Here is an 89873-nt window from a genome sequence, read left to right on the forward strand (position 1 = left end):
TCCTTTTGTCCTTGGTATTCGTAAATGTGTTTTTCTTTCTCTTTCCCATTTTCGTCTGTTATTAATTTCTCTACGAGTCGGTTTGTTTGGTCATACTTTTTTAAATGAATTTCATAGAGTTTGTTGTCACTATTAAACCTTTGTTCAGAGCCGTCAAGTAAGTTTTCAATTGTCTTGTGAACAACATTTCCGTTTTCATCCTTAGCAAGCCAAAATTTTAAATTTTGATTGGGTTCATTTACTATTTCTGTCCAATCCCAAATTAGTCCTTCAGCGGTTATTTCTATGGCTTTAATTTGGTTGTTATTTTTGTCATAACCGTACTCAAAACTAACTTGAAGTTCGTCATTGTCTGAATATTCAAAAGTCCGAATGCAGTTTCCTTTAAAATCATATTCAAATGCCTTGTAAAAGTTGCGGTTTCCATTTTCGTCCTTGTAATCTTGTCTAACAATTTGACCTTGGTCATTATATACAAATTCTTCAATCGAAATTATCTTACCGTTCTTGTCCTTTGATATTTCAGATTTTAATTTCAATAGAGTCGTCTTTTAGGGGTGAGGCATAACGGAAATCAGCTTGGAGACGGCGGGCCTGTCTGACTTCAGGCGGGCATTCGGGGCCGTTCTCTTCAGGCCTATTCCTAACTCCTTAAAGATACTGATTTCCATATTTACTCTGAACCGGCAGCTGTATCCAAGGTGATGTTATGCACTTTTCTTTTTCATTTTTTTGAAGTAATTAGTTCAAAAATCAATTCTTTCAATATTTCTAAATCACTCTCTATTGTTCCTTTCATATATCTTTCAAACACACTTTTATTGTCAGGAGGGTTTAGGTTCAGAATCAATCCTTTTTCCAAGGCCAATAACCTTAAAAACTCTCTTTGTGCACGTCCGTTACCTTCTCTAAAGGGATGAAAATAATTTACATTATCTAAAATTTCTGCCAACTTCTCTGCTAAATCTTTTCTTCTGTTCTTTCGAATTTTCTTGTAGTCAGCCATCAAAGAATTAATATAGTTACTGGCATTATATTCTTAGGTTCTTCTTTTTTAGAATAGTGCAAAACGTGAATCAGCTTGGAAACGTGGGACATTTCGAAGCGATTAGCTATCGGCCTTAGATAATATTACTTCGAGGAACAAACCCTTCGGATTCCACTTACCGCCCCATGTTATCTTAGGTGCTGTTGCCAGTATTGTCTTTATTTTCACGCTACATTAAATTCCAATTCGTTCATTTCTACACTGAACTTAACGTTAGCTTTTAATGCTTTAAAGACTTTCAAAATCGTTTCGATGGTAACATTTTTTGTACTCCGTTCTAATTTCGAAATCTGGGATTTTTGGACACCTATAAGTTCTCCAAGTTGTTCTTGGGTCAAATTCCTTTCTTTCCGCACGGATTTTATCATTTCTCCAAGTAATTCCATTCGCAGGTCAAATTCGTATTTGTCCCTTTCTGGAGTTCCTATTTCCCCTATATCCCTGTCTTTGAGCTGGTCAAGGGTCATCATTTTCATTTTTTTATTCTTTGTTTCCATAGTTTTATTGTTCAAAGTATTCTTTTCTAATCCTTTCCGCTTTTTCGATATCTGCTTTCGGAACTTTATCAACTTTTTTCACAATTCCATGTGTTGAAATGACAAGTGTTTCAGATTTGTCAGTTTTGTCCCAAAATGCGAAAAGTCGATATTGCAGTCCGCTATATTTTGTCCTGAACTCCCAAATTTCATCAGTCAGTTTTTTGAACAGTTTCGGGTCAAGTCCAAGTTTGGCCTTGTCAACATTGTAGTATATTTTTTGTCTTGTTTTCAAATCCAACTTTTCTAAAAACTCGAGAGCTTGTTCAAGAAAAATGACGTCAAAATATTTATCCATTCAGTTTTTTAAATCATAATACAGAACAAAGATAATAAAAAGTTGAATTATATGGAAACATTTTGTGGTTTGTTCACATTACTGGCAATCGGAAATCAGCTTGGAGACGGCGGGCCTGTCTGACTTCAGGCGGGCATTCGGGGCCGTTCACTTCAAGCCTACTACTACCTTCTTAAAGATAGTAAACTTTCTATTTACTCTGAACCGCCCGCTGTATCCAAGGTGATGTTATAGGCTTTTTTCTTTATAAGTAGACTTTCAAATCGATTAAAGACTTTCTGAAGTATAAAATATTTTCCTTCGAAAAGACCATTGTCAATTTTAATTATTTCACCTTCTGGGTATCTTATTGTTAAATTCATCTCACCGCTACCTGCAACTGGTAAAAATTCTTCTTCGGGATAATTCCAAATATCAACCATTTCAAATAATTGATTCAGTTGATTTAGGATCAAGGTATCCAATTGAAAATTTTGTTTTCCTTTTAGGTCAGAATAAAGTTCTCCTTCATAAGTCACGAGTCCATTTCTGTCAATATGCATATTAAAAAAAGGTAATCTCCCTTCAACATCTCCACTTTCAAAGTTTAGGTAATCAAATTTTCTTGGGTTACTTATTGTTATCCTTTCAAATTCTAAAATGTAATTATCTCGTTGAAAGTCAATTATTTTAATATGATTTTTATCGATGAATTCTATTTTTCCTACGCTTTCTAATTCAGGGTCTTCAACTATTAAAGTATCATTTCTAATTGAATAATAGAAAAATCCATAACTATCCCAGAATGGATTTGTCATAACTGAGTCTTGAATTAAAATAGTTTGCTCACCATACCAAATACCATTTAGATTAACCTTTATGGCTTCCTCTTTTCCATTATTACAGGAGAAAAAAATTATGCTAAAAAATAAAAGGTATAGATTTTTCATATTCGTCTAATTGCCCATAGCGAGTCTCTTCACGCCATAATTGCGCAAAGCATACCATACAGCATGCTACACGCATAATAGTTGCGGATATTAATCACCCCCAAACATACCCATTCCCCCAGAAACAAAAAATACCAAGTAATTGGTATATTTCACTATATATGGATGTTTTTTTGAGTTAACTTAAAAGAATAGTGGTAAAAGAAAGAGATATCTAACTTTGTTCGATAGGACTGCTACTGTTTTGGATATGAATGTTTACAGATAGCTGACCTTTGGGTTTGCTCTGATATTTGAGTTGGTTGCAGTGGATCCAGAGGGGTTTTGATTTTTGTTAATGAAATTAGTTGATTTTTTTCCTTTTGTTTTCCCTTTTACTTAAAGGCCTCTAAGTCCCAGCAAGACTCAGCTTATTATGCAGCTTTTTCAAGTGCATTATTTGTTTTATTATCAGCGTCATATACGGTTGATATTCCCATTAGCTCTTTTCTGCATTTAATTCAAATATTTTGTACCAATAGAAGAATGCCTCTGGATTAGATTTTTTCAATCGATTCAATCTTGGCCAAAATGGCTCTCCAATTGCCCAATCTTTCATAATTGCTGGATTCTTAAATTTTTCAATCACTGCTTTGTCGGCTTTGATCAAAGCCGAAACATATGCAGCCTTTGAGGCAAAAGTGATTGCTCTATCAATGTGAAATGACTCTGAGAAAATAAATCTAGAAACACGCTGGATCCCTGTTTGCAAGAGATCAAACTGACCTTTTCCATCGGCACCCCTGCTTACTAAACATAGGGAGGTTTGGTAAATATCATCTAGAACATCATCAACAGTCAATCTTGATTGATTTCTATAGGCAAGTTCGGTTGCTGCAAAATTTCCAAAAGCCTTTTTTACAAGTACTCCATCTTCAGCAATGTCCACCAGATTTCCTACGTCATATAGTTGCTTCATGATTTCCATACTCATACTGGTCTCGCCCTTGAAATAGGGGATTCCCGTTGAATTAGGGGCATAGGCAGTTAATTTATCACCCAGTATATCTTCTATAGAAGGGACTCTTACTTTGAAAGGGTCTCCTTTTGAAAGGATGAACTTGGAGTTGATAGGTACCTTGTTAATTTTAGTGTACCCTACTTTTTCGAATAAAATATCTAGGAGTATACTTTCCTCAGTAGCCTGAGTTTTATGGCTTGGTTCGTAAAAAAATTTGTAGTGTGCCTTATAAATACTAGTTGAAGTCTTACGTTCCTGAAGTTCAAGCCTTGTAAAGCCTTGTTCTTCGAGCAATGCTTTAAAAATTCTCTCCAAATTTTCAGGTTCTTTTTCAATAATAATGTCAATATCTATGGAAAGCCTTTTTGATGAATCTAGAATTAACATTAAGGCAGTACCTCCTTTGAAAACAAAATCCAAATTCTGCTTTACCAACCCCTCCAAAAGCAATAGGGCTCTAATAACTTTCTCCACCAGTATTTTATCAGCCTTTCTGTTTGCCGATGATACTTTGGTAATCCAATCAACATGTAATGAGTCTTTACTTATCATTTCAAATTAATGGCAGCAAATCATATATGCTGCCGATATTTAGAAGTTTCATTTAAATAATTATCCAATTCCTTTTTTTTCCTTCTTCTACTAGCATAGCGCAACATCTTACTTTCACTAATTGAGTACTTTTCAAATGCCTCATTAAATATCTGATTCATTTCAGATCCTTGCTGAGCATTAAATATTATGGGATCACAGAATATATCAACAAGTAATTTTTCTATTGTAACTGTAGGAAAGCCATTGACATGTTGAATAGGAGCTTCAGATACCAGTGATTTAACTATCCAAGGCTCTTTTTCATCAATCATATAACGCCTAATTAGCTGTTCGGAAGGTTCCATAAATACGGAATAGCTTCTGTCCTTTAAGTAAAAAAAGACGCTTTCCACGGCATCCTTATCAACTTCTATTAGTTGGTAGTATCTTCCAGGTTGGTGAAGCATAAATTCATTAAGCAGCGAAGTATTCCAAAGACAAACGGTCAAAAAAGGAAAGTCTGACTTTATCTTTTTGTAGACCGAATTTAGTTTATTTGATATTTCGGGGATGTAAGCATCACTTTTCCCGAGCGAAAATTTTCCTCTGCCAACTCTGTTCAATATTCCTTCTTGCACAAGATTGTATATCCTCCAGTTGACAGTAGTTTTTTTCACTTCTGGTTCAAAAGTTCGATAGAATTTCAACAAGTCAGCACTCGAAAATGTCATCTCTGATTGGAATTGGCATTTTATGCTTTCAATATAGAGTTTGTTCTGTCCGATAGTTCTGTATTTAGCTTATCAAATGTACAAAACTATATTTTGGCATCAAAGTGTTATTGCTGCCGATAATTAGAGTATAGTCCGGGAGGGAATTTTTAGCGCTTTTGATTTTCTTTAGAGTCGGGTGTTGCGTCGACAAAAAACAAATGTGCTAAAATATGCGGTTGGCTTTTTTTTCTATTGATTAGAGGAATTCAACCTTCCATGCCGATAGCGGCACGGTAAAGGCCCTTTCGGGGTTTATAATCATACACATCTCTGTCACGTCCTAAAATTACTTGACACTTTTTTTATTAATTTCTCTTTATTTCCGATAGCCATTCAATTGCCCTTTCAGGGCAAACGTTCAACTGAAATCTTTTTAGACATCGGGTCATGACCCGATTCTTGGATCATAAGCCCTTTCAGGTCTTTCATCTTGAATCTTATTTCTTAAGTCTCATACTTCACCCCTCACTTTTCTCCCAAAATCGCCAAGCAGTGCATCGCTGCCAAGCCCCATTGGGCTGTGGCGTTGGTGGAGACGCCTAGGGCTTCGGTGCGGGGGGTGAGGACTTCGGGGCCGGAGATTTCTTTGGCGACTCCATGTCTGCGGATGCCACCTTCTCCTGCGTAGAACTCCTCCCATGCACGTTTTGCCAAGCGGGGATCTGACTTTTCTTTTGCTACAAATGCTGTCAGACGCGCATGTCCCTGTTGCAAGTTGAGCTTGCCAAGCCTGTTGCCAAGGACATTTTCTTGTTCTTCAGGACTGGCATTGTACATTTCGCAGTATTGAAGCCAAGCTTTGTTGAAGGACTTCATGTCCACGAGTTCGTAGAGTTCGATGGCGATCTCGGTCAGCCCAAACACCGCTGAAAGGTGGGAAGCGGAGGCTCTATTGGTTTTGACTTTCTCGAACTCCCCTGTTTGTAGGTTCATGCGGCTTCCCATGGAGTAGAAACCTTTGGGTTGGTTGCCGATGGAGCGCATGCTGTTGAGGAGTTTTTCGCGGATTTCTTTGTCCTCTGTTCTTTCCCATTCGGTAAGCCAAGCGGCGGCTACAGAACCCCAGTCTGTACCGAAACCCAGATAAACCCTGTTTGGATCGTCTGTTCCCCAGGTTTCTTTGGGTGCTACTTTTCTGATCGGTACGACTTTGAGAAGTGCTTCTGCGGCATTGACTTGCTCTCGCATCAGGTCGCCTGTGCGCTCGTCTGCGGTAAGGTAGTAGAAAAATCTTCTGTTGGCAGCGGTGCTGATTCGAAGCTGCTTGGCACTACATCCCCAATGCATCACATTGTGCCTACTTCCGAGCGGAGCAAAAGGCCCAGAATGGTGTACATCAACTTCTCCTGTATGTCGGGTCATGGCTTCTGCTACACGGAAGGCTTCTTTCTTGCCTGTTTTCAAGTAATAATACCAAAGCCAAAGGTCCGTGGACAGTTCTGAATTGTCCCATGCAAAGCCACCTACGTCATACCTCCACATATGTCTATCGGTATCGTAAGTGTGCATAAAGTCCCCAAAATCCCAGAATCCGTACCATTTGTGTTCCTTGACCTGCTTTTGGTAAAAGTCGAAATACCAGTCAAGTTGCTCATTGAATTCCTTGGCGCGATCGCTTTGGAGCTTGTCTGTGTACCACAATCCACCAAAAACACCAACCTGAAGCATGTATTCTGAATCTGCTGTCAGCAATGGCGGCTCTTCGAGATAAGTACACATGTCGTTGAACTGGCTGTGGCTTGGTGTAGCATCCAATGTCCAGAAATTCAACTCTGAGGTTCTTGCCACTCCTTTGGCTGTGCCAAATCCTGGTTCGTAATCTTCATAAGTGATATCCAGAGCATCCAACTGCTTTGGATAGGTGTCTTGTCCCATGCCATCGTGGTAGAAGCGCAAATCCATGGCAGGGGAGTTTGGCGCCCAAAGCCAAGCTGTCACTTCGGCTGTATCGGTATGGGCATTTTTGATGTCCAACTGTCCGGGAAAACTTTCCCAAAAATTCCTTACGCCAAAGGCAAAACTTCCGCTTGGCCCACCTACTGCTACCAATCCTCTGGCACGCTTACCGTGGGCAGAATTCAACCAAGAGTGTCCTTCGGCGGTTCTTTTTCTGATGGAAAATGAATCTGCATCCCCTTGAAAGAGTGTGTAGTCGCCAAAAGCTGGGATGTAGTTGATGTTTTTGGAGACATTTGCTGGAAATTCGCTGATTGCAGGCGTCTTTTCTCCTGCAAGCTGCGCCCCAATGATGACTTTTCCTGGATCTCTCCTCAGGCCTGTAAGTCCTCTTACAGCCTCGCTAAAAATCCCATCATCCTGCCCCGCAAACCGAATATGCCTATCATGCAATTCATCCTTCATGGGCACGTCGAATTTCACCCCAATGCCTTTGATAAAATCAGTCTCTTCTTCTCCGTCAAAAATAATGGTATGCACCATTTTGAAGGAAGCGGCTTGATGGTAAAAGTACAATCTGACCACGTAGCTGATAAAATCCCTTCCAGAATCAGAACGGTGTGAACCTTCTATCTTGACCACACTTCGAAGTGCACCTTTTTGCTCAAGGGAAATTTTGGAGATATTTCCCTGAAAATTAGTTTTCATGATTTGATCGGCAGCATCTTCGTCAGAGACATTTTGATGCAAAACCACCAATCGCCCATTTTTAGCAAGGCTTCTTTCTCCTTTTTGGATGCTACTGATGATTTGATTGCCAGATTTGGGAATGGTGTACAGTAAGTCACCTGTATCGATCTTGATTGTCGTATCTGATTCTTCGACTTTCATCCCTTGCAGCGATTTTGCTTTGCTGGTAGGTGATAGTTGGAAAGCTGTATGGCTAAGCTCTATCGCAGGAACTGCATGCCCTGTCCACTTCAGCGAACCATCCGGCCAATATGCCAATGGCCAACTTTGAACGGGAATCTCTTCCCTCTCAGAAGAAACCAAGTCAAAGCTAGATTCTCGCTTGACTTTTCCCTTAGGCCAGCAAGTTCCCCATGTGAAACCTTGATTGTACTTTGGTGCGGTATTTCCCAACCAAGCGAGTTGCACGCTGTCATTATTTCTTTGGAAAAAATGGGCATTTGCCATCATCGGGGAAAGCAAGTATGCTCCGCCAGTAAGGGCTGTAGATGCTTTTACAAAGGATCTTCTGGATATTTTCGGTTTATTTTTCATAGTGTCTGAGGTTAATTTTGAGGACGGAAACCTCACAGGTTTTTTACAGATCCGCATTCGTTTTTAATACATTTCTGGTCATCAAACCTGTCAGGTTTTAAATGGTAGGTTAAAGTTTACGGACAACCAAATCACTTATTTCATGTCTTGACCATGTAGATCGGAATCCAAAGTATCCCTTTTCCAATAGCTCTGGGTCTTCATATTCGAAAAACAAGATCTCATCTACCCAAAAGCTAACTTTTCCATCCTTGCAGATGGTTTTGATTTGGTAATCACGATTGGCTTCAAGTAGGTAAGGAGCTTCCAAAAACTCCCCAAGAACAGGTTTTTCTCCTTGGTAGTATTTCCGAAATCTGGTAGTAGAATTGTAATTTCCACCAAAACCCACGTAGTACAAATGCATGTCATCGTAGGATTCGAATTTTCCAGATCTGTTGAACATCCCTATCTGAGTAGGATCACTTGCTGCCCAAAACTGGTTTAGGTCCGAGAGTCGATCATTTCTTCCAGAATCCAACACAACATTTCTTTTATAGCTGATTTCATAATTCCCTTCCAATTCCAAATCCAACCAAACAGTCACGCCTCCTTCTGTGTCCATAATCAGCTTTCCATCTTCTGTAAATACCTCCGATTGGGGAGTAGAATCCATTTCTACTTTCCAAGTCTTGAGGTCTAAGGGTTGAGAGAAATTGCTCTCGAATATGATGCCTGCTTCTTGATTAGAGACTACTTCTTTTTCGTCATCTTCTTTTTTCGAATTTTCGCAGGAAAATAAAAGGAGAAAGATCATGAAAAATGGAAAGATTGGGAAAATTGGAAGAATTTGTCTGCCGTGGCTTGTTGAAAAATTTGAAGATTGGAAGGTTGGAAAATTACGAGGTTCCTTATTTTGAGAGTCTGATTTAGTTTTGTACATTCTTCTTTCTGCCCTTTTATTCACTGTCATATAGCGACAATTATTAGTATGAGTTAGACTTTTGGGGTTCTTCTAATTGTAATTGGAAATTACATTTTACTTTTCCAAAAAGTCTCCTGTGGTGTCATGGGTGGGGGAAGATTGGAAGATTATAAGATTGGAAGATTGGAAGATTGGAAAATTGGGAAATTGGGAAATTGGAGGATTGGTGGATTGGAAGATTGGGGAATTGGTAGGTTGGAGGTTGGAAACTGGCAAAAGGCATTAACTCCAATGGGCCTGCCTGGCGTCAGAAAGGGTTAAACTTTAAATAGCCCCGGGTCGCAACCCGGGGATTAATGATGATACAGGAGACAACAACCCCGAAGTGGCCTGCCTGGCGTCAGACAGGGTTGAACTTCTATAATCAATAGAAAAAAGTGTAAAGTATTTTCAGGATGTGACAAGGGTCGTGGGATGCTTTAATTATATTTTCATCCCCCGGTTTCACCGAGGGCTCCGCCACGGCGGACAAGATACTGAAATGTTGAAGCTCCCGTGCCGATAGTTACCGGCACGGGAGAGGCTTTTCAGGCTTGTGTTTTCTGAATAGAATTTTGTGTCTCATGTCTTTGTCGCGTCTTGAAATTATTTGACACTTTATTTATAGATTTCTCTTTATTTTCTTTAGCTATTCAATTGCCCTTTCAGGGCATTGTGTCACGTCTCAAATCTCATGTCTCATGTCTCATATCTCACTTCTCAAATCTCCCATCTAACCTCACTTCCCCTGATACTTGATCGTGCGGATAGTTGGTAGTTTTGGCATTTCCATGTCGTGGCCAAAGTAATAGTCTGTGTGTGGTGGTTGGTTGTAAGCTACATTTTGCCAAGCGACACTTAGGCGGTAATGAGGATTGTGCATCAAGGTGTAGATTCGATGTTTTGTAGGAATGGTTGTGGAAAATATCCTTAATTCCTTGCCATCTTCAGTTCTTGTAATCAACTCTTCCCTCCAATCCCCAAAAATATCTGCAGAAAGATTCGGATTGGATTTGGTACCATTGTTACGCACCACTTGATAATCTGCTCCAGCTAGCATCCTGTTGGTTTTGCTATTTTCCCAATCCCACTTATCGATGTTGACACCGTCCAACAATTCACGAAGTAAATCTCCGTCCCACCAAATCGCCATATTTGCAGTGGATGGCTTTTTGTCTGAAATGACTTCTCCTTTTACATTCCAAAGACCGCTGAGCCCTTCCCCAGAAGCCCAACTTTCAAATCCACGATGTCTTGGATCTATGTCGATAGCTATTCCCCTTCCGACATCAGCCGATGGATATGACCAGATTACTTCTCCTGTCAATGCATCTCTGAGATTTGCTGCATGTGGATGCCTTGCCCGCTCGTGGATTCCAAATACTTCCATTCCAGGTCTATCTGGATCTATATTTGACAGATGCATCGCATCACCATGGCCCAATCTAGAACTGTAAAGTCCTTTTCCGTCATTGTCAATGACCATGGAGCCAAATACTATTTCATCTTTTCCATCACCATCAACATCACCAACAGACAAGCTGTGATAACCTTGACCCGCATATTTTCTATTTTCTTCATTTCCATCATGACTATCAAATGTCCATACTTCGCTCAACTCACCATCTCTCCAATTCCAGGCAGAAATCACTGTTCTGGTATAATATCCCCTACTAAGAATCAAGCTTGGTTTTTCTCCATCCAAGTAGGCTATACCAGCCAAAAATCTATCAATTCTGTTCCCATAGCCATCTCCCCAAATCTCCTTCATTTCATCTGCACTTGGATCTGTGATCGTAGGATGTCTACTTGGAATGTAATCTGTAGTGGCTAAAGCCGCACCTGTCAGTCCATCAAAAACGGTAAAAAACTCAGGACCTATGAGGATATAGCCGTCCTCATTTCTATGGTCAGCATTTGCATCACCAATGATTTTTCCTTGACTATCTTCGGTGCCGTCAGCAGTTTTGCAGGCGATCTCAGCACGCCCATCACCATCTAGATCATAGACCATAAATTGGGTGTAATGCGCACCTTCCCTGATATTTTTCCCCAAGTTGATCTCCCAAAGGAATTTTCCTTCCAAGGTGTATGCTTGTAAAATAGGGTCTGTTGTGATTCCTTTTTGGGAATTGTCTTTGCCGACACCTACCATGTGTACAACAATTTCATATTTGCCATCACCTGTCAAATCCCCCACAGAAGCATCATTTGCATGGTAACCATCTGGAGTCCTCAATGGTATGGAAAGATAAGGTTTGTCCCATGCATTGTAGGCTTCACCTTGTTTTGTTTCTTCGCCATCGATGATGGTTGTGACATAATAGCTGTTGTCTTGAATCGGATCGGCTGAGCTATCCAAAAAATTGTTACTATCGGTAATTGGGTTGTTATTGACTTTTATGGGTTCACCATCATTTTCAATTCTGTAGAGATTGAAGGCGATGTCTCCCGCTTCTGTTCCCAACTGTCTCCAACTGACAAAAATACCCTCTTGCGATTGAATGGCTACCAAGCCTCTGTCGAGGTGTTCCATTTGCCTTTGTTGGGCAATGGTGAAAAAAGGAATGGCGAGGAAAATAATTAAGTTGGTAAATATTTTGGATTTTTTGAATTGTATCATGTAATGTGTTTTTTTTTGACCCTTAGTGTTCAAATGTTTTTGTATTGAATAAAAAAGGGAAATGGCATAAAATAAGCCATCTCCCCTGTGTATTAACCCAAATAAATTAATTGGTATCCCAGTTGTAAGGTAAGAACCAATCACCTGCAAGTAATTTTGTTCTGACAGCAGCAGCCCTACTTCTATCTACTGGATTTGTTGAATTTGATAATTTATCAAATACCCTATCTGCCAACACAGAAGGATCTCTTCTTATAGCTGTTCTCAAAAGTTGAGGCCATCTATGTCCTTCAAAAGCCAATTCCAGGGCTGATTCCTGTAGAATCAAGTCCTCTGTCCAGATCTTTTCTTCCTCAGTGGACAAATCTTCCGGAAGGGCGATGGTAGGAAGGTTTGCCCTTGTCCTGATTCCAATATGTCTATACCATGGTCCACGGAGGAAAGGAAACTGACTTTCTCTTGCGTCGAATGCATAGGCATCAGGAAAAAAGAGTGTATTCATCACTTCAGTAGCATCCATCAGGTTTTTGTTGAATCCTTCAGGAGTGTATTCTACGTGTACGCCATTGTTCACAAAAGCTCTAGCAAGTCTGCTAAGTCCAGGCAAACTCCCTCTATTGGTTGCTTCAGCATATTTCAAATGAAGAGAAGCAGCTCTTTCGAGAAACCATCTTCCATTTTGAGTTAGTGGTGCAGTAAGCCCATTGTAGTTGAAAGTATATTTCCCTACTTCAGGATATTCTGTTCCATAGTTTTTAGTAGACAATATACCTCTTGAGTCAAACTCAAACCTGTTGCTTTGAACTTGGCTTTCCCAAGCATCTATCACTGCCACAGAAGGTCGGATTTTGTATTCTCCGACACCTTCATTGGCAAATAGTCTTATGAATGGATAGTTTGGTGCAAATTGGCTATCAAAGTGCATTGCCCAAATCCATTCGAAATTATAACCATTATCTATATTTCTTGCGAATATTGATCTCCAACCGTTGTTGTTGTTGTTTACCAGCGTATTGATATCATCCGCTCTTGTGTACTGTACTGAATGTAGAGAGTTACTTTGCCAAGAAATCCTGTAATTATCATAATATACATTTCCTGCACCACCACCAAGCGGAGTTGATGTTTCCAAAACTGCCTTATAGTTTTCTGCTGCTCTTTCATAATTTCCTTTCCATAGATTCAGATCACCCAAAAGCATGCGTTTATTGATAAAGAATTTGGAAGTAGAAATTCCATCAGTCCCTGCAGTAAGATCTATATTATTTGGATACACATCCAAATAAGGCAATGCCTCCATAGTATTGATCAATTGATCCAACAAAGCATCCAATTGAAGTCTAGGAAACAAAGATTGATTGTTCACATCTTTGATTGATTCGATCGCAGAGGTAACATAGGGTACAGTTCCAAAATGAATCCCCAATTGGAGATAAACCCAAGATCTGACAGCTATGATATCAGAAACTCTTTGTTCATATTCTCCAGCATCGATTCTATTTTCCTCCCGCATAATTCCAAGACCCTGGATTGCGTCATTACAGTTTAGGATAACTCTGTAGAATGGTTTTGGGTCTGCGTATTTATTATTGTCAGTAGCCCGAACACTGTGAGTGCTGATTGCAACCAATTCAGCATCTGCATTCATGGTAGGCTCCATCAGGTCTGCACGGAGTTCGTTGAGTATTACATATTGCTCAGCAAGCTGCATCAATTGTCCGTAAATACCAATCACAGCTACATCTGCATCAAATTCATTTTGGTAATACCGATCCTTATCAAGTTCCAGCTTTGGTTCTACCTCAAGCATATCACCACATGCCATTACCCCAAAACCAATAGCACAGGCTATAGAGAGATTTTTGATAGAGTTGGTCAATGTAGAAATTCCTTTGTTAAATCCTGATGTTGAAATCATCTGTAAATTTTTCATCAGCTTATTGTCTAGTTTAATTCTAAAATTTTTCATCATTACAAGCCAATTTTAAGTCCAAGCAAAACACTGCTGAAAGTTGGCATCAACCCATAATCAACGCCTTGACCAAATACACTCCTGGTGGCACTAAACTCAGGGTCATAACCAAGGTAATTTGTCAAAGTGAACAGGTTCTGTCCAGAGCCATAGATTGTCAAGTTTTTCACCATTTTTCCATCGATAGGAATATTGTAGGTGATATTGATAGCTTTTAGCCTCAAGTAAGAACCATCCTCTATCCATCTGTCTGAGAATCTACTATTGCCATAAGGATCACCGAAGGACATTCTAGGCATATCTGTGATCTGACCTTCATTTCTCCATCTGTTGTTCACAGAGATCAATTGGTTGTCGAAATTTGTCATTGATTCCAATTGATGTCTCTGATAATTGTAAATATCATTTCCTACAGAGAAAGTGAATGCTGCATCAAAAGTAAATCGCTTGTAAGCAGCATTCAGGCTGAACATCCCAAAAAGGTCTGGATTAGGATTGCCAATAATTTGCTTATCATTTGCATCTATGATACCATCTCCATTGACATCTACAAACCTCACGTCACCAGCCCTGAAAGGCATCAAAGTCCCATCTGCAGCTCTTGTCTGCAATCCAGAAGCACTTGCTTCAGCGGAAGTACTGAAAACTCCCTCTGTCTTATATCCATAAAACATCGCAGCTGCTTGCCCTTCAGTCGTAATCACTTCTCCACTTCCAACAGGCGTCAATCGCTGATCATAAGGCAAAGCAGTGACTTCATTGATATACCTGCCCAAAGTCAAACCAAGATCCACCTTGAATTCCCTATCCCAAACTCTTGAATTGATTGCAAAGTCAATTCCTTTGTTGTTCATAGCTCCTGAGTTGATCAAGTAGAAGTCCAAGCCAGTCGCTGCATTGAGCGGCTGAAAAGTCAGCATGTTTGAAATGTTGTTTTGATAGAAATCAAGGCTAAAAGAAAGCTTTTGATTGAAAGTAGCGATGTCAACTCCAATGTTGGTTTTCTGGTTGGTTTCCCATTGAATTTCGGGATTTGCCAAATTGGATCTCACCAAACCTTGCATACCCAAAAGGTTACTTCCTCCATAAACTTGGAATGAACCATAATTTCCGATCCCATCATTTCCGGTTATTCCAAAACTTGCTCTCAACTTCAAAAGATCAAGTGCTGAATTGCTCATAAATTCTTCTGAGGAGATCAACCATGCTCCACTGACAGATGGAAAAACACCGAACTTATGACCAAACAGAGATATCCCTTCCTGAGCTTCCTTTCCGATTCTGGAAGAACCATCCACTGCCACAACAGCATTCAAGAAATACTTGCTCATGTAATTGTAATTGGCATTGGCATAGTAACTCATCCAAACCCAGTCTCCAGCAGCACCAGAAGCCCTGTTCAAATTAAGGACTCCTGATTCCAATGTAATCAAGTCATCAGTTCCTGAATTGAATGCAAGGCCTCGATCTTCTTCGATATTGTTGCTTTGGTATCTAAAACCAAGCCCTACATTTAAATTGTGGTTGTAATTGAAGATTTTGTCATAGTTCAACCTGGTATCGCTGTAATTAGAAGTCAGCCTTTGTACTTGACCACCCATTCTATTGGTAATCAATGCATTTGGAGTAACCAATTCCTCAACACCCAAATTTGGAACAAAAAATGATTCACGAACTTGGTCCAAAGTCAATCCATAAAGTGAAGTGATATTCAAGTTATCATTAAATTCATACTTGGCATTGAAAGATCCAAAGAATCTAAACCTTCTATTTTGGCCTTGCATATTATTGTAGATCGCCATTGGATTTGTTTTTCCAAACTCATCCACATCAGAAATATTTGGAGAAATAACTCCATCAGCTGCTATTAAATTTGGAGCCAAAAATGGCGATTTTGTCAAAGCTGTATGAATTGGCGATACTGTTTGGGTACCTCTACCATACATGTATTGATTGGCAATGGCATAGGCAAAAGACATATTCGTACCAGCCGAAAGTTTCTCAGTGATTTTGAAATCACCATTGAACCTCACGCTAGATCTTGAAAACACATCATTTCCAATAACTCCCTTGCTATCAATATGCCCAAGAGAAAGTGCATAAGATGCGATGTTGTCACCTCCAGATACTTTGATGTAGTAGTTTTGATCAAAAGATGAATTCATTACCAAATCTTGCCAGTCAGTATCATTTTGGTAGTTGAAATAACCCAAGGTATCCTGTCTTTCATTCATATAAGGATGAAGCAAAGCTTCTCCAGGAGTCAATCCACTACTCAACAACATCTGTGAGAAATACGGTCTATATTCTCCAGCATCCATCACGGGAAGTCTGCCCGGACTCATATTCACACCTCCATAGGTATGAAAATCAATTTTTGTCGTCAAGCTTTCTGCCCTTGAAGTAGTGATCAATATCACTCCATTCGCAGCTTTTGTACCGTAGATTGAGCTTCCATCTTTGATAAATGTCACGTCTGATACATCCTTGATATCAATCAATGAAAGTGGATTGGAGAAATATCCATCAATGATAGAGTTGTCATATTCATTCATGTCATAGATCATTCCATCAACTACCACAAGTGGTTGTGTATTGGAATTCAAGCTGGATAACCCTCTGATAAATGTATTGGCACCCATAGCCAATGTGCCTGATCTTCTGATCATATTCACACCAGCAGCACCTCCTTGAAGGGCTGTTTCTGGAGAAACTGCATTCATGGTCCAAGAATCTCTTAGATTTACAGTAGAAGTTGCTTCAGTATTATGGTTTCCGAAAATCCTTTTGTATGGGAGTTGGACAGTGTAGCCGGTTTTTGTCAAATCTCCATCTGTCAACATAATGGTAAGCTGCTGCTGTCCTCTGACAGGGATCTCTCTGATTACATTGTCATCCCAACGAAGCTGAATAGTGCTTTTCAAAGAAGGAACTAGCAATTCGAAAGCTCCTTCTGAATTGGTAAATGTGGAAGTAAATTGTCCAAATGAAACAGCGACACCTTCTATGGCTTGACCATTTCTTTCAAATGTGATTTTTCCTCTTACCAAAACTCCTTGGTCTATGGTAGGAGCGCTTACTTCTACCACCTCTTGATCATCTTGTGCATTGACAGGATTACCTGCAAATAGCCCAAAAAGAAGCAGACCTAAGGCAAATTTTATATATGTAGTATATTTTGTCATGGTTTAAATTTTAGGCTTATTCAAAAACAGGTTCAAGTCTTATGTAATCCAGCACCATTGTATTCCAATCATTGTTAGTCACAGATGCTGATGTCAAGAGCAATTTTAGATTGCCATAACTATCGACTTCATACTCACCGACGAATACCTCTTCAAATGTGTTTCTGACAACCCATTGATAGCCAAAAGTTCCATTTGTGACTTCATTGATAGCAATTCTCTGCTCGTTGTCTCTTGGAATGTAATCATCGTTGACAGCCCTCCAATAGACGTTATATTTTACAGAATTGGCATTTGGTACGTGATAGGTTAGGTGAAAACTTGCCGTTCCATGACCTCTTACTAATACATCTCTTCCACCTGAGGCCCAGCTTCTAGGTCTAATACTCACTCGATCCCTACTTCCACTTACAGCATCGAAATCCTCCCCCTCTATGATGATATTTGGGATTTTGTCAGAAAGCTTAAAGTCAAATTTATCCATCACATAAATCACCCCGTTGCTGGCATTGATCTGCTCAACTACGTTTGCCTGATCAAAATAAACTTCCACACTATCTACGGATAGCAACTTAGAAGGAAGTTCATCATATTGAGCACCTTTCAGCGCTAAATCTTTGGCAACTCCGAGTGTATAAGCCTTCAAGATTTCACCTTCGGGAAGGGTATCCTTATAATATACTTTTAGCTCTTCTTTGAAATTTTCAAAAGCTGCATCAGTAAGCATGATGTAAGTATATACCGAATCTTCATTGCTCAAATCAACTATTTCTGTTTGGAAGTAATTGGTACTCACATTTGTGATTGGGTTGATATCGAGCATGTTCAGGATGTAGCTATTGGTAGCATTTGATGCTTCTTGCTGCATGATTTCCCAAATATTTTCTTTGGGTTCAAGGATTCCGTTGACTTTGTGAATCACTCCGTTTTTGGCAAGAATATCTTTTGTAGTCAAATTCACTGAGGCATTAGAAGACTGAAAGGAGTTTCCATCAAATGTATTGGTTTTGCCATTGAGCATTTTGATTCTCAGTGGCTCAGTAGCCTCACTGGAAAAACTCTCAAGGAAGCCAATGTGATTGCGTACAAAACTTTTCAAAGCTTCGGAATTATTTCTAATAGAAGCTGGCAATGCCTGCAAAGCAGTGTTGGTAGGTGCCCAAATGGTGTAAGATTTGTTTCCTGTAATCTCAGCCGCTACTCCAGAAGTTCGGAGCAACTCAGCAAAATCTGTAAGTTCAGGATCATTTTCCAAGAGCTGAACCAGAGCTTTGTCGCTGTCATTTCCAGTTTGGTATCGATCATCCCAAGGGTCAGAACATGCCCCGAAGAAAATCAAAATGATAGCATATATAAATATTTTGTTCATAACATTCAGTTTACAATAATTAGATTTTTGAAATGGATCGAATCAATCAAAGATATAAGTGTTGATTCGATCCATATTATGCTTTGGATTTAATCAGGGAAGACGGCCTGACCATCACGGCCAAACTTCGGCCAGATCTGATCCATATCCTCTGGGATAAAGTGAATCATATCCACATGGAATCCTCCACCGCCTCTTGCATTTCCGAAAACTCTATCAAATCTCAATACCTGCTCACCAGTTGTCGTCACATCAATGATTCCAACCAATCTACACATGTACCTATTGCCATCAGTTCCTCCAAGTAGGTATTCCTTCCACCCTCTTGCTTCCAACTCGTCCTCTGGGACATTTGGAGAATTTTCAGCAGTATCCAAAAGTCTTGCCCCTGGGATTTCTTGGCCATTTAGGCTAATTCTTAGAATACAATTATTTCTTACATCCAAACGTCTATAAGTGACCCAAAGCTTGTATCTACCTCTCACCAATAGTGGGGTTTGCATCTCTACCCACTCAAGTCTATTTCCCAATATCTGAAGCTTCATAAAATCACCATGGTTTCTCCACAATTCATTCAGACCAGGAGGGTTGTATGATACAAGACCGTTTACAGCACCACCTGCCCAAGTCATTCTCGAAAGCTCGCCAAGTCTCAAATAGTATTCAGATGCACCTGGAACTCTGAATATCGAGGTCATTTGTCTTAACTCTGGCTGTTCTGCCACATCCCAATAAACTGGCGTAGGAGCTCGAAGCTTCAAGTTGAAATGCATATCTACACTGTGAACCACGCCATTGGTTACAGAAATGTCACTCCTTGATCTTATGATCGGAGAACCTTCCTCCAAGACTCCGAAAAACATGTCTTCATTCACCAAAACCTGCTCTCCCTTTAATCTGATGGTGATTACTTCGTCAGGAGCCTTGGTAGCATGTGCAGTAGAAGTCAATAAATCCGCTACAAACTTTATATCAGTTAACACATGGTAAGCTATATACAAGTTTAAGCTATCTGACATATTCGAAGGATCATTTAGATGCGAGTATCGACTCCTTAATTCTGCATAACTATTGAAACCTGCATCTGCCAAGACTGCATTGGATTCTGCAAGCACTGTGTACCAAACATTTTCCTCTTCAGTGTTCAATGTTTCAAACCAGCCAGTTTCTTTCAAAGCCTCTGTGAAAATTGAGTAATCAGGATTTGATTCCAACTCTTGTGCAGCTGTACGGATCGGGGGAGATAGCACATTGTCTATCACATGCAAAACACCATTTCCTACAGGTACATTTGTTTCAGTTATTGTCGCTTGTCTATTGACTCTATATACAGCCCTTCCATCAATAAACTCAGTACCTGTCACCAAGTACTTTCCAAATTGGGTAGGAACTTTGAGCTTGCCATCTGTAAAGCTTGCTGTAGACAAAGTATCACTCAATAAGTGGAATCTTACAATGTCTGCTGCTTCTGATTGGGAAAGACTATTGAGGCTCAAACTATTTTCGGCAAGAAAAGAATCTACCGCCTCATTGGTTGGAGCAAAGAATGTATATGTGCCATAAGCATTCAAGTAAGAAGCTGTATTGGAGACTTCCAATATCCTCTCTAAACTTGAGAACTGCTCTGGTTTACTTCTGATATAATCTGTAATGTTCACATCATCAGATACATTTACGTTTGCAGGTGGCTCAAATTCACAAGCAAACAAACCCAACATCAATAGTAGAGACCAAACTCCACTTTGAATAAGTGTTTTTTTGGTTATTTGGGAAGTATTCATATGGTTAATGTTTTAGGTTATTGCAATTATCTTAGGTAATATTCATTCTGTACCAAATTCGGATTGGAATTCAATTCTGTATTGAAAATTGGTAAATAGTGGCTTCTGGTATCTCGGAGTTGGTTGATGATAGAGTTGAGGTTAGTAACAGGAGCATTTTCTATCGCCACCGTGATCAACAAATCCAAATTTGAATAATTGTTCATCTTTGCCACCCTCAACAAATCAAACCAACGCTTTCCTTCAAATGCAAACTCTCTAGCTCTTTCATTTAGAATGTATCTCAGAATAGCATCACCGTCAGTTGGACCTGGATTTTCTACCGTTGACATTGCTGCCCCTCCTCTTTCTCTGATGGTCTCCACAATTTCCAAAGCCTCTGCACCTCTGTTCAATTGTGAAAGTGCCTCTGCTTTCATTAGCATGACATCAGCAAGTCTGTAAACTATCCAGTTTGCAAAAGATTCTGTGGCTGTCCGTCTTGTATCTGGACCCAAACTTGTGTATTTGAAAATCTCCCCAGAAGTCTTCAAAGAAGCATCTATACTTCTCAAATCAATATCCTCCGGCTCTTCAGGATTGAATCCATATACTCCTTCCAAAACTGAAGGATAAGCAATAAATCTTCTTCCTTGATCAAAGCTGAACATTTGGAAAAAAGGATTATTCTGTGGGGCTTGGTACTGAATTTCAAAAATGCTTTCCACAGAATTTCCCTCAATAAACAAAGCTCTCGCCCAATCAGCTTGGGGAACCAATCCGTAAGGGCCAGCCAAAACTTTATCAGCTGCTTGCACTGCCATTTCGAAATTTTCCATCCAAAGGTGAACGTCAGCCTGAAGCGCATTTACTGCATACTTTGTCATTCTTCCCTTTGAAGCAATGTTACTTTCGTGACCTTCGTAAATATCAATTTCAGCAAGATTCAAGTCTTCCAATATTTGGGCAAGCACTTGTTCCTTAGTAGATTTTGCAGGTGCAAGTTCATCTTCGTCAGTATCCACAGCATCGATTACCAAGGGTACATCACCGAAAGTCCTTACCAAATAAAAATACATCAATGCCCTTAGCGCTCTTGCTTCAGCGACATAGTTTTTCATCTCCTCCTCAGTAAAAGTCTGATCAGTCTCCAGTGCCAACGCCGCATAATCCACGACAAGATTACACAGGTTGATCGTACCATAAAATGAAGACCAATCGGCTATACTATTTACCGGTTGAATATTCCCGAAAATAATTTGAGTATCATTAAAATTAGCCCCTTGGTTCAAACCAACCATATAGGCTCTCAATTCTCCCCAAAGGAACATGTTTTCAGTAACATGAACTCCCCGGAAGTTTCCAGTCATCGAAGCATATGCCCCAAACATGGATGCACGTACCTGCTCTTTGGTTTTCCAATAGTCTTGCTTTACCACGCCATTAATTGGTCGCATATCCAACCAGCCATCGCAGCCTGTGCTCAATACAAGGAGCAAAGCAATCATGAATGTATTTATATATTTTTTCAACATAATAAGTTCTCTTTAAATGTGAATGGCTTGCTTAAAACCTTGTGTTGATCCCTAGGGTGAAAGTTTTCACTGGAGGAGTTCTTGCAACATCATATCCGATTTGGAAAAGTCTGTTGGCATTGTTGCTTGTCATCCCAACTTCTGGATCTTGACCAGTATAGTTAGTCCAAGTGAACAAGTTTTCCGCAGTGATGTAGAAGCTAAGCTCACCAAGTTTTGTTCTATCGAGGAAGGTTTTAGGCATTGCATACCTTACAGTAAGTGTTCTGAATCTAAGGAAAGAACCATCCTCCACATACCTGTCAGAACCCAACCAGTTATACCCAGTTCTGATCAATGCTCTAGGCATGTCAGTTTCATCACCAGGGAACCTCCATCTATTCAAAGTCGCAGCATTCTGGTTCTCGTAGTTATACATATTTTCGGTATCCATCTTTGTCCTATTCACGATAGACACACCATATCTAAAGTTGAAGTATCCAGAAACCTGAAGGTTTTTGTACCTCACTCTTGGACCAAATCCACCAAACAGCTTCGGGTTTGCATCCCCTAGCCATACCAAATCTTTGTAATCTATATTGCCATCATTATTGATGTCTTCATACATAGCATCACCCGGTTGGAACTGGTAGTTAGTGTTTGGGTAGTTGAATGCCATTTGGATCGGATCACCATTTGGGCCTATGATTGCATTTCCATTTGCATCTTTTGCGATCGTAGCTTCGCCGTCTTTATATACACCCTGATATTTGTAGCCATAGAATGATCCCAAAGGCTGACCAGTTTGGATATTGATATAGTAGTTACCATTGAACTGCATTTGCTCCAAGTTGTCAGTTTGATATAGTTCACTGATTGATCTGACGATATTGTCATTTCTTGCAATGTTCATATCAAAATTTACAGTAAGGTTTTTTGATCTATGCAAAGTTGTGAATACAGACAATTCATAGCCTTGATTATCCATAGACCCGATGTTCATATTGATTGAATTGAAACCAGTGGAACTTGGAATTCTCAGGTTATCAAGAAAAAGATCGGTAGTTCTGTTTCGGTAAACATCCAAAGCCACATTGATTCTGCTTTGCCATACTTCCAAGTTCAAACCGAAGTTTACCTGAGTTACAGTTTCCCATTTGAAATTTGTCAATTCAAGGCTTTGCGGAACGATACCCGCTTCCCCCATGTAGTTCCAAGGAAGGTTGGCGTAAGTACTGAAATATAGGTAGTCGGCACGTGGGGTATTTCCACTTTGTCCATAACTTGCCCTTAAGCTCAATTCGTCGACAAAAGTCTGGTTTTGCATGAAATTCTCGCCAGAGATTCTCCATCTACCAGAGATACTTGGGAAAGTTCCCCAGCGATTGTTGGATCCAAATTTTGAACTTCCATCTCTTCTCAAAGCACCATTGACGATATATTTATCTCTAAAGCTGTATTGAAAATTAGCTACTGCACCTACACTTCTTGATTGGCTGGTGAAACTATTCAAAAACACATTGTTATCTCTAGATACCGAAGCTGGATCCTGTAGGAAAGAGGAAGGGGAATTACTGGTCTCTACCCTATAGCTGTCATTTCTCTGATCCCAAGTAGTGAATAGCAACATTGCCATCAAGCTATGGTCTTCGTTAAACTCTTTGGTATAATACAACTTTGTGAAAGTCTGTGTGATAAGCTGATCAGAGTTCAGGTTTGTAGCTCTGTTGACATTTTGATTATTCATCGGAAGACCTGTTACAATCTGCGGAAGAAACTCATCCGTCTTTGTATTATTAATATCAAATGCAACATCCGACTGAAACATCAATCCTTCCAATATATCGTACTGGATGGTGAATTTTGGCATAATTCTGTTACTGACTGCTACATTTTGAGATTCTCGAGCCATTGCTACTGGATTGTAGGTACCCGGAAAGCCCCCTTGAATATTAAATTCCGGGGAAAAGTAGTTAGGGGTCCTATTCCCATTGATATCATATTCGTATATAGACATATTCGGCATTCTTCCATAGGCAATCCCTCTGACATTTGGCCTCCAATTTCTTGACGTTTTAGAATTTGTATAAGCCAAATCAGTCAAAATCCTGATTTTGCTTGAAACAAAATAATCTAGTGCTATTCTCGTAGAGAACCTGTCAAATCCAGTTCCTACTGTAGTACCCTCAGAGTTGTTTTTGTTCACGCCCACTCTGTATCGGGTTTTTTCACCACCACCAGACAAGGCAAGGTTGTGATCCAACATGTAGCCTAATTGTGTGATTTCACTGATCCAATCAGTATTGTTGTTGTAATTGTAGAAGTAGTATGGATCCCTTGGGTCATAGGAAAACTCTTTTGTGTTTTCTGTATTCAATGGAATCCCAAAGCTGTTCATAAAACCTTCCGCTATCAAAGTGGAATATTGGTTACCATTGAGCATAGGGATTTGGTCTGGCTGTTGCGTGACCGCTCCTCTAAAGGAGTAATTGATGGTTGGTTTACCTTTTTCACCCCTTTTGGTTGTGATGACCAATACACCATTGGAACCTCTAGTACCCCAAATGGCAGTAGCAGCAGCATCTCGCAACACGGTGATAGACTCAATATCAGCTGGAGCTACATTCAATAACTGCGCATATTCTTGCTCGTTGGCATTCGCAAAATCAAAGGAAGAAGTTTCAGTTTGGAAAGGAATTCCATCTACTACGATCAAAGGCTCTGAAGTAGAATTGATGGAAGTAGTTCCCCTCACCCTAATGGACATCCCTGCTCCAGGATCACCGGAATTGGATATGATATCCACACCGGCCATTCTCCCCTGCAACGCTTGGTCAATAGACAATGCAGACATTTCCCGAAGCAATTCCGCATCTACAGTAGAAGTGGCGGAGGTCATTTCCCTTGGATCCATTTTCATCATCCCTTGATCCACATACTTTTTGGCCGTTACTTCAGCAATATCCAGATCACTGATGTCCGAAACGAGTGAAATATTGATTTCAGATCTATTATTGATGGGGATAGTTTGAGTTTTGTAACCAATAAAAGAAACACGAAGTAGGTTTTGCTTACTGTTTACTCTTAGGGAAAAATTACCATTGACATCAGTCGCCATTCCTCGGATGGTTCTTTCATCTGACCTATCTAATTCCATGATAGTAGCTCCTATGATCGCCAGCCCATCATCTTTGTCGATGACCTTACCTCTTACTATTTCAGTGACTTGCTGAGAAGCAGCTGTCTGGGCTTCTGCTTCCGGAAGGAAAATCCAGAGACCCATGACTACCCAAAGCATCTTTTTAGTAAAATTATTCATATAAATATCTTTTAGTTTTGGGATTGTTAATTAGTATTCCAGGACTCTATCCAATAGATGAATCACAGCTCTGCTTGCAAGTACATTGCTTTGAGGCAAGATCACATTTGCGACATTTCCTTGGTTATCTCTCACAGTCATCGTAAATGGTGGGTTGTTTCCATTGGCGCTGTTGTCTATGACTACTTTCTGGGCCTCACCCTCCAAGGTGACAAATAGTGTATTAAACTCTTCCCCAGCTGGATTTACTATCTTTTTCCCATCTGGTACTATGGTATTTCTCGGTATGAAATGATACTTCAAAAAAGTCGCAATCCGTTCTCTTTCCTCTACATTCCCTGTAAAAGGATCAGCAGGAAGTTTTCCATCCAATACCGCTTGTTCTATCGCATCATTTGAAGGAGCCAAAACAGTAAAAAATGCTCCCGAACCTACGCCTTCTATCTGCAAAGTGCCGGAGTTGTAAAGAGAAGATCCTCTCAAATAATCAGAAAACCTAGAAAACTGAGGTGTGTCAAAAATACTTTGGGCAAGTGTTTTCTCTGTGTATTTCAGTAATCCATTGACATATAAAACATAGCCGTTGTTTGCCAAATGAGATTGAGCTACATCAAAATTCAAAGTGACACCTTCATCTGCGTTTCCAGAAGCATAGATTTGGTTGTTTTCGATCCTTATATATTCTCCTCCAAATGTTTCAAAGATTTTTGGGGTATTCAAATCAGCAAGTTCAGATGGATTGTCTATTTGAATCAAAGATAATTCTAGCATTCTGCTGATTCTATCAAATGCAAGATTGCCACTTCCATTGAAAGTCCATTCAGTAGGTGTTCCTGGGTTGTATTCAAAACCAGCATCTACTATTTGTTGATTTGACATCATGATCAAGCCGAAATTTTGGCCCGGTGAAGAAATTGTAAACCTGTATGGCCCCAATAAAGTCCTCATGATACTGTAAGCTGGATTCAAATAAGGCTTACCGTACACTGAAAAAAAGAAATTTCCTTCCTGCACTCTATTGGTTCCATAAAACAAACCATTGCTAAGCACCTTTTTATCAGTGATGTTTGATTCCAGATCGAATCTTGCAGGCTCTCCAAGAGCATTGCTATTTTCTCTCAATTTACTTGGCCATACAGCAGACTGGAACATGTGCATGTTCACAAAATCAAACATGATTTCATCTGGTACATTGCTCACTGCACCATAATTTTCTAATAGGATATCATCCAAAAACTGTTGCAAAGCAGCGTTTTCAGGAGCAAATAGGGTCCAAGAATCTGACTGTGCGTCGTTGACATTTGCACGTAGAAAATTTTCATTGTTTGGTGCAAAAGCATATTGCCCAGAGTAGGATTTGACATGCACTGGCCCCATCAGCTGCTGCAATGCTCCATATCTTTCCGTCAATTGTGGATAAGACTCAGAATCGTAATTTACAGCGACATTATTTGCTCTGTTTCTATAATCCATTTCCACAATAGACTTGAACAAGCTGTATTCTGGCTTACTTGCTAGATATTCCTCGATATTTTGTAATGGTTCTATCACGCGATCCAAAACGTGGATCACTCCATTTTCGGCTCTGACATTAGAGATTGCTATGTTTGCCCTATCTACTTGCGCTCCTGAGAAAGTCCTGTTATAGAAAGCTTCAATATCCTGGGCTGTGATATCTTTTTGTCTCAGGTAATGATTTAAAAAATAAGGAACATGCTTGTTGTTGTTGTCATTGATGGAAAATGTACCGATACCATTTCTATTGGCACCAATTACTTCCATCTCTTCACCATATACATTCCTCCTCGTGACACCTGTATAATAGGCAGTTTTTCTTCTAAATGAGGAAGAAAGTGTGTCGTTTCCAGGCCCTGTTTGATAGAAAGCCAGCGTGTTCAAGTCATAGGCATCGAATACCAACGAGTAAGCTACCAATTTGAAAGCCGTTTCGTCATCGATATCTTGAACCCCTGAAATACCCTTTTCAAGGAAATAGGCTTCATAGGCTGAATCATCAGGAGCAAATACTGTCCAATACCCGGCAGAACTTAAGGTCTCCTTGTACCCTGCCCTCTCTACCAATGCCAAGTAATGGTCAAAATTGCCCTGAAATCTCGCAGAATCTGACAATACCTGATAAACTGGCCCAGCGAGGTTGGATGGTCTAGCGTAATACTCATCAAACTCTTGTTGACAGCTTATCATGGATAAACCCATCATAATTGCCAATAGAGGTAGATAAATTCTAATGGTAAATTTGTTCATATATTATTTTGGTTTATTGATAATCAGAGGTTGAAAGAGCCGGATTTTTTTCCTTTTTCAGAATCATAATACATGACCTTCAAATCAAATAAAATTCTGCTATTCCACCCTATTTCGAAATTTATGAAAAACAGTTTTTTAAGGTATCCTGTAGTATCTGCAATCGGGTGAAAAATTTTATTGATTTTTATATCATTTTTTACTTAAAAAATTTCTTAAATTCTATATATAGGATTTAAAAAAACTAATTATCAACAAAATGACAGTTTTTTTAAAAAAATTTTAATAGGAAGGCAATAATGGTATTTATTTCTTAATCAAATAAAAACACAATAGATAATTTTAATTTTAAACTTTTGTTCTTAAAAATTAATTTCGGCAGTTTTTTGGCAGCTCAATCTTCTGAATACCAAATAACTGTAAATTAAAAAAGTGACAATTCTTTATTTTAATTAGAGGAGTTAAACGTTCCGTGCCAATGGCTCCGATATTCATATCGGGGGAGGGAAAGACTCCCTCGGAGCATTGTCAAGTCCTGAAAATAGTTGACTCTTTTTTGTTTCAATTAGAGGAGTTCAACCCTGTCTGACGCCAGGCAGTCCGCTTCGGGGTTGTTGGTCCTAACCATCATCTTTATTCCCCGCATTTCATACGGGGCTCCGCCACGGCGGACAAGTTATTGAAATGTTGAAGCTCCCGATTCTCGGGACAGGCTCTTCAGGCTTGCGTTTTCCGAATATAACTTTGTGTCTTGGATCTTTGTCACGTCTCATATCTCACGTCTCATGTCTCACATCCCATATCTCTAGTTTCTCGCATCTCACCTTTTTAAAAACTACCAATTATCCGGCACAGGAATAATACAGATATTCATACTCCTGTTATCTTCAGAAAGCATGGCAGATTGGATTTGAATTTTGGTTCCTTGAGGATTGAATGTTGGATGCGGATGATCAGCTGCTGTAGTTTTGTGTCCTGTAGAAAGGATTTTCATCTCTTTTGTTTGTCTATTGATCAAATATAAAGTTCTGGAGAAATCATCACCAACTGCCCATTTGCCATCTGGGGATCCATGGACATGCCATAGCCCACTTCCGCTTGGTGTCTGTCCTTCGATGCGCATCTCTCGTGTTCTGAGATTTACAATTGCTAGACCTGTTGGTTTCTCTCTAGTACCAGATGGTCCCCAAGACGCCTCTTGACCTGGGTTCGCTGCTGAGGTTTCTTTCTCTTCTTTTGTTTCGAATTCAATGTCTCTATGTCCCATGATCGCCATAGCCACTTCATCTTTGCTGATTACTGCTTCATGCGTCACCCATTCGTATTCTGACTCAGAATACAGAGGCCTCAAACCCGAACCATCTCTCATCACTGTCCATGTACGTTGCGGTGACTTCCCGCCAGTTTCCCAACAAAAAACGATCTCTCCAGCCACCCAAGGATTGGTCTGAACATGGCCTACTTGAAATGGGACAGCAACCACTTGGGAAATCTTGCCTGATTTCAAGTCCATGCTCGCTATTCCTCCAGGGCCAGCCCCCATGTTCCTAGGACCAAAACTAGGCTCTATAGCCACACTTTTGTCAATGTGTTTTGAAGCTTCTTCTTTGTTGATTTTGAAATAAACACTTTTCTCATCAGCGTCCAATGCCATATCTCCGCCATTTCCCATAGACTTTGGCACTCTACCATGAATGGTTTCATAGGTCGACTTTTTCTTTAGCTTTTTTGATTCACTGTCTGCAAATAGCTTTCCCAAATCAACAGAAACCACTTCCATATCTCCCACTTCCAGTTTTCTCATGTAGAACAAGCGCATTTCTTTGTGAGAAAGTGTAAGCATTCCATCATAACCTCCTTCTGTGACTTGGACGATTTCCCCGGAATTCTCATTCACTGCCAATGCTTCACCTTTTACCCTATTTGATCTGAAAACCAACCAATTTCCATCAGCTGTCCACTGGGGATGGGTTGGGTAGATTTTCGAATCGCCAGCCGGAGTACTGGTCAAAAAAATCAAGTCAACACCTGTCTCGGGGTCTTTGATTGTCTTTTTTTCGGAAGGAAACCTTGTTCCTATTTGTGCACTGGCCATCTCTGGGATTAGCAAGAGGATCAATAGAAATGTTATTGAATTTAAAATTTGATAGTTTTTCATTATAAGTGGTTTTTTATGGGTTTTTGGCTTATGGGAATATTCTGGATTGGTCTGTGAGGACACAGACCAAGGTTATTTTGATTATTAGATTGGTCTGTGAGGACACAGACCAAGGGTGTTTTGGTTCTTAGATTGGTCTGTGAGAACACAGACCAAGGGTGGCAGAAAACCTTGACTTTTATATCTAGCTAAAAGCAAATTCTCCCTTTTACTCTTCTTCAGTTTTGACCAACCCTTCAGATGTTTCACCATTGATTTTGACATTCTTGAATGTTACATCTTTGAAATGATTGGTTTTGAAATGTTGATCTACTCCATTGATAGTGGTATTTGTCATGACGAAATTCTCAACTGGAGAAGATTCATAGGCATTGATCATGACGGCATATTTTCCACCATCTTCTACTTCAAGGTTGTCCACGTAAATGTTTTTTATAGTAGGAATATGGTCTCCTTCCTCTTCATAGAACATATTGAAACGCACTGCAGCTTCTTTGTAAGTACCGACTTTGACATTTCGCATATAGACATTCTCTACTGTGCCACCTCTTTTGGAACTGGTCTTGATTCTCAAAACCCTGTCTAGGTTAGGACTGCTCATGACCAAGTTTTGTGCAAAGATATTTTTTGCCCCACCTGATATTTCACTTCCTATCACCACTCCTCCATGACCTTCTTTCATCGTGCAGCCTTCGATGACAATGTTTTCAGAAGCAACTCCCGGGTCACGGCCATCTTCATTTCTCCCTGATTTGATCGCGATACAGTCATCACCGGTATCGAAGTAACAGTCTTTGATCAGCACATTCTTACAAGCCTCTGGATTACAGCCATCGTTATTTGGTCCCAAAGTCTCAACGCGAACACGCTCTACGGTGATATTTTCGCTCAAAATTGGGTGGATGTTCCACATGGGAGAGTTCAGTAAAGTAATGTCTTGGATCAGGATATTTTTGCATTCATAGAACTGTACAAACTGTGGTCGAAGGAAATGTCCCTCGCCAAAGATCCTTTCATCCAAAGGAACTCTGTCTGCTACCATTTGGTGAAGGAGTTTGCGTGCGGGTGTTTGTGTTCCCTTACCTTCTTCCCAACCATAGTGCCTTGCACCACACCAGTACCACCAATTTTCTATACTTGAATTTCCATCAAGCACTCCTTTTCCAGTCAGCCCGATATTCTCTTGTCCATTGGCATAGATGAATGGAGAGTAATTCATCAGCTCCATCCCTTCCCAACGGCTATGCACCAATGGCAAATAATCTTCTGGATTGTCACTGAAAAGCAAAGTTGCACCTTCTTCCAAATGCAGATTGACATTGGACAATAAATGGACTGCACCTGTCAAATAAGTGCCTTTTGGTACGATCACTTTTCCTCCACCAGCTTCGTGACAAGCCTTGATGGCATTTTTGATCGCCTCTGTATTCAAGAACTCTCCACCTTCTTTTGCTCCAAAGTCACCAATCAAAAACTCCCGATCTTCAAATTCGGGGGCGACGATCTGATCCAAAACAGATTGGAGACCGTCCCAAGGATCAAATTCCTTTTCTTCTTTCGGTTGTTGACAAGATGCATGAAGCAGGCCAAATACGATAAATAAGCAAATCCAGTGATTTTTCATATTCTATTTTTTTTCAAAGGTTACATGATCTCGAAAACTTTTGGGATGACGATTTCATGTTTTCCAGGTTCATTTTTCTAATTCTATGCATGCCATGATAAATGGCCCAACGCCTTTCGGGTCATTGGTTTTGATTTTTTCATTGATATAATAATCGTAAGTACCATCCCGATATGGATTTCCGCCCAAACCAGCTACAGCACAGACTTGATGCAAATGAATTTCTCCATCAACAGTTACCTCCACCATATTTTTGAGCATTCCTTCAAGGCATTTTTCAGCTACTTTTCTGAAAGAAATCTCCAAATGTCCATTGTTTGCCCCTTTTGCCAAAGCATATGCAAACATGGCGCTGACTGAAGCTTCCTCAAAATTCCCAGTTTCTTCTCCTTTATCCACCACTTGGTACCAAAGTCCAGTTTCGGGATTTTGATAGGGCAAAATTGCCTTAGCCAATCGTCCCAAAATACCCTGAACTTCAGCTCTTCCGGTATGTGATTCTGGAATGTAATCCAAAGCGTCAACCAATGCCATGGCGTACCAACCCATTGCTCTCCCCCAAAACTCAGGGGATTTTCCTGAGTCTGAATCAGCCCATTGCTGCAATCTGCTCTCGTCATAACCATGGTACAACAAGCCCGACTTTTCATCCCTAAGATGCTTTTCCAACAAAACCAGTTGCAAAACCCCCTGATCTATGGCTTCTGGTTCTTCAAACTCAACTCCATATCGAATCAAAAAAGGAGTGCCCATATATGCTCCATCAAGCCACATTTGCCATGGGTATCGGAGCTTGTGCCAAAATCCGCCATCGGTCGTTTTCGGCTGCCATCTCAATTGATTCCGAAGTGTCTGCAAAGCGATCAAGTACCGATCTTCTCCTGTGTTTTCATAAGCTTGGAAAAGCAACTTTCCGGAATTGATCATGTCTATGTTGAAAGTTTCTTGCTGATAGGTTTTGATTACTCCATCTTCTGAAATCATCCCATCGAGGTACTCCATCACATAGTCATTGTATTCGGTTTTGCCTGTTTTTTGAGCAAGTTTTTCGAAAGCTGTGAGCATCAGACCTTGTGGATAACTCCAGACTGGTTTTTCCATAAACTCGATCATCCAAGGTTCTGGGTTTTGCTTCATCACAGACAAAGCTGTCCGCTCTGACCAACTGAGTTTATCACTGATGGTCTGTGCTTGTACAGCTCCGACCAAAAGCATACCCAAAATAAATACTGATAAAAATCCTTTCTTCATCATTTCATTTGTTTAAGACCTTCCCATTTGACCTGCCATTTGCCATTGTCTGGGAAGCCTGGATTAGGTCTGTCAGGCGCTCCTTCCCATCCGGCAGCCATCATGGCTACGGCTGTCAGCAAACCACCATTTCCTGGAAGGTAAATTCTCAGTCTTTTGTCTTGGTAATTGTGCCCATTGGGTAGGTAAATGTTCTTTTGCTTACCCAAAAATATAGCATCCAATGCTGTCTCCGGCATATCCAATCTCGCTGCATTCATTGCTATCATGGGATAATCCCAGCCCCAAGTGGTATCCCATTGCCAGATTTCAAGGATTTTCTCCAAAGTATTGCGCATGATCTCTGGGTCAATCATATCTGTCTTGGGCAACATACCATAAGCACCCAGCACTACCGGATGATCATGCAGGTAAAATTCATCGATATAAGCATTTGGATGGGTAGAACTTGGCAGATAAAGCCCATCCTTGATCGGCAATGGTGCAATATTATCCAATACTTCCTGCCATTTTGGGTTACTGGTTTCGCCCAAGCGCTTTTGCCAATCCAATGCTACCGTCAATCCAAAATGCCAATAAGCCAACTCAAAAGGAGGATCATCCGTGGCATTGGCAGGGAATAATTCTTGTGCAGGAATCAAAGGGGCGATCAAATGATACTTTCCAGTTTCTTCACTCTTCTGGGCAAAAGAAGCCATGAAATCCGCTGTTTCGTAAACCAATTCCTTATACTTTTCCAACAAAGCCACACTGCTGTCTTGGGCATAAAGCTGCTCCACAAAGTATAGAATATGCGGCTGTTGCCAAATCAAATACGCGGCAACCGAAGAAGGACTTTCATCACCATAAGGATCTGTCATTTTCTGCCACCTTGCCCCTTCAAAACCCTGACGCTTTGCGGTAGCTTTTGCCTTGTCCAATACATCAAAGTACCATGGCAAACTCTTCTCCAACAACTCAGGTCTTCCCCATAATGGAAAATGCGCTCCATGCCACCAATGCATCTCGATGTGGAATTTTCCATACCAAGAGTTCATCGTCAAACCTGTCTCCTGCGGAGGAAGTGAACCTGTACAGTTTACTTTGGTCAAGTATTGGGACAAAACCACACGCCTTTCCAGTTCATGTGCCCGCCCGTCTGTACTTCCAGAAAAGTCAATAGCGCCACCTGAATTCCAGAATTGTTCATAACCTTTCTTGGAACTTTCGGCAGTAGCAGAGAAGCTCGGGGTATTGGTTTTTGCTTCTTCTTTTGTGAAAAATGAAGAAAATTCCAATGTCTCTGAACTTGGATCAGGTGTGAAATAATACTTGTGCTTTTCCGGAGAGTCCCAAGAGCCATCACCTGACCAAGCCACTTGGGTAAAGTATGCAGCACTGTCGAGCTTTCTTTCGAACAAAACTTCCTGTGTGGATAACTCTTTCAATTCGGTAGAATGCCGATCCTGTTTTTCCCAGTCATAACCGGGGCAAACATGGCAGCCCGAACCGTAAGGGAAATTCATTTTGACTTTCAATCTGCCTGCTTTTACCAAAGGAGATTCGATTTTGAAAGCTATACCATCTAGCTCTTGATGTGCATACAAAGTCAGTGAAATTGGGCTGCCTTCCAGTTCGTATGTGGAAACAATCTCTCCCTGCCAAAGACCCAATCTTTGGTTGATATTTTTCAAATCTTCAAGCTTGGCAACTTCCCCATTTTCCTTGAGCAATTCCAAACCGATGATGCCCAAGTGAAATCTATGTGGACTGGTTCTGAAATAATCAGTTACTTCCTTTTTCCTGCCTTCTTTGTGCTGCACGGGAAATGAAATCACCTGGCCTGTGGCTGACGTATCATTTCTCAATATTTCATTCCAGTCATAGTCTCCCGGATTGGGAAAAGCATGCCATGCCCATTGTGTTTGGGTGCCTAAAGAGACGCCATTTTCATATTCTTTGTAAAAAGTCTGTAAACCACTGACATCTACAGTGAAGGCAAACTCACCATTGCCAACAGTCAGCGAAGCCAAGGTATCAGGAGCATTCAAAATCACATCATGTCGATCCACCAAGGCTTTTCGGTCAATTTTGTCAGCTGTTTTATCCACTGATTTCTCTTCGCAGGAAGTCATACCCAGCATGCAAAAAGTAAAGCTGTAAAATAAAACTGTTTTGAAAATGGCAGTACCATTAGAACACTTTTGCATAGCTGATTACTTTACAGTCACTTCGATTTTTGCTTCCAAATGCTTCACCAAATCCCTAAGGTGTTGCTCAAAATACGCTGCATCATTGAATCCATCTTCGCTCAATTCCCAAGCGCCAATGGCATAATATTCAATTGGTTCATTGTTGGCAGTTTTCATTTTTGCCAAGTATGAATTGGTTACATTCCCTTCTTTTGGCGCCTCAATCATCTCCAGAAATTGTGCTTTGGGAAGGATCAATGCCATTCCGATGATCCATTCTTTGTCATAGCCTTGTGCATCGTGCGTCATCAGTACCACCCAATCTTGGAAATCGTCAAGTTGCTTGATTCCTTTATCATTGTGGATATTTACTAGTCCAATGGCTATGTGCTCGTCTCCTTGAAGCCCATGGAATTTCACCTCGTTTTTGAAGCCATACATACCTGGGATGATGCTAACTTTTTCCTCCACTTTAGGATATTTTCTATCAAAAGCATCCCAGTTGTTATATTCAAAATGCATGATAGATCGAACTGGGCCTTCGGAAAGAATCTTAAAAGTGGATTTTTCGATATTGTTGACAGCATCTTCGACCAAGACACCAAGTCTTGCTGGCTGATCGTCTTTGAGCAAGGTAAATCCTCCAAGTCCAACAGAATTGCCAACTGCCAAAATATCCCTGCCCCAATCTTCCATAGTATGGTAATTGTCTTCAACTTCCCCTTTATCATTAAGGCCTACATTTTTTGGGCTCATTGCCGAAGTCTTTTTCCCAAACAAATCCTTAGAGTTTCTACCATCAAAATAATGTCTGAAACCAACTTTATCATTCTCCCATGAAGGACCATCTGTCTGATAAGGCTGATAGCCGATGCTTCGTGGAAGTTCATTTGCCAACAAAACATCGCTTTGTCTAGGTGTCACAGCCTGATCTACCGCATCTCTTTTTCCAAATCTGACAGCTGTCCTTTTCTCGAAATCTGCAGCTTCATCTACCCATTCCAAAGTGAGGGTTTTCTCTTCTTCAGCATCAAAATCCACCAACAAAAAAAGCTGATCTTGTTTCCCATCACCATTGGTATCATCCATTTGGTAGGCAATCGCATTTCCTTCAGCATCAGTAATCTTTGGAAATTTCCCCTCAACTACTTCCAAATCCTTTAAGTTGATTTCTATTCCTTTGTCCTTGAGGGAAGTTGAACTGCTGTTTTTCAATACGATCTGTGGCAAGGATTCTTCTTCGGAAGGATTACATGCCAGCATCAATGTGACGAGGAATAGTGTCGAGAATAGGTTTATTTTTTTCATAGTTCTATATTTTCATTTTAATTAAAATGTATATCCGCTTTCTTACCAGTTGCCATGCAAAATCATATAATTTACCCCCAACTGATGCACTGATAACTTATAGACTTACAACTCTTGTGCGCTCCACCACGGACCAGTCGTGGCGTAAGTAATTATTATTTCACCAATGTAACCGCCATCAGTCCAATGACCACATCCACTGAGACAGTTTTTAGACGGATTTCCTTGAGTTCTTTAGTTGTATCCAAAGGCAAGTCCAAGACTGTGGCTGCCCCTCCTTCTATTGCGTATTTTGTAAAATGTCCAATGTTTGTATAATTATCATGTGGCTGATTTGAGATTTTTCCAGTGGCCAAATGTACCCGGTACGGCCTTGGACGATGTGTATCAAAAGCTAGCCCATCCAAATAATAGTCCTGCTCTATTGGCCACCAGTTTTCAGGATTGCGAATGGAAAGTTTTTCAACCGATCCATCATCGTAAACTACCTCAAGATAGCCATTATCAATATGGCTTTGCATGTGGTTGGTCGTGCCTGCCATCAAGAAATATGCATGGGAAGCTTTTCCGCTGATCGGCATGGAGATGGAGTCAGGATAATTATCCCAAAAAGAAGTAAACGCAATGTTGTTTTTTTCTTCAGAATTGAATGAAAAATCTAGTCCAAATGGCATGTGGATAACTCCATCATTTTGCCTGGCCAATTCCCTAACACCCTGATCATCAATTTTCATGTAAGCTCCAAATGATGCCCAATCACCCAATCCCTGCTTTGGAATCTGTAAGGTGGGATAAGGAGAGCGTGGGCTCAAGTATTCATTTTCAAAAACCTGTGTGACTGCGTCATTGAAATGCGTGGAAATGGAAATTTGCTCTACTTGGCTTTGAACCTCAATATCCCAATTGATGATTTCACCTTTGTACAGCAAGTCATTTTCTGTATAAATCTCAATTTGGTTCGTACCAGGATAGAGATAATTTTCCTCCAACCCCAAATCAAAAATCAATTCAAATCCTTCTTCAATCGCAAAAGTCTCTTGCTGCTTTCCATTCACCTTCAAAGTGACGGATTGTAGATCTCCAATATTACTCTCCAAGCCAAAATGAATTCTATCTTTTTGTTGGATTTCAGGAACATGGACTGTTAGTGGAGATAGGATTTCTATAGAGATAGGATGCCACCATTCCAGTTTTCCTTTCTTTAGTTTTAAGAAAAAAGTATAATCTCCTTCCGTATCAATTGCATTTGCCTGAAGTGAATTCCCTTCGATAGAAGAAGTGCTTAGAATTTGCTGTGGATCTTTGATCTCAAGTAATTCAACACCTTCTATTTTATGTGAAATGGATTTTCTGGAAACTGCCCTGATTACAATTTTCTCTGTTGAAATCATTTCCTCAGACCAAGTTAGGCTGATTGCGCTTTCCTTTTCCAAGGGTATCTCAATTTCATACTTCGGAAATCCAACTGCTTCATCTACAGGATTGAATTTCAAAGCTTTCCCACTTGCATCTACGGCTTTCAATAGCTCACTTTTTGCTTGGACGATTAGCTTGACATTCACATTTTTTGGAAAAGAAGAAGAGAGTGTGTAATCATCGATGTTTCCATTCTTTTTGAAATCAAAGGTGAAATCTGGGATTTCCAAAGATGCATATTCCCAATCAGATGGGAATCCTGGCTGCACGCGAATTTCGGAATTGGTCAGGTCAGGATTTATCCCAAAAAGCCCTTCGATCAACGTCCTGGAAGCCATTCCGATAGGATCTGCAAAATCCCTGTACAACTCTCCCCGCATGGCATCCAATGTGGACAACTGCTGAAAATTTCCTGGACTTCCACCCATGTACATACTTTCGAGCAAGGCACTTTTCCAAAGCAGAAAAGCGTCTTCATTGTTGTTTGCCTGCCAAAAAGCAAGTGCGGTATGCAAGGTTTCGGCCAGTGCAACATTGTTCACAGACCAAGTATAAGGCATCCAATTGGTAGTGGATACAACTTGATAATCCACATCATTTTCCTGAAACCCAATAGGTATAAATGGGATCTCCTGATCGACATACTGTGTCATCAAATAGGACTGGAATGGATCTGGAACTTCCGAATCGATCACATGGTAAACAGACCAAACTCCTGCTTGGGGATGTAACCTTTTTCCACCCAGCAAATCCTTGTATTCAGCATAAACGCCTTTGTTACTTTGCCAAAGTTCCTTTTCCATGGCTTGCTTGATCTTATCAGCCTCTTCTTGGAACAGGTCAGTTTCTTTCCCTATCAAACTGCCCAAGCGAGCGGCATTTTTGAATGCATAATAATTGTATGCCGAGGCATGTGATACGCCTCCACCGTTGTATTGCAGGGCATCCGAAGCCCAGATACTCGCAAATGCATTGTACAGTCCATCACCATCAGTATCAAAATTTCGCTTTTCCCAATCCAAATGACGGACAATATTTGGCCATACTTTTTCCAAATACTCCAAATCTCCTGTCCAGTCAAAATGCCTGATCAATTGATCAAAAAAGACCTGATTCATGTCATAATGGTGGGGTGGTGATGGAGGGCCTGGTCTTCGGCTGAGATATCCACTGTTGTATATCGAATATCCTGCTTTTTCGATTTGCCTTCCCAAGTTCTTCTCAGGATCGGGATCGTTGCGACTACCGCCTGGTTCTAAATACTGTGACTTCAAATATCCATCAAAATGCCTTCTAGCTCTATCATGCCATCCCAATCCATCAGCCACATAAGCACCTCGCCAACCTGGCAATGGCATCCGCCAAGCAATTGCACCATGGACGAAAGCAGAAACTTTTTCATCAAAAATAGCATTTCCAGCCACTGCCAAAGCGCCATCAAGTGTGTTGATAAATTGATCGGGAGTATTGACTTTGATTCTGTCTATCAAAGTTTGTCTTTGGACTTCTGCATTGAGAAAATGTCGGGGAAGACTGCTTGGGTCAACTTCAGTAAAACCTGGCTGGTAAATTCCCAAATAAATTGGAGCACTTGTGACAGACACTTTACCTGCCAGCAAAGGATAATTGATGGGTTGTGATTCCCACATTTCTGTTGGCGATTGCAAAGTACCTGCTTCTATTGCTTTCAAAGCTACTCCTTCGGAAAAAGTCCCAAGAATCGACTTTCTGGAATCATTAGCTCCAAATTCAATATTGAATTGTTGATTTTCGGTGATATTGACAATATTGCCAGTACAGTTTTCGGGATTTAAATAAAAAACTGATTCAGGATCAGCACCCAAATCCCCTGACCTACTGAATTTTTTACCAGAGACACCACCCATAAAAACCAAGAGTTCTACGCCTTTTGGAACCATTGAAAATTCAATTTTGAGGACTGAACCCTCCATTTCCCTCAATGGAATCATTTCTAAAAACAAACTACCATCTTCCAACATCGGATCCTGAATGGTATATAGCATTTTGCCAGGCCTGTATCTTGCTTCAATGTCCGAAGCATGGATTAGCCATTTTTCTCCTGCATCACTGAGCAAAGCAAAGCTGAGGTTTCCTCCCATTCCGGGCAGATAAAAAGCAAATTCCGGCAAATCCCCAGCTTCCACTCGGTACTCAGATGGGTAGCCATAGAGTGCACGGTTAAATCTTTTGTCCCCATTCTCAATCACAAAGTCTTTTTGATCGGGAATGTATCTGATGTTCCTATTTTGGGGTTGTTGGGCAAGCAGTGAATTGCTGGCAACAATAAGTAAGACTAGAGAAATCATGATAAGAATCTGAAGCCTTGATTTTATGAAACAATAGTTTGAATCGGTGCTTTTGGATAGCATGATCATTTTGTAAAATTCATAAGTGATTTTACATAAAATGGAGAATATGAAAAGCAGGATAAAAATCATAGTGGTTATTCAGGGAATCAATCGAATATAATTTCTATATCAGTAAAAACCTTCCTGTAGTATCTTGTTATGAAAGAAAAGCCACCCCCGAATTACAGGAGTGGCTTCATACTTATGCCAATGAAGATTAATACCCTGGATTTTGAGGAAATTCTGCATCATTCAAATCCAATGCAGCCTGAGGTATAGGACGAAGAATTTTCAATCCTCCACCAATTCTTTTAACTAAAAAACCACGCCCCAATGTGGCGTGGTTTTCCAAACTAATTAACCCTATATATTAAAACATTATGAATATCCGCTTTCACACCAGTACCCATATTTAATTAGGTACAAACTTTGAATTCAGCTGCTGTCGACTGTCGACTGTCATCCGTCGACGATTATCCGATTGATCCAATTGTTTTATTTACCTTTTGGTGTAATTGCGGATAATCATATAAACATTTATCTCATTATTTTTTCAAATACTCTTTCAACTTAATTACTTCCAACCCTGCATCTATTACTGAGCCAACACCATGCTTTTCATTTGCTCTAGCAGGTCGTGTGTAATAGAAAATAAGATCGTCACTGATTCCTGTTCCTACACAAATATCCTTCACTTGACCATCTTCTGTGATCATGGTTTTTCGTAGTCCATCCCAACCTCTCAAAGCCACAGAAGCAAAACGCTTGTCTATCCATCCTTCTGTGATGGCCTTTGCAAATCCCTGCACAAACATCGCCGAAGCCGAAGTTTCTTGATACGAGTCATTTTTGTCCAACAACTGTCTCCAAAGGCCATCTTGATCTTGATATCTCGACAAACCAATCAACTGTTTTTCCAAGTTCTTAATAACCTTATCTTTTCCAGGATAACCATCTGGCAATCTTTCCAACAAATGTATTTGTGAAAGTACCAACCAGCCATTGCTTCTTCCCCAGTGGGCAACTCCATTTTGTTCTGTATCTGTATAATAGCAGTGGAAATACAAGCCATTATGCGGATTCCAAAGGTATTTATCAAAGTTCAACACTTGATTGATAGCATCGTCGAAGTATTTATTTTCTCCTGTATATACAGCCAACCTAGATAAAAATGGAACGCTCATATAAAGATCATCTGCCCATAAGGTCATTTCTTGTGGAAAAGTCCTTACCAATGTTTTGTCAAAAAGCCTGTCTTGTCCATAAGTCATTCTCTTTGCACCATTTTCAATGTATTCCTTATAAGTAGCGTTGTCGTCCTTTTTCATTACCTCCAACATACTTGCTGAAATAGCACCAAAATCATCCAGCTCCAGCATTGTCCAAAGCTGACCCAAGGGATATTTATGATGCGGCCTGTCGTTTTTGAACCTACTTTGGAAAAACTTATAATTCTCAAAACCATGGGCTATATGGTTTTTTGCATAATCATAATATTTACTTTCTCCTGTATGTGATGCCAAATGCATCATGGCAAGATTAATCACTCCATTGGTATAATGCCATTCACCATATTTGGATGCAAATGACACTTCTTTGTCTTTTGGGATGTCTTTGTAGGAAGCATAATTGTTTCCTTGGTCATCTTTAAACCCCAACTTATTCTCCGACAAAATAAAATCCGCGACTTTTTGAACAACCTCTAAATCAGAATCTACTCCATTTTGCTGCGCAAAAACCTGAATTGTTGATAAAAAAATAATCAATGTAGCTGTAAATACAGGTTTTGAAAATATTTTGTGTTTCATGGTTAGGGGTTATTGTTTTTAATCTATCGAAAATTATGACTCTATTTTTTATTTCCTATCCTGTACTTACCCGAATCCATCAAATTGAAATTCAAATACTCAAGACCTCACTGTACTGTCCTGCTTTCATAAATGACTAATACATTATTACTTGTGGAATAGAAAAGTTTGCATTAACCTTATGGATTCAAATCAATCCCAAACCTATGAAGACCACTAAGCTTTTTGTAATACTATCATTTTTTGCATTTCTAAATTTCAACTGCACAAATGATCAACCTGATGAAGTTTATGTCTTTTCATATTTCACAGGAAATGGGGAAGATGGGCTTCATCTTTCATACAGCCTAGATGGTCTGAACTGGGAGACATTGCAAGAAGGAAAGCCCTTCCTCACGCCAACTGCAGGAAATGATAAGCTAATGCGAGATCCCTGCATCATCAAAGGTGGAGATGGACTATATCATATGGTTTGGACTGTAAGCTGGAACGAAAAAGGACTGGGCTACGCATCTTCTCCTGATTTGATCCACTGGAGCAAGCAAATGACAATTCCAGTCATGGCGCATGAAGCTGGTGCTCGAAACACTTGGGCACCAGAGATATTTTACAATGAAGAGGAAGCTTATTACATGATATTCTGGTCAACTACGATCGAGGGAAAATATTTGGAAACCCAATCGAAAGAAGAAAGTGGCTACAATCATAGAAAGTACTATACCACTACCAAAGATTTTGTCGAGTTCACCCCCACAGAATTGCTTTACGAGCCTGGATTCAATGTAATAGATGGATCTATCATCAAGGAAAACGGTGAATACATCATGTTTGTCAAAGACGAAACACGAGAGCCTGCGCAAAAGAATATCCGAATCACCAGAAGCAAATCATTGACTGGAGGATATGGTTCTGCATCCGAGCCGATTACGGGAGATTATTGGGCTGAGGGGCCCACAGTAGCGAAAGTTGGAGATCAATGGATTGTGTATTTTGATAAATATACTGAAAAAAAGATGGGTGCAGTAGCTTCCAAAGACTTGGTGAACTGGACAGACATCTCAGATCAAGTCAATTTCCCAAAAGGCACCAGACACGGTACCGTTTTCAAGATCAGCATGGCGGAATTGGAAAAACTGAAGAAGGCGGTGTTATAGAGTTTGGTTAATTCTATGTTATTTCATTAATGCTATTGCAATTTTTAGTTTTAAGCTTTCTGAATAATCAGGTTTATAAATTAAATCTACAATAATTTCATGCAGAAGTTCTTTATCAATCTTGTTATCAGCAACATAAACAGCAATATTTTCCATCTCTTTCATAAATCTAGAAACGAGATAATTACATCCATTTATTTCTAAAAAATAGGAAGCTAAAACAATAGAAGATCTTTTATTTCCATCATTAAATGCATGGTTCTTGTTGATAGAATAGAATAAATGACAAACTTTTGATTCTAAATCTGGATAATAAATATCATTTTTAACATGGTCTAATACACTAGATAATAAATCAATATTTAAAACACCTTTTCTTCCACCTGAATTTTCAATGATATAATTCTGTACTAAGACAGCATGATTGAGATCGAAATATTTGAATTTCATTTTATCTGTCTTTTAATCGTTTAAATATTTCAATATTTTCATCAACCCTTTCTTGTAAAGATTTGCTATTCTCACCTAGAAATTTCTGAAAATCACTCGTAGGAATACTTTGAATGTACTTTTCAAGTCTCGAATGTACAACCTCACGAAAGCCATAATCCCTTGAAGCCATTTTTATACGAGCGTCCTCAAGTTGAGGGATCCAAAATCGATGAGCAGTAAATTCTTTTATTAAATGATTCAGTTCATTTGGTGTCAGCTTTCTTCCAATTTCCTCATACTTATCCTTCATTGCATCTGCAATTCCAATTTCAAAGGATGCTATTAGTTTTAAAACTTCAGAATACATTGTTTCTCTAGGACTCTCTTTATCTTCAAGTTTTAATATAGCTTTGTATTCTGTTGCATTTTCATGAAAAATAGCTTGGTAAATCGCATCTGTATAGATGCTATATTTCGCATTCCCCATTTCAAGGTATTGACTCAAAGCACTTGTAAATTCCTTACGATATACCGGCTCTCTAAGGATAGCCACAAAGTATTCTTCATCTCTCTGGTTTATAAATTTTGTTTGACCTCCTATTTTTTGGTTAATACTATCTAAAACAATATCGAGTATTGTGCTTCGAATTGATTTTGCTCTTTCACTTTCAGTCAGCATCATACCGATATTCAAAAAAGTTCTAAAATTGAAAACAGCAAGACTTCTCAACTTACTAAGCTTTTGTTTATCAGATTCATTCTTTTTGAAAGGGACATTGATGTCCTCCTCAAAATCAGCCTCAATGTCAGCATAAATCAAATACCCAAACAACTGTTTAAATTCTTTTAGTTTTTGGCCTTTTAACACACAATAACCATTATGTGACAATTCAGGCTCTGCGGACTCAACATATCTTTTGACCGTTTTAGTACTAACCTCATAAAAGTCCGCAATCTGTGCAGTTGTGAAACGGTATTCGCCATCATATAACATCCCTGTTACTCCTAGAAATTTTTGAATATTTTCAATAAAATCTGAATTATTGAGAATATTTTGCCTATCAATTGCTGAGTCTGTTAAATTATTTGCCATATCATATTTTTCAAATTTGCCAGAGACGTTCATGTCCTCCTCAAATTTATTTCTTTTTTCTAGTTTTCATGTCCTTCTGGAGAAGAAGTATATTCAAGTTTTTTAATGAAAATCATTCGTAATCCCTAAACAACAACTAATACAAAGGTTAAGTAATTAACACTAAGATGACTTTTACATCCTAAGCATTTTTCAATACAAATTGTAATTTTTGTTGAAATTTATAAACTCCTTCCATATCTAAGAACTTCCTGCACTCTTCATTTAAAATATCAAAAACATATTAATTAACCTCATTTCCCAATTCACTCAGATATTTTTAATCTAACTGACAAGTGCTCCGAAAGTACAGGATACTTTTTATCATAAAATGGCTTTTATTAGGCTCTTCATGTTAACCCAATTTACCATGTCATTTAGAAATCGCCTGAAATTATTGATCACATCTGTAATTTTCATAGTTACTATTGCTCCTACTAAAGGACAGCAAACTGAACAGTTTTTTCTCAGCGGCACTGACAATGAAAACACAGAAACTTGGGAGTTCTTCTGCTCCTCGGGCAGAAATAGTGGCTTTTGGAGCACTATTGAGGTTCCTTCCCATTGGGAACAACAGGGTTTTGGCGCTTACAATTATGGAAGGGATTATGTGACTTATGGACGCTCACATGAATTTGCCGATGAAACTGGCTTTTACAAAAGAACTTTTACCGTCCCACAAAACTTCAAAGGAAAATCCCTTGAACTGGTATTCGAAGGCTCGATGACAGATACTGAAGTGAAAATCAATGGCCAATCCATCGGGCCGGTTCACCAAGGTTCATTTTATAGGTTTACTTACGATATTACTGACTTTGTCAACTTGGACAAAGAAAATCTGATAGAAGTAAAAGTGAGCAAGATGTCTTCCAATAATTCCGTCAACCGTGCTGAGCGTTATGCGGACTATTGGATTTTTGGTGGGATTTATCGCCCTGTTTACATCAATGCAAAACCCCAAAAACACATTTCCCATCATGCCGTAGTCGCTGAAGCAAATGGCAATTTGGAGGTTCACCTGGAACTTGAGAATGTGACAGATGCACAAGAAATCATCGCCACAGTCTCGGAACTGAATGGAAAATCCATCAAAGAATGGAAAACAAAGGCAAATTCAAGCGGCTCACTTCTAATCAAAAATCAATTTGAAAATATTCAGACTTGGAATTCAGAATTTCCAAACCTTTACCTTCTCAAACTTTCACTGAAAGACAAAGGGAATAAAACCCTCCATGAAGTCGAAGAGCGCATCGGCTTCAGAACTATCGAGATCAAAGAAGGGGATGGAATCTATGTGAACGGAGTGAAGGTAAAAATGAAAGGCATCAACAGACATGCATTTTGGCCAGAAACAGGGAGATCACTCAATGCTTCCTTAGACTTGATGGATATCCTGCTGATGAAGGAAATGAACATGAATTCCGTAAGGACTGCCCACTACCCACCTGATAAGTCATTTTTACATCTTTGTGACTCTCTTGGGCTATATGTAATGGATGAACTTGGTGGTTGGCAAAATGCTTATGATACCGAATCAGGGAAAATATTGGTGAAAGAAATGGTTCGGAGAGATGTCAACCATCCTTCGATCATTTTCTGGAGTAACGGAAACGAAGGAGGAACAAACAAAGCCCTAGATGGAGATTTTGACCTCTATGATCCATCCAAAAGACCAGTCATTCACGCCCATCATAGACCTGGTAATGATTTCAATGGAATAGACACGGATCATTATGAAAACTATGAGAGTTTGCTCAAAAAATTTGCTGACTCTACCTTGATTTATATGCCTACCGAATTTCTCCATGCCCAAGATGATGGTGGAGGTGCAGCGGGACTTCATGATTTTTGGGAACTAATGTGGGCATCCAAAATGTCGGGCGGCGGCTATCTTTGGGTATTTTCCGATGAAGGCTTGGTCAGAACAGACATTGGAAATAAGATAGATGTCAATAGGGTCAATGCTCCTGATGGATTGCTTGGCCCACACAGGCAAAAAGAAGGCAGTTTCTATGCTGCAAGGGAAATTTTCAGCCCAGTAAAAATTTTTATGGAGAAGCTTCCTGAGGATTTCAATGGAGAAATAGAAGTGGAAAACAGGTTTCATTTCACCAACTTGTCTGAAGTTAAGTTTGAAGCAGAATGGGTGAAATACAGGAAACCTGGTGATCCAATCTCCGGCCATATTGTCGTGGATAAGTCTCAAATTCAAAGTCCAAATGTCAAGCCAAGTGAAAAAGGGAAAATCAAGATAGCTAACCTGAAGATGATGGACGCAGCAGAAGGACTTTATCTCAAAGCCATTGATCCCCATGGAAAAGAAATCTATACTTGGTCATGGAGAACGGACGCCTTTAATGACTTTTTTAAAGTAATCAACAGTAATCCAAAAGAAGTCCGAGAATCTGATTTAACAGTAACCGACAGTCTGAGTGTACTGTCAGCTGGTGGCTTTACTTTGACTTTTGACAATGCAAATGGCACACTTTCACGCATCCAAAAGCCAAGCGGAATGGATCTAAGCTTTGGAAATGGACCAGTCTTCACTTACGGCGACCAAAAAGTAAGCAACATAGAAACTACAGAAGATGGTGAGTCCAAATCGCTCACCATCCAATATGATGGGCACCTAAAAGAAACCAAATGGACAATCCATCCAAGTGGTTGGGTTGAGCTCAACTATACATACAGCTTACCGGAAGGAGAATACGACTATCCAGGAATCAGTTTTGATTATCCCGAATCGAATGTCATCAGTGCCAAATGGCTTGGAAAAGGGCCATACAGAGTCTGGAAAAACAGAAATCAAGGAACTATCGATGTTCACCAAAACCTCTACAACGATACCCAAACTGGAAGTACTCCGTGGGACTATCCAGAGTTCAAAGGATATTTTGGAGATATCTCCTGGATGGAAATCAATACTGCCCAAGGCAAGTTTTATATTGTCTCCGAAAATGAAGGTTTAAATGTCCGACTATTTGATTTCTATGGTGTGTCAGGACCTACAAGCTATCCCGAATTGCCAAAAGGGAATATTTCATTCTTGGATGGTATTCCAGCTCTTGGCAGTAAATTGGCCTTGGGAATCACTTCCAATGCGGCCGTCTATGGCCCACAAGGAGAAACCAATAAAATGAACGGCACTTATTCCCGAACCTTATATTTCTATTTTGATATCATCCAAGACCAAATATTAAGTCATGACAAAACAAATCGCTTTCCGAATGAAGATTAAGCCCGGTGCTGAGTCAGCATACCAAAAAAGACATGATGAAATCTGGCCTGAACTGAAAAATCTTCTCAAAGATTCGGGCGTAGTCAACTACAGCATCTTCTTGGACAGAGAAACCTCCACGCTTTTTGCCATACAAGAAGTGTCTGGAGAAAATGGATCCCAAGATCTAGGAAATGAAGCCATCGTCCAAAAATGGTGGGCATACATGGCCGACATCATGGACACCAACGAAGACAATTCTCCAGTATCCGTTCCATTGGAGGAAGTTTTTAGATTATAGGTCTAGTGTGAAGGAGATTTGAGACAAAAGATGCAAGTGTTAAAACCCCGAACGGGGTTAAACCTCAATTAGCCCCGTATGAAATGCGGGAAACATGGAAAGAATACCTTTTATGGTTTTTTCAACCCCTTCGGGGTTGAATTTCTGAAATTTATTAAAGAAAAAAGTATCAACTAATTTCAGCATTTGACAGGCATCAAGGAATCGGTTATTGAGAGATTAGAAGTAAGATTAAAACAAGACATAACTGAGATCGCATAAGATCGCTAGGAACCGCAAGACAAAGTAGAATTAAGCTATAAACAAGACAAAAACAGTACAAAATCCGAAAAATGCCGTAGGCATGACCGGCATACTAGCCCGGTAATTTATTGCCGGGTTCAAAGATTCGATGTGAGTAAAAACAGTGCCGTAGGTACGGGCAAATTTTGAATCAAGAGCCATGTGGCAAAGTTAACAACCCCAAAATTTTCAATTAAAACACATGAAATCCCTTTCCATACAATCGTTATTGCTGATGTTTTCCAGCATCATTTTGCTTTTTCAATTTTCATGCAATACCTCTGAAGAAAATGAAATCGTAGAATACGAAACTGCTGTAGACCAATGGCCAGAAATCACCAAGGAAAGCAAGCCTTGGACAAGATGGTGGTGGATGGGGAGTGCCGTGGACAAAGAAAACATCGACTATCTTTTGGAAGAATATGAAAGGGTTGGGCTTGGCGGTGTGGAGATAGCACCCATATATGGAGCCAAAGGCTACGAGGACAGGTATTTGGATTTTTTGTCAGAGGAATGGATCGCAGTATTGAATCATACAGTCTCCAAAGCAAGCGAACTCAACATGGGTGTGGACATGACATTGGGAACAGGCTGGCCTTTTGGTGGTCCGCAAGTCAGGATGGAACATGCAGCATCGAAAATGATCGTGCAGGAATATGAGATCTCTGAAGGGCAAAGAGATCTGGAAATAGTCCAGCGAAAAAGAAATGAAAGAGAGCCTGATGCCATTTTGATCAATGTGATAGGAACATTCAAAAATGGAGAAAGAAAAGATCTACATGACTTGAGATTTGGAAATGTAATCGAAAACCTTCCAGAAGACCTCGAAAAAGTGCAGGCATTGTACTTTGCAAAAACAGAACAGAAAGTAAAGAGAGCTGCACCCGGTGGTGAAGGATTTACGCTTGATCATTTCTTCAAAACTGCCGTCAACAATTACCTAGAATCTTTTGACAAAGCCTTTGACAATGCATATCCTGACATCAGGTCATTCTACAATGATAGCTTTGAAGTCTATGGAGCAGATTTCACCGCTGATTTTTTGGTGGAATTTGAAGAGCGAAGAGGTTATGATCTGAAAATGATGCTTTCTGAGCTTACGGATAACACTGGCGATGAAAAATCCATCCGAGTCAAATCTGATTATAGGGAAACATTGCATGAGTTACTGCTGGAAAACTTCACCGAAAACTGGACCGCTTGGGCAAAAGCCAAAGGCAAAAAGACTAAAAACCAAGCTCATGGATCGCCAGGAAACTTGCTGGACATCTATGGAGCCGTGGATATTCCTGAATGTGAAACTTTCGGGTCGAGTTATTTTCCTATACCCGGCTTGAGGAGAGACAGTGCCGATATCCGCAATGTGGATCCAGATCCTATCATGCTGAAATTTGCTTCCTCTGCTGCACATTTGACTGGAAAAAATCTAGTTTCCTGCGAGACATTTACTTGGCTAGGGGAGCATTTCAAATCATCATTTTCCCAAATGAAGCCCGAACTTGATCAGACTTTTTTGGCCGGAATCAACCACGTTTTCTATCACGGTGTGACCTACAGTCCCCAAGATGTACAATTCCCTGGTTGGCTTTTCTATGCTTCTCTTAACCTCACCCAACACAATAGCCTTTGGGAGCATTTTTCAGAATTCAATCAATACATTGCCAGAACGCAATCTGTCCTTCAATCAGGAATGCCAGACAATGAACTGTTGGTCTATTGGCCAGTATATGATGTCTGGGCAAACCCAAAAGGGATGATGGAATTGATTTCTGTGCACCACATTGACCGATGGCTGCATCCTACTGAATTTTACAAGCAATCCAAACAGCTGATGGATCTTGGGTATTCTGTAGATTTTATTTCTGATAAAATGATAGCAGAATCGGATATAAAAAATGGAGAAATCAAAACCCATGAAAATGCCAACACAGCAAAAGCCCTGATTATTCCAAAAGTCGAATTTATGCCTTTGGAGACTTTGGAAGACATTCTAACCTTGGCAAAAAATGGTGCAAAGGTGATATTTCAAGAAAAACCAAGAGACATCCCTGGTCTTCAAGATTTGGAGGAAAAAAGAGAGAAATTTTCAACTCTTTGGAATGAAACTGGATTGGACAAAAATACTGAAGTGGCTTGGGGAAAAGGTAAATTGATATTTTCAAAAAACATTGCTTCCAGCTTGGAAAAAGAAGAAATCCACCGAGAAGGAATTAGTGAAACAGGTTTGAAATTTATCAAGAGAAAAATCGGAAGTGATAAATACTACTTCATCGTCAACCACAGTGCAAATACTATAAATCGGAAAATCAACTTCTTAACTCAATCGGAAAATGCTATCATCATGAATCCGCTGAATGGAAAAATGGGACTAGCAAAATCCCAAAGGGATGGGAAATATCTTGGTGTAGCACTTCACTTAGAGCCTGGTGAATCCCTAATCGTAAGAACAACCAACCAAAAATCCGAACAAATCGCGGGTTGGGGATACCATGCTGCTCCTATTTCAAATATAGAAATCAATTCCGATTGGAAGATTACTTTTGGTCCAAATGGTGGTCCAAACCTCCCCAAAGAGCAACAAATGGAAAATCTAGAACCATGGACAAATCAAGGTGATAAGGATGCCGATTTCTATTCTGGACGAGGAACTTACAGTGGAAGCTTTGAATTTGAACTTGATCAATCCTTGAATTACACATTAAACTTCTCCAGCATCCATGAAAGTGCCAAAGTATGGATCAATGGAAAGTATGCTGGACAAGCTTGGAGCCTTCCATACAAATTGGATGTATCTGAATTTTTGATCCAAGGGAAAAATGACATTAAGATAGAAGTAGCCAACTTAATGGCAAACCATATGAGGTACCTTGATATCAACAAAATTCCTTGGAGAAACTACCACGAAATCAATTTTGTGAACATAGATTACAAGCCTTTTGACGCATCATCTTGGGATGTAATGCCCTCAGGACTTGGAGGAAAGCTGGAAATCAGAGGATTTAAGAAATAAATCTTCTGATTTTTTTACATCTTCGATACAGGTAAGTGCAGGAAGGTTATAGAGAATAAATTTTTTGTGTAAATGTAAAAAACACAATTATTATAACAACGAGACTGGCGTAAACTGCAGAAAACAGAATATTATTCTTTTTCAATCTTTTCTATAAAATTTTATTGAGTTTTTTTCCTAAAAATTAATTGTAATCCATCATAAAAACCTTTCATTGAGAAATTATTTCTCTTAAATTACAATCGATTGCACAAATAATAAACCCACGATGATCGCATTTGATAACATTATTAGAATCGAGAATGATTCTCGTATTCCCAAGTACCAGCAGCTTGTACAATGTATAATTGAAAATATTGAAAGAGGATACCTTACTATAGGTGAAAAAATCCCTTCCATCAACGAAGTCAGTGAACGCTTTTACCTTTCGAGAGATACTGTGGAGAAAGCATACAACCAATTGAAAAAGCAAAAAATAATTTTATCTGTCAAAGGTAAAGGTTATTATGTAGCTCGAAACGTATCTCAATCACAAGTGAAAGTCTTATTTTTACTCAATAAGTTAAGTAATTACAAACTCCGAATCTATAACTCCTTTTTGGAAAGCCTAGGATCCACTACCAAGGTAGATCTACACCTTTATCATTGTGATGCCAAGATAATGTTGAAGATCCTAGAAGAAAATATGGACGCTTATGATTATTACGTGGTCATGCCCCACTTCAAGGATGACAACCTTCGCCACCAAAATGTAAACGATCAAGTCATAGAAGCTTTGCAAGCAATACCTTCCGAAAAGTTGGTGATCATGGATAACCTTATTCCCGAATTGGGAGAAAATGTAGCATCAATCTACCAAGATTTCAAAGGAGATATATACAAAGCGCTGAAAGAAGGAATAGCTAGACTCAAAAAATATGAAAAGCTAGTCTTGGTGTATCCAGAAAAAGTCCATTATCCTTATCCTTCAGAAATCAAATGCGGATTCCAGAAATTCTGCATCAACCATAATTTTGATTTTGAGATAATCCCGACTATTTATCCAGAAATGGAATTGGAGACCAATGACGCCTATATTACGATTGAAGAAAATGACCTTGTCTGCTTGATTAAGCAAATCAGAGATCAAAAATTCCAAATGGGAGAAGATATCGGTGTGATTTCATACAACGACACCCCACTCAAAGAACTTCTTGGAATCACTGTGATGTCCACAAATTTTAAAGTGATGGGAGAAACAGCCGCCTACATGATCAAAAAGCATAAGCATGAAGTCGTAAAAAATGTATTTAACTTCATAGACAGAGGCTCAATTTGATTTCCCACAGCAAAGTACAGGACAGTTATTTCAGCTATTCATGATAGTTTGAGCATTCTTTTTAACCCAAAGCAATCATGAGTAAAAGCACAAGCTTAATTGCAAAGCTAAATGCAATCAATGAGTACGAACGTGAACCAATCCCAGAGAGTAAATTAAAAGGATGGAAAAAATTCATTGGAACCTACGCTGGTGAACATACCGCTGGTACAGAATTCGTTTTAGGACCTCTCTTTGTCGCTCATGGTGCGACGGCAGTTGATTTGGTATCCGGCTTACTGATAGGAAACATTTTGGCAGTATTAAGCTGGGCATTTTTTACGGGAAGAATAGCCGTCAAAACAAGACTTACGCTTTATTTCCAATTGGAAAAAATAGCTGGATCGAAGTTTACCCTTATATACAATTTGGTAAATGCAGGACTTTTCTGTTTCCTCGCAGGCGCCATGATAGCAGTATCTGCCACAGCAGTTGGAATCCCTTTCAATCTGGAAATGCCGACACTGACAGATGTCTTGCCGAATTCGCTTGGTTGGGTCTTGACAGTATTTGCGATCGGAACGATCACCACGATCGTAGCGATGTTTGGTTTTGAGCAAGTCTCAAAATTTGCAAACATTGCAGCTCCTTGGATGATCATGGTATTCATCGCAGCAGCTGTAGGCGTACTTCCAAGGCTTGGGATCAATTCTATTTCAGACTTTTGGCCTGTTGCCCAAGAGACTATTTGGAGTGGAGTGCCACTGGAAGGACAGAGTAAATTCACCTTTTGGCATATCATGTTTTTTGCATGGTTCTGCAATATGGCCATGCATATTGGTATGGCAGATATGTCTATCTTGAGGTATGCGAAAAAATGGACCGCAGGTTTTTCCACAGCTTCAGGTGTTTTTCTAGGTCATTACATTGCCTGGATTGCTTCAGGAATTCTCTATTCTCTATTTCTTCTAGAATCAAACAATAGCCTAACTTTCGCACCTGGACCTATTGCTTATGAAGCCGCTGGAATTGCAGGTGCTATTTGTGTTGTTATTGCAGGTTGGACTACGGCTAACCCTACACTTTACAGAGCAGGTTTGGCAATACAATCCATCAATCCAAATTGGAAAACTTGGAAAGTGACTTTGTTCGTAGGACTTTTCACCACGATTGCAGCATGCTTTCCAGCTTTGGTCATGAGATTATTGGAATTCGTAGCATTGTATGGTTTGATATTGATGCCACTTGGTGCAGTGATTTTCATAGATGTATATTATATGGATCGTTGGGGGCTGAAAAGCAACTATGCTTTGCTTTCAGGAAAAAAACTAAATCCAGCAGTAGCATTCACGTGGGTTTTGACATTGGCGTTCTGCTTGGCTTTAAACCTATTTGCAGGAATCGAAATTTTCTTCTTGGGCTTACCGGGTTGGTTTGTGGCAGTGATTGCATACTTGTTGTTCAGCAAATTGCTCCAAAAACCGATCACTGCAATTCCACAATCAAAAAATCCACTTGTTGAAAAGGCTTTAAACTAAGGAAAAACCATGAAAAATCTACTCGTAGTATTATCAATTGTTGGATTGCTTTTCACGATAATCCCACCATTTTTGGTCTTTTCGGCAGTCATTGACCCAGCTACATCAAAAAACCTGATGTTTGCAGGAACCTTGATTTGGTTTACATCTGCACCGTTTTGGTTAAATAAAAAATCTTAAAATGATTATCCGCAATGTCAATAATTGTCGCGTCCTGAAATTATTTGACACTTTTTTGTTTCAATTAGAGGAGTTCAACCCGCTTCGGGGTTGTTGGTCCTAACCATCATCTTTATTCCCCGCATTTCATACGGGGCTATTGAAATGTTGAAGCCCTTCAGGCTTGCGTTTTCCGAATATAACTTTGTGTCTTGGATCTTTGTCACGTCTCATATCTCACGTCTCATATCTTATGTCTATTTTCTCATTTTCCTCTAAACCAACAAAACCCTCAAGCTCTTGGCTCCATGGGCACCAATGACCAGGGATTGTTCTATATCGGCAGTTTTTGATGGGCCGGCGATGAAAACGCCAAAGCCTGAATGGGCTTGCCCGATGCGCTTGTAAGCTTCATGCATGTTGGGAACGAGGGTTGTTTTATCGACTACAATCACCAAATGTTCTGTGATAAAAGGCAAAACCCTATGTCCAAGCTTGCTGTCATCAAGCCAAATTGCGCCATTTTCCCCAACACCAAAATCCCCTTCTATGATAGCCAAATCTAAGTTTTTCAGTTCGTGTGGATCTTCTGGCAAACCGAAGTTGCTGTGTTTGGAATAAGACTCGGATGCTGAATAGACATTGACAAATTCCCCAGATTCTAGCAAATCCATCAGTGCTTCCTCTGAAATAATCTCTCCTTTGTTGGTTGTGATGGATGTTTTGAAGCTTTCGATGATGTCTGCCTCGTATTCAAACTGAGGTATCGCAGGCAGTTCCGAATTGTCGATTTTCAGTATTCTGATATCACTTAATATTTGCTCTCTACTATTCATTTCCTTTGTTTTTGTACCAGTCTTTGAAAGATTGCTTTGGCAATTCAGGAAGATCCCTTTCCTTGCCCCAAGTATTCAGGTTGCTGTAAGTCACGCTTTCCGGAAGTATTTTGAGGCTACCTCGCATGATCTGACCACTGATTTTGTAGGCAAAAGGAGTAGAGAAGATACCATTTGCGATCTTCATGGCGATGCTTTTGGCATTGATAGAGGATTGTGCTTTGGTGATTTCCTGTCTCCATTCATAGAGTTGCTCGTGGATGTTGATTTTGACAGGACATACATCAGAACATGACCCGCATAGCGTGGAGGCAAATGGCAATGTACTGTGTTTTTTGAGGTCAATTCCAGGTGAAAGGATAGATCCAATAGGTCCTGGCACTACGCTTCCATAAGAATATCCGCCACTTCTACGATAGATAGGACAAGTATTCATACATGCGCCACAGCGGATACATTTGAGGGAATTTCTAAATTTCTCCCTTCCCAGCTGCTTGGTTCTGCCATTGTCCAGAAGGATGATGTGAATTTCCTTACCTTCAGATGGACTTCTAAAGTGGGAATTGTAATTGGTGATACTTTGCCCCGTAGCGGAGCGAGCCAGCAAGCGGAGAAACACACCCAAGTGTTCCCTCTTTGGTATCAGTTTCTCAATCCCCATACAAGCGATGTGCGTGTCAGCCAGATGAACGCCCATATCTGCATTTCCTTCATTGGTGCAGACTACAAACTCCCCTGTTTCGGCAACACCAAAATTAACTCCTGTGATGGCCACTTTTGCAGCGAGGAATTTTTCCCGAAGGTGTTTCCTTGCAGCTTGTGTAAGGTAATAAGGATCATTATTCCCTTTTTCAGTTTGGAGTTTTTCATGGAAAATCTCCGAAATATGTTCTTTTTTGAGGTGGATTGCAGGAAGGACAATGTGGCTTGGTGGCTGATTGAGGAACTGTACTATCCGCTCACCCAAATCCGTATCTACGACTTCCACACCATTTTCCTCCAAATATAGATTCAGGTGACATTCCTCTGTCAAGATGGATTTACTTTTGACGATGGCCTTACAGTCTTTCTCTTCCAAGATCGAAAGCACAATTTGATTGTGTTCCTCTGCGTCTTTTGCCCAATGGATTTTTATGCCATTTTTGGTCGCATTTTTCTCAAACTCCACAAGGTAGGAATCGAGGTTGCTGAGGACATTGTCCTTGATCCCAGATGCCAATTCCCTCAATTTTTCCCATTCTGGAATGGATTTGCTGGAAAGGTCTCTTTTATCACGGACAAACCACAAGGTCTCGTCATGCCATTTTGCATTGGATTTGTCTTCAAGAAATTTTGCTGCTTGAACTGGATGGTTCATATAATGGCCTCGTTTAGTACTTCTGCAATGTGTTTGAATTTGATAGCTTGTTTGTTTCGGGAAGCTATTCCCGACAGATGCATGATACAGGACATGTCACCTCCGATGATGATTTCGGCATCTTTGCTGATATGGTCTTGAAGCCTGTCTTTGCCCATTTGAACCGAAAGGGCTTCTTCGGTGACTGCAAATGTTCCCCCAAAACCACAACACTCATCTTTTCTGCTCAACTCCACCCATTCCAATCCTTCGAATTTTGCTAGGAGTTGCTTGGCTTTATTGAAAACTGGCTGATTCAGTTCGCTGGAGGATGCCAGTCTCAAGCCTCGCTGACCATGGCAACTGGAATGAAAACCAACCCTGTGTGGATATGTTCCTTTGATATCGGTGATTTTCAGGATATCGGTGATAAACTCAGTCAATTCATAGACTTTATGCTGAATATCTTTTTGAAAGGTTTCTTTGCCTTCGATGCATGGAGCATGGTCTCTGACGTGGTGAACACAGCTTCCAGAGGGACAGACGATATAATCAAAGCTTTCGAAAGTGTCCAAAAAATGCTGGGTCGTAGCTACTGTATCCCTTTCATATCCAGCATTTGCCATGGGCTGACCACAGCAGGTTTGGTTCATGGGATAGCTGACATTACAACCTAATTTCTGAAGAAGCTCCAAAGTCGAAATAGCTACATTTGGATAAAATTGATCCACATAGCATGGAATAAAGAGACCTACTTTTTTGTTGATTGACATATTTTTTGAATCAATAATTTAATTTCAATTTCGATAAAACGCTACTTTTTAACATCCTGTAGTGTCGGGTAGCGTTAATTAAATAAATCGTTGGATTTGAACTTGGCAATTGTTAATTTGATGATAAATTGTTAGTTATGAAAATCCAGATTGCTAAGCAGCTTTATGTTTTCGCCTTTCTTTTAGGTGTATTTTTCATCAGCTCCTGCTCCAATTCAGAGAGAAGTGAAGGTACTACTATTTCTTACGAATTGATGCAAGTAGATTCTTTCAGGGTAGATAGGGAAAATAGAATCCGCATATTGGATTTTAATTCAAATAGGTCAGAATACTTAGCATTTGATCTGGTTACTCATGAATTTGTGCAACTTGACCAAAGAGGAAAGGTATTGAATGCGGTAATGAAACAAGGTGAAGGACCTGATGAATACAATACAAGTATTTTGGCAGCTTCATTTAACCATGAAGATGATGGTTATTTTCTTCAAAGCTCGAATGAGTTTATTTGGTATTCTGATGATTGGAAAGTGAAAGAACGATTACACATTCCTGCCAATTCCACGATACATACTTATGGTGGACCAAAACTTAGCGTTCCGTATTTTCGAATCAAAGACAGCTCTTCACCTTATTTCCTCACAAGTTTTTTTTCAGGAATTCAAGTGCATGCTTTCGAAACAAAAGATGACCTTTCTGAAGAAATGATGATCGAATATTACAATCCATCCAAAGACTCGCTAGAATGGGCATTACCTTTTGATAAACAGTATTTTTCTTCTTCTGAACTTAGTGAAAAGAAAATCAGCCCCAAGCAAATCTATGTATTGAATAGAGAAGCAAATCTTATGTATTTGACTTTTGAAAACTCCAAAACTATCGGAGTCTATGATTTGTCCAAAGATTTTGAATTGAAACAAACATTGCCTTATGAACATCAAAATTTCATTCCTACCAACAAATCCAGAAATATTGCTCTTTTTGATTTGGGATCAGATAAACTGGCACTTTTATACTATTCAGGCTTGTCGGAAGGGGATATACAACTGAAAAAGGATGCTGATTCCGATTATCTTTTTTATCAGGATCCAGCGCTTTTCAGGTTTATAATTATAGAAAAAGATGGTTCAGGAAGCCATGAAATCATGTTTCCTTCTAGTGGCGAACCCCATTCAGAATTTGTACAACTTCCCGATAATAGAATTTTGATCAGAAAAAAAGACAATCCTAATATTGAACAAGAGTATTCAGATTATTTGGTTTTTGATCTTAAGTAGTGGATTGTTTAATAAGTTTTTATGGTTGTAACCATAAAAATATCCTAAAAAATTGGTCTTTTTTGGGTTTTAACCATAAAAAAGTCTAAAAGTAGGTTTCTACTAATTTGCAAAATGTTTACTTAAATTGTCGTTTATATTTCTATATCAATTTTAAAATTTGATATACGCCTTTTCAGTGCAAGTTTTTTGGGCCACAGATAAATAATCTGTTGTAATTTTTTCTTGCTTATAATTGATGAACTTTCGAAATCAACTTTATACAAGTGCATAGAAATGACCCTCAATAGGGTCAAACCTCTCAATAACCATAGGTGGAACCTATGGAAAAAAGCTCATATCGATTAACTCCTATCGACCCTGAAGCGGTCGAACTTTTTCCTATACAGAGAATTGATTCATTTTTGTGATGTTGGATCGAATTATTCAAATCCAAACTAGGTTGGCAGCAAATCGAATAATTTTTTCCCTAGGTTTATATTAGGTTATTGAGAAGTTACTTTTCTTCTTTCTTTTTAGAACCTCCACATATCAGTTCCAATGAAAGGCAATGAGCTACTCAGTAGTGGAATTGCCGATATCGGCAAAAGTAGAGATAAGTCTAATGTATATTTCAGTAAGTGATTTTTCAAAAAAATGGAACATTCCTGAAAGAACGGTTCGGAATTATCATTGATGAAGATTTAAAGTTGTTTTATTATCGAGGATTGCAGGAATGGAATCATATCAGGGAATATTTAATGGATATTTGCCTTACTGCCCAAGATAATTATAAGGCTATTCTAAAGTATTTTGAAATTGAGTTTTTATAAACAGTATGTGATTATAAATTCTATTTGAAAGCAAGGCACTTAAAAATCACTATTACCCATCCACAGCAACTTTATTCACCAAAATAGCAGCTCCCAAAGCAGTTCCCAAAGCAAAATCTGTCGTTTCCACACTGATATTTTGGAGTTTTTGGCGGAGCATTTCTACAAACATCTCGTTGGCATTGAATCCACCATCGATATACAATCTCTTTACAGAAGTATCAGCTAAGACTAACCGAAGTGAGGCCACTTGTAATTCTGTAAGCTCATCCAAGAAACAATAATATGCTTCTTCAAATGTATCAAATTGGGAAAAATCATTTTTCTCGGCTTGGGATATTCCATAAACTTCCGGTTTCAGATATTCGAAGCGGAATTTCTTGGTTTTACAGGCCTTTGTTTTTTCGTAATGGATAGGATCAAATTTCAAAGCCTTGTAATACCCTTTTTCTAGCTTGAAATATTCGTAAAGCTTCTCGATTTGGTGTTTGTGTTCTTCACCAATAAAAAGTCGGCTAATCTTGATAGGCTGACCATGAATACCAATGAAATGAAGGCAGTCTTTTTCCAATTCATCCAAAGTCAGCTCTTCGTTGTTGAAAGGATTGATACTAATGGCCCAAGTCCCAGTGGATAAGAGGGCAAAAGGTTCTGTATTGTTGATCAGGTAAGGTAATAGTGCAGAAGAGGAATCATGTACACCCACGCCTACCGACATCGACTGCTTGCGGAATGAAATAGGGAAAGTCTCAGCCGAATCCACTGCTCTTGGCAAAAACTTCAATAGATCTTCACTCTCTAGCCATTGATGATAGCTATTGTTTTTGAAATCCCATAGACCAGTGTGACAACCGATACTTGTGTAATCTGAGACCATTTTCCCTGTAAACATATAGCTCAGATACTGGGGAAGGTGGAGGGTATTGTGGATTTTTTTGAATAATTCAGGTTTGCGGTATTTGAGCCAATATAACTGCAGACCCGAATTGACCATACCCAAAGCAGGTGAGGAAGTTGCCTGGCAGAAATTTTCCTTTGGGCCATATTTTTTATAGAAATCCTCTAAAAGATCCTTTGGGTATTCTTTGGTATAATTATACAACGGTGTGATCGGGTCTCCCTCTCTATCCAAATGAACAAGTGATGCTCCATAGGTTGTAAAATTGAGTTTTCTGATGTTGAATTCCTCCAAAGCAAGTGCTTGGGTAAGGGTGTCTTTAATCCAGTTTGTCAACTCCTTGATGGATTCACAAGGATCTCCGTCTTCATCTTGTATATATTCCAAGCGATGATAGACTTTATATACTTCCTTGAAATTCACATCAAAAAGAAAGAACTTCTTATTGGTTTTTCCTATATCAAATATGGCAGTAACAGGTATCATTATAATCCGCTGGCTTTACTATCAGTTCCTCTCTCCTTGATCAGTTCATTTCTCACACCAACCTTTCGGTATGCTTTTATTGGAGAGATCGCCCCTCCCAACTGTCTGCTTGCTTCTGACACCAATGCCCTCACATCTGTTCTGTAGGCATCCTGCAAGATTTCTTGTGCTTTGGCGGTATCATGGTTTTGCTGTGCATCTTCCAAGGCTTTTTGATCTATGATCAATGCTTGGGCATACGCTAGCTTGATGGCTTCCACAGACTGCAAGAGATCTTCCAAAGGATCTTTTACATTGTGACTTGCATCGATCATCCATGAAAGTGATGGATTATTGGTTTCTGCAAAACCTTGTACCAATTCATGGAAAATCAAGAACAGCTGATAGGGTTTGACACTTCCTACTGTAAGGTCATCGTCACCATATTTGGAATCGTTGAAATGGAATCCACCCAATTTTTCCTCTGTCATCAATGTCGCTACGATCTGTTCAATATTTGTATTTGGCAAATGGTGACCAAGATCCACCAAAGTATATGCTTTTGGTCCAAGCTTATTAGCCAACAAAAAGGATGTACCCCAATCTTGGATTACTGTGCTGTAGAAATTTGGCTCGTAAGGCTTGTATTCCACCAATATTTTCCAATCTGAAGGAAGGTACTCGTAGATGGAACTTAATGAATCATGTGTATTTGCCAAAGCCTTTCTGATACTATGTTGCCCTGGAAAACTTGATCCATCCGCAAGCCAGACAGTCAATGCTTTTGAACCCAATCTTTCACCGATTTTGATGACTTCTTTGTTGTGCTCTACTGCCAGTTCCCTTACAGCTTTGTCTGAATTAGCCAAAGACCCGTATTTGTAGGAAACTTTTTGTCCAGGCTGGTCTTGAAAAGTATTGGAATTGACTGCGTCAAAGTTAATATCTAAATCCTTTGCTATCTGCCTGATAGCTTCATAATCTTGAGGAATGTCCCAAGGGATGTGAAGTGATACGGCGTTGCTTGATTTGTTGAGTGCGTGGATGATTCCGATGTCTTGAATCTTCTGAATCAAATCAGCTGGCTCACCTGCACCTGAAAAACGTCCAAATCTAGTTCCACCAGCACCAAGTGCCCATGATGGTATTGCAATTTGCAATGCCCTGATTTTTTCAACGACCAAATTTACATCTACACCTTTATCGGAAAGCTGATTGGATAAAAAATCGAAAGATTCCGTATGATTCTTTTTCAACTCATCATTGGAATTTTCTATATGGCTTTGTGTGATTTTCATTTTTGGGAATTATTAGATTATATATATCCGCTATTATACCAGTATCCAAATTTAATTAGGTAAATACCTTGAATTCAATGCTGTCGACAGTCGACAGACGACCGTCGACGATTATCTGCATGATTTCATGTGAAAATTTACCTTCTGGTGTAATTGCAGATAATCATATTAGATAAATAAAAACCTTCCAGGTTTAGACTAAAGTATTGTCTAATTTAGAAAAAACCTGAAAGGAATTAATGTATAAATAGGTTTGAGGTAATTATCTCACAAATGCGGCAGCTACTCCACCATCTACATTAAGGATATTTCCGGTGCTTTTGGATAAAATTCCACCTACAAAAGCGAAAACGCCATTTGCTATATCCTCTGTACTGATGATTTCATTCAGCAAGGTTCTTTTTGCATAATGAGCAGGCAATTCTTCTACAGAAATACCATAAGCTTTCGCTCTTCCTTCAGCCCATTTGCCTTCCCAGATTTTTGACCCTTCGATTACAGCATCAGGATTCACCACATTCACGCGGATTTTGTCAGGCCCCAATTCAGCAGCCAACAATCTTGACATATGAACTTGGGCTGCTTTTGCAGTTCCGTATCCTACATTGTTTGGTCCAGATACAAGCGCATTTTTAGAAGCAATATTGATGATATCTCCACCAAGACCTTGTGCTCTTAGTATTTTTACACTTTCTTGACTCACTTTGAATTGGCCTTTTACAAGGACATCATTCAGCAAATCCCAATCAGCTTCTGAAGTTTCTGTCAAAGGTTTGCTGATAGCAAGACCTGCACAGTTTACAACGATATCAACACCACCGAATGCTAGGTTTGCGGCTTTGAAGGCAGATGTTATCGTGTCATTTTCCAAAACATTCAATTTTGTCTGGATAGCAGTGTCTTTTCCAAAATCCTTCACCGCCTCTTCCAATCTGTCACCGTCAAGATCTGTCAAGACCACACAAGCACCTTCTTTGGCTAATTTGTCTGCGATAGCTTTTCCGATACCTCCTGCACTTCCTGTGATCAAGGCTACTTTCCTTGACAAAGGCTGCTCTTTGGGCATTCTTTGAAGCTTTGCTTCTTCCAATAACCAATATTCGATATCAAAAGCTTCCTGCAATGGCAAAGAAACATATTCTGATACTGCTTCAGCACCTCGCATTACGTTGATTGCGTTGATATAGAATTCAGAAGCTACTCTTGAAGTTTGCTTGTTTTTTGCATAGGAAAACAAACCAACACCCGGCCACAAGATGATCACTGGATTTGGATCACGCATTGCTGGACTGTTGGATCTTTTGTGCTTTTCGTAGTAGTCTTTGTAGCCTTCTCTGTAAGTAGCAAACAACTTGCTGATATGCTCTTTGATTGCACCCAAGTCACTAAGGTCTTGGTTGGCAGGAATGTCTAATACAAGAGGGGCGATTTTTGTTCTCAAAAAGTGATCTGGGCAAGAAGTACCCAAAGATGCCAATTTTTCCAAATCATTAGAGTTGATAAATTGTAAAACAGTATCTGAGTCACTGAAAGTACCGACCATTCTGTCATAGCTGGAAGCAAGACCTCTCAACAATGGAGAAATGATGGCAGCCTGATCTTTTCTTTTGCTTGGCTCAAGCGACTCGATTTTTTGACCACCGAAAACAGGTCTGTTTTTACCATAGTTGTCTTCAAGGTATTGCGAAGCTTTTTCGATTACTTCAAGGCTGTTGATATAGCATTCAAAAGCTGTATCACCCCAAGTGAAAAGTCCGTGACCTCCAAGCATGATTCCTCTGATTCCAGGATTTTCGTCCAGGGCCTTTTTCAATTGAAGACCCAAGTCAAAACCTGGTCTCTGCCAAGGAATCCAGGCGATTTGCCCATCAAAAAGCTCTTGGGTAATTTTCTCACCTTCTTTGGACGCAGCTATGGCAATGGCCGCATCTGGATGAAGGTGATCAATGTGTTTGAATGGCAAAAATGCGTGTAGTGGTGTATCGATCGAAGGTGCTTTGGAGTCTAGATCGTAGATACAATGATTGAAAAGACCGACCATTTCATCTTCGAATTCTATTCCTTTGTATATGCCTTCCAATGCCCTGAGCTTGTCAACATAAAGCCCTGCAAGTCCTGATTTGGTCAAAGTACCAATATCTCCACCTGAGCCTTTTACCCACATTACTTCTACTTCTTTTCCAGAAAGGGGATCTTTTTCATAAGTCTTACAGCTGGTATTTCCACCTCCATAATTTGTGATTCGTAGATCCGCACCGAGTATATTAGATCTATATATCAAAAGGGCAACTTCATCATCGCCCAAAGAGTTTGCTTTTTGTTCGTCCCATAGGTAAGAGACATGATTGAATTTTTGTTCCAAAATAGCCATGGTAAACTAGGTTTAAGTTATAAAAGGAAATTTATCCTATTTAATGTTATTTACTGTCCTGTTCTGTACTGTTAATTTTAGTACATTAATTTATATTTATTGTAATCTTTTGATTATAAGTTTTTTGGAAATGAACCAAAATGCAGTTTTTTGTACTGTCGTAATCCCATCCACTTTCGCCTCCAGATTTTGCCAATGTTTTCCCATTGATCTGGATGTTTCGAGGTTCTTCTTTTACATGAACTTTCAAAACTATTTCGCGCTTAGGCAAGTCATATTTTCCCTCTGATTTATGAAGTGTGATTTGGGTAGCATTGTTTGTTGATTCTGATTCTATTTTTGTTAGGGAATATTCATTATTCACATAATTTTCAGAAATCCCATCATCTTCGAAAAGCTCAAAATCACCTTTTTCCCCAGGGAAAATTTCGAAAGTCAATCGACCGTAATTTTCCTTGTTATCATACAAAACATCATCTTGCGAAGGGATTATTGCTCCTTCCTTTACAAAAATCGGTAGGGTTTCCAGTGGGGTTTCGATGTTGTAGTAGTTTTTGCCTTCATAAGGTTTTCCCGTCCAGTAATCAAACCACATACCTTCCGGCAGATAGACCACCCTTGTCTTGGCACTTTTGGTAATTACGGGGCAGATTATCATTTGATCACCAAAATAATACTGATCATCAACATTATAGGTGTTCAAATCATCTTGGTGATGCAAGACGAATGCTCGCATGATAGGAACACCGGTTTGGTTTTGTTGAAATGCCGTGGTATAGATATAAGGAATAAGTCTATAGCGGAGTTTTGCATACTGTGTGAAGATCTTTTCAGCCTCCGAACCATAGTTCCAAGGTTCTTTGTAACCAGGATGATCCATTCCAAACACATGTGCTACTGGACTAAACATCCCAAACTGCACCCATCTCACAAATAACTCAGGATCGGCATCATGCTCGAATCCACCCATATTATGTGACCAATATCCAACTCCTGATAGCCCCATGTTGATGCCAGCACGGATTACAGGAGCATAGTATTGCCATTCGCTTGGCCAGTCTCCAGCCCAGATAAATGGATATCTTTGAATGCCGGCATAGCCTTCTCGTGTATGGTTCATACCACGCATTTTGTTGTGTTCTTTGAATTTTTCGTAAGGTGCTTTTGCATAAGCTACTGGAAACACATTGTGTAATTTTTTCGCCTCCGCACTGGTAGGTCCTGTTTTGCTGCTTTCATTCGCTTGTCTTCCAAAGGCACTTCCTTCATCAGTCTTCAAAAACATTGCACCAATTTCTGCGATCTTCATCACACCGTTTTCCCACCACCAATCGACGGCTTTGTCATTGAAGAAATTGACAAATTCGCCCTTGTTATTTTCTTCAGGATACACATGCCCTCCTTCTCTGGCTTGATCAAGGAGATTTAGGTTGTTTCCATTATCAAATCTTGGCCTGACGTGTAATCCTACCATGTTTACATCCATTCCATATAGCTGGTCAAACATGCTCTTTGGATCGGTAAATGTCTCTCTCCATTCGAAAGAAGTTGCGCCACTTCCTCCATTTTTTCCAAAAAGCCTCCATGTAGAATCTAGATGAAGCACATCAAATGGAATACCTTTTTGTCTGTATCTTTTCGCTAAGGCGACTACATATTCTCCTGAAGTCAGATGTTCGTGTCCCCAAGTTCCTCCGCTGTAAGTTCCCACATGCAATCCGTGGGCAAATCTTGGCAGTAAAGGAGATTTGCCAGTAAGGTCTGTGTAGTGATTGATCAAATGTGTGAAATCAGGGCCGTACATGAAGAAGTAATCCACGTGTGTTCCTTCTGCCTGAAAAGTCAATTTGTCTTTGTCCGTTTTGCCCAAATCAAATTCACTAGGCTGACTTGTGTGATAGAAAATGCCATAGCCTTTGGTACTCATCATAAATGGCACTGGAGCATAATTGGCTTCCAAGATATTGTAGGCTCCGATAATATGTGGTTTGAGCAATCCTCGACCTACATTCATGACCAAAGATTTTCCCTTTTGATCTAGAAAATCCATTCTTTCACCAAATCCGAAAAAGTGCTCATCCGAATGGATGTTTTTTGAAATGCCTGATTTGATTTCTTTTTGGTAATATCCTCCTGATTCATTTGACGCTTCTGAAGATATCAAATCTCCTGATTCGTTAAAAACTTTGATTGCAAGTGAGCTTTTGTCAATTTCTAGCTTCAGTGCTGGGGTTGTGATAAGGTATGAATCTGCGTTCTCTTCTTGATTGACTGCGATGGCAGGCCATTGTTGATGCGCAAGCATGTAGGAAAACTCCTCTTCAGGTATTTGCGCACCGACTTTGACTCTAAATAAATCAGGCTTATAAAATGCAATTTCCAGCTTCGTCTCTGAAGTTTGAAAAGTTAATATGTTTTGGTCCTGGGCAGTTACTATGTTTTGTGAAATACATAATACAATGAGAACAAAAATGGAAAATTTTTTCATTTTAGTTTTTGAGGGTTTAGTGTTATTTTGAGGCAGACTTGTTTTCCCAAACCGTATCTTTTAATGGCTGTAGCTAGCTGGTATTGCTTTTCAAAGAGAAGGCTTCAGTTTTATCCAAAGTGATCAAAGAAAAATAATCTTAAATCACTGATTTTAGAATGCTTCATTCTAGCTCAAAATGGCTATTCAAATCAAAAATACCCAATTGGGTTGAAGAGACTATCCTTTACTCTCCTGTTACCAGTTTTTGAAATAATTGATCTAACCAAATCAAACTTAAATCTGACCATTGTGAAGCAGTGCCATGGGTGATCGAATTCCCTTTTCCATAGCCATGTCCGCCCTTTTCAAAAAGATGTAATTCGGTTTTTGTGCCAATTGCTGCAAGAGCTTTTGCGTATCGGATCGAATTCTCTGCTGGAACAGCTTTGTCATCCCAACTATGGACAAGAAAAGCTGGAGGTGTATTTGAATTGACTTGTTTTTCGTTGGAATAAAATGTCTCCCAATCAGTCTCCAATTGCTCCCTGAGCAAATTTGTTCTGGAACCTTCATGCGTTACGCCTTTCTCAAAACTAATCACCGGGTATATCAATATACTAAAATTGGGAAGACTTCCTTCCTCCAATACACCGTGTACAGAAAGCGAAGACGCTAAATGTCCTCCAGCCGAAAAACCCAAGACTCCGACTTTTTCAGAATCGATATTCCATTTTTCAGCATTTTTCCTTATCAATTTTATGGCTTGCTTGGCATCTGACAAAGGTACATTCCATGGTTCGGAGACCAAGCTTGGTTCTGGCAATCTGTATTTCAATACAGCTGCTACATAACCTTTTTCAGAGTAAAATTTTGCAATGTCATAGCCTTCATGATTGATGGCGAGATTTCTGTATCCACCGCCGGGACAGATTAGGATAGCACGTCCGTTACCTTCTCCAGAAGTTGGAAAATATACCGTGATGTCTGGAATAGCGACAGTTTCTACATTTCCCCTTTCATTAAATTGGTCTTCCTCTATAGCTTTTAGGGTGTATGGAGCTTCTTTTTCCCACAGGTTGATTTTTTCAATTTTCTGGGAAAATCCATAAGTGCTGACAGCAAAAAAGATCATCATTAAGATGGTTTGTTTCATGTGTTTATTATTTGTTTTTCAGAGGTCATCCCGATTGGTCGGGACAGGCTATGGAATCTCGCATGGTTGATAATCATCCCAGTGTGTGACGTTCTTCGTCATGCTTGATTTCATATCTCGGTATTTTCTGTTTTACGATTATACGCTTCTTTGCCAGTAGCTTTAATTCCAAGGTCGATTGCTTGCTTATGTTCAATATCTATGAGTATCTAATATCAATTTATATCGGATCTAAGCTAAATCAGGCTTTTCTTTAGTTAGTGGCAAAGTTCCGTATATCCATAATTCTTTTTTAGATTTCGCTATCAATGTTCCTTATTCTACTTTTTTCAGTCTGTACCAATCCACAACTTGCCCTTCAGATCTTGATAGAGTCAGGTTGTTATCATTTTCTTCAATCCGCCAATCCCCATTGAGGATCAGTGTCCAGTCAAAATCAGCCTAAAGTTACAAGTATTGGAGAAAGATATTGTCTTTCTTTTTTATCTTTAGAAAAACTGCTTCACCCTTGAGCAAAAAGCCAATACCATATCGAGAGCCAAAAATCCAAAGAAATATGCAAAGAGACCGTGAAATCAACCATCACTACCAATCCAAAGTTTGGACTGTACTACGCTTCTGGGATTTCGAGGTTAAGGAAGCGTTGGGATGTGTGTGTGAAGAGGGTTTAGGAGTCCCTATCCAAAACATATTGAAAATTATTACCATTGACTCTCTGTTTTAAATATAATTTCATTACCAGTTTCTTTTGTTAATAGGGTTCTTTCATAATAGACATTCTTTGCACTCAAATGACAAATTATATTTGGGTCTTCACCAGGCTATGGTGTATGAAACCTTACAACTTGCCTTATTTTATTTGACATCATTTTTTGTTTTGCAGTGTTTCAAGCATTGCCACCGCTTGTATTCATTTTCATCAGGTTAAAAGCTGTTTCTATATTTAGTTTGCATCAAAACTCTTAAACCAGGACTCATCAACTGTAACAGACTCTTTTAATTCCACTTTCAATCCAAGATTTAATTCTTTTAGTTTTTCAGCGAGTTTATCACCATCCATCAAATCAATTGTTGGAGCCCCATCTCTCGTTGCTTCTAAAATTGCATCTCTAGTAAATGAGGCTGTTGTAATAAATAACCCTTTATCTGTTCTTCCAACCATCGCACCTCTAAAGTCTCTAATATCTTTGGAGCCAACTTTAGAGCTATTTTTATATCTTTTACATTGGAAAATTATATGAAAACTTAAAATTCCATTTATACGTGCAATACCTCTACCATCTATACCACCATCACCACTTCTTCCAGTAACTTCTACTTGGGTAAATCCCTTTTCTCTTAATAATCTTTGAATTAATCTTTCAAAACCAGAAGGTGACAAATTTTCTATTATTACATTTAGGACTTTTTCTTTCCAGTCTTCCTCTTCATTAACCTCTTCATTAACTTGCTTTTCCATTTTTTTATCCCAAATTGGATTTATTAATGAAAAATCTGAATTGTTATTTAACGACCAAACCCCTCTACTTGAATTTTCCAGAAGTCCTTGACTTTTAAGCATCGTTCTAACCCAAGCCATCTGGTATTCGAATTCAGTTTGGTTGGTGTTCTTATGCATAATCGTTAATAAGTCATCTGTTATTTTTAAAGATTCTATTACTTTGTTATTTATCTCTTCATTAGTACCTGATCCGCCAAGTTCCTGAATTGCCAAAAGTACTGGTTTGAAAAAGTACTCTCTTTTTGGAAAGGTTGCCATATTTTAATTATTTTCCTGGTGTGAAATTCAAAAATACAATTAATTATGGATTGGGAAATAGTTTTATCGATTGATCACCTAAAAGAACTTTGCGATATTAATGGTAGAGCAGAGTTCTATATTATACTTGCTGGCGGATTGAGCCGCAGTGGAAAAGAAATTCATTATGATAAAATTTCAGGTAAATTCGAAATATATAATGAAATAGATGAAATTTGGCAAAGTGATCTCTCTGAAAATGAATTGTATTCAAAAACAATGATTCCTGAGGCTATTGAAAAATCTTCTATGTTTTATTGCGGTTATCAACTTTATGGCTTATGAAGAGGATTGCCTTGCCTATTGTCTTTACCAATAATGGAGGAATTGCACTAGACCCCAACTTAAATTGTGTTAGTCCATCATTTTACCATCTATCATTACCCCCAGTTGTACGCTTTTCTTTCCGAATTTCTTAATTTTTCCTCTTTTGAAATCCTTCAAAATTTCTCACATGGAATAATTTAGTATTAAAAATCCTTTCTATATTTGTAACCAATGTGTAAGGTTTGATAATTTGGTTATGAAAGAATATTTGACGCTAGCGGAAACGGCTGACCTTGTGGGTAAAAGCAAAGAAACACTGAGAAGATGGGACAAAGAGGGTATATTGAATGCCGTACGTGAACCTGTCTCCAATTATCGTGTCTATAGAAAATCTGACGTTCAGTTGCTCCTTGGAAGCATGTTTGATGAAGTTATCGAAGACGAAGTGTCAAATTACGTAAAGCCCAACTACGAATATTCCGTTTTAGAACTTTTTGCTGGTGCAGGAGGATTAGGTATTGGGCTGGAAAAAGCAGGTATAAAATGCGTTGCCCTGAATGAAATTGACAAATGGGCTTGTGAAACTTTGAGAACGAATAGACCTAACTGGAATGTTCTTGAAGGAGATATCAAAGATTTTGATTTTTCGGAATACAGAAACAAAGTAGATGTTGTAACAGGTGGATTTCCTTGTCAAGCATTTAGCTATGCGGGGAAGAAGCTTGGACTTAATGATGCTAGGGGAACATTGTTTTATGAATTTGCGAGGGTAGTGCAGGAGGTGAATCCTGCAATATGCATTGGAGAAAATGTGAGAGGTTTGTTGAGTCACGAGAAAGGCAAGACGTTACAAGGAATGATTTCTATTTTGGATGAAATTGGCTATAGGGTTGTTCCTGTGCAGGTTTTGAAAGCTATTCACTACCGAGTCCCGCAAAAAAGAGAAAGATTGATTTTAGTAGGGATCAGAAAAGATATAGAAGTTGATTTCCATTATCCTAAGCCACATAAAAGGATTTATAATCTTGAAGATGCCCTAAAAAAGGGTTCATTGTTTGATTCAGACGTTCCCAAATCTAATGGAGCAAAATATCCTGAATATAAAAAGAAAGTTTTGGACATGATCCCACCAAAAGGGTATTGGCGTGATCTTCCAGAAGACCTTCAAAAGGAATATATGGGAGGAAGTTTTTATCTAGGAGGAGGTAAAACAGGTATGGCTAGAAGAATTGGATGGGATGAACCTTCGCTTACACTGACTTGTAGCCCGGCCCAAAAGCAAACTGAAAGATGCCATCCTGAAGAAACAAGGCCTTTTACAGTCCGTGAATATGCGCGAATTCAAACTTTTCCTGATGAATGGAAATTTGCAGGTTCACTTGCACAACAATATAAACAAATCGGTAATGCTGTGCCAGTCAACCTTGGACAGGAAGTAGGTTATGCAGTTGTGAAGTTTTTGAATGAGTATTATAACAGCAAAACTGTTAAGTCAAAAAACACATATCTTTTGGCAAAATAAGAGAGTTTCTTTAGTTTGTGGGATAATTTACAAACTCTATGCAATTACTCTCTTGGATTTCTAACGAGCATCTATACAGTTCAGTAGAAAGATTATTAATCATCGCAGAAAAATCACTCAAAACTTCCGAATCGCAATTCAATAAAAATGTTTTGGATCCGTTTTCAGCATTGTTTCAAATTTCAGGGTTTGACATTTCGCACGAAGAGTGGTTGATCGCAGAAAAAACACGTCAAGCACAAAAATCCCTACAAAATCATGTAGGCGATTTTCACCAAATAATACTTGGAAAAGTGGATGGTTGGGACAATTTGGAAACTGGTCAAATTATGGACTTGGTGCATAAAGACAGAAAAATCATTGCAGAAATCAAAAACAAATATAATACTGTGAAAGGCTCTGATCTATCCGGACTTTATCAAGCCATGGAGAATTTAGTAGGTTATAAACACAGTAATTTTAAGGATTTTACAGCATATTATGTGACAATTATTCCACGAAAACCTGAAAGAATAAATGTACCTTTCACTCCATCGGACAAAGAAAAAGGAGCAAGATTTTCAACTAATGAAGCAATTCGGCTTATTGATGGAGCTAGTTTTTATGAAATAGTTACAGGTGACCCTGACGCACTTTTCAATTTGTACAAATGTCTTCCGAAAGTCATAGAAGACTTAACGAGGAAGCCTATGCCTGTAGATACCCAGAAAAATCTATTTCAATACTTCACATCGGCATATGGAACATATCCTTCTTCAACAAACAAAGAAATAGGTTAAATAAACTACATTTTTGATTTTACTAATATTCCTCATTTCTCATGCCCCCCCAAAAAAAATCCCCTCCCCTCCAAGACATTCTTCAACTAAATTCCGTCTTATTAAAGTCAGCAAATTTAAAACCTAAAATGAAAAAGATCTTACTCGCTTTCTCTGTTCTTTTGTTCTTTGCTTCTTGCATGGACAATGATGGAGATGTTCAGGAAAATGGGCAATTTCCTCTTGGGAATTGGACGATTAGTGAAAGCCACGAAAACGGCTTTAGCTTAACAAGAACTGAAAGTTTGCCCGAAAATAATTCTGGCTTTTCTTTTAGAAACAATGGAAAAATGACCAGTAGGGCAATGGCCGGATGGTGTGGAACTCCTCCTGTAGCATATGCTGACTATGCGGGCAATTGGTCTAACACCAATGGAGCCTTAAGACTGAATATGGGCTTCTGGGGTGGTAGAAATATCCAAGAATGGAAAGTAATCTCTTCCAATGATACAGGAGACATTGTCAGGGTTGAGTTAGTCAGTTCTGAAATCATTCAGGATTAATCCTACAAAATTTTCAAACAACTATAACCTTTTTTATACCATAATCATGAAAAAAATTTATCTAGTATTGCTACCATTTTTGCTTTTCTCTTGTATGGACGATACGGACGAAGTGAATAAGGAAAGAGTTCAAGGAACTTGGATGCACGAATTTCTAAATGGCGATGAGACTTTGCAAACAAACTTTACTTTCAATTCAAATGGGACTTTTGAGTCACAAAATGTCAGGACACAGAGTGAAGGAGAATATGAACTTGGAGTTTTGTCTTTGTCAACTGGCACTTATGCGCTAGAGGGTGGAGAGCTAGTCATTTCAGACCGGGCGTACTTCTATGCAGAAGACTATGAAAACCCTCCAGCAACAGCCGAAGAGTTGGTTGAAAGCGATTTTGAATATCCCATTGCACAGAGAGTTAAAATTTCATTCGAAGATAACAATAGCGCGATGATTTTGCTTTTCTATGAATGCCATGACATTATTCCAAGCAGTTTTTCTTTTTGTGCTGAACCAAAACCTATCAGGTACGATCGGGTAGAAGAATAGAATCTGTATTTGTACCAAGTACCAAGAAATGAGCTTCGTAGTCTATAAACCAGCTTTTCTGGTCTGTGAGGACACAAACCATGGTGAAGAGACAAAATATCGGCTATGGCCTGTGGATACACAGGCCATTTTCTTGATTTATCCACAAACCCATATTTCTATAGTATTTCAACATTGTTTTTACAGTATTTCAAAAAAATCCCAATCATCCAAAAGGGATTTAAAAAATGAATAACGATTACTTCTGAACCCATGCCCTGAAATCGGCCGTAGCAGACTGACTGGTAATTAGTTTTTTGTCTTGTCCGCTCACTTGAATTGCCAGGTTATTTTTGCCATATCGCTCCATTCGGACGATGGCTTTCTTGTGAACCAACTCGGATCTATTGATCCTAAAAAATTGTGTCGGCGATACATTTTCCTCTATTTCTTTCAAAGTGCTGATTCCCATCAAATGGCTTTTTCCGTTCATTTCTATAGCTCTGACGATTCCCTCTTCGGCCAAAAAATAAGCTATGCTATCCACTTCCAAGAAGTAACTATCTTTGGCGGTATTGATGATAAACCTGTTTTTGTAAACTTGACTTGAAGAAGGTTCCGTAGGTGAGGTGAGAATGTTGGGAGGTTGATTTCTGAAAAGCAAAAACTTTCTCCATGCTTTTTCGAATCGATCAAAAGTAAATGGTTTCAATAGGTAATCAATCCCATTGCTTTCAAAAGCCTCCAACATAAATGTATTGTATGCTGTAGTAAAGATAATCGGGGACTTCAAGGCGATTTCCTGATAGATGTCAAAAGCATTGCCATCTTGCAGGGAGATATCGGAAATGATAAGGTCCACTTTTCCCCCATCTTCAAAAAAAGAAATGGCTTCATCCACAGTAGCACATTCAGCTAGCACTTGGATATCATCTTGCAGCTGCCCAAGATAGCGCAATAGTTTTCTCCTTGCAGGAAGTTCATCTTCTATGATCAGGATATCAATATGCATCATTAAATAGGTATGGAAGTCGAATCGTAAATTTTTCTTCTGTTTTCTCAATGCTAGGATTAGCTTCTCCAAAAAGCTGATACTGCGCTTTTAGATTTTCCAATCCTCTTCCTCCATCGAGCTTTGGCAACTTTTTGGGTTTGCGTGTATTGCTTATTTGGAGTGATTTTTCTTCAAAGATTAGCTCAATTTCCACCGGGGATTTTTCTGTTCCAATATTATGCTCTATTGCATTTTCAAGCAACAATTGCAGACTCAATGGTGGTAAGAAGGCATTTGTTGGGAACTGCCCTGAAACGTGAAGCCTATAAGCATCTCCAAATTTCTGCTGCATCAGCCTGAAATAGTGTTGCGCAAAATGAAACTCTTCTTCCAGACTGACCAACTTTCGTTCCGATGCCTTAAGTACATAGCGGTAGATTTCAGAAAAATCATGGAGAAATCCAGAAGCTTTTTCTTTGTCTTCTTCGATCAGTTGATCAAGTACATTCAAGTTATTGAAAAGAAAATGTGGGTCTAATTGTGCTTTGAGCTTGGATAGCTGACTTTCGATTTGAGCTTTTTCGAGTTCTGAAATTTTCTCTTTGTCCTCCTGATTCTTGTGAAAATAATAATGTGCCAAGAAGAAACCTCCGTAGACAAATACATCAATGACATATTTGATGTTTGAGCTTGCCAAGGAGTTAAAATTGAAATTTCGCGCTACAGTATTGAATGAAAGTGATATCAAAAATGCCAAAACGTTATTTCCAATCACATAAACAAAAAGGGAAATAGTGAATACCGAAAGCGCATGGCTAAGTGTCAGCTTTTCTTCAAACCTTCGGATTACCAAACCGATGATTATAAACAAAAGCATGGCATTGATCAGCTGACCAATGGCTGCGTCAGGAGTAAACAAAAACCAACGGAAGGATTTGCTAAAGTAGAACCTGATCTGTATGGATTCCAAATAGGCAAAGATGACTATAAAAGCCAAAAAGTATTTGCTCAAATAAAGTGATTGGAAAAACTTCTTCATAGTATGATTGGTATTGTAAAAATAGCCCTTTCTTTCAAAAGGGCTATAAGCGTTTGTTAAATCATTTTGATTACTCTACAGGAGGGAAAGAAAAGAGCACTTCGCCTTTTTCGTCATAGAAATCCAATTTGGCTTGGTTCTCTTGATCTACATAGAACATTGCTCTTGGCATCCCTTGGTCATCGAATAGGAACAGTCCGTTGTTTTGGCTTCCTGATTTTCCAAGCATCACCCTAGGTGCCCCACCAACAAATCCCTGTTCTTGATATTCCTGCATTTTGGCACGAGCTGCAGCAGGATCGGTTTTCCTCAATTCCTGTACTTCTTCCATGATTTCCATTGTTTTGAGTTGGGTTTCTTTTTCAGCCCTATCCATAAATACGAGACTGCTGCTCACCCTTCTTTTGTCACCTTGTTTGGCATCTGTGGTCAAGAGCTGCATTACTTGGTCACCATCATATTGGTCAAATGTCATGGACAATCCTGAGCTATGCCCATTTTCTGTAAGTGCGCCATCGTAGATAAATCCACCGCACTCTATACCGTCTTCATTAAAGAAAATCATTCCTGATCGCTTTTTTCTTTCAGCATTGGTAGGTCTGTCATTGATTTTGGTATCACCATTTGGGAATTTATCCACATTGGTGATGATCATTTTGACGGTGCCATCAGCCTCCACGATATTGATTCTTTGGACATCAATTTCTTCAAAATGGTGATTTCCATTGTTTTTGAATGCAACTGATGCAAGTAAAATTGCTCCGCCCGCCATAGCTAGTGCAAAAGTTCTGAGTAATACTAATTCCCTGTTCATATTGATTTGGTTTTTGTTTTGAATGATTGATGCCTCAAAACTACCATCTACAAACCTGGTCGCACCCTACAAAAAGATGAGCTAAGGAATATTTCCAATGAGCTGGGAAAGATTGTGATTAAATAAAACAGAAAAAAATCAAATTATTTTTTGGAATTTAATAAAGTCTTAGTTTTTTTGTTAAAATTGATTTTTATGAAAACTTTTGGAAAAGCTCTTTACATGTTTTTGGTGATTGCATTTAGTATGAACATAGGTTGGGTGATCTATTATTGGAATATTCATGATAATTTTTCATTGTTAACCTTTGAAGTGCCCAAAACTATTTACCTCCTATTTCAAGTCCTAGCACTTGCTTCGTTCTCAAAAAGTTTGATTGACTTATACAAAACGGACAAGGATGAAAATGAGATCTAATTGAGATTTTAAACATGAATATCAAACCTTATCTGGATTTTTACCAAAAGGAAAAAAAGCTCTCCAAGCCTCAAATAATCAGATTTGCTGTTTGTGCTTTGATCCTGAATTTTGCTTATCAATATCTTTTGATAGATCCTATGGCGATTCGTTTGGGAGTAGGAGGTATGGAGGCATTTAGTAATTCTAATACTATCACAATCTTTAGCGCATTGATTCTCGCACCCGTTCTTGAGGAGTTATTGGTTAGGGGCTATATGTCTGGTAAGTGTATTCATTTTTGGTTTTTCTTAATTTTGCCTGTGATTGGAGTTGTGGTTTTTCCTAATTATTGGTGGCTTATGATTGGTATTGGGCTTGTTTTTTTGATTTGGGCTTTATTGGAGAATAAAAAGAACCCAGATCAGACTTATATTTCTTCTGGTTTATTTTATACAACTTATATTTTCACTGCATTATTTTTTGCGATTCTACATATTGGAAATATCGAAACCGATTCTATTTTCCAGAAGGTTTCATTTTGTATGATATCTCTTACTCCGGGAGCACTTTTGTTTGGCTGGATCAGGTATCAAGGTGGCTTGCACTATTCGATTATACTTCATGCCTTGTATAATTTGATTACCTTAAGTTTGAATGAATTACTTTATGTATCTTAATAAATTATGATTATACGCTTCTTTGCCAGTAGCTTTAATTCCATGGTCGATTGCTTGCTTATGTTGAATATCTATGAGTATCAAATATCAATTTATATCGGATCTAGGCTAAATCAGGCTTTTCTTTAGTTAGTGGCAAAGTTCCGTATATCCATATAATAAATTAACGAAAAAGGACATTCCATCTCTTCCATTTACACTTTGTGCCTTTTGTGAAAACCTTCGTACCCTTTGTTGTTAACCTTTAATCGCTATTTCAGATAGTTGGGCTACAAGCCTTACTTTCATTATTTGTTAAATTGATTTTACCACAGAGGTCACCAAGGTAACACGGAGAACACAAGGGTTTACCATCTCTTCCATTTAAACTTTGGCGAAAACCTCCGTTCTCTTTGTAGTTAATTCTACTTTGCGAATATTTGCTCCTCCCCAAACTTTGCGAGCTTATACTTTACCACAACCTCACATATCCATTTTCATGAAGCTCTTCGACGGATTTTATAGGGAAAGTTCGGCCATTTTTGATCATATAAACTTCATCGGAAATCTGCATGATATGTTCATAAAGATGGTCTGAAACCAAAATTCCTTTGTTCGACTTCTCTTCGAGGATTAGATTTTTGATAGTGTCCACATGGACAGGCATGATGTGGGAGAAAGGCTCATCAAGGATGACAAATTTGCTTTTTGACTTGAGGACAAGGTATAATTCCAAAATTCGCTTCACACCACCAGAAAGATGTGCCATTTTCATTCCCCTGTACTGCTCAAACTCGGGAAAAGATTCGATAAATGCTTCAATATCTATTTCAAAATCATCAAAAATACGTTCTAAAGATAAGCTGTCTGGTACAAAGTTATGTTGTGGTAGATAGCGCAAATCCTCGGGTAGCCGACTAGAGCCCAAAAGGCTTTTGCCATTGATCCTGATTGATTTTTCCTCTGTGAGCGGATCGCCAATGATGATTTTCATCAAGCAGGATTTCCCGCAGCCATTTCTACCCAAAAGTCCAGTGACATTTCCAGTGGTACATTTCAAATAGACATTTTGCAAAATACGGTTGATCCCAAAGCTAAGCATCACACCATCTACTTCTAGGATATGGTTCATGCTATTTGAAAAGTTAAGATCATCAATATCAAAAACAGAAAAAAGTCAAAAACCAAACTTCCTATCCACAGGCTCTTCTTTCCAAGCCCGAGGTTTTTGTAATAGTAGTATTCATGTCGCATCTCGTCATTTTGAAAGAAATAGATCAAACCAGATACCCCTAATTTTAGCCAAGTGAGCAACGCAAATGATTTTCCTCCAGAATAAAAAGCGATTACCACGCATGTCAAAGTAATCACCAAACTAAATAAGGCAAAAGAGCTGTAGAATACCCTTAATAGTCTGATCTTTTTCTTTAGTTCTATCATTTGCAAAATGGATTTCTATTTTACATTTAGAACTTTTTCTATATCAAACTTTGCGTCATCAAGCTTCATCGGCACTATTTTGTTGGCAGTCATCACTTGATAGTAGTCATCGTAGAAGGTTACAATTCTCAAAGCAAGTGCACCATTTGTAAATTCAAGATATCCAGACCAATCTCCAAACTTATGAGATTCAAAATTTGCTGGATTAACTTTAATTTTATTGGAATAAAAAGTTACTGATTTATCATTCTTTATTGATTCACATCGATACTTTAGGATTTTGGCTTTCTCTTTGGTTTTACTGTAGTTAGTTTTTCCCTGAGCCCAATTTCCAGCGTCCAATTTATATACTATATCACCCTTTTTATAAAAATATAAATTTCCTTTTTGATTGTATAATTGCATCAAATCTTCTTCATGGTCAAAGGCCACATAATTCCCTTCTTTGATGTAATAGTGTTGCTCTTTGAAAAGCATCTCTTGCTTCTGCTTGGTGATGTTTTCCCCTTCGAGCGTGAAATACTCGTAAGTGTAAAAAATATACCCTTCAAAATACTCTTGGCCATTGGCATTTTGGAAAATTAACAGGCTGATAAAAAGGACAGAAAATAAAAGCTTCTTCATAGAAAGGTGGTGATAAAAGTAAATTTAAAAATTAAGTTTAAAACTTAGGCATAAAGTCTAGTTACTTTCTAACTTAAGTATCATTTATTTATTTTTCTACATTGAAGTCTCAAAAAAAGGAGATTGATGATTTTTTCCGCTGATAAATTATATGACTATCCCCTAAACTATCTCTTCGAATCTTTGCTCCTCCCCAAACTTTGCGAGAAACAAAAAAAAGCCTCCTTTCGGAGGCCTTTTTACTATTTGAGGCAATAATACTAAATCTGTATCTGCTTTTTTACCAGTACCAATTTTTAATATTGCTTGAAGTTCAAATCAATCAGCTGTTATCAGATGACCGTCGACTGTTGTCAATTTTTTATTTCTTGTTTTTCACATATTTATCCAACCACTCATGTTGTTCGTACAGTGTATGAAGAATAGATTCTTCGGCCGAATATCCATGACTTTCGTGAGGCAAGAAAACCAACCTGGTTGTAGCACCGTGACCTTTTAGTGCATTGTAATAACGCTCTGATTGGATAGGGAATGTTCCAGAGTTGTTATCTGCCATGCCGTGAATCAATAGAATTGGAGTTTTCACTTTATCAGCGTGCATAAATGGCGCCATGGTATTGTACACATCTGGAGCTTCCCAGTAAGTTCTTTGCTCATATTGGAAACCAAAAGGAGTCAAAGTTCTATTGTAAGCACCACTTCTGGCGATTCCTGCCGCAAAAAGATTGGTATGTGAAAGCAAGTTTGCAGTCATAAATGCTCCATAAGAGTGACCACCAACAGCTATTTTTTCTCTATCTCCTATTCCAGAGTCCACAATAAAGTCAATTGCAGCTTCTGCATTGGCTACAAGTTGCTCTAGGAAGAAATCATTTGGCTCAAGGTCACCTTCACCTACGATAGGCATCTCTGTCTGATCCATGATCGCATAGCCTTGTGTCACCCAGTAAAGTGGAGAACCCCAGCTTAGCCTTGTGAACCTATACTGTGAACCTCTTACTTGAGAAGCTACTGCAGCTGACTTGTATTCTCTCGGATATGCCCACATCAATACTGGTAATCTTCCATCTTTTTCAGCATCATATCCTTCTGGAGTATAGACTACTGCTGAAAGATCCAAGCCATCGTTTCTTTTATATTTCACCAACTCTTTTTTGATTCCTTTGATCGACTCGTAAGGATGCTCAAAATTAGTGATTTGAAGAGGTGCAATTCTTTTTCTAGTATTTACCAACCAGTAATTTGGCTGTACTTCAATTCCTTCTTTCGAAGTGATAAACTCAGTAGCGTCATTATTCAAAACTTTCACAACCCTTTCATAGTATGGAGCTTGACTTCTCCAAAGTATTTTTTCAGTTTTGGTCTTTACGTTAAAAGTAGAAAGGTAAGGCATACTTCCTTCAGGTGACCCACCTTCACTTGTCATAAATACATCATCACCTTTTCTCAAAATGACACTTCTTCCAAACTCATTTGTTTTGTAAACAGGACTTCCTGGATCATTATAGATATCATCAGAAGATCTTTCGATGATGACAGTCCCTTTATCCATTGGTTTGGATGGGTTGATGAGTCTTACTATTTGCTTTCTGGTAGCTGACCATCTTTCGCTGAATAGCGCAAAACTATCATCAGACCAAGAAATGCCTCCATATCTGTATGGGGTACTTGCAAATTTCACTTTGCTTCCAGAGAAAGGTGCGTCTAATGTATATACAACATCCCTTTCATCGATCTCCACTTTTCCATCACCACCGTCTTGTGCTTCTACCCAGTAGAGGGTTGCAGGCTTATCAGCTCTCCAGTTGATTGATCTTGGTCCAGTGACTGTAGCATCAAAACCTGTAGGTCTTACTTCATCCAGGGGAATTTCTGCAAAAGTTTTGATATTTTTTCCAGTCATATCCCAAAGTTGCACATCATAAGGAAATCGGTTTGCTGGTACTAAATAGGAAAATGGCTTTTTGATCTTATCAACCATTACATATTTACCATCTGGAGAAAGGCTCACAGAGCTAAACATACCTGGCTCACCAAATGGTGTCTTACTACCATCCAAACCGATTAGCATCAATTGTGAATCCATGAAATATGCAAACAGGTCTTCTTCATGTCTATTTGTCAAAAGATCCTGATAAGTTCTTGATGGTGCGGCATTGCCTGAAGTTTCCTGAATCGTCGGTCCTACAGGAGCCAAAGGAGCTTCTGGCATTGAGCTTCTTTTAGGATTGATCGCTTTTAGAAGAATCTTATTGTCTGGAGTCCAGCTCAGTGTTCCACCCATTACATCATTGACAATCTCATCTGTGAGTTTTTTGGCTTCAAAAGTCGTCAGGTCAACTAGCCACAAGCTGATCCCAGTATTGCTAGTGTTGGTGACAGCGGCATATTTTTCATCATTTGAAAGAGAAAAACCTCCAAGTCTTGCATTTGTAGGCAATCCTTTGATTTGTGTCTCTACACCTGTTCTAGTGTTTTTGATTTTTACATTTTCTACAGCACCACTTCGGCTAGGGCCATTGGTAGCGGGATTGATTCTCATCCCTGCGATTCTCAATTCTGGCTGAGCCAAATCTTCGATCGATGGATTTCCAGAACGCTCTAGAAGCAACATAAACTCTCCCGTGCGACTAAAACTAGCAATCGGAGTAGAAGGAGCCAATACTAATTCAGCGATTTCTTTTGGAGGTTTTTGGTAGGTTAGGGAGCTTTGTGCAAATGCGCTTGGCAAAGAAATCACCAAAGCTAGGCATAGCAACATAGAAGCTCTCACCGTATTTTGTAATGAGTATAGCATAGTAAAGTTTGTTATTTGTAGAAATTTACAGCTTTTAGTCCAGCTTACAGCAAAATTTTGAATTTGAGGTAGTGCAACGATATAAACGGTAAATTCTGGTGCCTAAAAACAAAAAAGGAGCTCGAAAGCTCCTTTTTGAAATCAAATCAATGATTTAAACTGCAAATTTTTTACTAAATGGTTTATTTTCCTACTGCACCTACTGAAATCATTGCACATCTGAAACCAATGTGATTGGTAGCAGAATCTTGGTGCATAAACCTCCTTGTACCCGGTGACAACCAATAAGCCATATCTCTCCAAGAACCTCCTTTGTAAACTCTGTATTTATCATCGATCAAGGTGGTTTTGTAGTCCGTTTCCTCATCAAAAATCCCGTCTTTTCTCAAAGGGTTCAAATCATCAAAATCAGTAAAGGAAAGTGGTCTGTAAACATCCTGAACCCATTCGTTCACGTTACCTGCCATTTGGTACAATCCAAAATCATTTGGTGGGTAATCATATACGTTGGTTGGAATGATATCTCCGTCATTGGCAAGCCCACCTGCAATACCTGCATAATCACCTCTACCTCTTTTGAAGTTAGCTAGCATATCTCCCTGCTTGCCCTTTCTTTTGATGTTGTAAGGATTTCTTACACCTCTTCCATCCCAAGGATAAATTCTGCCATATTCTTGGTTCTCGTCCAAATATTGAGTTCCAATCATTGCTTTTGCAGCATATTCCCACTCAGCTTCATTCGGCAATCTATATTCTGGGATAGCAACTCCTCGTTCGAGTAGTTGGTTTTTGGTCAATGTACTGTCCAATCCTTCTTTCTCACGCATCAGTTCCCCTACTCGTAAAGTTCTCCATTTGGCATATGTGCTGGCTTGTGACCAGGAAACTCCTGCAACTGGATAAAAATTGAATCCTGGGAATCTGAAATAGTATGTGTCATACACATCATTGTAAGACATCGCCCCTGCCCAAACTTTCTCCGCAGGCTCAAGCTTCAGAACAGAATCTGCACTTACACTTTTTCGCATTCCAAACAAAAACTCCCTGTAATCATTGTTGGTGATTTCTGTTTCATCCATATAAAAAGAAGCAATCGTAACCGTTCTCTCTATATTGTCTCGGAAAGCCATCACGTCTTCCTCTTGAGATCCAATCACTGCACGTCCTCCTTGGATATATTTCAAATTTGGACCTACAAACTGTTTTGACATCTTGGTCACGATGAAGTTTGTACTGTCATTCGCATCAAAACTAAAATCCGCACCTGTTGTAGCACTTTTTTTGCCTGGCTTGGCGGCAGTCCTTCTTCCATAACCAGGCGTTTTATTACAAGATGAAAGGATGCCTGTTGCTATAAAAAGCAAAGCAATTGCAACTATCCCCAATTTATTCTTTCCAAAAACCATATGACATTTAGTGTTTTTTGTGCACAAATAGAACGCTAATATATAATCAATAATATCTTATCACAATATTATTTTTTCTTCTCCTACTTACAAGAAGTCGGAAAATCCCTAAAATCAAAGATATTATACAAAAAATATCTCCGAAGTGACAATTTTCATCCTATTAAAAATTTTTAATCTTTTTGGATTTTCATGTCGTTGAGCCATTGTTTGGCCTTACTTATACTTTTTATTCCATTGATAGTGAGTATCAAGCGATTCTTATGTTCTTTCATTTTGCAATGCTTCGGCTGAGAACTCACATATCTAAGGATATTTCCAAAAACTGGAGATTTAAAATAGCTTTCCTTTGAAGATGGGACAAAATAACATTTCATCACATCATTTTTCAAAACAAGCTTTTCGAAACCCAGCTGCTCTGCCAACCATCTCAAGCGAACTGTCTCAAACAAATCTTCGACCACTTTTGGAATTGGACCAAATCTATCTTGAATTGTTTTGATATAGGACAACAATTCTTCCTCTTTTTTGATGTTATCAAGCTTCGAGTACAAACTCAATCGCTCGGAAATATTGCTCACATACGCTTCAGGGATCAATAATTCCATATCTGTCTCGATGACGCAATCTTGAACGAGAATTTCTACTTTTTCTTTCAAATCATCTTCAAACAATGCAGCAAATTCATTTTCTTTCAACTCTTGCACCGCTTCATCCAAAATCTTATGGTACATCTCAAATCCCAAATCAGTAATAAATCCACTTTGCTCCGCTCCCAGAAGATTTCCCGCTCCTCGAATATCCAAATCCCGCATGGCAACTTTAAAACCATCTCCCAAATCGGAAAACTCTTCCAATGTTTGCAGTCTCTTTCTAGCTTCTGTGGTCAATCCCGTAGTAGGTGTAGTCAATAAATAACAAAACGCCTTTTTGTTGCTTCTTCCAACTCTACCTCGCATCTGATGCAAATCACTCAACCCAAACATATGGGCACGATTGATAATGATCGTATTGGCATTTGGTATATCCAATCCTGATTCAATGATATTTGTCGAAACCAACACATCAAATTCCCCTTCGATAAATTTCACCATGATCTTTTCCAGAGCTTTCCCGTCCATCTGACCATGCGCTCCCGCGACCCTTGCATCCGGAACAAGCCTCATAATAATGTTGGCAATCGAGTCTATTTCTGCCACTCTATTATGAACAAAAAATACCTGACCTCCTCTTCGCAACTCAAATGCCACTGCATCTCTGATCACTTCCTCTTCGAAAGTATGGATCTCAGTGGTCACAGGCTGTCTATTTGGTGGCGGAGTGGCTATCACTGACAAATCCCTCGCGCCCATCAATGAAAAGTGGAGCGTTCTTGGTATCGGAGTAGCTGTCAATGTCAATACATCAACATTTAACTTCATCTCCTTCAGTTGATCCTTGACCTTCACACCAAACTTCTGCTCTTCATCAATCACCAAAAGTCCCAAATTTTTGAATTTGACATCTTTGTTCACTATCCTGTGGGTGCCTACCAAGATGTCAATCTCGCCTGTAGTCACCTGTTTGGTGATTTCTTTGATTTCTTTGGCTGTTCTGAATCTATTGATGTAATCGACTTTTACCGGAAATGCTTCCAATCTCTCTTTAATAGTCTGGTAATGTTGCATGGCCAAAATAGTGGTTGGAACCAATATGGCTACTTGTTTCCTGTCGTTTACTGCCTTAAACGCTGCCCTGATGGCAACTTCTGTTTTTCCAAAACCTACATCACCACAGACTAACCTATCCATAGGGTAAGGTTTTTCCATATCGACTTTTACATCTGAAGTCGCTGATGCTTGGTCTGGAGTGTCTTCAAACACAAAGGAACTTTCCAATTCGACCTGCAAAACAGAATCTGGAGAAAATTGGAAACCTGACGCATTTCTTCGCTTTGCATACAAGGAAATCAAATCCTTTGCAATGTCCTTGACTTTTCCTTTTACTTTCTTCTTTTTATTGTCCCATTCTGGCGATCCAAGTTTGGACATGATCGGTGCAGTGCCTTCTTGGCCAGAATACTTCGAGATTTTGTGTAGCGAGTGAATATTCACATACAGCAAATCATCATCCCTAAAGATCAGTCTTACCGCTTCCTGAAACTTACCATTGACATTGACTTTTTCCAAACCCGCAAACCTGCCCACTCCATAATCAATGTGTACAACGTAATCTCCAGCATGCAAAGCCTTGATTTCCTTTAGCGTAAGTGCTTTGGACTTGCTGGACCTTGGTTTGGTCTTGTATCTATGGAAACGCTCAAAAATCTGATGATCAGTGTAGCAGGCAATCCTCAATGTCTTATCTATAAATCCCTCCCTGAGTCCAATCAATAGTGATTGCGTCTTCAGGGTAGGATCCAATTCATTCAGAATGTTATCCAGTCGATTGATCTGTTTGTCATTTTCAGAACATATTATATTCAGCCAGCTATTTTTTTCATTGCTTACCAAGTTTTCTACCAAAAGATCAAAATTCTTGTTGAAAGAAGGTTGAGGTTGAGAGTCAAATTGGATTACTTGGCTTTCTTTTTCATAAAATTTATGTCCAAATTCTACTTTGACGAATGAATTGACCAGTTTTTCAAAGGCCGCCGCATTATCAAATAGATCAGTAGGCTTTGGAAGAAGCTTGTCGCTGTTGATGCTATTGCTTATTTGCTCAAAGTGTCTTGAAGCTTTTTGGAAATTTTCATCCAAAACATCAAAAGTAAACTGCTGATCTTTCATCCAAATGACAGTATCATTTGGTAAAAACTCCAAAAATGACTGCCTGACCTCTTGAAGAAGGCGTGTCTGTACATTTGGGATGATGCTGATGGAATTGATATTGTCCACAGAAAGTTGTGTCTCTGGATCAAATGTCCTGATACTTTCTATCTCTCTTCCAAAAAGCTCGATTCTGTAAGGTAGGTCATTGGCATAAGAATACACATCCAAAATACCTCCACGAATAGAAAACTGACCCGGCTCATAGACAAAATCGGATTTTTCAAAATCATAGGTTGATAGTATTTCGGCGATGAATTCCATATCAACTTTCTCACCAACTGACGCTACAAAAGTATTTTCTTTCAAGGACCGCTTGTTGATCACTTTTTCGTAAAGTGCTTCTGCATAGGTAATGACTACCTCGTTTTTGCTCTCTTTGCCAAGAATTTTGTTCAAAATCTCCGCTCGCATGAGGATATTGGCATTCTCTACTTCGTCAAACTGATATGGACGTTTGTAACTTGAAGGAAAAAGTAGTGTGTCTTTTTTACCCAATAGTTCCTGCAAATCAGAGTTTAGGTAAGCTGCTTCTTCTTTGTCGTGGGCTATAATGAGGTGAAACCCACCGAGGCTCTTGAATACAGAAGTAAAAAGCACCATGTCCATACTTCCAGACACTCCCTTTAACTGGAAGCTTCTATTTTTTCGGTATTTCAGATTCTCGCAAAAGGTCTGTACAAAAGGATCTTTTTCGTAGAGTGATAAGAATGCTTTCTTCTCCAAAATGAATAATTGATAGCTATGATGAATATATTTCGCAAGTTAGGAAATTGATTCGTTACCTGCTTTATTAGATTAATATGAATTTGTAATCAATATTCTTGAACCTATGGTCAATTAAAATGTTTAGAAGCCAAGAGATTTATAATTTTGATGAAAACACAAAAAGAGACTTGGTTTCAAAAAATTGAAAATATGCATCCATATCAGACCTTGATGTATCTGGGGATGTTTGGTAGCGGTTTGATTTTTCTGTTTTTGACCGTTGCATTTTTGGCTTCCGGATATGGGAATCTCGAAGGGCTGGGATTCAAAATGCCACGTTCATTTATTTTGAGCACAATAGTGATTATTTTTTCGGGATACACTTGTTCGAGGATGATTCACCACTACAAAGATGAAGCGATAGGAAAGCTAAAAAACAGTCTTTTTACAACATTTCTACTTGGTGTGATTTTTACAGCTTTACAAATTGTTGGCTGGAAGGAATTGACAGCGATGGGAATAGATTTCAAAGGACTTCCCAGCGGTAGTTTTTTGTATGTGCTAAGTGGAATTCATATTTTCCACTTGGTGGGAGCTATGGTTTTTGCCTTGATCATGATTTTTCAATATAACAAAAGAGAAAAAGACGCAATTCAAAACCTCATTATGCTCACGAATCCATTTGAAAAAATGCGAATTGAGCTATTTTCTATTTATTGGTATTTTATGGATTTGATATGGTTGACACTATTTTTGATTTTTGTCATTTCTTTCTAAAAAGTGCTATCTTCGGCAGGAAAGTACATTGTGATTTTTGTGGTGAAATTTCAAAAACCAAGCTATCAAACCTTAAATCCAGCCTATAATCAGGTATTAATTACATTCTTCAATGTAATATCCCTTATTCTTATCATATTGAGGCATCAATTTCCTTAATCGGATAGTAATGCCTTTCGTCTAATTAAAATTAAATATTCAATAACTATGTCAGAAAAAAATTTCGAAATCAATATCAATCCTGATTGGATCAGAAAATATCTGAGCAAGATTGTCATTGGCTTGTTGCTTTTGATAGCACTTTTATCAAGTGTAAGGACCGTAGGTCCAGAGGAAGAGGGTGTAGTCGTACAATTGGGAGAATACAACAGGACTGTGCAACCAGGATTGAATTTTATGCTTCCATTTGGAATAGAGAAAATGCACAAAATCCCCGTGCAAAGACAGCTAAAACAGGAATTTGGATTTAGGACTACGAATGCAGGAAGAAGTTCAGATTATGTCAAAGCAGGGTACAATGATGAAAGCATGATGCTCACTGGTGACTTGAACCTTACAGATGTAGAGTGGGTGGTACAATATAGGATTACAGATTCCTTCAAGTACCTTTTTAAAGTAAGAAATGCAGATAAAACGCTTCGAGACATGTCTGAATCTGCCATGAGGAAAATCGTTGGGGACAGAACTGTAAACGAAGTCTTGACGGTAGGAAGACAAGAAGTAGCATCAAGTGTAGAAGTACTCCTTCAATCAATGTGTGATGATTATGAAAATGGCATTCGAATAGACCAAGTGGTATTGCAAGATGTCAATCCACCAGAACCGGTGAAACCTTCTTTCAATGCAGTAAACCAAGCTCAGCAAGAAAGAGAGACTTTGATCAATCAAGCTGAAGCAGAATACAACAGAGTAATTCCAAGAGCAAGAGGGGAAGCTGAAGAAACTATTCAGTTGGCAGAAGCATTTGCCCTCAATCGTGTAAACAGGTCTATTGGTGAAGCTGAGAGATTCAATGCGCTTTTTGAAGCTTATATGAAAGCTCCCGAAGTAACCAAGCAAAGAATCTATCTGGAAACGATGGAGAAAATTCTTCCAAAAATCGGAAACAAGATCATTGTGGATGAAAAAGGAAATAATGTCCTGCCTCTTTTGAACATCGATAAAGTAAAAACAGCAAAGCCATGAGAAAAAATAGAATAGGATATATCGTATTGGGAGCTATTTTGGCCATCTTGATTTTCAACAGTTATTTCATCTTGGATGAAACCCAGCAAGCCATTGTCACACAGTTTGGAAAGCCTGTAGGTGAGCCAAGGACAACACCAGGAATCAATTTCAAGACCCCATTTTTGCATAAGGTTCAGTTCTTCGACAAGCGCTATTTGGAATGGGATGGTGACAAAAACCAAGTACCAACCAAAGACAAAAAGTTTATTTTCGTGGATACTTATGCCAGATGGGAGATTACCAATCCTTTGCAGTTCTTCATCCGACTTAGGGATGAGCGCTCTGCACAATCTCGATTGGATGATATTTTGGATGGTGAAACAAGAAATGCCATCGCAAGCCATGATTTGCTAGACTTAGTAAGATCTACAAATAGAGATCCGGAGATCACTGAGGATTTTATGGAAGAAATTGAGATTTTGGATGACATCACAGTAGGAAGAGACAAAATCGAAGAAATTGTTCTAAAAAAAGCTAATGAAAGAACCACTGACCTTGGAGTGAGGATTTTGGATTTTAGATTCAAGAGGATGAATTATGTAGACGAAGTTAGGGACAGAGTCTATGACAGAATGATCTCCGAAAGAAACAGAATAGCTGACCAATTCCGATCTGAAGGACAAGGTCGTGCAAGATCTATCGAGGGTAACAAGGAAAGAGACTTGGCACAAATCCAATCAGAAGCTTTCAAAGAAGCTGAAGAAATCAAAGGTAAAGCAGACGCAGAAGCAACAAACATTTACGCTTCAGCTTATAATAAAAACAGGCAGTCCATTGAGCTGTACAAGTTTTTGAGAACGATGGAAAGTTTCGAAAAATCCATGGATGAAAATACAAGTATCGTGTTATCCACAGATTCTGAATTCTTCAAGTATTTAAGAAAATTGAATTAGAAGCAATTTACCTCGGACAGAAAGAACGTACCTATGATGTGAAAGTAATCTATATTTTGATGTCATTCTGGTACCAATCTGAACAAAGAATTGATTTTCAAATCACTTAAATTCTTTCAAGAAACTCTGCGTTCTTTGCGCCTTTGCGGTAAATAGTAACCGCGAAGGCGCTGAGAACGCCAAGTTGATAGTCAAAAACTTAAAGATTTTAGATTTTTATTCTAAGCCATAAGTAAGTGTCAACTTGTTGATTCTTTAGAATTTGTTTCCATCTTGCAACTTCCTCTAAGGATAGGTCAC

General features: G+C 39.1%; 63 protein-coding genes and 1 pseudogene (1 of these 64 only partly in view). 20 read left to right on the top strand and 44 right to left on the bottom strand.

Features of this window, described 5'->3' with window-relative positions; genetic code table 11:
- The 9 genes and pseudogenes from MM236_RS12675 to MM236_RS12715 form a co-directional block, all read right to left on the bottom strand.
- Nucleotides 1-539 carry the 5' portion of a hypothetical protein gene (locus MM236_RS12675; RefSeq protein WP_241275352.1) on the bottom strand. 229 nt of this gene lie to the left of the window's left edge, so 539 of the gene's 768 nt are visible here — the first part of the coding sequence; it begins with the start codon at nucleotides 537-539; the stop codon falls past the left edge of the window.
- A gap of 185 nt (nucleotides 540-724) precedes the next feature.
- A pseudogene (locus MM236_RS12680) lies at nucleotides 725-1021 on the bottom strand (Fic family protein); the annotation flags it as partial.
- A 191-nt stretch (nucleotides 1022-1212) separates the two neighbouring features.
- On the bottom strand, nucleotides 1213-1524 hold the full coding sequence (locus tag MM236_RS12685) for a helix-turn-helix domain-containing protein (protein WP_241275415.1): 312 nt from the start codon (nucleotides 1522-1524) through the stop codon (nucleotides 1213-1215).
- Between the two features lie 25 nt (nucleotides 1525-1549).
- On the bottom strand, nucleotides 1550-1882 hold the full coding sequence (locus tag MM236_RS12690; protein WP_188438939.1) for a type II toxin-antitoxin system RelE/ParE family toxin: 333 nt from the start codon (nucleotides 1880-1882) through the stop codon (nucleotides 1550-1552).
- A gap of 194 nt (nucleotides 1883-2076) precedes the next feature.
- Nucleotides 2077-2811, bottom strand: coding sequence for a DUF6438 domain-containing protein (locus tag MM236_RS12695; protein ID WP_241275354.1), 735 nt, complete (start codon nucleotides 2809-2811; stop codon nucleotides 2077-2079).
- 478 nt (nucleotides 2812-3289) lie between these two features.
- Nucleotides 3290-4363, bottom strand: a complete 1074-nt coding sequence (locus tag MM236_RS12700) for a nucleotidyl transferase AbiEii/AbiGii toxin family protein (protein WP_241275355.1) — start codon at nucleotides 4361-4363, stop codon at nucleotides 3290-3292.
- A 20-nt stretch (nucleotides 4364-4383) separates the two neighbouring features.
- The gene (locus MM236_RS12705; RefSeq protein WP_241275356.1) at nucleotides 4384-5022 is read right to left on the bottom strand and encodes a DUF6577 family protein; all 639 of its coding nucleotides are present in this window, start codon (nucleotides 5020-5022) and stop codon (nucleotides 4384-4386) included.
- A 561-nt stretch (nucleotides 5023-5583) separates the two neighbouring features.
- Entirely contained in the window at nucleotides 5584-8298 is a 2715-nt protein-coding gene (locus MM236_RS12710) for an exo-rhamnogalacturonan lyase family protein (RefSeq protein WP_241275357.1), read from the bottom strand.
- Nucleotides 8299-8407: 109 nt separating this feature from the next.
- Nucleotides 8408-9094 (bottom strand): DUF6250 domain-containing protein, encoded by a 687-nt coding sequence (locus tag MM236_RS12715; RefSeq protein ID WP_241275358.1) that lies wholly within the window; start codon nucleotides 9092-9094, stop codon nucleotides 8408-8410.
- 252 nt (nucleotides 9095-9346) lie between these two features.
- Here MM236_RS12715 and MM236_RS12720 point away from each other — a divergent pair, with 252 nt between their 5' ends.
- Nucleotides 9347-9523, top strand: coding sequence for a hypothetical protein (locus MM236_RS12720; protein WP_241275359.1), 177 nt, complete (start codon nucleotides 9347-9349; stop codon nucleotides 9521-9523).
- Between the two features lie 457 nt (nucleotides 9524-9980).
- On the opposite strand, the gene MM236_RS12725 is transcribed toward MM236_RS12720, so the two are convergent.
- From MM236_RS12725 to MM236_RS12795, 15 genes are all read right to left on the bottom strand, one after another.
- Complete coding sequence (locus MM236_RS12725; protein WP_305037099.1) at nucleotides 9981-11864, bottom strand: rhamnogalacturonan lyase; 1884 nt, start codon at nucleotides 11862-11864, stop codon at nucleotides 9981-9983.
- A 106-nt stretch (nucleotides 11865-11970) separates the two neighbouring features.
- Nucleotides 11971-13836 carry a RagB/SusD family nutrient uptake outer membrane protein gene (locus tag MM236_RS12730; protein WP_241275360.1) on the bottom strand — a complete coding sequence of 622 codons (1866 nt, stop codon included), beginning with the start codon at nucleotides 13834-13836 and terminating at the stop codon, nucleotides 11971-11973.
- Nucleotides 13836-17021: a SusC/RagA family TonB-linked outer membrane protein gene (locus MM236_RS12735; protein ID WP_241275361.1), complete on the bottom strand. Its 3186-nt coding sequence runs from the start codon at nucleotides 17019-17021 to the stop codon at nucleotides 13836-13838. The genes MM236_RS12730 and MM236_RS12735 overlap by 1 nt, the downstream gene beginning before the upstream one ends.
- Before the next feature lie 16 nt (nucleotides 17022-17037).
- On the bottom strand, nucleotides 17038-18390 hold the full coding sequence (locus MM236_RS12740; protein WP_241275362.1) for a fasciclin domain-containing protein: 1353 nt from the start codon (nucleotides 18388-18390) through the stop codon (nucleotides 17038-17040).
- A gap of 89 nt (nucleotides 18391-18479) precedes the next feature.
- Nucleotides 18480-20171 (bottom strand): fasciclin domain-containing protein, encoded by a 1692-nt coding sequence (locus tag MM236_RS12745; protein WP_241275363.1) that lies wholly within the window; start codon nucleotides 20169-20171, stop codon nucleotides 18480-18482.
- A gap of 26 nt (nucleotides 20172-20197) precedes the next feature.
- On the bottom strand, nucleotides 20198-21685 hold the full coding sequence (locus MM236_RS12750; protein ID WP_241275364.1) for a RagB/SusD family nutrient uptake outer membrane protein: 1488 nt from the start codon (nucleotides 21683-21685) through the stop codon (nucleotides 20198-20200).
- A gap of 31 nt (nucleotides 21686-21716) precedes the next feature.
- Nucleotides 21717-24983 (bottom strand): SusC/RagA family TonB-linked outer membrane protein, encoded by a 3267-nt coding sequence (locus MM236_RS12755; protein ID WP_241275365.1) that lies wholly within the window; start codon nucleotides 24981-24983, stop codon nucleotides 21717-21719.
- A gap of 30 nt (nucleotides 24984-25013) precedes the next feature.
- The gene (locus MM236_RS12760) at nucleotides 25014-27248 is read right to left on the bottom strand and encodes a fasciclin domain-containing protein (RefSeq protein WP_241275366.1); all 2235 of its coding nucleotides are present in this window, start codon (nucleotides 27246-27248) and stop codon (nucleotides 25014-25016) included.
- An 835-nt stretch (nucleotides 27249-28083) separates the two neighbouring features.
- A complete protein-coding gene (locus tag MM236_RS12765) occupies nucleotides 28084-29406 on the bottom strand; it encodes a TolB-like translocation protein (RefSeq protein ID WP_241275367.1) in 1323 nt (440 codons plus the stop codon).
- Nucleotides 29407-29614: 208 nt separating this feature from the next.
- Nucleotides 29615-31030 (bottom strand): glycoside hydrolase family 28 protein, encoded by a 1416-nt coding sequence (locus MM236_RS12770; protein WP_241275368.1) that lies wholly within the window; start codon nucleotides 31028-31030, stop codon nucleotides 29615-29617.
- Between the two features lie 69 nt (nucleotides 31031-31099).
- Nucleotides 31100-32284: a glycoside hydrolase family 88/105 protein gene (locus MM236_RS12775; RefSeq protein WP_241275369.1), complete on the bottom strand. Its 1185-nt coding sequence runs from the start codon at nucleotides 32282-32284 to the stop codon at nucleotides 31100-31102.
- Complete coding sequence (locus tag MM236_RS12780; RefSeq protein WP_241275370.1) at nucleotides 32281-34470, bottom strand: hypothetical protein; 2190 nt, start codon at nucleotides 34468-34470, stop codon at nucleotides 32281-32283. The genes MM236_RS12775 and MM236_RS12780 overlap by 4 nt, the downstream gene beginning before the upstream one ends.
- Before the next feature lie 6 nt (nucleotides 34471-34476).
- On the bottom strand, nucleotides 34477-35760 hold the full coding sequence (locus tag MM236_RS12785; protein WP_241275371.1) for a DUF4861 domain-containing protein: 1284 nt from the start codon (nucleotides 35758-35760) through the stop codon (nucleotides 34477-34479).
- A 155-nt stretch (nucleotides 35761-35915) separates the two neighbouring features.
- A complete protein-coding gene (locus tag MM236_RS12790; protein WP_241275372.1) occupies nucleotides 35916-39503 on the bottom strand; it encodes a DUF4450 domain-containing protein in 3588 nt (1195 codons plus the stop codon).
- Between the two features lie 587 nt (nucleotides 39504-40090).
- Nucleotides 40091-41353, bottom strand: a complete 1263-nt coding sequence (locus tag MM236_RS12795; protein WP_241275373.1) for a glycoside hydrolase family 88/105 protein — start codon at nucleotides 41351-41353, stop codon at nucleotides 40091-40093.
- 206 nt (nucleotides 41354-41559) lie between these two features.
- Between MM236_RS12795 and MM236_RS12800 the strand changes: the two genes are divergently transcribed.
- Nucleotides 41560-42507 (top strand): glycoside hydrolase family 43 protein, encoded by a 948-nt coding sequence (locus MM236_RS12800; protein ID WP_241275374.1) that lies wholly within the window; start codon nucleotides 41560-41562, stop codon nucleotides 42505-42507.
- Between the two features lie 18 nt (nucleotides 42508-42525).
- On the opposite strand, the gene MM236_RS12805 is transcribed toward MM236_RS12800, so the two are convergent.
- Together MM236_RS12805 and MM236_RS12810 are read right to left on the bottom strand one after the other, a co-directional pair.
- Nucleotides 42526-42957: a type II toxin-antitoxin system death-on-curing family toxin gene (locus tag MM236_RS12805; RefSeq protein ID WP_241275375.1), complete on the bottom strand. Its 432-nt coding sequence runs from the start codon at nucleotides 42955-42957 to the stop codon at nucleotides 42526-42528.
- Nucleotide 42958: 1 nt separating this feature from the next.
- Nucleotides 42959-44032 (bottom strand): DNA-binding protein, encoded by a 1074-nt coding sequence (locus MM236_RS12810; RefSeq protein ID WP_241275376.1) that lies wholly within the window; start codon nucleotides 44030-44032, stop codon nucleotides 42959-42961.
- A gap of 409 nt (nucleotides 44033-44441) precedes the next feature.
- Between MM236_RS12810 and MM236_RS12815 the strand changes: the two genes are divergently transcribed.
- From MM236_RS12815 to MM236_RS12840, 6 genes are all read left to right on the top strand, one after another.
- Nucleotides 44442-47309, top strand: coding sequence for a glycoside hydrolase family 2 TIM barrel-domain containing protein (locus tag MM236_RS12815; protein ID WP_241275377.1), 2868 nt, complete (start codon nucleotides 44442-44444; stop codon nucleotides 47307-47309).
- The gene (rhaM, locus tag MM236_RS12820) at nucleotides 47275-47589 is read left to right on the top strand and encodes an L-rhamnose mutarotase (RefSeq protein WP_241275378.1); all 315 of its coding nucleotides are present in this window, start codon (nucleotides 47275-47277) and stop codon (nucleotides 47587-47589) included. Before MM236_RS12815 ends, rhaM begins: the two co-directional genes overlap by 35 nt.
- Before the next feature lie 484 nt (nucleotides 47590-48073).
- The gene (locus MM236_RS12825) at nucleotides 48074-50881 is read left to right on the top strand and encodes a glycosyl hydrolase (RefSeq protein ID WP_241275379.1); all 2808 of its coding nucleotides are present in this window, start codon (nucleotides 48074-48076) and stop codon (nucleotides 50879-50881) included.
- A 268-nt stretch (nucleotides 50882-51149) separates the two neighbouring features.
- Nucleotides 51150-52199 carry a GntR family transcriptional regulator gene (locus tag MM236_RS12830; protein ID WP_241275380.1) on the top strand — a complete coding sequence of 350 codons (1050 nt, stop codon included), beginning with the start codon at nucleotides 51150-51152 and terminating at the stop codon, nucleotides 52197-52199.
- A gap of 77 nt (nucleotides 52200-52276) precedes the next feature.
- The gene (locus MM236_RS12835) at nucleotides 52277-53716 is read left to right on the top strand and encodes a purine-cytosine permease family protein (RefSeq protein ID WP_241275381.1); all 1440 of its coding nucleotides are present in this window, start codon (nucleotides 52277-52279) and stop codon (nucleotides 53714-53716) included.
- Nucleotides 53717-53725: 9 nt separating this feature from the next.
- Nucleotides 53726-53896, top strand: a complete 171-nt coding sequence (locus MM236_RS12840) for a hypothetical protein (protein WP_241275382.1) — start codon at nucleotides 53726-53728, stop codon at nucleotides 53894-53896.
- Between the two features lie 254 nt (nucleotides 53897-54150).
- Here the strand turns inward: MM236_RS12840 and MM236_RS12845 are convergent, their stop codons facing one another.
- Genes MM236_RS12845 through MM236_RS12855 form a run of 3 tightly spaced genes read right to left on the bottom strand, consistent with a single transcriptional unit; the run spans nucleotide 54151 to nucleotide 56820 of the window.
- Nucleotides 54151-54711, bottom strand: coding sequence for a LutC/YkgG family protein (locus MM236_RS12845; protein WP_241275383.1), 561 nt, complete (start codon nucleotides 54709-54711; stop codon nucleotides 54151-54153).
- Complete coding sequence (locus tag MM236_RS12850) at nucleotides 54704-56068, bottom strand: lactate utilization protein B (RefSeq protein WP_241275384.1); 1365 nt, start codon at nucleotides 56066-56068, stop codon at nucleotides 54704-54706. Before MM236_RS12850 ends, MM236_RS12845 begins: the two co-directional genes overlap by 8 nt.
- Complete coding sequence (locus MM236_RS12855; RefSeq protein ID WP_241275385.1) at nucleotides 56065-56820, bottom strand: (Fe-S)-binding protein; 756 nt, start codon at nucleotides 56818-56820, stop codon at nucleotides 56065-56067. The genes MM236_RS12850 and MM236_RS12855 overlap by 4 nt, the downstream gene beginning before the upstream one ends.
- A 137-nt stretch (nucleotides 56821-56957) precedes the next feature.
- On the opposite strand from MM236_RS12855, the gene MM236_RS12860 reads away from it, so the two are divergent.
- Nucleotides 56958-58094, top strand: a complete 1137-nt coding sequence (locus MM236_RS12860; protein ID WP_241275386.1) for a hypothetical protein — start codon at nucleotides 56958-56960, stop codon at nucleotides 58092-58094.
- Between the two features lie 864 nt (nucleotides 58095-58958).
- On the opposite strand, the gene MM236_RS12865 is transcribed toward MM236_RS12860, so the two are convergent.
- From MM236_RS12865 to MM236_RS12885, 5 genes are all read right to left on the bottom strand, one after another.
- Nucleotides 58959-60290, bottom strand: a complete 1332-nt coding sequence (locus tag MM236_RS12865; RefSeq protein WP_241275387.1) for an FGGY-family carbohydrate kinase — start codon at nucleotides 60288-60290, stop codon at nucleotides 58959-58961.
- On the bottom strand, nucleotides 60290-61567 hold the full coding sequence (locus MM236_RS12870; RefSeq protein WP_241275388.1) for a sugar isomerase: 1278 nt from the start codon (nucleotides 61565-61567) through the stop codon (nucleotides 60290-60292). Before MM236_RS12870 ends, MM236_RS12865 begins: the two co-directional genes overlap by 1 nt.
- Before the next feature lie 262 nt (nucleotides 61568-61829).
- Entirely contained in the window at nucleotides 61830-63938 is a 2109-nt protein-coding gene (locus MM236_RS12875) for a bifunctional aldolase/short-chain dehydrogenase (protein WP_241275389.1), read from the bottom strand.
- An 85-nt stretch (nucleotides 63939-64023) separates the two neighbouring features.
- Nucleotides 64024-66426 carry a glycoside hydrolase family 31 protein gene (locus tag MM236_RS12880; RefSeq protein ID WP_241275390.1) on the bottom strand — a complete coding sequence of 801 codons (2403 nt, stop codon included), beginning with the start codon at nucleotides 66424-66426 and terminating at the stop codon, nucleotides 64024-64026.
- Nucleotides 66427-66652: 226 nt separating this feature from the next.
- Nucleotides 66653-67561 carry an alpha/beta hydrolase gene (locus tag MM236_RS12885; protein WP_241275391.1) on the bottom strand — a complete coding sequence of 303 codons (909 nt, stop codon included), beginning with the start codon at nucleotides 67559-67561 and terminating at the stop codon, nucleotides 66653-66655.
- A gap of 556 nt (nucleotides 67562-68117) precedes the next feature.
- Between MM236_RS12885 and MM236_RS12890 the strand changes: the two genes are divergently transcribed.
- Nucleotides 68118-68285 (top strand): PDDEXK family nuclease, encoded by a 168-nt coding sequence (locus MM236_RS12890; RefSeq protein ID WP_241275392.1) that lies wholly within the window; start codon nucleotides 68118-68120, stop codon nucleotides 68283-68285.
- A 219-nt stretch (nucleotides 68286-68504) separates the two neighbouring features.
- On the opposite strand, the gene MM236_RS12895 is transcribed toward MM236_RS12890, so the two are convergent.
- Complete coding sequence (locus MM236_RS12895) at nucleotides 68505-69320, bottom strand: restriction endonuclease (RefSeq protein WP_241275393.1); 816 nt, start codon at nucleotides 69318-69320, stop codon at nucleotides 68505-68507.
- Between the two features lie 45 nt (nucleotides 69321-69365).
- Between MM236_RS12895 and MM236_RS12900 the strand changes: the two genes are divergently transcribed.
- The 5 genes from MM236_RS12900 to MM236_RS12920 all read left to right on the top strand — a co-directional run bounded on the left by MM236_RS12900 (nucleotide 69366) and on the right by MM236_RS12920 (nucleotide 73013).
- Nucleotides 69366-69644 carry a hypothetical protein gene (locus MM236_RS12900; RefSeq protein WP_241275394.1) on the top strand — a complete coding sequence of 93 codons (279 nt, stop codon included), beginning with the start codon at nucleotides 69366-69368 and terminating at the stop codon, nucleotides 69642-69644.
- Nucleotides 69645-69882: 238 nt separating this feature from the next.
- Complete coding sequence (dcm, locus tag MM236_RS12905) at nucleotides 69883-71148, top strand: DNA (cytosine-5-)-methyltransferase (protein WP_241275395.1); 1266 nt, start codon at nucleotides 69883-69885, stop codon at nucleotides 71146-71148.
- Between the two features lie 38 nt (nucleotides 71149-71186).
- Nucleotides 71187-71927, top strand: a complete 741-nt coding sequence (locus tag MM236_RS12910) for an Eco47II family restriction endonuclease (protein WP_241275396.1) — start codon at nucleotides 71187-71189, stop codon at nucleotides 71925-71927.
- Between the two features lie 128 nt (nucleotides 71928-72055).
- Complete coding sequence (locus MM236_RS12915; RefSeq protein ID WP_241275397.1) at nucleotides 72056-72469, top strand: hypothetical protein; 414 nt, start codon at nucleotides 72056-72058, stop codon at nucleotides 72467-72469.
- Between the two features lie 46 nt (nucleotides 72470-72515).
- Nucleotides 72516-73013, top strand: coding sequence for a hypothetical protein (locus tag MM236_RS12920; RefSeq protein ID WP_241275398.1), 498 nt, complete (start codon nucleotides 72516-72518; stop codon nucleotides 73011-73013).
- Nucleotides 73014-73251: 238 nt separating this feature from the next.
- Here MM236_RS12920 and MM236_RS12925 read toward each other — a convergent pair whose 3' ends face one another.
- From MM236_RS12925 to MM236_RS12935, 3 genes are all read right to left on the bottom strand, one after another.
- Complete coding sequence (locus MM236_RS12925; RefSeq protein WP_241275399.1) at nucleotides 73252-74007, bottom strand: LytR/AlgR family response regulator transcription factor; 756 nt, start codon at nucleotides 74005-74007, stop codon at nucleotides 73252-73254.
- Entirely contained in the window at nucleotides 73994-75025 is a 1032-nt protein-coding gene (locus tag MM236_RS12930) for a sensor histidine kinase (protein WP_241275400.1), read from the bottom strand. The genes MM236_RS12925 and MM236_RS12930 overlap by 14 nt, the downstream gene beginning before the upstream one ends.
- 70 nt (nucleotides 75026-75095) lie before the next feature.
- Nucleotides 75096-75839: a hypothetical protein gene (locus MM236_RS12935; RefSeq protein WP_241275401.1), complete on the bottom strand. Its 744-nt coding sequence runs from the start codon at nucleotides 75837-75839 to the stop codon at nucleotides 75096-75098.
- 195 nt (nucleotides 75840-76034) lie between these two features.
- Here MM236_RS12935 and MM236_RS12940 point away from each other — a divergent pair, with 195 nt between their 5' ends.
- Nucleotides 76035-76256 carry a hypothetical protein gene (locus tag MM236_RS12940; RefSeq protein WP_241275402.1) on the top strand — a complete coding sequence of 74 codons (222 nt, stop codon included), beginning with the start codon at nucleotides 76035-76037 and terminating at the stop codon, nucleotides 76254-76256.
- Nucleotides 76257-76270: 14 nt separating this feature from the next.
- Nucleotides 76271-76915: a CPBP family glutamic-type intramembrane protease gene (locus MM236_RS12945; RefSeq protein WP_241275403.1), complete on the top strand. Its 645-nt coding sequence runs from the start codon at nucleotides 76271-76273 to the stop codon at nucleotides 76913-76915.
- Nucleotides 76916-77366: 451 nt separating this feature from the next.
- On the opposite strand, the gene MM236_RS12950 is transcribed toward MM236_RS12945, so the two are convergent.
- The 6 genes from MM236_RS12950 to mfd all read right to left on the bottom strand — a co-directional run bounded on the left by MM236_RS12950 (nucleotide 77367) and on the right by mfd (nucleotide 86694).
- Nucleotides 77367-78026 carry an ATP-binding cassette domain-containing protein gene (locus tag MM236_RS12950; protein WP_241275404.1) on the bottom strand — a complete coding sequence of 220 codons (660 nt, stop codon included), beginning with the start codon at nucleotides 78024-78026 and terminating at the stop codon, nucleotides 77367-77369.
- Complete coding sequence (locus MM236_RS12955) at nucleotides 78023-78334, bottom strand: hypothetical protein (RefSeq protein ID WP_241275405.1); 312 nt, start codon at nucleotides 78332-78334, stop codon at nucleotides 78023-78025. Before MM236_RS12955 ends, MM236_RS12950 begins: the two co-directional genes overlap by 4 nt.
- A gap of 15 nt (nucleotides 78335-78349) precedes the next feature.
- The gene (locus MM236_RS12960) at nucleotides 78350-78958 is read right to left on the bottom strand and encodes a hypothetical protein (RefSeq protein WP_241275406.1); all 609 of its coding nucleotides are present in this window, start codon (nucleotides 78956-78958) and stop codon (nucleotides 78350-78352) included.
- A gap of 361 nt (nucleotides 78959-79319) precedes the next feature.
- Nucleotides 79320-81755, bottom strand: coding sequence for an alpha/beta hydrolase family protein (locus tag MM236_RS12965; protein ID WP_241275407.1), 2436 nt, complete (start codon nucleotides 81753-81755; stop codon nucleotides 79320-79322).
- Nucleotides 81756-81937: 182 nt separating this feature from the next.
- Nucleotides 81938-83161: a gliding motility lipoprotein GldJ gene (gene gldJ / locus MM236_RS12970; protein ID WP_241275408.1), complete on the bottom strand. Its 1224-nt coding sequence runs from the start codon at nucleotides 83159-83161 to the stop codon at nucleotides 81938-81940.
- A 173-nt stretch (nucleotides 83162-83334) separates the two neighbouring features.
- Entirely contained in the window at nucleotides 83335-86694 is a 3360-nt protein-coding gene (gene mfd, locus MM236_RS12975; protein WP_241275409.1) for a transcription-repair coupling factor, read from the bottom strand.
- Between the two features lie 150 nt (nucleotides 86695-86844).
- Here mfd and MM236_RS12980 point away from each other — a divergent pair, with 150 nt between their 5' ends.
- The 3 genes from MM236_RS12980 to hflC all read left to right on the top strand — a co-directional run bounded on the left by MM236_RS12980 (nucleotide 86845) and on the right by hflC (nucleotide 89573).
- The gene (locus MM236_RS12980; protein WP_241275410.1) at nucleotides 86845-87453 is read left to right on the top strand and encodes a cytochrome c oxidase subunit 3; all 609 of its coding nucleotides are present in this window, start codon (nucleotides 86845-86847) and stop codon (nucleotides 87451-87453) included.
- A gap of 207 nt (nucleotides 87454-87660) precedes the next feature.
- The gene (gene hflK, locus MM236_RS12985; RefSeq protein ID WP_241275411.1) at nucleotides 87661-88638 is read left to right on the top strand and encodes an FtsH protease activity modulator HflK; all 978 of its coding nucleotides are present in this window, start codon (nucleotides 87661-87663) and stop codon (nucleotides 88636-88638) included.
- Nucleotides 88635-89573, top strand: a complete 939-nt coding sequence (gene hflC / locus MM236_RS12990) for a protease modulator HflC (protein WP_241275412.1) — start codon at nucleotides 88635-88637, stop codon at nucleotides 89571-89573. The genes hflK and hflC overlap by 4 nt, the downstream gene beginning before the upstream one ends.
- Nucleotides 89574-89873: the final 300 nt, after the last annotated feature.

Source organism: Belliella calami (assembly GCF_022549695.1).
Taxonomy (GTDB): Bacteria; Bacteroidota; Bacteroidia; order Cytophagales; family Cyclobacteriaceae; genus Belliella; species Belliella calami.

Bases quoted from the DNA above. Each gene is read 5' to 3' on its own strand.
- MM236_RS12765 (WP_241275367.1), bottom strand. From the start codon at position 29,406: ATGAAAAACTATCAAATTTTAAATTCAATAACATTTCTATTGATCCTC.
- MM236_RS12745 (WP_241275363.1), bottom strand. From the start codon at position 20,171: ATGAATACTTCCCAAATAACCAAAAAAACACTTATTCAAAGTGGAGTT.
- MM236_RS12785 (WP_241275371.1), bottom strand. From the start codon at position 35,760: ATGAAAAAAATAAACCTATTCTCGACACTATTCCTCGTCACATTGATG.
- MM236_RS12685 (WP_241275415.1), bottom strand. From the start codon at position 1,524: ATGAAAATGATGACCCTTGACCAGCTCAAAGACAGGGATATAGGGGAA.
- MM236_RS12980 (WP_241275410.1), top strand. From the start codon at position 86,845: ATGAAAACACAAAAAGAGACTTGGTTTCAAAAAATTGAAAATATGCAT.
- MM236_RS12940 (WP_241275402.1), top strand. From the start codon at position 76,035: ATGAAAACTTTTGGAAAAGCTCTTTACATGTTTTTGGTGATTGCATTT.
- MM236_RS12810 (WP_241275376.1), bottom strand. From the start codon at position 44,032: ATGGCAAATAATTTAACAGACTCAGCAATTGATAGGCAAAATATTCTC.
- MM236_RS12915 (WP_241275397.1), top strand. From the start codon at position 72,056: ATGAAAAAGATCTTACTCGCTTTCTCTGTTCTTTTGTTCTTTGCTTCT.
- MM236_RS12935 (WP_241275401.1), bottom strand. From the start codon at position 75,839: ATGAACAGGGAATTAGTATTACTCAGAACTTTTGCACTAGCTATGGCG.
- MM236_RS12850 (WP_241275384.1), bottom strand. From the start codon at position 56,068: ATGAACCATCCAGTTCAAGCAGCAAAATTTCTTGAAGACAAATCCAAT.
- MM236_RS12835 (WP_241275381.1), top strand. From the start codon at position 52,277: ATGAGTAAAAGCACAAGCTTAATTGCAAAGCTAAATGCAATCAATGAG.
- MM236_RS12875 (WP_241275389.1), bottom strand. From the start codon at position 63,938: ATGGCTATTTTGGAACAAAAATTCAATCATGTCTCTTACCTATGGGAC.
- MM236_RS12895 (WP_241275393.1), bottom strand. From the start codon at position 69,320: ATGGCAACCTTTCCAAAAAGAGAGTACTTTTTCAAACCAGTACTTTTG.
- MM236_RS12880 (WP_241275390.1), bottom strand. From the start codon at position 66,426: ATGAAAAAATTTTCCATTTTTGTTCTCATTGTATTATGTATTTCACAA.
- MM236_RS12710 (WP_241275357.1), bottom strand. From the start codon at position 8,298: ATGAAAAATAAACCGAAAATATCCAGAAGATCCTTTGTAAAAGCATCT.
- MM236_RS12725 (WP_305037099.1), bottom strand. From the start codon at position 11,864: ATGATACAATTCAAAAAATCCAAAATATTTACCAACTTAATTATTTTC.
- MM236_RS12910 (WP_241275396.1), top strand. From the start codon at position 71,187: ATGCAATTACTCTCTTGGATTTCTAACGAGCATCTATACAGTTCAGTA.
- MM236_RS12945 (WP_241275403.1), top strand. From the start codon at position 76,271: ATGAATATCAAACCTTATCTGGATTTTTACCAAAAGGAAAAAAAGCTC.
- MM236_RS12870 (WP_241275388.1), bottom strand. From the start codon at position 61,567: ATGAAAATCACACAAAGCCATATAGAAAATTCCAATGATGAGTTGAAA.
- MM236_RS12690 (WP_188438939.1), bottom strand. From the start codon at position 1,882: ATGGATAAATATTTTGACGTCATTTTTCTTGAACAAGCTCTCGAGTTT.
- MM236_RS12735 (WP_241275361.1), bottom strand. From the start codon at position 17,021: ATGACAAAATATACTACATATATAAAATTTGCCTTAGGTCTGCTTCTT.
- MM236_RS12845 (WP_241275383.1), bottom strand. From the start codon at position 54,711: ATGAATAGTAGAGAGCAAATATTAAGTGATATCAGAATACTGAAAATC.
- MM236_RS12760 (WP_241275366.1), bottom strand. From the start codon at position 27,248: ATGAACAAATTTACCATTAGAATTTATCTACCTCTATTGGCAATTATG.
- MM236_RS12695 (WP_241275354.1), bottom strand. From the start codon at position 2,811: ATGAAAAATCTATACCTTTTATTTTTTAGCATAATTTTTTTCTCCTGT.
- MM236_RS12800 (WP_241275374.1), top strand. From the start codon at position 41,560: ATGAAGACCACTAAGCTTTTTGTAATACTATCATTTTTTGCATTTCTA.
- MM236_RS12930 (WP_241275400.1), bottom strand. From the start codon at position 75,025: ATGAAGAAGTTTTTCCAATCACTTTATTTGAGCAAATACTTTTTGGCT.
- MM236_RS12805 (WP_241275375.1), bottom strand. From the start codon at position 42,957: ATGAAATTCAAATATTTCGATCTCAATCATGCTGTCTTAGTACAGAAT.
- MM236_RS12965 (WP_241275407.1), bottom strand. From the start codon at position 81,755: ATGCTATACTCATTACAAAATACGGTGAGAGCTTCTATGTTGCTATGC.
- MM236_RS12700 (WP_241275355.1), bottom strand. From the start codon at position 4,363: ATGATAAGTAAAGACTCATTACATGTTGATTGGATTACCAAAGTATCA.
- dcm (WP_241275395.1), top strand. From the start codon at position 69,883: ATGAAAGAATATTTGACGCTAGCGGAAACGGCTGACCTTGTGGGTAAA.
- MM236_RS12960 (WP_241275406.1), bottom strand. From the start codon at position 78,958: ATGAAGAAGCTTTTATTTTCTGTCCTTTTTATCAGCCTGTTAATTTTC.
- MM236_RS12860 (WP_241275386.1), top strand. From the start codon at position 56,958: ATGAAAATCCAGATTGCTAAGCAGCTTTATGTTTTCGCCTTTCTTTTA.
- MM236_RS12890 (WP_241275392.1), top strand. From the start codon at position 68,118: ATGCAAAGAGACCGTGAAATCAACCATCACTACCAATCCAAAGTTTGG.
- MM236_RS12720 (WP_241275359.1), top strand. From the start codon at position 9,347: ATGGGTGGGGGAAGATTGGAAGATTATAAGATTGGAAGATTGGAAGAT.
- MM236_RS12780 (WP_241275370.1), bottom strand. From the start codon at position 34,470: ATGCAAAAGTGTTCTAATGGTACTGCCATTTTCAAAACAGTTTTATTT.
- MM236_RS12795 (WP_241275373.1), bottom strand. From the start codon at position 41,353: ATGAAACACAAAATATTTTCAAAACCTGTATTTACAGCTACATTGATT.
- MM236_RS12900 (WP_241275394.1), top strand. From the start codon at position 69,366: ATGGATTGGGAAATAGTTTTATCGATTGATCACCTAAAAGAACTTTGC.
- MM236_RS12755 (WP_241275365.1), bottom strand. From the start codon at position 24,983: ATGAATAATTTTACTAAAAAGATGCTTTGGGTAGTCATGGGTCTCTGG.
- MM236_RS12955 (WP_241275405.1), bottom strand. From the start codon at position 78,334: ATGATAGAACTAAAGAAAAAGATCAGACTATTAAGGGTATTCTACAGC.
- MM236_RS12855 (WP_241275385.1), bottom strand. From the start codon at position 56,820: ATGTCAATCAACAAAAAAGTAGGTCTCTTTATTCCATGCTATGTGGAT.
- MM236_RS12830 (WP_241275380.1), top strand. From the start codon at position 51,150: ATGATCGCATTTGATAACATTATTAGAATCGAGAATGATTCTCGTATT.
- MM236_RS12790 (WP_241275372.1), bottom strand. From the start codon at position 39,503: ATGATTTCTCTAGTCTTACTTATTGTTGCCAGCAATTCACTGCTTGCC.
- MM236_RS12750 (WP_241275364.1), bottom strand. From the start codon at position 21,685: ATGTTGAAAAAATATATAAATACATTCATGATTGCTTTGCTCCTTGTA.
- hflC (WP_241275412.1), top strand. From the start codon at position 88,635: ATGAGAAAAAATAGAATAGGATATATCGTATTGGGAGCTATTTTGGCC.
- MM236_RS12715 (WP_241275358.1), bottom strand. From the start codon at position 9,094: ATGATCTTTCTCCTTTTATTTTCCTGCGAAAATTCGAAAAAAGAAGAT.
- MM236_RS12925 (WP_241275399.1), bottom strand. From the start codon at position 74,007: ATGATGCATATTGATATCCTGATCATAGAAGATGAACTTCCTGCAAGG.
- MM236_RS12775 (WP_241275369.1), bottom strand. From the start codon at position 32,284: ATGATGAAGAAAGGATTTTTATCAGTATTTATTTTGGGTATGCTTTTG.
- hflK (WP_241275411.1), top strand. From the start codon at position 87,661: ATGTCAGAAAAAAATTTCGAAATCAATATCAATCCTGATTGGATCAGA.
- MM236_RS12770 (WP_241275368.1), bottom strand. From the start codon at position 31,030: ATGAAAAATCACTGGATTTGCTTATTTATCGTATTTGGCCTGCTTCAT.
- MM236_RS12840 (WP_241275382.1), top strand. From the start codon at position 53,726: ATGAAAAATCTACTCGTAGTATTATCAATTGTTGGATTGCTTTTCACG.
- MM236_RS12815 (WP_241275377.1), top strand. From the start codon at position 44,442: ATGTCATTTAGAAATCGCCTGAAATTATTGATCACATCTGTAATTTTC.
- MM236_RS12950 (WP_241275404.1), bottom strand. From the start codon at position 78,026: ATGAACCATATCCTAGAAGTAGATGGTGTGATGCTTAGCTTTGGGATC.
- MM236_RS12865 (WP_241275387.1), bottom strand. From the start codon at position 60,290: ATGATACCTGTTACTGCCATATTTGATATAGGAAAAACCAATAAGAAG.
- MM236_RS12825 (WP_241275379.1), top strand. From the start codon at position 48,074: ATGAAATCCCTTTCCATACAATCGTTATTGCTGATGTTTTCCAGCATC.
- MM236_RS12730 (WP_241275360.1), bottom strand. From the start codon at position 13,836: ATGATGAAAAATTTTAGAATTAAACTAGACAATAAGCTGATGAAAAAT.
- gldJ (WP_241275408.1), bottom strand. From the start codon at position 83,161: ATGGTTTTTGGAAAGAATAAATTGGGGATAGTTGCAATTGCTTTGCTT.
- MM236_RS12920 (WP_241275398.1), top strand. From the start codon at position 72,516: ATGAAAAAAATTTATCTAGTATTGCTACCATTTTTGCTTTTCTCTTGT.
- MM236_RS12740 (WP_241275362.1), bottom strand. From the start codon at position 18,390: ATGAACAAAATATTTATATATGCTATCATTTTGATTTTCTTCGGGGCA.
- MM236_RS12885 (WP_241275391.1), bottom strand. From the start codon at position 67,561: ATGAAACAAACCATCTTAATGATGATCTTTTTTGCTGTCAGCACTTAT.
- rhaM (WP_241275378.1), top strand. From the start codon at position 47,275: ATGACAAAACAAATCGCTTTCCGAATGAAGATTAAGCCCGGTGCTGAG.